Origin of the sequence: Pseudomonas sp. G5001, assembly GCF_013385475.1 — a bacterium.
GTDB lineage: Bacteria > Pseudomonadota > Gammaproteobacteria > Pseudomonadales > Pseudomonadaceae > Aquipseudomonas.
Genome location: NZ_JACAPZ010000001.1, coordinates 103964 through 199161, shown reverse-complemented (window position 1 = coordinate 199161; position 95198 = coordinate 103964). Strand labels below are relative to the sequence as shown.

The following is a 95198-nucleotide window of genomic DNA, read 5'->3' as shown; positions in this document are numbered from 1 at the left end:
TTTTGTTTTGCGCGGTCGGAAAATTTGGGCGGTCGAATTTCAAGCATCTTCAATGCTAACGTCCTGCCTTTCTATGCAATGGCCTAATGCATGGCTATCATGCGTGCCTCATTGTGAGGCGAGACCTGCATGCTGACGTTGTTGAAACTTCTAAAAGATGGTCGATTCCACTCCGGGGAGGCGCTCGGTGCTGCCTTGGGTGTCAGTCGCAGTGCTGTATGGAAGCAGCTTCAGCATCTCGAGGCGGAATTGGGTCTACCTATCCATAAAGTGCGCGGCAGGGGGTATCAGTTGGCTGCGCCCCTGATACTGTTAAGTGCCGATGAAATAGCTCGGCATGTACCTGTTCCTGCATGGCCTGTTCATATCTCTGACTCCATTGACTCTACCAATGCCGAGGCATTGCGGCTGATTGAATCGGGTCGCACTGCGCCATTTCTTGTGCTTTCAGAACAGCAAACTGCAGGCAGGGGAAGGCGCGGACGAAAGTGGGTCAGTCCTTTCGCTCAAAACGTCTACTACAGCCTTGTGATGCGGATCGAAGGCGGCATGCGTCAGTTGGAAGGGCTAAGCCTGGTGGTCGGACTTGCAGTTATGCAGGCGCTGCGCGACGCGGGTGTTCGTGGTGCAGGGTTGAAGTGGCCAAATGACGTTTTGGTCGGGCAGAAAAAAATCGCCGGAATTCTCCTGGAACTGGTCGGGGATCCCGCTGACGTCTGTCACGTCGTTATTGGTATCGGCATCAACGTGAACATGCAGAAGGCGGATGAGGTCGATCAGCAATGGAGCTCCGTACAGTTGGAGAGCGGCAGTGCTGTTGATCGCAACTACCTGGTAGCGCGTCTTGGAGTGCAGCTGCAGGCTTATCTTGAGCGTCACCAGGCATCTGGCTTTTCGGCAATTCAGGGTGAGTGGGAGCAAAGCCATTTATGGCAGGGCCGGCCTGTATCGCTCATCGCGGGCGTGAACCAGATTGACGGCGTGGTGCTGGGGGTCGATGGGCAAGGTGCATTGCGGTTGAGCGTGGATGGTGTTGAGAAAGTATATAGCGGTGGTGAGCTAAGCCTGAGGTTGCGTGATGATTCTTGAGCTCGACTGTGGGAATAGCTTTATCAAATGGCGGGTACTTGAGTCGGATAAGGCTCGTATCTTTGCCGAAGGTGTCGTTGGGTCGGATGCCTCGCTGATCGACAGCCTGTTCGCGTTCCCGGGGCTCGCGTTAAAAGACTGCCGGCTGGTGAGTGTTCGCGCTTCGGATGAGACAAGTCAACTGGTCGCTACCCTGGTCGAGGCATTTGGCGTCAAGGTGCTGTGTGCTGCTTCGGCGAGGCAGATGGGTGGGGTGCGGAACGGGTACGAAGATTTCGAGCGCCTGGGACTGGATCGTTGGCTCGCGATGCTGGGTGGGTTTCAGCTGGCGTCGGGCGCGTGCCTGGTGCTCGATTTTGGCACCGCCGCAACAGCAGACTTCATTTCCGCAGACGGTGAGCATCTCGGCGGTTTCATTTGTCCGGGGATGCCGCTGATGCGTAATCAGCTTCGAACACATACCCGCAAAATACGCTATGACGATATCGCCGCTGAACGGGCTCTTGAGGCGCTGTCTCCAGGGCGCACAACTGTGGAGGCGGTAGAGCGCGGCTGTACGCTCATGCTGAGGGGTTTTGTGTTGACCCAGCTGGAGTTGGCTCGAAGCTATTGGGGGAGCGATTTTACCGTCTTCCTTACCGGTGGGGACGCTGAGCTCGTGGCTGACGCTGTGCCTCACGGTAGGCTTGTCCCTGATCTGGTTTTTGTTGGCTTGGCGATGGCGTGCCCTTTGTCCTGAGGTTTTTATGCGTTGGCTGTTTCTGCTTTTGCTGGTCCTCAATGTCTTCTATTACATCTGGCATCAGCAGGAGGCCCCTCTGCGCGCTAAAGATGTCACGCCTTTGGCTCTCTATCGTGGTTCTCAGCAAGATATCCGCCTGTTGAGCGAATCGGCTGATGCGATGGTTCGGCGAGACAGGGCAAAAGCGCCTGATGCGCAGGCGATGTGCTTGTATATCGGCGGTTTGCCTGATCAGAAAGAGGCTCAATCCGTTGAGCAGCGCCTCACGAGCCTGGATATCAAGGTCAGGCTGCAGTCTCTGAACCTGCCTGATGCGTCGGGATACTGGCTGCGAGTGGCCCCTGAAAGCAGGCGTCTGGCCGATGATCTGCCCTTTGAAAACCTTGCTAATGAATTCAATGAGTTAAAACATAAAATAATGCCGTGCGAAGGCATTGCAACCTTCGAATAGTTTGCATAGAATGGCGCCCGCTTCGCAGTGAAGACCTTCTAGGTCGACAGGGTGAAGTGAAGGTCAACGCAGCTAACCTCATATTTTTTAATGAGAAAATGCTTGACAGAAGGCTGGCATGATGTAGAATGCCGGCTCGCTTAGGAGGGGTTCCCGAGCGGCCAAAGGGATCAGACTGTAAATCTGACGTCTACGACTTCGAAGGTTCGAATCCTTCCCCCTCCACCATTTTAGCGTGAGCTGCAAGCTCCGCGGGTATAGTTTAGTGGTAGAACCTCAGCCTTCCAAGCTGATGATGCGGGTTCGATTCCCGCTACCCGCTCCAAGTTTGCAGGTTGTGCAAGTTGTTTCGCTCTTGTAGCTCAGTTGGTAGAGCACACCCTTGGTAAGGGTGAGGTCAGCGGTTCAAATCCGCTCAAGAGCTCCATATAACAAGGCAGATATGAAAATATCTGCCTTTGTTTTAACAGCTACCTCCGGTTGAATATGCCCTCTCTCGCTGTTTTGTTTGGGTGGGTTTCAGGTCTGCAGGGGTTTGTTGTTGTAAAGTCTTTTTCAGATCGGCATAATTGTCGGCCTGATTTTGTTTTAGGTCAGTAGCTCAATTGGCAGAGCGACGGTCTCCAAAACCGTAGGTTGGGGGTTCGATTCCCTCCTGACCTGCCAGATTCACTTGGTGTGTCTGGCTTTCTTTTCACAGGATCTTCATAGATGACTCCTAAGGCTGAAGCTCAAGGCTCTCGCTTCGATCTGCTCAAGTGGCTTGTAGTAGTCGCTGTTGTGGTTGTAGGCGTTGTTGGCAACCAGTACTACTCTGGGTCGCCAATCCTGTACCGTGTCCTCGCATTGCTCGCCCTTGCTGCTGTTGCTGCCTTTGTTGGCCTGCAGACTGCAAAAGGCAAGTCGTTTGCGGTCCTGGTGAAGGAAGCTCGTACCGAGATCCGTAAAGTCGTTTGGCCGACTCGCCAAGAAACCACGCAGACCACGTTGATCGTGGTAGCTGTTGTTCTGGTTATGGCGTTGCTGTTGTGGGGGCTTGATTCCCTGCTCGGCTGGCTTGTTTCCTTGATTGTTGGCTAAGGGTGTCCCGTGGCTAAGCGTTGGTACGTTGTGCATGCTTACTCGGGTTACGAGAAGCATGTCATGCGCTCTTTGCTAGAGCGCGTAAAGCTGGCAGGCATGGAAGATGGCTTCGGCGAAATTCTGGTTCCCACTGAAGAAGTGGTTGAAATGCGTAATGGCCAGAAACGCAAAAGCGAACGTAAGTTCTTCCCTGGCTACGTGCTGGTTCAAATGGACATGAATGAGGGTACTTGGCACTTGGTCAAGGACACTCCTCGCGTCATGGGTTTCATCGGCGGTACCGCTGATAAGCCTGCTCCGATCACTGACAAAGAAGCAGAAGCAATTCTGCGTCGCGTTGCTGATGGTAGCGACAAGCCCAAGCCGAAGACGTTGTTCGAGCCGGGTGAGGTTGTTCGTGTCACAGATGGTCCGTTCGCTGATTTTAACGGCACCGTCGAAGAAGTTAACTACGAAAAGAGCCGGATCCAAGTGGCAGTGCTCATTTTCGGTCGCTCTACTCCGGTAGAGCTAGAGTTCAGCCAGGTCGAAAAAGTCTAGCTGAGCAAGCATCCCAACCCCGCAGCCTTAGGCTGTGGGGTTTTGTCGTCACTGGGATAAACGCGCAAGTAACCGGGGAGCCTTTCGAGGCGTTCGAACCCGTAATTGGAGTGCCTCATGGCCAAGAAGATTACCGCTTACATCAAGCTGCAAGTGAAGGCCGCTCAGGCCAACCCAAGCCCACCTGTTGGTCCAGCTCTGGGTCAGCACGGCGTGAACATCATGGAATTCTGCAAGGCCTTCAACGCCCGTACTCAGGGTATTGAGCCAGGTCTGCCGACTCCAGTGATCATCACTGTATACAGCGACCGTAGCTTCACCTTCGAAACCAAGTCGACCCCGGCTTCGGTTCTGTTGAAGAAAGCTGCTGGTCTGACTAGCGGTTCCGCTCGTCCTAACACCGTTAAGGTTGGCACCGTGACCCGTGCTCAGCTGGAAGAAATCGCGAAAACCAAAAACGCGGATCTGACTGCAGCTGATATGGATGCAGCCGTGCGTACCATCGCCGGTTCTGCTCGTAGCATGGGCCTTAACGTGGAGGGTGTGTAATGGCTAAGCTGACCAAGCGCCAAAAGGCTATCGCCGGCAAAATCGAAGCGGGCAAGTCCTACAATTTTGTAGACGCTGCTGCTCTGCTGACCGAGCTGTCGACTGTCAAGTTCAGCGAGTCTGTTGACGTTGCTGTAAACCTGGGCGTTGACCCACGTAAATCCGACCAGGTCGTTCGTAGCGCTACTGTGCTGCCACACGGTACTGGCAAGACCGTACGTGTAGCTGTCTTCACCCAAGGCCCAGCAGCTGAAGCTGCTCTGGCCGCCGGCGCCGATCGCGTTGGCATGGACGACCTGGCTGCCGAAATGAAAGGCGGCGACCTGAACTATGACGTCGTAATTGCTTCCCCGGATGCAATGCGCGTTGTAGGTCAGCTGGGTCAGATCCTTGGTCCACGTGGTCTGATGCCTAACCCTAAAGTCGGCACCGTGACTCCAGACGTAGCGACCGCGGTTAAAAACGCCAAGGCTGGTCAGGTTCGTTATCGCACCGACAAAAACGGCATCATTCACACCTCCGTTGGCAAAGTCGGCTTTGATGCCGTCAAGCTGAAGGAAAACGTTGAAGCCCTGATCGCTGATCTGAAGCGTATCAAGCCAGCTTCCTCGAAAGGTATCTACGTCAAGCGCGTTACCCTGAGCACCACTATGGGCCCAGGTCTGGTCATCGACCAAGGCTCGCTGGACGTATAAGACACAAATTGGCGCAAGTAATTGCGCCAATTGAAAGATTGGGGTCCCTGCCTGGCGGGGGCTATCCAAGACCGTAGGCGACGCAAGTCTTAAACCACAAGCCTACGCAGATGGTGCTCCCGGTTCCTTACCGAATCAGACACCAAAACGACATCCGGCCCAGGCCAGATGAAACGGTAACAAGCAGGAGTTAAACCCGTGGCAATTAATCTCGAAGACAAGAAGGCCATCGTCGCTGAAGTCAACGAGGCTGCCAAAGCTGCTCTGTCCGCTGTCGTGGCTGATGCCCGTGGTGTGACAGTAAGCGCTATGACCGGACTCCGTAAAGAGGCTCGTGAAGCTGGCGTATACGTACGTGTTGTACGTAACACCCTGCTCAAGCGCGCTGTTGCTGACACTGAATACAGTGTCCTCAACGACGTGTTCACTGGCCCGACCCTGATTGCGTTCTCCAAGGAACATCCTGGCGCTGCTGCCCGTTTGTTCAAGGAATTCGCCAAGGGTCAGGATAAGTTCGAGATCAAGGCAGCTGCGTTCGAGGGCAAGTTCCTCGCAGCTAACCAAATCGACGTACTGGCAACACTGCCGACCCGTAACGAAGCTATTTCTCAGCTGATGAGCGTGATTCAAGGCGCTACCAGCAAGTTGGCTCGTACTCTGGCCGCAGTTCGCGAGCAAAAAGAAGCTGCCGCAGCCTAAGGCTGAGCATCTCCTCTCGCGTATTTTTGTTTATTTCGATGGCCGCGTAGGCCGTCCCCCAATTCAGGAATTACAGCAATGTCTATCTCCCAAGACGATATCCTCAACGCCGTAGCTGAAATGTCGGTTCTGCAGGTTGTTGAGCTGATCAAAGCTTTCGAAGAAAAATTCGGTGTTTCCGCTGCCGCTGCTTCGGCTGGCCCAGCTGTTGCCGCTGTTGCTGCTGAAGAGCAAACCGAATTCAACGTCATGCTGCTGGAAGCTGGCGAGAAGAAAGTAAACGTGATCAAGGCAGTACGTGAACTGACCGGTCTGGGCCTGAAAGAAGCCAAGGCAGTAGTTGACGGCGCCCCTGCCCAGGTTCTGGAAGCAGTGTCGAAAGACGCAGCTGACAAAGCTAAAGCAGTGCTGGAAGAAGCAGGCGCTAAAGTCGAGCTGAAGTAAGCATCGACCTTGCGTCTCCAGCCCAAGCGTTAAGCTGAAGGCTGATGGCTGGTGGCTCTTGCCACCGGCCTTTTTCCGTTATTGGCAATCGACTCGGTCGTCGCCTATAACGCGCTGTAACCACCCGATGCGGTGGCGCAAACCATGGGGTTTGCAAGATTTTCTGGCTGCTCCCGTCGGGAGGGGCCAAACAAGCAGGTGACCAAGCTGGGGAACGCTGATGGCTTACTCATATACTGAGAAAAAACGTATCCGCAAGGACTTTAGCAAGTTGCCGGACGTCATGGATGTCCCGTACCTTCTGGCTATCCAGCTGGATTCGTATCGTGAATTCTTGCAGGCGGGAGCGACCAAAGATCAGTTCCGCGACGTGGGCCTGCATGCGGCCTTCAAATCCGTTTTCCCGATCATCAGCTACTCCGGCAATGCTGCGCTGGAGTACGTCGGTTATCGCCTGGGCGAACCGGCATTTGATGTCAAAGAATGCGTGTTGCGCGGTGTTACGTACGCCGTACCTTTGCGGGTAAAAGTCCGTCTGATCATCTTCGACAAAGAGTCGTCGAACAAAGCGATCAAGGACATCAAAGAGCAAGAAGTCTACATGGGTGAAATCCCCCTGATGACTGAGAACGGTACCTTCGTTATCAACGGTACCGAGCGCGTTATCGTTTCCCAGCTGCACCGTTCCCCGGGCGTGTTCTTTGACCACGACCGCGGCAAGACGCACAGCTCCGGCAAGCTCCTGTACTCCGCGCGGATCATTCCGTACCGCGGTTCGTGGTTGGACTTCGAGTTCGACCCGAAAGACTGCGTGTTCGTGCGTATCGACCGTCGTCGCAAGCTGCCGGCCTCGGTACTGCTGCGCGCGCTCGGCTATACCACTGAGCAAGTGCTGGACGCTTTCTACACCACTAACGTATTCCACCTGAGCGGCGAAACCCTCAGCCTGGAACTGGTGCCTCAGCGCCTGCGTGGTGAGATTGCCGTTCTGGACATCCAGGACGAAAAAGGCAAGGTCATCGTTGAAGCCGGCCGCCGTATTACCGCGCGCCACATCAACCAGATCGAAAAAGCCGGTATCAAGACGCTGGAAGTGCCTCTGGACTACGTCCTGGGTCGCACCACCGCCAAGGTCATCGTGCACCCGGCCACCGGCGAAATCCTGGCTGAATGCAACACCGAGCTGAACACCGAGATCCTGGCGAAAATCGCCAAGTCCCAGGTTGTTCGCATCGAGACCCTGTACACCAACGACATCGACTGCGGCCCGTTCGTCTCCGACACCCTGAAGATCGACTCCACCAGCAACCAACTGGAAGCGCTGGTCGAGATCTATCGCATGATGCGTCCTGGCGAGCCACCAACCAAAGACGCTGCCGAGACCCTGTTCAACAACCTGTTCTTCAGCCCTGAGCGCTATGACCTGTCTGCGGTCGGCCGGATGAAGTTCAACCGTCGTATCGGTCGTACCGAGATCGAAGGTTCGGGCGTGCTGTGCAAGGAAGACATCGTCGCGGTACTGAAGACCCTGGTCGACATCCGTAACGGCAAAGGCATCGTCGATGACATCGACCACCTGGGTAACCGTCGTGTTCGCTGCGTAGGCGAAATGGCCGAGAACCAGTTCCGCGTTGGCCTGGTACGTGTTGAGCGTGCGGTCAAAGAGCGTCTGTCGATGGCCGAAAGCGAAGGCCTGATGCCGCAAGACCTGATCAACGCCAAGCCAGTGGCTGCGGCGGTGAAAGAGTTCTTCGGTTCCAGCCAGCTCTCGCAGTTCATGGACCAGAACAACCCGCTCTCCGAGATCACCCACAAGCGCCGTGTTTCCGCACTGGGCCCGGGCGGTCTGACTCGTGAGCGTGCAGGCTTTGAAGTTCGTGACGTACACCCGACTCACTACGGTCGTGTATGCCCGATTGAAACGCCGGAAGGTCCGAACATCGGTCTGATCAACTCCCTGGCTGCCTACGCGCGCACCAACCAGTACGGCTTCCTCGAGAGCCCGTACCGCGTGGTGAAAGACGCACTGGTCACCGACGAGATCGTGTTCCTGTCCGCCATCGAAGAAGCTGATCACGTGATCGCTCAGGCTTCGGCCACGATGAACGACAAGAAAATGCTGATCGACGAGCTGGTAGCGGTTCGTCACTTGAACGAGTTCACCGTCAAGGCGCCGGAAGACGTCACCTTGATGGACGTATCGCCGAAGCAGGTAGTTTCGGTTGCAGCGTCGCTGATCCCGTTCCTGGAACACGATGACGCCAACCGTGCGTTGATGGGTTCCAACATGCAGCGTCAAGCTGTACCGACCCTGCGCGCTGACAAGCCGCTGGTAGGTACCGGCATGGAGCGTAACGTAGCCCGTGACTCCGGCGTTTGCGTCGTGGCTCGTCGTGGCGGCGTGATCGACTCCGTTGATGCCAGCCGTATCGTGGTTCGTGTTGCCGATGACGAAGTTGAAACTGGCGAAGCCGGTGTCGACATCTACAACCTGACCAAATACACCCGCTCCAACCAGAACACCTGCATCAACCAGCGTCCGCTGGTCAGCAAGGGTGATCGGGTTCAGCGCAGCGACATCATGGCAGACGGTCCGTCCACCGATATGGGTGAGCTGGCACTGGGTCAGAACATGCGCATCGCGTTCATGGCCTGGAACGGTTACAACTTCGAAGACTCCATCTGCCTGTCCGAGCGTGTGGTTCAGGAAGATCGCTTCACCACGATCCACATTCAGGAACTGACCTGTGTGGCGCGTGACACCAAGCTTGGGCCAGAGGAAATCACTGCAGACATCCCGAACGTGGGTGAAGCTGCACTGAACAAGCTGGACGAAGCCGGTATCGTTTACGTAGGTGCTGAAGTTGGCGCAGGCGACATTCTGGTAGGTAAGGTCACTCCGAAAGGCGAGACCCAACTGACTCCGGAAGAGAAGCTGTTGCGTGCCATCTTCGGTGAAAAAGCCAGCGACGTTAAAGACACTTCCCTGCGTGTACCTACCGGTACCAAGGGCACTGTCATCGACGTACAGGTCTTCACCCGTGACGGCGTTGAGCGTGATGCTCGTGCGCTGTCCATCGAGAAGACCCAACTCGACGAGATCCGCAAGGATCTGAACGAAGAGTTCCGTATCGTTGAAGGCGCGACCTTCGAACGTCTGCGTTCCGCCCTGGTAGGCCACAAGGCTGAAGGCGGCGCAGGTCTGAAGAAAGGTCAGGACATCACCGACGAAGTACTCGACGGTCTTGAGCACGGGCAGTGGTTCAAACTGCGCATGGCTGAAGATGCTCTGAACGAGCAGCTCGAGAAGGCCCAGGCCTACATCGTCGATCGTCGCCGTCTGCTGGACGACAAGTTCGAAGACAAGAAGCGCAAACTGCAGCAGGGCGATGACCTGGCTCCAGGCGTGCTGAAAATCGTCAAGGTTTACCTGGCAATCCGTCGCCGCATCCAGCCGGGCGACAAGATGGCCGGTCGTCACGGTAACAAAGGTGTGGTCTCCGTGATCATGCCGGTTGAAGACATGCCGCACGATGCCAATGGCACCCCGGTAGACGTCGTCCTCAACCCGTTGGGCGTACCTTCGCGTATGAACGTTGGTCAGATCCTTGAAACCCACCTGGGCCTCGCGGCGAAAGGTCTGGGCGAGAAGATCAACCGTATGATCGAAGAGCAGCGCAAGGTCGCAGACCTGCGTAAGTTCCTGCACGAGATCTACAACGAGATCGGCGGTCGCAACGAAGAGCTGGACACCTTCTCCGACCAGGAAATCCTGGATCTGGCGAAGAACCTGCGCGGCGGCGTTCCAATGGCTACCCCGGTGTTCGACGGTGCCAAGGAAAGCGAAATCAAGGCCATGCTGAAACTGGCAGACCTGCCAGAAAGCGGCCAGATGCAGCTGTTCGACGGCCGTACCGGCAACAAGTTTGAGCGCCCGGTTACTGTTGGCTACATGTACATGCTGAAGCTGAACCACTTGGTAGACGACAAGATGCACGCTCGTTCTACCGGTTCGTACAGCCTGGTTACCCAGCAGCCGCTGGGTGGTAAGGCTCAGTTCGGTGGTCAGCGTTTCGGGGAGATGGAGGTCTGGGCACTGGAAGCATACGGTGCTGCTTACACTCTGCAAGAAATGCTCACAGTGAAGTCGGACGATGTGAACGGTCGGACCAAGATGTACAAAAACATCGTGGACGGCGATCACCGTATGGAGCCGGGCATGCCCGAGTCTTTCAACGTGTTGATCAAAGAAATTCGTTCCCTCGGCATCGATATCGATCTGGAAACCGAATAACACGTGACGCGAATCGAGAGCGGGGCTGTTTAGCCCGCTCTCTGCTCCGCCAGGAGGAAAGGCCTTGAAAGACCTACTGAATTTGCTGAAAAACCAGGGTCAAGTCGAAGAGTTCGACGCCATCCGTATTGGGTTGGCATCGCCTGAGATGATCCGTTCGTGGTCGTTCGGTGAAGTTAAAAAGCCGGAAACCATCAACTACCGTACGTTCAAACCAGAGCGTGACGGCCTGTTCTGCGCCAAGATCTTTGGCCCGGTAAAGGATTACGAGTGCCTGTGCGGTAAGTACAAGCGCTTGAAGCACCGTGGTGTGATCTGCGAGAAGTGCGGCGTTGAAGTTGCACTGGCCAAGGTTCGTCGTGAGCGCATGGCGCACATCGAGCTGGCTTCGCCGGTTGCCCACATCTGGTTCCTGAAATCACTGCCGTCCCGTATCGGCTTGCTGATGGACATGACCCTGCGTGATATCGAGCGCGTTCTCTACTTCGAGAGCTATGTCGTTATCGATCCAGGCATGACCACCCTTGAAAAGGGTCAGCTGCTGAACGACGAGCAGTACTTCGAAGCGCTGGAAGAGTTCGGCGACGATTTCGATGCCCGCATGGGTGCCGAAGCTGTCCGCGAACTGCTGCACGCCATCGACCTGGAACACGAGATTGGCCGTCTGCGTGAAGAAATTCCGCAAACCAACTCCGAAACCAAGATCAAGAAACTGTCCAAGCGTCTGAAGTTGATGGAAGCCTTCCAGGGTTCCGGCAACTTGCCAGAGTGGATGGTGCTGACCGTTCTGCCGGTTCTGCCGCCAGACCTGCGTCCGCTGGTGCCGTTGGATGGTGGTCGCTTCGCGACTTCCGACCTCAACGACCTGTACCGTCGCGTGATCAACCGTAACAACCGCTTGAAGCGTCTGCTCGACCTGTCTGCTCCGGACATCATCGTGCGCAACGAAAAGCGTATGTTGCAGGAAGCTGTCGATGCCCTGCTCGACAACGGTCGTCGTGGCCGCGCTATCACCGGTTCGAACAAGCGTCCTCTGAAATCCCTGGCTGACATGATCAAGGGTAAGCAGGGTCGTTTCCGTCAGAACTTGCTCGGTAAGCGTGTTGACTACTCCGGTCGTTCGGTAATTACCGTAGGCCCGACCCTGCGTCTGCACCAGTGCGGTCTGCCGAAGAAGATGGCTCTCGAGCTGTTCAAGCCGTTCATTTTCGGCAAGCTGGAAATGCGTGGTCTCGCGACCACCATCAAAGCTGCCAAGAAAATGGTCGAGCGCGAGCTGCCAGAGGTTTGGGACGTTCTCGCTGAAGTGATCCGTGAACACCCGGTTCTCCTCAACCGTGCACCGACCCTTCACCGTCTGGGTATCCAGGCGTTTGAACCAGTACTGATCGAAGGTAAGGCTATCCAGCTGCACCCGCTGGTCTGTGCTGCGTACAACGCCGACTTCGACGGCGACCAAATGGCCGTGCACGTACCGCTGACGCTGGAAGCCCAGCTGGAAGCGCGTGCGTTGATGATGTCGACCAACAACATTCTGTCGCCAGCCAACGGTGAGCCAATCATCGTTCCGTCGCAGGACGTTGTATTGGGTCTGTACTACATGACTCGTGAAGCGATCAACGCCAAGGGCGAAGGTCGTGTGTTCGCGGATCTGCAGGAAGTTGACCGTGTGTTCCGTGCCGGCGAAGCCGCACTGCACGCCAAGGTTAAAGTCCGCATCCACGAAACCATCAACGATCGTGACGGTGGCAGCGTCAAGAACACCCGTATCGTCGACACCACTGTCGGCCGTGCGCTGCTGTTCCAGGTTGTTCCACCTGGCCTGTCGTACGACGTGGTCAACCAGCCAATGAAGAAAAAGGCGATCTCCAAGCTGATCAACCAGTGCTACCGCGTGGTTGGTTTGAAAGAGACCGTTATCTTCGCTGACCAGTTGATGTACACCGGTTTTGCTTATTCGACCATTTCCGGCGTTTCCATCGGTGTTAACGACTTCGTTATCCCGGACGAGAAAGCCGCCATCATCGGTGCTGCCACCGATGAAGTGAAAGAGATCGAAAGCCAGTACGCCTCCGGCCTGGTAACCCAGGGCGAGAAGTACAACAAAGTGATCGACCTTTGGTCCAAGGCCAACGACGAAGTGTCGAAGGCGATGATGTCGAACCTTTCGAAAGAGCGTGTTATCGACCGTCATGGCGTGGAAGTCGATCAAGAGTCGTTCAACTCGATGTACATGATGGCCGACTCGGGCGCACGGGGTTCTGCTGCGCAGATCCGTCAGCTCGCCGGTATGCGTGGCCTGATGGCCAAGCCGGACGGTTCCATCATCGAAACGCCGATTACTGCGAACTTCCGTGAAGGTTTGAGCGTACTTCAGTACTTCATCTCGACTCACGGTGCTCGTAAAGGTCTGGCGGATACCGCGTTGAAAACCGCTAACTCCGGTTACCTGACTCGTCGTCTGGTAGACGTTGCGCAAGACTTGGTTGTGACTGAAGTTGACTGCGGCACCGAACACGGTCTGCTGATGACTCCGCACATCGAAGGCGGCGACGTTGTAGAACCGTTGGGTGAGCGCGTACTGGGTCGAGTAATCGCCCGTGACGTATTCAAGCCAGGTACCGAGGAAGTCATCGTTCCTGCCGGCACCCTGGTAGACGAGAAGTGGGTCGAGTTCATCGAACTCAACAGCATCGACGAAGTGATTGTTCGCTCGCCGATCAGCTGCGAAACCCGCTACGGCATTTGCGCCAAGTGCTACGGCCGTGACTTGGCTCGTGGTCACCAGGTGAACATCGGTGAAGCGGTCGGCGTTATCGCTGCCCAGTCCATCGGTGAGCCGGGTACCCAGCTCACCATGCGTACGTTCCACATCGGTGGTGCGGCAAGCCGGACCTCCGCAGCCGACAGCGTTCAGGTGAAGAATGGCGGTACCGTCCGTCTGCACAACCTGAAGCACGTTGAGCGAGTGGATGGCCACCTGGTTGCTGTGTCCCGTTCCGGTGAGCTGGCAATCGCTGATGACTACGGTCGTGAGCGCGAGCGTTACAAGCTGCCGTACGGTGCTGTGATTTCGGTTAAAGAAGGTGACAAGGTCGACGCTGGCGCAATCGTGGCCAAGTGGGATCCGCACACTCACCCAATCGTTACCGAAATGAAAGGTACCGTGACCTACGTGGGCATGGAAGAAGGCATCACGATCAAGCGTCAGACTGACGAATTGACCGGTATGACCAACATTGAAGTACTCGACGCCAAAGATCGTCCAGCTGCAGGCAAAGATATCCGTCCTGCCGTGAAGATGGTTGATGACAACGGCAAGGATCTGTTGCTGCCAGGCACTGACGTTATCGCTCAGTACTTCCTGCCAGCCAACGCCCTGGTCGGTGTTGCGGATGGTGCGAAGATCGCGATCGGTGATGTTATCGCTCGTATCCCGCAAGAAACTTCGAAGACCCGTGACATCACCGGTGGTCTGCCGCGTGTTGCCGACTTGTTCGAAGCTCGTCGTCCGAAAGAAGCGTCGATTCTGGCTGAAGTCAGCGGCACCATCGCGTTCGGTAAAGAGACCAAGGGCAAGCGCCGCCTGGTTATCACCCCGAACGACGGTAGCGATCCGTACGAAGAGCTGATTCCGAAGTGGCGTCACCTGAACGTCTTCGAAGGCGAACAGGTAAACCGCGGCGAAGTTATCTCCGACGGCCCGAGCGATCCACACGACATCCTGCGTCTGCTGGGTGTGAGTGCGCTGGCCAAGTACATCGTTAACGAGATCCAGGACGTTTACCGTCTGCAAGGCGTGAAGATCAACGATAAGCACATCGAGACCATCCTGCGTCAGATGCTGCGTAAAGTTGAAATCGCTGAATCCGGCGATTCGAGTTTCATCAAGGGCGACCAGATGGAACTGACTCACGTACTGGTAGAGAACGAGCGCCTGGCGAACGACGAGAAATTCGTTTCCAAGTTCACTCGTGTGTTGCTGGGTATCACCAAGGCGTCGTTGTCCACTGAGTCGTTCATCTCGGCGGCCTCCTTCCAGGAGACCACTCGCGTACTGACCGAAGCAGCGGTAACCGGCAAGCGCGATTACCTGCGCGGCCTGAAAGAAAACGTGGTTGTGGGTCGTCTGATCCCGGCCGGTACCGGTTTGGCCTACCACAGCGAGCGTAAGCGTCGCCGTGAACTCGACAAGCCGTTGCGCGTAAGCGCCAGTGAAGTGGAAGCTGCACTGACCGAAGCGCTGAACTCAAGCGGTAACTGAGTTCTGCGGTAAATAAGACCGGGCCCTGGCAGCCCCGTTCGTCGGATCGAGACAGATTTGTCCCGGTTCGATGGAAGGGGAGGTCGGGGCCTTGCCTTGACTGGGGACAAGATCCTCTTTAGACTCTTGTACCCCTAAATTTGGCGGGAATTCGTTCCTGCCATTTTGCTTTTCTTGCAAGACAATAGCGTCGCAAGACAACAGTGGAGCTAGTAGATGGCAACTATCAACCAGCTGGTACGTCAGCCGCGTAAGCGTATCGTCGAGAAATCCGACGTGCCTGCGCTGCAGAACTGCCCGCAACGTCGTGGCGTATGCACTCGCGTGTATACCACTACGCCGAAAAAACCTAACTCGGCACTGCGTAAAGTATGCCGTGTGCGCCTGACCAACGGTTTCGAGGTTTCCTCGTACATCGGCGGTGAAGGTCACAACCTGCAAGAGCACAGCGTGGTACTGATCCGCGGCGGTCGTGTAAAAGACTTGCCAGGTGTTCGTTACCACACCGTACGCGGCTCCTTGGATACTTCCGGCGTTAAAGGTCGTAACCAGGGTCGTTCGAAGTACGGTACCAAGAAGCCTAAGTAGTAGCGGCTTTTTGTAAAACTGAATCATCTTATTTTCTGAGTCGATAAGAGTAAGGTCGGAGGCGTCCCGAAAGGGCACCGATTCCGAGCGAACCTGAAGACCGTTTGAGGGCTTATCCATGCCAAGAAGACGCGTAGCAGCCAAGCGCGAAGTGCTTGACGATCCAAAATACGGAAGCCAAATCCTGGCCAAGTTCATGAACCACGTAATGGAAAGCGGCAAGAAAGCCGTTGCCGAGCGTATCGTTTATGGCGCGCTGGAAAAGGTTAAAGAACGCAAGAACAGCGACCCCCTGGAAATCTTCGAGAAAGCTCTCGACGCCATCGCTCCGCTGGTCGAAGTGAAGTCGCGCCGTGTAGGCGGTGCTACTTACCAGGTTCCGGTTGAAGTTCGCCCGTCCCGTCGTAACGCTTTGGCAATGCGCTGGTTGGTAGACTTCGCCCGTAAGCGCGGCGAGAAGTCTATGGCCCTGCGTTTGGCTGGCGAACTGTTGGACGCTGCTGAAGGTAAAGGTGCTGCTGTTAAGAAGCGTGAAGACGTGCACCGTATGGCTGAAGCCAACAAAGCTTTCTCGCACTACCGCTTCTAATTCTAGCTTCACTAATTTTGCGAGGGCTTTATGGCTCGTACTACTCCGATTAGCCGCTACCGTAACATCGGTATCGTTGCTCACGTGGATGCTGGTAAAACCACCACCACCGAGCGCGTACTGTTTTACACCGGCAAAAGTCACAAAATGGGCGAGGTGCATGACGGCGCCGCGACCACAGACTGGATGGTTCAGGAGCAGGAGCGTGGTATTACCATTACTTCTGCTGCTATTACCGCCTTCTGGAAAGGTTCCGAGAAGCAGTACAAGGACGAGCACCGCTTCAACGTAATCGATACCCCAGGCCACGTAGACTTCACCATTGAAGTTGAGCGTTCCCTGCGTGTACTCGACGGCGCTGTCGTTGTGTTCTGCGGTACTTCGGGTGTTGAGCCTCAGTCGGAAACCGTATGGCGTCAGGCCAACAAGTACGGCGTTCCACGTCTTGTTTACGTAAACAAGATGGACCGTGCTGGTGCCAACTTCCTGCGCGTGATCGGTCAGATCAAACAGCGTCTGGGTCACACTCCGGTGCCAATCCAGTTGGCTATCGGTTCCGAAGACAACTTCCAGGGTCAGATCGATCTGATCAACATGGAAGCTGTTTACTGGAATGACGCTGACAAAGGCATGGTTCCTGTTCGTAAGCCTATCCCTGCAGAACTGCAGGAGCTGGCTGACGAGTGGCGTAACAACATGGTTGAGGCTGCTGCTGAAGCCAGCGAAGAGCTGATGAACAAGTACCTCGAAGGTGAAGAACTCACCAACGTGGAAATCAAGGCCGCTCTGCGTCAGCGTACTATCGCTGGTGAGATCGTTCTGGCTGTTTGCGGTTCTTCCTTCAAGAACAAGGGTGTTCCCCTGGTTCTCGACGCCGTTATCGACTACCTGCCTGCTCCAACCGACATTCCTGCTATCAAGGGTACCAACCCTGATAACGAGGAAGAAGAGATGGAGCGTCACGCCGATGACAGCGAGCCGTTCTCGGCTCTGGCGTTCAAGATCGCTACTGACCCATTCGTGGGTACTTTGACCTTCGTCCGCGTTTACTCGGGCGTGTTGGCCTCCGGCGACGGCGTGATCAACTCGGTTAAAGGCAAGAAAGAGCGTGTGGGTCGTATGGTGCAAATGCACGCAAACGCCCGTGAAGAGATCAAGGAAGTACGCGCTGGTGACATCGCGGCCCTGATCGGCATGAAGGACGTCACCACTGGTGAGACCTTGTGCGACGCTGCCAAGCCAATCATCCTGGTTCGCATGGACTTCCCGGAGCCGGTTATTTCGGTTGCCGTTGAGCCTAAGACCAAGGATGACCAGGAAAAAATGGGTATCGCTCTGGGCAAGCTTGCTCAGGAAGATCCATCTTTCCGCGTCAAGACTGATGAAGAGACTGGTCAAACGATCATCTCCGGCATGGGCGAGCTTCACCTGGACATCCTGGTTGACCGGATGCGCCGTGAGTTCAACGTCGAAGCCAACATCGGTAAGCCTCAGGTTTCCTATCGTGAGCGCATCACGAAGAACTGCGAAATCGAAGGCAAATTCGTTCGTCAGTCCGGCGGTCGTGGCCAGTTCGGCCATTGCTGGATCCGTTTTGCTCCTGCTGATGAAGGTCAGGAAGGTCTGCAATTCGTGAACGAAGTAGTGGGCGGTGTTGTTCCTAAGGAATACATCCCGGCTATCCAGAAGGGTATCGAAGAGCAGATGAAGAACGGTGTTGTTGCCGGCTATCCGCTCATCGGCCTGAAGGCGACCGTTTTTGACGGTTCTTACCACGACGTCGACTCCAACGAGATGGCGTTTAAGGTGGCTGCTTCCATGGCTACCAAGCAACTGGCCCAGAAGGGCGGTGGTGAGTTGCTTGAGCCAATCATGGCAGTAGAAGTCGTTACGCCTGAAGACTACATGGGTGACGTGATGGGCGACCTTAACCGTCGTCGCGGCATGATCTTGGGTATGGAAGATACGGTTTCCGGCAAAGTGATTCGTGCCGAGGTTCCGTTGGGCGAGATGTTCGGTTATGCGACCGACGTTCGTTCCATGTCTCAGGGTCGCGCAAGCTACTCTATGGAATTCAAAAAATACAACACAGCTCCGGCGCACATCGCTGAAACTGTATCCAAAAAACAAGGCTGATTCAGTCCTTTAGGCAAGGAGTTAATTGTCGTGGCTAAAGAAAAATTTGATCGTTCCCTACCGCACGTAAACGTTGGCACTATCGGCCACGTTGACCACGGTAAAACCACTCTGACCGCTGCTCTGACTCGCGTCTGCTCCGAAGTTTTCGGTTCGGCTCGTGTTGACTTCGACAAGATCGACAGCGCACCAGAAGAAAAAGCTCGTGGTATCACCATCAACACCGCGCACGTTGAATACAACTCGCTGATCCGTCACTACGCTCACGTTGACTGCCCAGGTCACGCTGACTATGTGAAGAACATGATCACCGGTGCTGCCCAGATGGACGGCGCGATCCTGGTTTGCTCGGCCGCTGATGGTCCGATGCCACAAACCCGTGAGCACATCCTGCTGTCCCGTCAGGTAGGCGTTCCGTACATCGTGGTTTTCCTGAACAAGGCTGACCTGGTAGACGACGCTGAGCTGCTGGAACTGGTTGAGATGGAAGTGCGCGATCTGCTGAGCACTTACGACTTCCCAGGCGACGACACTCCGATCATCATCGGTTCTGCTCGTATGGCTCTGGACGGTCTTGACGACAACGAAATGGGCACCACTGCCGTTCGTAAACTGGTTGAGACTCTGGACAGCTACATCCCAGATCCAGTTCGTGTTATCGACAAGCCGTTCCTGATGCCAATCGAAGACGTATTCTCGATCTCCGGTCGTGGTACTGTTGTGACTGGTCGTATCGAGCGCGGTATCGTTAAGGTTCAAGATCCACTGGAAATCGTTGGTCTGCGTGACACTACCGTCACCACCTGCACCGGTGTTGAAATGTTCCGTAAACTGCTCGACGAAGGTCGTGCAGGCGAGAACTGCGGCGTTCTGCTGCGTGGTACCAAGCGTGACGACGTTGAGCGTGGCCAGGTTCTGGTCAAGCCAGGTTCGGTTAAGCCGCACACTACCTTCGAAGCTGAAGTGTACGTGTTGAGCAAAGAAGAAGGCGGTCGTCACACTCCGTTCTTCAAAGGCTACCGTCCACAGTTCTACTTCCGGACCACTGACGTGACCGGTAACTGCGAACTGCCGGAAGGCGTTGAAATGGTAATGCCAGGCGACAACATCAAAATGGTTGTCACCCTGATCAAAACCATCGCAATGGAAGATGGTCTGCGTTTCGCTATCCGTGAAGGCGGTCGTACCGTCGGCGCTGGCGTCGTAGCCAAAATCATCGCTTAATAAGTGATGACTTGAAAAAGCCCCCGCTCAGCGGGGGCTTTTTTATTGAGTTGACACCCATATGGGGCGTCTATAGAATTGCGCCTCCTTTTAACGGGCGTGTTGCGCTCGCTGGGAATAGCAGCCGGAGTCTGAAATCCAATGGCAAATCAGCAAATTCGTATCAGGTTGAAGGCTTTTGACCACAAACTGATCGACCAATCCACCCAGGAAATCGTGGAAACCGCGAAACGTACTGGTGCTCAAGTGCGTGGTCCAATTCCACTGCCTACCCGTAAAGAGCGGTTCACCGTTCTGGTCTCCCCGCACGTCAACAAAGACGCGCGTGACCAGTACGAGATCCGTACTCATAAGCGCGTGCTGGACATCGTCCTGCCAACGGATAAAACCGTTGATGCACTTATGAAGCTTGATCTGGCGGCCGGTGTGGAAGTACAGATCAGCCTCGGCTAAGACTTGGGTCTTAGTCGTGTAACGCTCTGAAATGGGCGGCCATAGCGGGTGAAAGCCCCGTACACTCATGAGGTTTACAACATGACTATTGGTGTAGTCGGTCGTAAATGCGGTATGACCCGTATTTTCACCGAAGAAGGTGTCTCCATTCCGGTCACGGTCATTGAGATCGAACCGAATCGCGTCACCCAGTTTAAAACTGAAGAAACCGATGGCTATCGTGCAGTGCAAGTCACTGTCGGCGAGCGTCGTGCTTCGCGTGTGACTGCTGCTCAAGCAGGTCACTTCGCTAAAGCAAACGTTGCAGCTGGTCGTACTGTCATGGAGTTCCGTCTTGAAGACGGCGACTACCAGGCTGGCGATCTGATCAACGCTGAAATCTTCGCCGCTGGTCAACTGGTTGATGTAACCGGTCAGTCCAAGGGTAAAGGCTTCCAGGGTACGATCAAGCGTTGGAATTTCCGTGGCCAAGACAACACTCACGGTAACTCCGTTTCCCACCGCGTCCCGGGCTCTATTGGCCAGTGCCAGACTCCTGGTCGTGTATTCAAGGGCAAAAAAATGTCCGGTCATATGGGCGCTGAGCGCGTGACCGTGCAGTCCCTCGAAGTAGTGCGCGTCGACGCTGAACGCAATCTGTTGTTGGTCAAGGGTGCTGTTCCTGGCGCTACTGGCGGCAACCTGGTTGTACGTCCAGCGGCCAAGGCTCGCGGTTAAGGGGAAGCTGACATGCAATTAAACGTAAATGACGCTCAAGCGATCGAAGTTTCCGAACTGACATTTGGCGGCGAATTCAACGAGACGCTGGTTCACCAAGCAGTCGTGGCCTACATGGCCGGCGGCCGTCAAGGTAGCAAGCAGCAAAAGACCCGTTCCGACGTTCGTGGTGGCGGTAAGCGCCCTTGGCGTCAGAAAGGTACTGGCCGCGCTCGTGCCGGTACTATCCGTAGCCCAATCTGGCGTGGCGGCGGTACCACTTTCGCAGCACGTCCACAGGATCACACCCAGAAGCTCAACAAGAAGATGTATCGCGCAGCACTGCGCTCCATCCTTGCTGAACTCGTGCGTACTGATCGTCTGGTCGTGGTTCAGGACTTCGCTGTTGAAGCGCCGAAAACCAAAGATCTGCTGAACAAGCTGAACGGCATGGGCCTGACTGACGTCCTGATCGTGTCTGAAGCTGTTGATCAGAACCTGTACCTGGCTGCTCGCAACCTGCCACACGTTGATGTACGTGACGTGCAAGGTTCCGATCCAGTTAGTCTGATCGCATACGACAAGGTGTTGATCACCGTGTCGGCCGTGAAGAAATTCGAGGAGCTGCTGGGATGAACCAGGAACGCGTATTTAAAGTTCTGCTTGGCCCGCACGTTTCCGAAAAGGCTACGGTTCTGGCTGACAAGAAAGGCCAGTTCGTTTTCAAGGTTGCAACTGACGCAACCAAGCTGGAAATCAAGAAGGCCGTCGAAAGCCTGTTCAGCGTGAAAGTAGAGCGTGTTACTACCCTGAATGTTCTGGGTAAGAGCAAGCGCACTGCTCGCGGTCTGGGCAAGCGTAATGACTGGAAGAAGGCAGTTATCTCCCTTCAGCCAGGCCAAGATCTCGATTTCAGCAGCAGTGCTGAGTAAGGAAGGGGTGCATCATGGCAATCGTTAAATGCAAACCGACTTCCCCTGGCCGCCGTTTTGTGGTCAAGGTGGTCAACCAGGAGCTGCATAAAGGCGCTCCTCACGCACCGCTGCTCGAGAAGAAATCGAAGACTGGTGGTCGTAACAACAATGGTCGTATTACCACTCGTCACATCGGTGGTGGCCATAAGCAGCATTATCGTCTGGTCGACTTCCGTCGCAACGACAAAGATGGCATCGCTGCCACTGTCGAGCGTATCGAATACGATCCAAACCGTACTGCTCACATCGCTCTGCTGCTGTACGCAGATGGCGAGCGTCGCTACATCATCGCCCCTAAAGGCGTGAGTGCTGGTGACCAGCTGATCGCAGGTGCTTTGGCACCGATCAAGCCGGGCAACGCTCTGCAACTGCGCAACATTCCAGTTGGTAGCACCGTACACGGCATCGAATTGAAGCCGGGTAAAGGCGCGCAAATCGCTCGTTCCGCTGGTGCTTCGGCTCAGCTGATCGCTCGTGAAGGTGTCTACGTGACCCTGCGTCTGCGCTCTGGTGAAATGCGTAAAGTATTGGCTGAATGCCGTGCGACCCTGGGCGAAGTCTCGAACTCCGAGCACAGCCTGCGTTCGCTGGGTAAAGCTGGTGCCAAACGCTGGCGTGGCGTTCGCCCAACCGTTCGTGGTGTTGCCATGAACCCGGTTGACCACCCACACGGTGGTGGTGAAGGTCGTACCTCTGGTGGTCGTCATCCGGTATCGCCATGGGGCTTCCCGACTAAGGGCGCGAAGACTCGTGGTAATAAGCGTACCGACAAAATGATCGTCCGTCGTCGCAAGTAAATAGAGGGATACGACAGTGCCACGTTCTCTGAAAAAAGGTCCTTTTATTGATCTTCACCTACTGAAGAAGATCGAAGTGGCGGCGGAAAAGAACGATCGCAAACCGGTGAAAACCTGGTCGCGTCGTTCGATGATCCTGCCACAAATGGTCGGTCTGACCATTGCAGTGCATAACGGTCGTCAACATGTTCCAGTTCTCGTGAACGAAGACATGGTCGGCCACAAACTAGGCGAGTTTGCCGGTACCCGCACATATCGTGGGCACGTGGCAGACAAGAAAGCCAAGCGTTAAGGGGTAAGGAACGATGGAAGTAGCCGCTAAGTTGTCGGGCGCTCGAATCTCCGCCCAGAAAGCCCGCTTGGTCGCCGACCAGATCCGCGGGAAGAAGGTGGGCGAAGCGCTCAACCTGTTGGCTTTCAGCAGTAAGAAAGCCGCCGAGATCATCAAGAAAGTGCTGGAGTCGGCCGTAGCCAACGCCGAGCACAACGAAGGCGCAGACGTTGATGACCTGAAGGTCAGCACCGTTTTCGTCAACGAAGGGCGTTCGCTGAAGCGCATCATGCCTCGTGCCAAAGGCCGAGCTGATCGCATCGTCAAGCGGTCTTGCCATATCACTGTCAAGGTTGCTGACAAGTAACGGAGTCGAAGAGATGGGTCAGAAAGTACATCCCATTGGCATTCGCCTGGGAATCGTCAAGGAGCACACCTCCGTCTGGTACGCAGACGGTCGGACTTATGCGGACTACTTGTTCGCTGATCTGAAGGTGCGTGAGTATCTCCAAGACAAACTAAAAAGCGCGTCCGTGAGCCGTATCGATATCCATCGTCCTGCTCAAACTGCACGTATCACCATCCACACCGCTCGTCCAGGTATCGTTATCGGGAAGAAAGGTGAAGATGTTGAGAAACTGCGTCAGGACCTGACCAAGCAAATGGGTGTGCCTGTGCACATCAATATCGAAGAGATCCGCAAGCCGGAGCTCGACGGTATGCTGGTTGCGCAGAGCGTAGCTCAGCAGCTGGAGCGTCGCGTAATGTTCCGTCGCGCTATGAAGCGCGCAGTACAGAACGCCATGCGCATTGGTGCCAAAGGCATCAAAATCCAAGTGAGCGGTCGTCTCGGCGGTGCTGAAATCGCACGTACTGAATGGTATCGCGAAGGTCGTGTGCCACTGCACACCCTGCGTGCCGACATCGACTATGCCAACTACGAAGCTCACACCACCTACGGTGTGATCGGTGTAAAGGTTTGGATCTTCAAAGGCGAAGTAATTGGTGGTCGCCAAGAAGAACTGAAACCACAAGCACCAGCGCCTCGTAAAAAAGCTGCTAAGTAAGGGGTACGCCAAATGTTGCAACCAAAGCGTACGAAGTTCCGCAAGCAGATGACAGGCCACAACCGTGGTCTGGCTCAGCGCGGTAGCAAAGTCAGCTTCGGCGAATATGCGCTGAAGTCTGTAGCTCGTGGTCGTCTCACCGCTCGTCAGATCGAGTCAGCGCGTCGTGCACTGACCCGTCACGTTAAACGTGGCGGCAAGATCTGGATCCGTGTATTCCCGGACAAGCCTATCTCCAAAAAGCCCCTCGAAGTTCGGATGGGTAAAGGTAAGGGTAACGTGGAATATTGGGTTGCCCAGATTCAGCCAGGCAAAGTCCTGTATGAAATCGAGGGTGTTACTGAAGAGCTGGCGCGTGAGGCTTTCGCCCTGGCTGCTGCAAAGCTGCCGCTCGCCACCTCCTTTGTTAAACGGACGGTGATGTGATGAAAGCGAATGAACTTCGTGAAAAATCCGCACAGCAGCTGAACGAGCAACTGCTCGGCCTGCTGCGCGACCAGTTCAATCTGCGTATGCAGAAAGCAACTGGCCAGTTGGGGCAGTCTCATCTGCTCTCGCAAGTTAAGCGTGACATTGCTCGCGTGAAGACTGTGCTCAACCAGCAGGCAGGTAAGTGATCATGGCTGAAGCCGAAAAGACTGTCCGTACGCTGACTGGCCGTGTTGTCAGCGACAAGATGGACAAAACCATCACCGTTTTGATCGAGCGTCGCGTTAAGCACCCGATCTACGGTAAATACGTTAAGCGTTCGACTAAGCTGCACGCGCACGACGAAACCAACCAGTGCCACATCGGCGACAAAGTCACTATTCGTGAAACTCGTCCGTTGGCCAAGACCAAGTCTTGGGCCCTGGTTGATGTTCTCGAACGCGCTGTGGAAGTCTAAGGACTAGGGGTCGGAGAAATTATATGATTCAGACTCAATCCATGCTCGATGTGGCCGATAACAGCGGCGCACGCCGCGTTATGTGCATCAAGGTGCTGGGTGGCTCCCATCGTCGTTACGCTGGTATCGGTGACATCATCAAAGTTACCGTGAAGGAAGCAATTCCTCGCGGTAAAGTGAAAAAAGGCCAAGTGATGACTGCTGTTGTAGTCCGCACTCGTCACGGCGTACGCCGTGCAGATGGCTCCATTATCCGCTTTGATGGCAACGCTGCTGTTCTTCTGAACAACAAGCAAGAGCCGATCGGCACCCGTATCTTTGGGCCAGTGACCCGTGAACTTCGTACTGAGAAGTTCATGAAGATCGTCTCGCTCGCCCCAGAAGTGCTGTAAGGAGATCCGACATGCAAAAGATTCGTCGTGACGACGAGATCATCGTGATCGCCGGCAAAGACAAAGGTAAGCGCGGTAAGGTGCTGAAGGTTCTTGCTGATGACCGTCTGGTCGTTGGTGGTCTGAACCTGGTCAAGCGTCATACCAAGCCTAACCCGATGTCGGGCGTACAAGGCGGTATCGTCGAGAAAGAAGCGCCACTGCACGCTTCTAACGTCGCCATCTTCAACGGCGAAACCAACAAGGCTGACCGCGTTGGTTTCAAAGTAGAAGACGGTAAGAAAATTCGTGTCTTCAAGTCGACCCAAAAAGCGGTTGATGCTTGAACACTGCTAGGTAGAAGACCATGGCACGACTAAAAGAGATTTACCGGAAGGAAATCGCACCGAAACTTAAGGAAGAACTTAAGCTTTCGAACGTGATGGAAGTTCCGCGCGTTACCAAAATCACCCTGAACATGGGTCTGGGCGAAGCGATCGGCGACAAAAAAGTCATCGAGCACGCTGTTGCTGACCTGGAAAAGATCACCGGCCAAAAAGTCGTTGTGACCTACGCTCGTAAATCCATCGCTGGCTTTAAAGTCCGTGAAGGATGGCCGATCGGCGTCAAAGTGACTCTGCGCCGTGAGCGTATGTACGAATTCCTGGATCGTCTGCTGTCGATCTCCCTGCCTCGGGTCCGCGACTTCCGCGGCCTGAATGCCAAGTCCTTCGATGGTCGTGGTAACTACAGCATGGGCGTTAAAGAGCAGATCATCTTCCCGGAAATCGACTACGACAAGATCGATGCTCTCCGCGGTCTGGACATCACCCTGACCACCACTGCCAAGAACGATGATGAAGGCCGCGCTCTGCTGCGTGCGTTCAAATTCCCGTTCCGCAACTGATTGGAGTAGGACCATGGCCAAGATGAGCATGAAAAACCGCGAGCTGAAGCGTCAGCTCACGGTTGCCAAGTACGCCAAGAAGCGTGCAGCACTGAAAGCAATCATCGTTGATCTGAACGCAAGTCCAGAAGCGCGTTGGGAAGCTACAGTTGCTCTGCAGAAGCAGCCACGTGACGCAAGCGCTTCGCGCATGCGTAACCGCTGCCGCCTGACCGGTCGTCCACACGGCGTTTACCGCAAGTTCGGCCTCGGCCGTAACAAACTGCGTGAAGCGGCAATGCGTGGTGACGTACCAGGTCTGGTTAAAGCCAGCTGGTAAGTACGTTCGAAGTCTCGGTGGCCAGGATCGCAAGATACTGACCACCGGTGGCCTAGAATCTGGAACAAGCCCCTTTTGGGGCTTGTTTCATTTCCGGAGTGTGTCTAAAATACGCGGCTCGCCTGAGCCCGTGTGTTTTGTGCTCGGAGATTCTCGGCGACACGTAATGGCCGCAAGGCTAATTTTTTTGTATTAGGAGCGTCTAGCCATGAGTATGCAGGACCCGTTAGCGGACATGCTAACTCGTATCCGTAATGCCCAGATGGCTGAAAAGTCCGTCGTAAGCATGCCATCTTCCACGTTGAAGGTTGCTGTTGCCAAAGTCCTGAAAGACGAAGGCTACATTGCGGGTTATCAGATCAGCAGCGAAATCAAACCACTGCTGTCCATCGAGCTGAAGTACTTCGAAGGCCGTCCGGTCATCGAAGAAGTGAAGCGCGTTAGCCGTCCAGGCCTGCGTCAGTACAAGTCCGTTGATGATCTGCCAAAAGTTCGTGGCGGTCTCGGTGTGTCTATCGTCTCCACCAACAAAGGTGTGATGACGGATCGTGCTGCGCGCGCTGCCGGTGTCGGCGGCGAAGTTCTTTGCACTGTGTTCTAAGGGGGGATAAGCATGTCACGCGTCGCTAAGAACCCCGTTAAGCTGCCAGCCGGTGTCGAAGTAAAATTCGCAGGCCAACAGCTTTCGGTGAAGGGTGCCAAGGGCACTCTGGAACTGAACATCCATTCGTCCGTTGAGATCGTTGAAGAAGCTGGTGAGCTGCGTTTCGCTGCTCGCAATGGCGATCAACAAACTCGCGCAATGGCCGGTACCACTCGTGCGTTGGTAAACAACATGGTCCAAGGCGTAAGCCAAGGCTTCGAGCGCAAGCTCCAGCTGGTCGGTGTTGGTTACAAAGCGCAAGCAAAAGGCACGGTTCTGAACCTGGCCCTTGGCTTCTCGCACCCAGTGGATTACGAACTGCCGGAAGGCATCACCGCTGAGACCCCTAGCCAAACCGATATCCTGATCAAGGGTATTGATAAGCAGCTGGTAGGTCAGGTGGCCGCTGAGATCCGCGACTTCCGTCCACCAGAGCCGTACAAAGGCAAAGGTGTGCGCTACGCGGACGAAGTCGTCCGTCGTAAAGAAGCCAAGAAGAAGTAGGGCATAGCAAATGACCGACAAAAAAGTTACTCGACTGCGTCGCGCTCGCAAAGCACGCCTGAAAATGCACGAACTCGAAGTCGTGCGTCTCTGCGTGTTCCGCTCGTCGCAGCACATCTACGCCCAGGTCATCTCGGCCGACGGCAACAAAGTCCTGGCAAGCGCCTCGACTTTGGATAAAGAACTGCGTGATGGTGCCACTGGCAACATCGACGCGGCCACTAAGGTTGGCCAGCTGGTCGCTACGCGTGCTAAGGCCGCCGGCGTCTCGCAAGTGGCTTTCGACCGCTCTGGCTTCAAGTACCACGGCCGCGTGAAAGCGCTGGCTGATGCTGCTCGTGAAGCTGGGCTGGAGTTCTAAGTTATGTCAAATAACGACCAAAAGCGCGACGAAGGCTACATTGAGAAGCTGGTTCAAGTTAACCGCGTAGCCAAAACCGTTAAAGGCGGCCGTATCTTCACTTTCACCGCGTTGACCGTGGTAGGTGATGGTAAAGGGCGCGTTGGCTTCGGCCGTGGCAAGTCACGTGAAGTGCCTGCTGCGATCCAGAAGGCAATGGAAGCTGCTCGTCGCAACATGATCCAAGTTGATCTGAACGGCACTACTCTGCAGTACGCAATGAAGTCCGCTCACGGCGCTTCGAAGGTGTACATGCAGCCTGCCTCTGAAGGTACCGGTATCATCGCTGGCGGCGCTATGCGTGCTGTCCTCGAAGTTGCTGGCGTTCAGAACGTTCTGGCCAAGTGCTACGGCTCGACTAACCCGGTAAACGTGGTTCACGCCACTTTCAAGGGTTTGAAAGCAATGCAGTCTCCTGAATCCATTGCCGCCAAGCGTGGCAAAAGCGTCAAGGAGATCTTCTGATCATGGCTACCGTTAAAGTAACGCTGATCAAAAGCATGACCGGCCGCATCCCTAACCACAAATTGTGCGTTAAGGGTTTGGGTCTGCGTCGCATCGGTCACACTGTAGAAGTACTTGATACTCCCGAGAATCGCGGGATGATCAACAAGGCTTACTACATGCTGCGTGTCGAGGGTTAATTCGATGAAACTCAATGATCTGAGTCCAGCGCCGGGTTCCCGTCGCGAAAAGCATCGTCCGGGCCGTGGTATTGGTAGTGGTTTGGGCAAGACCGGTGGCCGTGGCCACAAAGGTCAGTCCTCCCGCTCCGGTGGCACCATCGCTCCAGGCTTTGAAGGCGGTCAACAGCCGCTGCATCGTCGCCTGCCGAAGTTCGGTTTCGTTTCCCTGAAAGCCATGGACCGCGCAGAAGTGCGTCTGTCCGAGCTGGCCAAAGTGGAAGGCGACATCGTTACCGTGCAGACCCTGAAAGATGCCAACGTGATCAACGTCAACGTACAGCGTGTGAAAATCATGCTGTCCGGTGAAGTGACTCGCGCTGTCACTATCGGCAAGGGAATCGGCGCCACCAAAGGTGCGCGTTCGGCTATCGAAGCAGCTGGCGGCAAGTTCGAGGAATAAATGGCTAAGCAAGGTGCTCTCTCAGCGCTCGGCAAAGGCGGTATGTCTGAACTTTGGGCTCGTCTGCGTTTTCTGTTCCTGGCGATTATCGTCTACCGAATAGGCGCACACATCCCGGTTCCAGGTATCAACCCGGACCGACTCGCAGACCTGTTTCGACAGAATGAGGGGACCATTCTTAGCTTGTTCAACATGTTTTCCGGCGGCGCGCTGGAACGGATGAGCATCTTTGCACTGGGGATCATGCCGTACATCTCGGCATCGATCATCATGCAACTGATGACCGCCGTCAGTCCGCAGTTGGAGCAGTTGAAGAAGGAAGGTGAAGCTGGCCGTCGCAAGATAAGCCAGTACACCCGCTACGGCACTGTCATCCTCGCCCTGGTCCAGGCTATCGGCATGTCCGTTGGCCTGGCCGGGCAGGGTGTTGCGTTCACTGGTGACTTTGGCTTCCATTTCGTCGCGGTATCCACATTTGTGGCTGGTGCGATGTTCATGATGTGGCTGGGTGAGCAGATTACTGAGCGTGGTGTTGGTAACGGTATCTCGATGTTGATTTTCGCAGGTATCGTTGCCGGTCTTCCGAGAGCGATTGGGCAGTCTTTCGAGTCTGCACGTCAGGGTGATATCAATATCTTCGCCCTGGTTGCCATCGGTTTGTTGGCAGTAGCGATTATCGGTTTTGTGGTGTTCATTGAGCGTGGCCAGCGTCGTATTGCTGTTCACTACGCCAAGCGTCAGCAGGGCCGCAAGGTCTTTGCCGCGCAGACCAGCCACCTGCCGCTGAAAGTGAACATGGCCGGGGTTATTCCTGCCATTTTCGCGAGCAGCATTTTGCTGTTTCCGGCTTCGTTGGGTGCCTGGTTCGGTCAGTCTGAAGGTATGGGCTGGTTGCAGGACATCTCGCAGTCGATCGCTCCTGGTCAGCCGTTGAATATTCTGCTGTTTAGTGCAGGGATTATTTTCTTCTGCTTCTTCTATACGGCGTTGATGTTCAATCCGAAAGACGTAGCGGAAAACCTGAAGAAGTCCGGTGCCTTTATTCCGGGTATTCGTCCAGGTGAGCAGTCTGCGCGCTACATTGATGGCGTTCTGACTCGCTTGACCATGTTCGGTGCTCTATATATGACGGCCGTCTGCCTGTTGCCCCAGTTCCTGGTGGTTGCAGCAAACGTTCCGTTCTACCTTGGCGGGACCTCGTTGCTGATCGTCGTCGTGGTTGTGATGGACTTCATGTCCCAAGTACAATCGCACCTCGTTTCGCACCAGTACGAATCCCTGATGAAGAAAGCCAACCTGAAGGGTTACGGCAGCGGCATGTTGCGCTGAGTACCCATAAGGTTCGAGGAGTTGGTGATGAAAGTTCGTGCATCGGTGAAAAAGCTGTGCCGTAACTGCAAGATTATTCGCCGCGAAGGTGTTGTTCGAGTAATTTGCAGCGCGGAACCGCGTCACAAACAGCGCCAAGGCTGAGTGTGATCCGCTTGAAGCCCGGCAGCTAGTGCGCTGCCGGGTTGATTATTTGTTATTACAGCGATATTATCTCGCGCCCTATTTCTTGGCTTCCGGGGCGTAGGTAGCTGTCAATTGGAGTCCCACTGAATGGCCCGTATTGCAGGCGTTAACATTCCAGATAACAAGCACACTGTTATCTCGCTGACCTACATCTATGGTGTTGGTCGCACTACTGCGCAGAAAATTTGCGCAGACACTGGGGTAAACCCAGCCGCAAAGATCAAGGATCTGAGCGACGAGCAGATTGAGCTGTTGCGTGGCGAAGTGGCGAAGTTCACCACTGAAGGTGACCTGCGTCGCGAAATCAACATGAAAATCAAGCGTTTGATGGACCTCGGTTGCTACCGTGGTCTGCGTCATCGTCGTGGTCTTCCAGTACGCGGTCAGCGTACCAAGACTAACGCGCGTACCCGTAAAGGTCCGCGTAAGCCGATCCGCAAGTAATCGCCCACGCGAATCGACAGGAAATTAATCATGGCAAAACCTGCTGCTCGTCCTCGTAAAAAAGTTAAAAAGACAGTGGTTGATGGCATCGCCCACATCCATGCATCTTTTAACAACACAATCGTGACCATCACCGACCGTCAAGGTAACGCGCTTTCTTGGGCTACCTCCGGTGGTTCGGGTTTCCGCGGTTCCCGCAAGTCCACCCCGTTTGCTGCTCAAGTAGCTGCTGAACGTGCTGGTCAAGCTGCGCTGGAATATGGCCTGAAAAACCTCGACGTCAACGTCAAAGGTCCAGGTCCAGGTCGTGAGTCTGCTGTCCGTGCATTGAACGGCTGTGGCTATAAGATCGCCAGCATCACCGACGTGACGCCAATCCCGCACAACGGGTGCCGTCCGCCGAAGAAGCGCCGCGTGTAATCCAGGAGATTGTAAAGAATGGCTCGTTACATTGGTCCAAAATGCAAACTCGCTCGTCGTGAAGGCACCGATCTCTTTCTGAAGAGCGGCGTGCGCGCGATCGAATCGAAGTGCAACATTGAAGCAGCACCTGGTATCCACGGCCAACGCCGCGGTCGCCAGTCCGACTACGGCACCCAACTGCGTGAAAAGCAGAAGGTCCGTCGTATCTACGGCGTTCTCGAGCGTCAGTTCAGCGGCTACTACAAAGAAGCTGCTGGCAAGAAAGGTGCAACCGGTGAAAACCTGCTGCAACTGCTCGAATGCCGTCTGGACAACGTTGTATACCGTATGGGCTTTGGTTCGACTCGTGCCGAATCCCGTCAGCTGGTATCGCACAAATCCGTCAGCGTAAACGGCCAAACCGTTAACGTCCCGTCGTACCAGGTTCGTGCTGGTGACGTGGTCGCGATTCGCGAGAAAGCAAAAAATCAACTTCGCATTGTCCAAGCTCTCGATCTGTGTGCCCAACGTGGCCGCGTAGAATGGGTAGAAGTAGACACTGAGAAGAAGTCGGGCGTTTTCAAGAACGTTCCTGCTCGCAGTGATCTGTCCGCCGACATCAACGAAAGCCTGATTGTCGAGCTCTACTCCAAGTAAGGGCTAGAAAATAGGTGCATCCATGCAGATTTCGGTAAATGAGTTCCTGACACCCCGTCACATTGATGTGCAGGTTGTCAGTCCAACCCGCGCCAAGATCACTCTCGAGCCTCTCGAGCGTGGTTTTGGCCACACCCTGGGCAACGCGCTGCGCCGCATCCTGTTGTCCTCAATGCCCGGCTGTGCAGTAGTCGAGGCCGAGATTGACGGTGTGCTCCACGAGTACAGCGCCATCGAAGGTGTACAGGAAGACGTAATTGAAATCCTGTTGAACCTTAAAGGTCTGGCTATCAAGCTGCACGGCCGTGACGAAGTTACGCTGACCTTGTCGAAGAAGGGTTCGGGGGTGGTTACCGCTGCCGATATTCAGCTGGATCATGATGTCGAGATCGTTAATCCCGATCACGTAATCGCTAACCTGGCGTCTAACGGCGCCCTGAACATGAAGCTCACCGTAGCTCGTGGTCGTGGTTATGAACCGGCCGACTCGCGTCAGAGCGATGAAGACGAAAGCCGCAGCATTGGTCGCTTGCAGCTCGACTCTTCGTTCAGCCCGGTTCGCCGTATCGCATACGTGGTGGAAAACGCCCGTGTCGAACAGCGTACTAACCTGGACAAGCTGGTTATTGATCTGGAAACCAACGGTACTCTGGATCCTGAAGAGGCTATCCGCCGCGCTGCAACCATTCTGCAACAGCAGTTGGCTGCGTTCGTCGACCTCAAGGGTGACAGCGAACCAGTGGTAATCGAGCAGGAAGACGAGATCGATCCGATCCTGCTTCGCCCGGTTGACGATCTGGAACTGACTGTACGTTCGGCTAACTGCCTTAAGGCGGAAAACATTTACTACATCGGTGATCTGATTCAGCGCACCGAAGTAGAACTGTTGAAGACTCCGAACCTGGGCAAGAAATCCTTGACTGAAATCAAGGACGTTCTGGCCTCCCGCGGTCTGTCCCTCGGCATGCGCCTCGACAACTGGCCGCCTGCAAGTCTTAAGAAGGACGACAAGGCGACTGCCTGATCGTCGTAATCACCGAACGTGAGTTTGGTAAGGAATGAACCATGCGTCATCGTAAAAGTGGTCGTCACCTGAGCCGTACCAGCTCGCACCGTAAGGCTATGTTCCAGAACATGGCGGTGTCGCTGTTCGAGCACGAGCTGATCAAAACTACACTGCCGAAAGCTAAAGAACTGCGTCGCGTTGCTGAGCCGCTGATTACTTTGGCCAAGACAGACAGCCTGGCTAACCGCCGTCTGGCTTTCGACCGTACTCGTTCGAAAGCTATCGTTGGTAAGCTCTTCAACGACCTGGGCAAGCGTTACGCTACCCGTGAGGGTGGCTACCTGCGCATCCTCAAGTGCGGTTTCCGCGCTGGTGACAACGCGCCTATGGCGTACGTTGAGCTGATCGATCGTCCAGTTGGCGGTGAAGCTGTATCCGCTGAGTAAGACGTCAGTCTGTAACGAAGAACCGGGCCTAGTGCCCGGTTTTTTGTGCGCGTTGGAAAACTGGAATTACCTCGAGCGAATACACGTTCATCCCGTGCAGCAACTTTTGATATCCGTTCGGATGGATCGTTAGTTAATTTCTATCGGCCGGCATGATTTAATAAATTTGATGGTGTCATCTTCCTGGTCAATAATCGCTCCAAGCCGATTAGCCGGCAGTTCCAAGACTGACCTGAGGAAGATTGAGCATGAGCCAGAATAAAACCCTTACTACCGCCAGCGGCGCACCTGTCGCGGATAACCAGAATTCCCGTTCCGCCGGTCCACGCGGCCCGCTGCTGCTCGACGACTTTCACCTGATCGAGAAGCTCGCTCACTTCAACCGTGAAAACATTCCTGAGCGTCGTGTACACGCCAAAGGCTCGGGCGCTTACGGTACCTTCACCGTCACTCAAGACATCACGCAGTACACCAGCGCCAAGCTCTTCGATTCTGTGGGCAAGCAAACTCCGACTTTCCTGCGCTTCTCCACGGTGGGTGGCGAGCGTGGTTCGGCTGATACTGAGCGCGACCCGCGTGGTTTCGCGTTGAAGTTCTACACCGAAGAAGGCAACTGGGACATCGTTGGTAACAACACCCCGGTGTTCTTCATCCGCGACCCGCTGAAGTTTCCCGACTTTATCCACACCCAAAAGCGCCTGCCGCAAAGCAACCTGAAAAGTGCACAGATGATGTGGGACTTCTGGTCGCACTCCCCTGAGGCGCTGCACCAGGTCACCATCCTGTTTTCGGACCGTGGCATCCCGGACGGCTACCGTCACATGCACGGCTTCGGCAGTCACACCTACAGCTTGATTAACGCCAAAGGCGAGCGTCACTGGGTGAAGTGGCACTACAAGACCAAGCAAGGTATCAAGAACCTGGCGCCGGCTGACGCTGCACGCCTGGCCGGTACCGACCCTGATTACGCTCAGCGCGATCTGTTCGGTGCTATTGAGCGTGGTGACTTCCCGAAATGGCGCGTGTGCATTCAGATCATGACTGAGGCCCAGGCCAACGCTCACTACGAAAACCCGTTCGACGTGACCAAGACCTGGTCGCAGAAAGAGTTCCCGCTGATCGAAGTGGGTGAGCTGGAACTGAACCGCAACCCGCTGAACTACTTCGCTGAAGTTGAACAGGCGGCTTTCGGTCCAAGCAACATGGTCCCGGGTGTTGGCCTGTCGCCAGACCGCATGCTGCAAGGGCGCGTGTTCGCTTACGCCGATGCCCATCGCTACCGCGTAGGTACCAATCACCAGCAACTGCCGGTGAATGCGCCACGCAGCCCGGTCAACAGCTACCAGCGTGATGGTTCGATGGCATTCGGCTCCAATGGTGGTGCGGCCCCCAATTACGAGCCAAACAGCTACGCCGATGCGCCGAAGCAGGCTCCTCAGTACGCCGAGCCAGCCTTGGCCCTGAGCGGTGCGGCTGATCGTTACGATCACCGCGAAGATACCGACTACTACAGCCATGCCGGTGCGCTGTTCCGCCTGATGAACGATGAGCAGAAAGCCCTGCTGATCAACAATATCGCCGGCGCAATGGCGGGTGTTTCCAGCGACGTGGTGCAGCGCCAGTTGCAGTACTTCTTCAAGGCCGACCCGGCTTATGGAGAAGGGATCGCATCTGCACTGGGTGTATCGCTGAACTGACTCTAAACGATAAGCAGAACCGCCCTCATTTGGGCGGTTTTTGCGTTATTTAAGCTACTTTTCACCGGAAATCTTCACTTTTCTGCCGTTGGTCCCGTGACCTCCGGGTCATCATGGTTCAAACTACAGGCTTTCAAGCAGGGAGATGTAGGGCGATGCAAGGTCACCCCGACGTAATCGATTACCTCAACACGTTGCTGACGGGCGAACTGGCAGCTCGTGACCAATATTTCATTCACTCGCGGATGTACGAAGACTGGGGCTTTACCGAGCTCTACGAGCGTATCAACCATGAAATGGAAGAAGAGGCACAGCACGCCGACGCACTGATGCGCCGTATCCTGATGCTCGAAGGCACGCCCCGTATGCGTCCCGACGACCTGGATACCGGCACCACGGTGCCTGAGATGCTCGCCAGCGACTTGCGCCTTGAGTACAAGGTCCGTGCCGCGCTCTGCAAGGGCATTGAGCTCTGCGAGCAGCACAACGACTACGTCACGCGGGAAATCCTGCGGGTGCAGTTGAATGACACCGAAGAAGATCACACCTACTGGCTGGAAAAGCAGTTGGGCCTGATCAAGCTGATTGGCCTGGAGAATTACCTGCAATCGCAGTTCTGATTCCTCCAGCTACTAAAAAGCCCCTGTCACTTACACGGTGACAGGGGCTTTTTCGTGGGGCTGAACAATCAGTCCTTGTCGCGAGCCAGCAGAGGCTTGAGGTAGAAGCCGGTGTGAGACTGCTTCATCTCCGAGACTTGCTCCGGTGTGCCGACCGCAATGATCTGCCCACCTTTGGAACCGCCTTCCGGCCCCAGGTCCACCAGCCAGTCGGCGGTCTTGATCACATCCAGATTGTGCTCGATCACTACCACAGTATTGCCGTGGTCACGCAGGCGATGCAGCACATCCAGCAATTGCTGAATATCCGCGAAGTGCAGGCCTGTGGTCGGCTCGTCGAGGATGTACAGCGTCTTGCCGGTGTCACGCTTGGACAGCTCGCGAGACAGCTTGACCCGCTGGGCCTCGCCGCCCGACAGCGTCGTTGCCGACTGACCCAGCTTGATGTACGACAGGCCAACATCCATCAGTGTCTGCAGCTTGCGCGCCAGGGCCGGTACCGCGTCGAAGAACACCCGCGCTTCCTCGATCGTCATCTCGAGGGTTTCGTGGATGCTCTTGCCCTTGTACTTGATCTCCAGGGTTTCGCGGTTATAGCGTTTGCTCTTGCACACGTCGCACGGCACGTAGATGTCCGGCAGGAAGTGCATCTCCACCTTGATCAAGCCATCGCCCTGGCACGCTTCGCAGCGGCCGCCCTTGACGTTGAACGAGAACCGGCCAGGCCCGTAGCCACGGGAGCGCGATTCCGGCACGCCGGCGAACAGCTCGCGAATCGGCGTGAACAGCCCGGTGTAGGTCGCCGGGTTGGAGCGCGGTGTGCGGCCAATCGGGCTTTGGTCGATATCGACCACCTTGTCCAGGTGTTCCAGGCCCTTGATGCTGTCGTGAGCGGCGGCTTCCAGGGTGGTCGCGCCGTTCAGTGCAGTGGCACTCAACGGGAACAGCGTGTTGTTGATCAGCGTTGATTTGCCCGAACCGGATACACCGGTCACACAGGTCAGCAGGCCCAGCGGGATCTCCAGGTCGACATTGCGCAGGTTGTTGCCACGCGCGCCCTTGAGGTGCAGTGCCATCTTCTTGTTGCGCGGGGTGCGTTTGGCCGGCACGGCGATCTTCACGCGACCCGACAGGTACTTACCGGTCAGCGAGTCAGGATGCGCCATCACTTCAGCCGGCGTGCCCTCGGCGACAATATGCCCACCGTGAACACCCGCTCCCGGGCCGATATCGACCACATAATCGGCCAGGCGAATCGCGTCTTCATCGTGCTCGACCACGATCACCGTATTGCCGATGTCCCGCAGGTGCTTCAGCGTGCCCAGCAAGCGGTCGTTGTCCCGTTGATGCAATCCAATCGACGGTTCATCGAGGATGTACAACACGCCCACCAGGCCGGCACCGATCTGGCTGGCCAAGCGAATCCGCTGGGCTTCACCGCCGGAAAGCGTGTCGGCACTGCGGTCCAGCGACAGGTAGTCCAGGCCCACGTTGACCAGGAACTGCAGCCGTTCACGAATCTCCTTGAGGATCTTGTCGGCAATTTCCCCGCGGCGGCCCGTCAGTTTCAGCGTGCCGAAGTATTCGCAGGCATCGCCAATCGGCAGGTTGGTCACTGCCGGCAGGGTCTTCTCGCCAACCCACACATGCCGTGCCTCACGGCGCAGGCGTGTGCCACGGCAATCCGGGCAAGGCTGGGTGCTGAGGAACTTGGCCAGTTCCTCGCGCACGCTGGCGGACTCCGTCTCGCGGTAGCGCCGCTCCAGGTTCGGCACGATGCCTTCGAACGGGTGCGAGCGTTTGACGATATCGCCACGGTCGTTCAAATACTTGAAGTCGACGTTCTGTGAACCGCTGCCATGCAGGATGAATTTCTGCTGTTCGGCGGGCAGTTCGTTGAACGGCACTTCCAGGCTGAACTTGTAGTGCGAAGCCAACGACCCCAGCATCTGGAAGTAATAGACGTTACGCCTGTCCCAGCCACGTATCGCACCCTCCGCCAGTGTGAGGTCACCGTTGACCAGGCGCTTGATGTCGAAGAATTGCTTAACCCCCAGGCCATCACAGGTCGGGCAAGCGCCGGCCGGGTTGTTGAAGGAAAACAGCTTCGGTTCCAGCTCGCTGATGGCATGGCCGCAGATCGGGCAGGCGAAGCGCGCGGAGAAGATAATTTCTTCCCCGGGTTCGTCGTCCATCGGCGCCACCAGGGCGATACCGTCTGCCAGCTTCAGCGCGGTCTCGAAAGACTCCGCCAGGCGCTGCTGCAAATCGGCACGCACCTTGAAACGGTCGACGACCACATCAATCGAGTGCTTCTTCTGTTTATCCAGCTTCGGCGCTTCGTCCAGCTCGTAGAGCTTGCCGTTGATGCGGGCACGCACGAAACCCTGGGCACGCAGTTCTTCAAAGACCGAAAGGTGTTCACCCTTGCGCTCGCGAATCACCGGTGCCAGCAGCATCAGCTTGGCGCCCTCCGGCTGGGCCAGCACCAGGTCGACCATCTGGCTGACGGTCTGGGCTTCCAGGGGAATGTCGTGGTCCGGGCAGCGGGGAATACCCACGCGGGCATACAGCAGGCGCAGGTAGTCGTAGATCTCGGTGATGGTGCCCACGGTGGAACGCGGGTTGTGGGAGGTGGATTTCTGTTCGATGGAAATCGCAGGCGACAGGCCTTCAATGGTGTCGACGTCGGGCTTTTCCATCATCGACAGGAACTGGCGGGCATAGGCCGACAGGGATTCCACATAGCGGCGCTGGCCTTCGGCGTACAGCGTGTCAAACGCCAGGGACGACTTGCCGGACCCGGACAAGCCGGTGATGACGATCAGTTTGTCCCGTGGCAGGGTCAGGTCGATGTTCTTCAGGTTGTGGGTTCGAGCCCCACGAATCAGGATCTTGTCCAAGATGGCCTCGCACGGCGGGCGTAAATAATGCAGGAGTATACGGCTAAAGACTGGATGAATATACACTGTCAAAGTGCCGGGTGCAGCCTTACATGAAAGCTGCGCGGCAAAGCGCCGCATATACCCTCTCAATCGATGGGACTGGTAGAATCGCCGCCGGTTCACACGAGGTTTATCCATGCACGATCCCCACAGCGAACGCATGAGTGGCAGCGAGACCCGCGCAGCAAGCGGTCTGGCCCTGGTGTTCGCATTCCGTATGCTTGGCATGTTTATGGTGTTGCCGGTGCTGGCGACCTATGGAATGGATCTCGCAGGAGCGACCCCGGCCCTGATCGGCCTGGCGATTGGCGCCTATGGCCTGACCCAGGCGCTGTTTCAGATTCCGTTCGGCGTCATTTCCGACCGCATCGGCCGCCGGCCGGTGATCTACCTCGGCCTGATCGTCTTCGCCCTGGGCAGTGTGCTTGCGGCCAATGCCGACTCTATCTGGGGCGTGATCGCCGGACGCGTCCTGCAAGGCGCCGGCGCGATTTCCGCCGCCGTCATGGCACTGCTCTCCGACCTGACCCGCGAACAACACCGTACCAAGGCCATGGCGATGATCGGCATGACCATCGGTCTTTCGTTCGCCGTGGCGATGGTAGTCGGCCCGCTGCTGACCCGCGCGTTCGGCTTGCACGGTCTGTTCCTGGCCACCGGTGGCATGGCGCTGTTCGGCATCGTGATTGTCGCCTTCATGGTTCCGCATTCCACGGGGCCGTTGCAGCACCGTGAGTCGGGCGTCGCCAAGCAGGCATTGCTGCCGACACTCAAGCACCCGGACCTGTTGCGCCTGGATTTGGGTATCTTCGTATTACACGCGATGCTGATGTGCAGCTTCGTCGCCTTGCCCCTGGCCCTGGTGCAAAAAGCCGGGTTGCCCAAGGAGCAGCACTGGTGGGTCTATCTCACCGCGCTGCTGATTTCGTTCTTCGCCATGATCCCGTTCATCATCTACGGCGAGAAGAAACGCAAAATGAAACGAGTTCTGCTGGGCGCCGTCGCGACATTGATGCTCACTGAGCTATTCTTCTGGCAGTTCGGCGACAGCCTGCGGGCGCTGGTGATCGGCACGGTGGTGTTCTTCACCGCGTTCAACCTGCTGGAGGCTTCACTGCCTTCGCTGATCAGTAAGGTTTCACCGGCCGGCGGCAAAGGCACGGCGATGGGCGTGTATTCCACCAGCCAGTTCCTCGGTTCTGCACTGGGCGGGATCATGGGTGGCTGGATGTTCCAGCATGGCGGTTTGTCGGTTGTGTTCCTGGGATGCGCAGGTCTGGCTGCCCTCTGGCTAGCCTTTGCTGTTACCATGCGCGAACCTCCCTATGTGACGAGCCTGCGCTTGCCGTTATCGCCCGAAGCGATCCGCGAAGCCGGTCTGGTCGAGCGCCTTAAGGCCGTTGTTGGGGTTACGGATGCTGTGGTTGTTACTGAAGAAGCCGCCATCTACATCAAATTGGACACCGAATTATTGGATCGCGCGACGCTCGAGCAACTGGTCAACCCAGTGCCGACAGCGCGCCCAGCCTAGGAGAACGTTATGGCCCGTGGGGTTAACAAAGTCATATTGGTCGGTACATGCGGCCAGGATCCCGAAGTTCGCTACTTGCCGAACGGTAACGCCGTGACCAACCTGAGTCTGGCGACCAGCGAACAGTGGACCGACAAGCAAACCGGCCAGAAGGTCGAGAAAACCGAATGGCACCGTGTGTCGATGTTCGGCAAGGTTGCAGAGATCGCCGGTGAGTACCTGCGCAAAGGTTCGCAGGTCTACATCGAAGGCAAGCTGCAAACCCGCGAGTGGGAAAAAGACGGCATCAAGCGTTACACCACCGAAATCGTGGTCGACATGCAAGGCACCATGCAACTGCTGGGCGGCCGTCCACAGGGCGACCAACAGGGCCAGGGCGGCATGTCCAACTCGGCACCGCGTCCACAGCAGCAGTCCCGTCCGCAGCCAACCCAGCAGCCACAGCGTGAGTCGCGTCCAGCGCCACAGCAGGCCGCTCCTCAGCCGGCAGCCGACTTCGACAGCTTTGATGACGATATTCCGTTCTAAGGTCGCTTGAGACCCCGAACTGTCGCGTAACACCAGAAAACCCCCGGTGGCCTTGGCCCCGGGGGTTTTTCATTGCGGACACGGCAATCCGCTAAACGTCAGTAGAAGCGGCGCTCACCACCAACTCCCGAAACCTCTCCAATACCGACGACGTATCACCTACCCGGGTAGCCAGGTGCAACGGCGCCACCAGGCTCCGGCACTCCGAAAGCTCGCGATAAACAATCCCGTCGCCCCGCAACCGTTGCATTGAGGCAGGCACAATCGAAACCCCAAGCCCCGCAGCCACCAGGCTCAACGTCGCCGTCATGCGCGGCGCCTCTTGCACAACCTGCGGGCTGAAACCCGCTTCTCGACACGCCACCAGAATCGCGTCATACAACCCAAGCCCCACTCGGCGGCGATACAGCACAAACGCCTCGGTGGCCAATGCCGCCAATGGCAGCGGCGTCGACGGGTTGATAGCCAGTGGATGATCGGTAGGCAGCGCCAGCAACATTGGCTCTACCAGAATTGGCTGGTCCTGCAACGCCTGCGTCCCGCTCAGCGGCGAGCGAATGAACGCCGCGTCGAGCTTTTCGTGCAGCAACGCGTCCAGCAGTTCACCGGTACCGGCTTCTTCCAATACCACTGAAACGCCGACAAAGGTTTCCCGAAACAGGCGCAGTACGCTGGGCACAAACGGATGCAAGGCCGCGGAGCTGGTGAAACCAATCGCCAGGCGTCCGCGTTCACCTCGGGCGGCGCGGCGCACAATGTCGGCCACACCATCGACGCCGGCCAAGATATGCCGCGCCTCCTCCAGCAAGGCCAGCCCCGCAGCGGTCGGGCGCACGCCTCGTGGCAGGCGCTCCATCAGCACCACACCCAACTCGGCTTCAAGACTTTGCAACAGGCGGGTCAGCGGCGGTTGCTGCATGCCCAGTCGTTCTGCCGCGCGAGTGATATAGCCTTCTTCGGCAATCGCGACGAAGGCCCTGAGCTGCCTGAGTTCCAGCATAGGGATACTTTTCAGGTATGGGAGATGATCAATCGTGGCATTTGTTCTCATGGATCACAAGATTTAGGCTGTCCTCACTCCTCACAGAAGAAGGAATGCCGCAATGACCTGGTCAGCCAAGCAATACTCGATGTTCGAACAACAGCGCACTCGTCCCGTCCGGGATCTGGTAGCGGCCATCCCTGAGGGTGATGTGCGCACCGCCGTCGACCTGGGTTGCGGCCCGGGCAATTCGACTGAAGTCCTGGCTGATCGCTTTCCGCAGGCAGTGGTCACCGGCATGGACAGTTCCGATGACATGCTGGTCGACGCCCGCAAGCGCCTGCCCGCGTTGAACTTCGAATTGGCTGATATCGGCGCCTGGAACCCTGTGCAGAAATTCGACGTCATCCTCGCCAATGCATCGCTGCAATGGCTGCCTGATCACGCCACGCTGTATCCGCATTTAGTCAATCAACTGACTCCCGGCGGCACCCTGGCGGTGCAGACGCCCGACAATCTTGACGAGCCGGCCCACAAGCTGGCGCGGGAAGTCGCGGCGGACGGCCCGTGGGCCGCAAAGATCGGCAGCGTCAAACACAATGAACGCCATACCGCGAGCTACTACTTTGAGTTGCTGAGCCAACACTGTTCCACCGTGGATGTATGGCGCACCACTTACCACCATCCGCTGGCAGGTTCTGCCGCGGTGGTGGAGTGGTTCAAGGGGTCGGCATTGCGTCCGTTCCTGGCGCCCCTGACCGAGTCAGAAAAGGGCGCCTTCCTCGACGAGTACCTGGCGCGGATCACCAAGGCTTATCCAGCGCTGGCCGATGGCACTGTGTTGCTGCCGTTTCCGCGCCTGTTCATCATCGCTACCCGGTAAGCGCGGAGAAGGTCAATCGGCGGACAAGAACTGTTCCGCCGATACCACGCTCGCATAAGCAAATCCCAGCGACGACATAAACGCCGCATGCACCTGGGCTGCCGGCACGACGCTGCCATTGAATTCCAGGTCCCGCGTGGCGCAGGCATCGTGGATCACGGTCACGCTGTAGCCCAGGTCCGACGCGGCGCGCACCACGCCGTCGATGCACATATGGCTCATGCTGCCCACCACCACCAGCTCCGTGATGCTGCGTTGTTCCAGCAGGGCCCGCAGGTTGGTTTCGCGGAACGCATTGACGAAATGCTTGAGCACCACCGGCTCGTCGGCCTGGTTCAGCACCTTGGGGTGCAGGTGTGCACCTTCCGAGCCCGGGGTGAAGAAGGGGGCATCGTCGGAGGTGAATTCGTGGCGTACGTGAATCACCGTATCGCCTGCCTGGCGAAATGCCTGTAGCACTTGCTGCGCCTTGTCTGCCGCCGCGTCCACTCCGTCTAGCGGCCACTTGCCCTGGGGGAAGTAGTCGTTCTGGATATCGATTAGGATGAGCGCTTGCTTGGCCATGTTGGTTTCCTTGTGAGGGTTGATGCGTCCAGTATCCTGGCTGGCGTGACGCCTGGGGATTGGCCGCACCGACAATAACAGAGGGAAAACTGACAATGGCGATCGTCGAGCTCGGCGTGCTGATCTACAGTGGTGCGCAAATGGCTGCCGTGCATGGCTTGACCGACCTGTTCGCGGTCGCCAACCGGATTGCGACCGAGCATCAGTCCGAGCAACTGCCGTCCCTGCGCATCAGCCATTGGCAAGCTGAAACAGGCGGTGCGCCGACCCGTGTATTCGATAGCGAGCCCGGTAGCGGGGATAGGTTGACGGCCTTGCTTATTCCACCCTCCATTGCCGGCTTTTCCGAGGGCCAGGCGTCCGCCGAATTGCTGGATTGGCTGCGCCAGCAACATCGCTCCGGGACCATTCTGGGCGGCGTGTGCGTAGGTTCGATCCTGATGGCGGAAAGCGGCCTGTTGGACGGTCGCAGCGCCACCACGCACTGGACGTCGGCGAAAACCTTCGCCGCCCGTTATCCGGCGATTCGCCTGGAAGCCGACAAACCCATCGTCGACGACGGCGACTTGATCACCACCGCCGGCCTCATGGCCTGGTCCGAATTGGGCCTGCGCCTGGTGGACCGTTTGCTCGGCCCGAGCATCGCTGCCAGCACCGCGCGTTTCCTGGTGATCGAACACAGTGACAGCGCCAGTGAGTGTGGCAGTAACTTTGCGCCGATCCTTGCCCATGGCGACGCTGCGATTCTCAAGGTGCAACATTGGCTGCAGGCCAGCGGTGCGGTGGATGTTTCGTTGGCTGCCATGGCGCAGGAGGCGGGACTTGAGGAACGCACCTTCCTGCGACGGTTCCGCGCCGCCACCGGTTTGAAACCCACCGAATATTGCCAGCACCTGCGTGTCGGCAAGGCGCGCCAGATGCTCGAGTTCACCAACGGCACCATTGATCACATCGCCTGGACCGTGGGTTATCAGGACCCTGGTGCTTTCCGCGCCACATTCAAGAAAATCACCGGGCTGGCGCCAAGTGATTACCGCAGCCGTTTCGGCGTGACGCCCACCAAGGCGCACGCCTGAATCGTGCAGAACGCCGCGACATCTCGAGCACTTCGTGCAGAATAAAACAGGCCAAGTGCTATCGCTTTTCCCGCAACTGATTGATTCCCCGCGCGTTTAAACAAACGCCTCCTTGGCTTGATCCCTGCTACCGTTTCCTTACACACATGGCAGCAGAGCCAAGGGGGACGCATGACCCCGACAAATCGCAAAAAAATCGTGGTGGCGCATTCAATCCGTCCGCAAGCGCCATTGCACGAAGTGGAGACCAACCGCGCCTTGGCCCGTTGGCTGGCGCACGTCCTCGGGCTCAAATATGGCGGCAGCTATAACCCTGAGCTGCACAGTGGGCGCGACCTCTATCTATTGCCCACTCAGACGCTGGTCGGCGCGGCCCAGGCGCGGCAATTCGGCGTCAAAGGCCCTGAGGATTTGTGGGGCGGCTACGTCGATCACGATTTCATCTGCACCAAGGCCATCAGCCACGGTTTGCTGAATAAAAACGCGGTTGCGCCCGAAGGCTGGTCGCCGCTTTTTTCCGAGCGCATCCGCAATGTGGTGCTGGATGGGTTGAGTGTGCACGCCCTGGAAGATGCGCGGCCGGCGGCGACCCATTTGCTGTACACCGGGTCGATCCGTCTCAAGCCCGTGCATGCCTGCGCCGGTCGCGGCCAGGAAGTGATCCGCAGCCTCGACGAGTTCGACGCCATCCTCGCGCGCCCTGATGCGGCGCAATTGTTCAGCGACGGTGTGGTGCTGGAGCAGGACCTGCGCGACGTGGTCACCCACAGTGTCGGCCAGAGCTTTATCGGCGATCACGTCATCAGCTACTGCGGCGATCAATACCTGACCCGGGACGGGCAGGGCGAAGAGGTCTATGGTGGTTCCAACCTGTTGGTGGTCCAGGGCTACTACGAAGACCTGCTCAAGCTCGACCTGCCCGCTGACGTGCGCCTGGCCATCCAGCAAGCGCAGGTCTTCGATAACGCGGCGGATGAGGCCTATCCCGGGTTCTACGCCTCGCGGCGCAATTACGATATCGCCCAGGGCCTGGACAGCGACGGCCAACGCCGCAGCGGCGTGCTCGAGCAATCCTGGCGCATGGGCGGGGCCAGCAGCGCGGAAGTCGCGGCGCTGCAAAGCTTCGTCAACAATCCCGGGCTGCGGGCGATTTATGTCTCGTCGGTAGAAACCTACGTCGACCAGCCACTGCCGGCTGACGCGATCGAGGTGTACCGGGGCCCGGCAGAAAACAGCGACTTTCTTCTCAAGTACGTGACGGTCAAATCCTATGACGGCTAGAAGCGAAACCATTGCCATTGATATCGACGACGAACAGATGAGCGGGACCTTCCTCAGTCCCAAATCGAAAGTACCGGGGGTGTTGTTTGTGCACGGCTGGGGCGGGAGCCAGGAGCGTGACCTGGAACGCGCCAAGGGTATCGCCGGGCTCGGTTGTGTATGCCTTACATTCGACCTGCGTGGCCATGCCGGCAACGGCATTCCGTTATCCCGCGTCACCCGCGAAGACAACCTGCGCGACCTGCTCGCGGCCTACGACCGCCTGTTGTCACACCCGGCCATCGACACCTCGGCGGTGGCGGTGGTGGGCACCAGCTACGGCGGTTACCTGGCCGCCATCCTCACTTCGCTGCGCCCCGTGCGCTGGCTGGCTTTGCGGGTGCCGGCGCTGTACCGCGACCAGGAATGGCTCAAGCCCAAGCGCGACCTCGATAAAGCCGACCTGATGGATTATCGCGGCACCTTTGTGCACGCCGAAACCAATCGCGCCCTGCATGCATGCGCGGCGTTTACCGGTGATGTGTTGATCGTGGAGTCGGAGACCGACGACCACGTGCCCCATGCCACCATCATGAGCTACCGCGCCGCCTGCCAGCAGACGCATTCGCTGACTCACCGGATTATCGACGGTGCGGATCATTCCCTGAGTGATCCGGTTTCCCAGCAGGCCTACACCTCGATCCTGGTGGACTGGATTACCGAGATGGTGGTGGGCGAGCGCTTGAGCATCATCCAGTCGTAGGCGTTTTCTTCACGCGCAATGCCTTGGCCTTGGCTTCGACCGCGAGGTACATCACCAGGGCCACCAGCAACGGCAGGATGAAGTAGATCGCGCGGTAGGCGATCAACCCCGCGAGCAGACTGCCGCGGGACGCTTCGTGCTGCAGCAAGGCAATGAACACTGCCTCCAGCACACCCAGCCCTGCCGGGATATGCGTGACCACCCCGGCAATGCTGCTGATCAGCAACACCCCGAGCACCACGGGGTAATCCAGCTGCTTGGGCAGCAGGGTAAAAATCACTGCTGCCATCAGCGACCAGTTCAGCGCGCCGAGCGCCAACTGCAACACTGCCATGCGCAGCGACGGCAGACTGATTTCAATCCCGCGTATCGACCATGCGCGCTTTTTCGACAAGCGACAGGCCAGCAGGTAACCCAGGCTCGCCAGTACCAACAGCACGCCGACGCCTTGCAACGCACCGCTGCTGAGCTTCCACCCCGGCGGCAATGTCACCAGCCCGCTGCTGAATACCGCGCCGGCAATCGCCATGTAGCCGAACCAGTTGGTGGCCAGGCTCAAGCCGAGGATCTTCGCGATGTTCCCGCTGCTCACCCCGAGCCGGGAATACAACCGATAGCGCATGGCGATGCCACCTACCCACGCGCTCAGGTTGAGGTTGAACGCATAGCTGATGATGCCCACCGGCAAAATCTGCTTCCAGCCCAACGGCTGGCGGATGTAGGTGCGGCCGATCAGGTCGAAGCACGAATACACCAGGAAACTGCACAGGGTCAGCGCACCCGCGATGAGCAGCGTGCGCAGCTTGAAGTCGCCCAGGGTGTCGAGCACTTCGCTCCAGTCGATACGCCGGGCGAGCAGGGTGAACAACACGATCAGCACCAGGAAAAACACCACCGTCAGCGGTTTTTTCCAGCGTTTCAAGAAGCCGGGGCGAGCGCTTTCTTCAGCGATGCGAGCTTGGGTCATGATCCGCACGCTCCTCAAGAACGAAGGGTTTCAACCTCGGCTTGTGGGCCGGCAACCAGCCGGTCCACGACGGAAAATGCCGCAGCACATGGAACACCACGAAACCCACGGTCACCCGCCAGAACCAGCCGCGAGGCGCGCGGTTTTCCGGCATGGTCTTGCAGTGGTTCTGGCTCAGATATTCCAGGCGCTCGAACAACTGCTGGTTGAAGGCACGATCACGAACCAGCACATTCGCCTCCAGGTTCAGCGACAGGCTCAGCGGGTCGAGATTGCTCGAACCCACCGTGCTCCACTCTTCATCCACCAGCGCCACCTTGCCGTGCAACGGACGCTGGCAGTACTCGTGGATCACCACGCCTTCCTTGAGCAAATAGTCATAGAGCATGCGTGCCGCCAGCTTGGCCAGCAGCACATCCGGCTGGCCCTGCATGATCAACTGCACGTGCACGCCGCGCCGCGCGGCATTACGAATTTCCCGCAGCAGGCGGTAGCCGGGAAAGAAATAGGCGTTGGCGATCACCACCCGCCGCTCGGCCTTGCGCAGGGCGTGCAGGTAGGCCTCTTCGATATCGGTACGGTGTTGCAGATTGTCCCGGTAGATCAGCCGTACCAGGCCATCGCCTTCGCCGGCAGCCCATGGCGACGGGCGTTGCTCGCGCCGCCAGCCGCGCCGCTTGCGCACACGCCGGCCACTTTGTGCGAGGGCGAAATGATGCAGGTCGGCGACTGCCGGGCCCTGCACCTGCACGGCATAATCCTGCTTGGCCTCGGGGCCGAAATCCCCCAGGTGATCCGCCGAGAAATTGATCCCGCCGATAAACGCCACACTGGCATCCACCACCACAATCTTGCGGTGCAGGCGGCGAAACCAGTTGGTGCGAAAACCCAATGTCTTGCTCGCCGGGTCGAACATCTGCACGGTCACGCCGGCCTGGCTCAATTCGCTGAGAAACCCCGGTGTCAGCTCACCACAACCAAAGCCATCGAGGCTGGCGACGACCTTGACGCCACGCTGCGCCGCCTCGATCAAAATGCCTTTGAGCTCGTGGCCGACCTTGTCTTCGAAAAGGATAAAGGTCTCCAGCAAGATCTCCCGCTGGGCCTGGCGCATCGCCTCGAACACTTTGGGAAAGTAGGCCTCGCCGTTCTCCAGCAACTCGATCTGGTTACCGCTTTGCCAGCCGTAATCCAGGTCCCGGGCCACGGCATCATCCGGCGGTTGGTCGGTCGCGATGTGTTCCACCGCGACCTTTTCCAGTGGTGCGCTGTTCATAACTCGATCTCCACCGACAGCGGCGCATGGTCCGACAAGTGTGACCACGGGCGGCTGGTCAGGACTTGGGGCTGATGCACCTTGAGGTTGCGCACGTAGATGCGGTCCAGCGGCAGCAGCGGCAGGCGCGCCGGGAAGGTGCGGGCCGGCTTGCCGTGGGTTTCGATAAACACTTCCCGCAGCCCGCAGTGGGCGAGATCGGCGCCCTGGCGCCAGTCATTGAAATCACCGGCGACAATCACCGGCGCGTCGGCGGGAATCTCGGCGACCCGCTGCGCGATCAGGCGCAGTTGCTGCTGGCGATGGACTTCCCGCAGCCCCAGGTGCACGCAGATGGCATGCACGTCCTGCACGTTGCCCGGCAAGCGCAGCACGCAATGCAGCAGCCCGCGACTTTCGTGGCCGCTCTGGGAGATGTCGAGATTGTCGTAGCGGATGATCTGGAATTTCGACAGCAACGCATTACCGTGGTCGCCATGGGGATACACCGCGTTGCGACCGTAGGCGTATTGCGGCCAGATACTGTCGGCGAGGAACTCGTACTGCGGCATGCTCGGCCAGTTGCTGTAGCGCTTGGGATGGCGCTCGTGGGTGCCGTGGATTTCCTGGAGGAACACCACGTCGGCGGCCACGCTGCGAATCGCCTCCCGCAACTCGGGCAGGATGAAGCGCCGGTTGAGCGCGGTGAAGCCCTTGTGGGTATTGACCGTCAGCACCCTGAAGCGGGTGATGGTTTCGGTGGGCGTGGTTGGCATCAGCTCCGGATGGGTCATGGCAACACTCCCGTGTCCGGCAACTTGCCGGGTTCGGTGGCCAATGCCTGGTCCAGGCCGAAACGCTGCAGTAATTGGCGCGCATCGAAGGGCGCGCGCACCTTGATGTCGTTATCGAAATAGCAAAACACGTCGCGTTGCTTGCGGGCGCGGGGTTTGTGCTTCGGGTCGATCAACTGCGCATCGGCGGGTTGTTTGCCGTGGCTCCAGCGTTCGATGCGATCGCCCCAGCGCTTGAGCGCTTCGGGCGTATAGCCGCTGGCATACAGCGCTTTGTCCCCATGCAGGCGCAGGTACACAAAGTTGGCCGTGACGTCTTCCAGGTAGGGCCACTTGCCGGCTGTGTCGGCCACCACCAGGGCCACGCCGTGCTTGTCGAGCATCTCGACAAACTCCGGCACGGCGAAACTCTTGTGGCGAATCTCCACCGCATGGCGCAGCGGCTTTTTACCGTGGGCTTGCAGGCTCGCCTTGCCGTTCAGGCGCGGCTCATGCTCGCGGGCGAGGGCGGCGGCCTGCTGGGTAGTAGTGGGTAATTCGGCGAGAAAGGCTTCAAACAACGGCGGGTCGAATTTGAAACTGGGCGGGAACTGCCAGAGGATCGGCCCGAGCTTTTCCTTGAGTTCCAGCACCCCGGAGGCGAAGAAATTCGCCATCGGCTTGTGCACCTCCCGCAGCCGCAGGATATGCGTGATATAGCGCGGCGCCTTGACGCTGAACACAAACCCTTCAGGCGTGTCGCCATACCATTCGGCATAGCGCTTGGGTGTTTGCAGCGCGTAGAACGAGCCGTTGATCTCGATGCTGTTGACCGCCCGTGAGGCAAACTGCAGCTCGCGCTTCTGGGTCAGGCCCTCGGGGTAGAAATCCCCCCGCCAGGGCGTGTAGCGCCAGCCGGAAATGCCGATATGAATCGCGGCCATGATGACTCCCGTGGGTTAACTGTGTGGTGACCTCCGTTTTTGGATGACTGTGAGGATCGGGAGAAAGTTTCGATGGTCCTACAGACGGCACCTCTCAAAATGTGGGAGCGGGCTTGCTCGCGAAGACGGTGGGTCAGTCGATATCTCTGTTGACTGACACACCGCTTTCGCGAGCAAGCCCGCTCCCACATTGGGTTCTTTATCGCTGCGGGATCAGTGCCCGCCAACCACCCGGGTCGAACTTTCGGCATACACCGGCCCCAGCCGGTCAAGGCGCCCGCTCCAGGCCGTCAGCGCCAAGGCCACCAACACCACCGAGCCGCCAATCCACGCCGTGTGGATCAAGCCCATGTGGGCGACGATCATGCCGCCGGCCCACGCGCCACCGGCAATCCCCAGGTTGAACGCCGCGATGTTCAGGCCCGAGGCCACGTCCACCGCGTTCGGCGTGTGATGTTCCGCCTGGCGCACCACATACACCTGCAAGCCCGGCACATTGCCGAAAGCGACCGCGCCCCACACCAGCACAGTGGCCAGGGCCAGCCATGGGTTGCCTGCGGTAAAGGTCAGTACAAACAACACGGCAGCGAGCAGGGCAAAGATGATTTTCAGGGCGCTGATCGGGCCGCGTTTGTCGGCCAGCTTGCCGCCCCAGATATTACCGATGGCCACCGAAATGCCATACACCAGCAACACCAGGCTGACGGTGCCGGCGCTGAAGCCGGAGATGTCCTGAAGGATCGGCGCCAGGTAGGTGAACGCGATGAACGAGCCGCCGTAACCCACCGCCGTCATGGCGTACACCAGCAGCAGCCGTGGTTGTTTTAATACTTGCAGTTGTTGCAACAGTGACGCGGGTTTGCTGTGGGCGATGTTTTTCGGTACGTAGAGCAGGCTGCCGATAAACGCGATCAAGCCCAGGGCCGAGACGGCGAGGAAGGTTTCGCGCCAGCCGAAGTGCTGGCCGATAAACGTCCCCAGTGGCACACCGGTCACCAACGCCACGGTCAGGCCGGTAAACATGATGGCAATCGCGCTGGCGGCTTTTTCCTTGGGCACCAGGCTTGTGGCGATCGTTGAGCCAATCGAGAAGAACACCCCGTGGGCCAGGCCGGTGACGATCCGTGCCAGTACCAGGGACTCATAACTCGGCGCTTGCCAGGCCAGCAGGTTGCCGAGGGTGAACAGCACCATCAGCGACAACAGCAGCAGTTTGCGTGGCACTTTGCCGGTGAGGGCGGTGAGTACCGGAGCGCCGATGGCCACGCCCAGGGCGTAGAGGCTGACCAGCAGGCCGGCGGACGGCAAGTCGACACCCAGGTCGGCGCCGATGGTGGGTAACAGGCCAACGATGACGAACTCGGTCGTCCCGATGGCAAAAGCGCTGAGGGTCAGCGCGAGCAAGGCAATGGGCATGGCTGCAACTCCGGTGGGTTTCAATCAGGAGCGCAGTCTCGGGGTTCGGCTTGTGCGGAAAAAGCCAGGTATTGGCATTTGATATTTGCCTGGGGCGCACGGATCGAAGTCTACGGGGAACGATCAGGCGTCAAACCCGTCAGTTCCTTACAGACCCTTCTGAAGGAGCCCGGTGTTTTGTTGAATTTAAAGACTGTGCTACTGCTCGGCACGCTGCTGTTCTGCGGCAGCGGCGCGCTGCAAGCGGCCACCGCCCCCGCGGCTCCAGCGCCTGCCGCCCCGGCCCAGCCGGAACTGTTGGTAGAAGGCGGCCTGCTCGGCGCCATCAGCTCCAGCATCGATGATGTGCAGGACAAACTCGACCTCAACCAGAACCTGGTCGACGCCTGGCGGCTGCGGGCCGACCGGGCGGCGGATGAGGTGGACAAGCTGGTCAACCAGCCGTCCGAACGTTCCTCGTGGAGCGTAGTCGGGGATTTCCTGTTGTTGTCCGGGGTGTGGATCGGCGCGTTCGCCGCGCTGACCCTGCTGGGGCGCTTTATCGTCAAGCGCCTGAGCCTGCAGCGGCATATCGCACCGCGCCAGCGCCTCCAGGCGTTGCTGGGTTACCTGATTCCCTACACGATACCGGCGCTTATCTGCCTGCCATTGACGCTCTACGTCAGCCACTTCCTGCCCACCTCGGTGGGCCGTGCGCTGGCGCTGTGTTTTGCCTACGCCACCAGCAGCGGCATTTTCTCCACCTCGATCCTGTTGTGCGTGATCGTCATGTTCAACGTCGGCCACAAGCGCCCGGCGGTGAAGATTATTCGGGACTACTGCCCCAAGCCGCTGTTCCTGATCGGCTTCCTTGCCGCCCTCAGCGATGCGCTGACCAGCCCACAGATCGCCCGCCAACTGGGGGGCAATATCACCGCCAGCGTCGCGATCTTCACCGGGCTGTTTGCCTCGGTGATCTTCGGCATGCTGGTGATTCGCCTGCGCCGTCCGGTGGCGCATTTAATCCGCAATCGGCCCCTGGCCCAGCGCCTGAAACACCCGGCGGTGCAGCAATCCCTGCGGGTGTTTTCCGGCCTGTGGTATTGGCCGATCCTGCTGATGGTGCTGGTGTCGGCGATCAACCTGATCGGCGCCGGCGACGACAGCCAGAAAGCCCTGCGCTGTGCGCTGTTCACCACGATCCTGCTGATCGGCACGGTGTTCCTCAGCACGGTGTTGCAGCACCTGTTCCAGTCCCGCAGCACGGTGGCGGTGCAGCGCAGCAGTGCCTACAAGGAACGTTTCCTCAGCCTGCTGCACGCGCTGTTGCGCATCGTGATGGCCATCGCCTTTATCGAAATCCTCGGGCGTATCTGGGGCGTTTCGCTGTTTGAGTTTGCCCAGCGCAACTCCGTGGGCCGGGCCATCAGTGATTCCCTGAGCAGCATCGGTTTGATCCTGCTGGTGACCTGGCTGTTCTGGGTGGTGCTCGACACGGCGATTCAGGAAGCATTGAAACCCCCGGTCAACAAACGCTCCAGCCGCCAGCCCAGCACGCGGGTGAAAACCATCCTGCCGCTGCTGCGCAACGCAGTGAAAATCATCCTGGTGGTGATCTGCGCGATCACCACCATGGCCAACCTGGGGATCAACGTCGCACCGCTGCTGGCGGGTGCCGGGGTGGTGGGCCTGGCCATTGGTTTTGGCTCCCAGCAACTGGTGCAGGATGTAATCACCGGGCTGTTCATCATCATCGAAGACACCCTGTCGATTGGCGATTGGGTGGTGCTCGACTCCGGCCACGCCGGTACCGTGGAGGGCCTGACCATCCGCACCCTGCGCCTGCGGGACGGCAAGGGCTTTGTGCATTCGGTGCCGTTCGGGCAGATCAAGGCGGTTACCAACCAGTCGCGGCAATTCGCCTATGCGTTCTTCTCGGTGCAGTTCACCTACGACACCGATGTCGACAAGGCCGTGGAACTGATTCGCGAGGCGGGGCAGTCGATCCGCGACGACGTATTCCTCAAGTACAACCTGCAAGGGCCGCTGGAGGTATTTGGCGTCGACAAGATGGACCTCAACGGGGTGGTGCTGACGGCGCAGTTCCGCACGGTATCGGGTGGGCAATATGCGGTGAGCCGCGCGTTTAACCAGCGCTTGAAAAAGCTTGTGGATAACTGTGCCTTTGTTCACTTCGCGCAAACTTATCCACAGCAGGTGATGCTGCCGCAGCGGGTCGGGCAGCAGGTGGATGAGCCGGAGGAAGAAGTGCCTTCGTCGGTGGTGCTCACTGAGCAGCCAAGAACCCAATAGTTTTGTGTTGAGGCCGCCGGCCTCTTCGCGAGCAAGCCCGCTCCCACATTCGATACGGTTCCACCCTTGGAATGCGGTCAAATGTGGGAGCGGGCTTGCTCGCGAAGGCGTCATTACGGGCACTGAACAAGTCAGTGTCTGATCAGTTTTTCCCGCACCAACCCGGCCTCCTGCTGATCCAACTCCAGCAACACCTGCTGCTTGCCGGCAATCTCCACCGCCGCCGGCAAACCATCCCGGTACACCAACCGATTGCCGCTCAACGCCGGCACCTTGCTACCCGGCAGCAGCGTACCGACCAGGTTCAGCGGATCCGCCCCACACACGGCAATCAAGCTTCCATCGTGGGGCCGTCGCCGAACTTCCCGCAGCAGCGGAATCGCTTCCGGCAACGCAAACTGTTCCCCCGCCAAACCACTCACAAACCGCCCGCCACGAATCTCGCCCCGGGCCTCCAGCCGGTGGAACGTACGCAGCAATTCGCGCCAACTGGGCAGCCAGTCCGCCTCGCGCTCCAGCAGGCGCCAGAACACCACCCCGTAGCGGCGCAGCAAGGTCATCGCCACATGCTCCAGCGTCTCGGCCGAGTGAGCCCCCGGACGTGTGCCGTCCGCCACCGGCGCCCGCCGTACCAGGGCCCAACGCCCGGCATCGTCCATCCCGCCGACAAACGCGCCACGCCCGCGCCGACTGCTGCGGGCCTGACGTTTGCTCGCCGGCGTGGTCAGGGCGCGCAGGCCGGCAAAACTGTCGGCGTTCGCCAGCCCCGCGCCCACCAGTTCCTGCAACGCGGTTTCCAGTTCGCTGCGCAGCAGATGGGCTTCGTGGATCAATTCATCGAAAAACAGCGCGCCGTTTTCCCGCAGCGCCTGATGGACTTTTTGTGCCTTGGGCGACAGCTCGGTGCTGTCCGGCGCTTCGGTCAGTCCACTCCACAATGGCACCTGGCTGCGGGGCAACAGCACCACTGGCGTGCTGCGCAGGGCCGTCGCGCCAGCCTTGTTGCTCAGGCGCGTCCACACCACTTTGCCGCTGCGGCACAAATCGTCCAGCCAGTGGGGCGCGTAATCCTTGATTCGTGCGCTGAGCAAATCGCTGTCCCAGGCCGAAGTGGCTGCGGCGTACCCTTCCAACTGCGCGACGATCTGCGGCAACACGGCGCTGCCCTGGCCGCGGGTACCGTTCGACAGGTGCTGCCAGTCGAACAGAAAACGCATGAAATCCTGCAACGCCACCGGCTCGATTTCCCGGCGCAGGCGCTTGACCGTGTAGCGGTGAATGCGCGCCAGCAGGTGGCGTTCGCACCATTGTTCGGCGCTGGCGCCGGGGCTGAAACGGCCGCGCAGCACGTAGCCTTCGCTCTCCAGCCGCGCGAGTGCCTGTGATACGTCGGCCACAGGCAAGGCCAGGGGCGCGGCGATCTCGATCAGGGTCAATGGGCCGAAGCCGCTCAGGCGCGCCCGCAGCACTTCCACCGAGGCTTCATCGAAGGTCCAGGGCTCATCGAAACCGGGCAACAGCGGCAGGTCATTCGGGTAGATCGCCGTCAAACAGCTCAAGCGCTCCAGGGCGACCCAAACGGCTTGATTAGCACCAATCTGCAATCGGCTGGCGCGCCCACCGTCGGCCAGGGCTTGCAGCCATTCGGCCCACTGCGCCGTGACCTCCGATTCGGCAATGCACGCCAAACTCATCAGCGCTTCATGCATCTCGTCCAGGCCATTGGGCGCCGGCCAGGCTTCCTCGCACACACCGGCAATCGCTTCGGCATCCAGCGCACCAAGGTCATCGGTGCTTTGCGGATCGCTCCAGCGCCGGTTGAGCACGGCCTGGGTGCGGCGCTCCTCCAGCGGAGCGTCGTCGAGAAAGGTGTAGGGGCGGGCGCTGAGAATCTCTGCTGCCAGTGGCGACGGCGCCGGCAGATCACGGCTGATCAGGCGGATTTCGCCGCGCTCCATGCGCCGCAACAGGGCCAGCCAGCCTTCGCTGTCCATGGCTTCGTGCAGGCAGTCGTCGAGGGTTTGCTCCACCAGCGGATGCTCGGGCACTTCGCGCTCGCCGGCGAGGTTTTCCAGGCAGGCGATCTGGTCGGGGAACACACTGGCGATCAGGTCTTCACTCTTCATGCGCTGGATCTGCGGCGCCACCTTGCGCCCACCGGTGTAGCGCGGCAATGCCAGGGCCACCCCGGCATTCCAGCGCCAGCGCACGCCGAACAGCGGTGCATCCAGTACCGCCTGGATCAGGATGTGCTCGGCCGTGTTGCTGTTCAGGTAGCGCCACACTTCGTCCAGCTCAAAGCTGTGACTGGTGGACAGCGACAACACGATCGCATCCTCGCTGGCGGCGGCTTGCAGTTCGAAGTTGAAGGTGCGGCAAAACCGCTTGCGCAGCGCCAGGCCCCAGGCGCGGTTGATGCGACTGCCGAACGGCGTGTGGATGATCAATTGGGTGCCGCCGGACTCGTCGAAAAACCGTTCCATGATCAACGTGTCCTGGGACGGCAGCGCGCTCAGCGCCAGCCGCGCCCGCGCCAGGTAATCCAGCAGTTGTTCGGCGCTGGCCAAGTTCAGGCCGAGGGTGCCGGTGAGCCAATCGAGCGCCGGTTGCAGGTTACCCGGCGTGGCGCCCAGCAGCGCGTCCAGTTGCCCCTGAAAACGCGCCACGGCAAACGACAACTCCGCGCTGCGCCCCGGTGCTTCGCCGAGCCAGAACGGAATGGTCGGCGGCTGGCCGTGGGCATCCTCGACCCGCACCTTGCCGGGCTCCACTCGCAGGATGCGGTAGGAGGTGTTGCCCAGCTGGAAGATATCCCCGGCGATGCTTTCCACCGCGAAGTCTTCGTTGACGCTGCCGATGTTCAGGCTTTGCGGCTCAAGCAGCACGCTGTAGTCGGCGTTGTCGGGGATGGTGCCGCCGCTGGTCACGGCGGTGAGCTTGGCGCCCCGCCGGCCACGCAGGGTGCGGGTGATGGCGTCGCGGTGCAGGTAGGCGCTGCGCAGGCCCTGGCGCCCGTTGTAGCCTTCGGCGAGCATTTGCAGCAGTGCCTGATAGTGACGCTCATCCAGCTCGGCGTAGGGCGAGGCGCGGCGGATCAGCGTGAGCAGGGCCTGTTCCTGCCATTCCTGGCAGCTGACTTCGGCGATGATCTGCTGGGCCAGCACATCCAGCGGCGCAACCGGAATCAGCAAGGTGTCCAGCTCGCCCCGGCGCACGCAGTCGAGCAGGGCGGCGCATTCGATCAGGTCGTCACGGGTGGTGGCGAACAACCGGCCCTTGGGCGTGCCGCCGACCTGATGCCCGGAGCGTCCGACCCGTTGCAGAAAACCGTTGATCGAGCCGGGCGAGCCGATCTGGCACACCAGGTCGACATCGCCGATATCGATCCCCAGTTCCAGCGACGCGGTGGCGATCAGCACTTGCAGTTCGCCGGCCTTGAGCCGTTGTTCGGCGTCCAGGCGCATTTCCTTCGCGAGGCTGCCGTGGTGGGCGGCGACGGCGGTTTTGCCCAGGCGCTCGCTCAAGTGCCGGGCCAGGCGTTCGGCCAGGCGCCGGGTGTTGACGAAAATCAGCGTGGTGCGGTGTTGCCTGGCCAGTTCGGCGAGGCGGTCGTAGACCAGCTCCCACACGTCGTTGGCCATGACGGCCGACAGCGGCACCGGCGGCACTTCGATATCCAGGTCCCGTGGGCGTGCGTGGCCGATATCGACGATCTCGCAAGGCCGGCCGGTGCCCACCAGAAAGCGCGACACCGCCTCGATGGGCTTTTGCGTGGCGGACAGGCCGATGCGGGTCAGCGGTTCGCGGCACAAACCCTGCAGGCGCTCCAGTGTCAGGGCCATGTGGCTGCCGCGCTTGCTGGCGGCGATGGCGTGGATCTCATCGACGATCACCGTGCGGGTGCTGGCAAGCATCTGCCGGCCGGAATCCGAGCCGAGCAACACGTAGAGCGATTCCGGGGTGGTGACCAGGATGTGCGGCGGGTGCTTGCGCATCAGGGCGCGGTCTTTCTGCGGGGTGTCGCCGGTACGCACGGCGGTGCGGATCGCCAGCGGAGGCAGGTCGAGGCGCTGCAAGTGCTCGGTGATGCCGGCCAGCGGGGTTTGCAGGTTGATCTGGATGTCGTTGGACAAGGCTTTGAGTGGCGAGACGTAGACCACCAGCGTTTGGTCTGGCAGTTGGCCGCCATTGGCCAGGCCTTGGTGCACGAGATCGTCCAGCACCGCGAGAAAGGCAGTCAGGGTCTTGCCGGAGCCGGTGGGTGCGGCGATCAGTGTGGAGCGGCGCTGGCGGATCAGCGGCCACGCCTGGGCCTGGGCGGCGGTCACCGACGGGAACGTGCTGCGGAACCAGGTGCTGACGGCGGGGTGGAAACCGTTCAAGACCGTGTCCGTTGATTCAGGAAGGTTCATCCCCAATTTATGCGGCCGGCCCTGGCAACTTGCAACCCCGGGATGCATTCCCTGTGGTGAGGGATCTTGCTGCGGTAAGGGAACTTGGTGTGGCCAGGGAGCTTGCAGTGGCGAGGGAGCTTGCTCCCGCTGGGCTGCGTAGCGGCCCCAAAAAAGCGGGAGCGCTGCGCACTCCAGCGGGAGCAAGCTCCCTCGCCACAAGAAGCTCCCTGGCCACTGCAAGCTCCCTGGCCACTGCATGCTCCCTGGCCATAAAAAGGCTCTCTCTGCCTAAAGCCCCCCGGCCGCAATCGGCGGCGCACTTTATAAGTGACGGTTGCGCTACAAACCCGCAAAATGCAACGATTCTGGCAAATGCCAACGGCATGGCTCACAAGCCTGTCGATAATAACCATCGTTCCAAACAGACCGGGCCTGCTCAATCTATGCGAATGCGCCTTATGTTACTGGGCGGCGGGAATGCCCTCGGGCAGGCGCTGATTCGCCTCGGTGCGGAGGAAGACATCGGTTTCCTCGCCCCGCGCCCGCCCCAAGACGGCTGGGATGCCGCGAGCCTCACGCAACTGCTCGACGACACCCGTCCCGATGCCTTGATCAATCTCGCCTATTACTTCGACTGGTTTCAGGCGGAGACGGTCAGCGAGACACGCCTGGCCGCCCAGGAATATGCGATTGAGCGCCTGGCTGAACTGTGCCAGCACCACAGCATCACCCTGCTGCAACCGTCCAGCTACCGGGTGTTCGACGGCTCCCGCGCCACCGCCTACAGCGAAAAAGACGAACCCGTGCCCTTGGGCCTGCGAGGCCAGGCGTTGTGGCGCATCGAGCAGAGCGTACGCGCCACCTGCCCGCAGCACGTGCTGTTGCGTTTCGGCTGGCTGCTGGATGACAGCATCGACGGCACCCTCGGGCGCTTCCTGGCGCGTGCCGAAAAACCTGACGAACTGCTGATGGCCGACGACCGCCGGGGCAACCCGACGCCGGTGGACGATGCCGCGCGGGTGATCATTTCGGTGCTTAAGCAACTGGATTGCGCCGCGCCGTTGTGGGGCACTTATCACTATGCCGGCCACGAAGCGACTACCCCGCTGGCGCTGGGGCAGGCGATCCTGACCGAAGCGCGCAACTTCCACCCGCTGGCCGTGGAAGCGCCGACCGCCCAGGCCCACGCCGCCCGTCCGGATGCAGCCGACGAGCCGCAACACGCGGTGCTGGCCTGCAAGAAAATCCTCCACACCTTCGGCATCAAGCCACGGGCATGGCGGGCCGGGCTGCCGGCGTTGCTCGACCGGTTCTATCGACACGGTCAAACATAAAAAAGGCGCCTGAAACAGGCGCCTTTTTTTGTGGCGGTGCGCGGACGGTTAAAAGTGATATGTGTTGGCAAGTCGGATGCGCCACGACATACGAAAAATTTGAAACCTTTGGTGCGCCCGGTCATCCATGCCAATAGGGATTGATTGTGCTTACGGCTCGTTCAGCAAAAGCAAAAGTCTGCATTCAGAAGAAGACTTCGCCCATCCAGCCATGGGCAGCCTAAAAGAGGAGCCCCACCCATCATGGCAACACATTCTCCGGTGAATGGTTCGCCGCCGCCTCACGATGATGTGTATGAGGAAGCGCACGACCTGCAGTTCGCTTTGAGTGCCGCCGGGCTTGGTATATGGCGCCTGGATTTGACGACGGGCGAGCTGAAGACCTCGGCCACTTGCCGCCTCAACTTCGGACTCGAACCTCACGTACCGTTCAGCTATGAACACATGCAGCGCTTGGTGCACGCCGAAGACAAGCGTCGAGTGGCCGAAGCGTGGGATCGCTCAATCGCTCAACGTGGCGACTACGACGTTCGCTACCGCGTCATCACGCCAATCGGTGAAACTCGCTGGCTGCACGTGTGCGCAAGACCCCGTTATGCCGATGATGGTCTACCCGTCACGATGACGGGAACCGTTCAGGATGTGAGCCAAGAGCAGTCACTTCAGTCGCAGAAGATGGACGCGCTGGGGCGGGTAACAGGCCGAGTGGCTCATGACTTTAATAATCTGCTGACGGTGATACGTTCTTCAGCGGATCTTTTGAAGCGTCCTTCCGTATCGGAAGAGCGGCGGCTGCGCCTGGTGGAAGCCATTTCCGAGGCGGTGGAGCGTGGTTCTCATTTCACCAGTCAATTGCTGTCCTTCGCTGGCAGGCAAGCCCTGCATCCCGCACCGCTGGACGTCAATTCAAGCACGTTGGCCATGGCCGATACGATTGCTGTGCGGGTTGGCACAGGCATCCACGTACGCATCGAGTCCGCAGAATTACCCTGCGTTGTTCACGTCGACCCAGGACAGTTTGAAGCGGCCATTCTCAATATGGTCATGAACGCCCGCGACGCCATGATGGATAAGGGGGAGCTGGTCATCCGTGTTGAGTCGATGGACCTTATCCCTGCGTCCGATGGCTATCCCCTTATCAAGGGGCGTTTTGTTGCCGTGTCCATCACAGACAATGGCTCGGGTATCGCTCCGTTCAGCCTCGATAGAATCTTTGAACCGTTTTTCTCCACCCAAGGCAAAGGCCAGAGAAGTGGGCTGGGGCTCAGTCAGGTATTGGGTTTTGCCAAACAGTCGGGGGGAGAGGTCAGGGTCGAGAGTCGTCTGGGGCAGGGAAGTACGTTCACGCTTTATTTGCCCCGCGCTTGAACGGGATGAGTGGATAGCCCGATTGCACAAATGGAGTTAGCATCGTAAACCTTCGGCTCAAGAGCCTGTTGTTCACATCAGGGTTGCATTGTGGAAAAGCTAAATCGCCTTCAAAGCGGAATAGAAGGGCTGGATGCTCTGCTCAAGGGTGGGCTAGTCGCAGGTGCCTCCTACATCATCCAGGGGCGCCCGGGATCCGGTAAAACGATCCTCGCCAATCAGCTGGGGTTTAACCATGCGCGCAATGGGGGCCGTGTACTGGTTGCCACGTTGCTGGCCGAATCCCACGACCGTTTATTTCAGTTCCTCTCGACCCTGAACTTCTTTGATGCTTCCCGGGTGGGAGCCGAGATTCAGTTCGTCAGTGCGTTTGACACCCTTGAGAACGAAGGTCTCGATGAAGTGGTCAAGCTGCTTCGGCGTGAGATCAGTCGTCAGAAGGCCACCGTGTTAGTGGTCGACGGCTTGCTCAATGCACGCTCCAAGGCTGACTCGCCCATCGACACCAAAAAATTCATTTCCGAGCTGCAAGGGCACGCCGCGTTCGCCGGTTGTACGGTGCTGTTTCTCACCAGTTCCCGGTTGGACGACGGCAGTCCCGAGCACACCATGGTTGATGGTGTGATCGAGATGGGTGAAGAGCTTCACGGCAGCCGTTCGGTGCGCCGTATTCACCTGCGCAAAACTCGAGGCAGTGGTGCACTGACCGGACTGCACGAGTGTGAAATTACCGACGATGGCCTGGTGGTTTATCCGCGTCTGGAAAGCCTCTACAGCCATCCGTCTTTACCTGACAGTGCCGATCTGACGCGTATCACCAGCGGCATCGGTTCGCTGGACGCCATCATCGGCGGTGGCCTGCACAGCTCTTCCGTTACCCTCGTCATGGGGCCTTCCGGCGTCGGGAAGACCACGCTGGGGCTCAGGTTTCTCGCAGAGTCGACAGTGGACGCGCCGGGCCTGCATTTCGGTTTTTATGAAAGCCCGCAGCGGTTACGTCTCAAAGGCCAATCGCTGGGGATTGATATCAAGGGTATGGAAGAAAGTGGTGCGCTGAGTATTGCCTGGCAACCCACCACAGAAGGCCTGATCGATGGTCTCGGCGCACGGCTGCTGAAAATGGTTGAGGAAAAGGGCATCAAGCGCCTGTTCATCGACAGCTTGAGCGGCATGACCCGGGTGTCGACAAACCCGGCTCGTATCACTGATTTCTACAGCGCCTTGATGAGCGAGCTTCGTGCCCGTGGCGTAACGGTGTTTGCCTCATGGGAGATGCGTGACGTTTTTGGTTCGGAGGTCAGCTCTCCAACCCCGGACCTCTCCAGTATTGTCGATAACCTGATGCTGATGCGTTTCTTCGAGATTCAATCTGAACTAAGAAGAATGCTTTCGATTCTTAAGGTACGAGACAGCTTCTACGATCCTTCGCTTCTTGAAGTGGTAATCCATGAAAACGGCGTTGACCTGAAGAAGGCATCAAGAAATGCGTTGGCGGTCCCTAATGATTCTTCGCTGCCGGGCTCAACGTCCAAAGTCTCTGATTCGGGTTGAATTGACATGACCACCATCCTGGTCGTCGAAGACGAGTATTTGATCGCTGACATTCTCGGCTATGCGCTGGAGGATGAGGGGTACATGGTCGTAAAAGCGAGCAATGGCCAGAAAGCACTCGAGGTCCTGGAGCGCGAGCGGCCAGCGTTGATCATCACCGACTTCATGATGCCGGTCATGGATGGCCAGGAGTTTGCCGAAGCGGTTCGTGCTCTGCCGGCAGTCAAACACTTGCCCATCATTCTGATCAGCGGAGCCCAGGCACATATTGGTATGGAGCGGTCGGACTTGTTCAATGCGGTGTTGAAAAAGCCGTTCAACATTGACTTGGTCATCGCTGAAGTTCGCCAACTCCTGGCTGAAGCCTGAATCGCAGCACACGGGCGTGTGCCTGGCCTCTGATCGGTACTTGCCTCCTATGGGAAGCCTGACAAAAAAGGCCCTGTATAACAGGGCCTTGGGTAGAACCTAGAACTTGTAGCCAATACCGACCATGTACACCATCGGGTCAACATCCACATTGACCCTGGCCCGAGTGCCCTGGCCCAGCGCGTTGTTATCCACGGTGGCCTTGGTGCTGATGTCGATGTAGCGCGCCTGGGCGTTGATCATCCACTTGTCGTTGATCATGTAGTCCGCACCGATCTGCGCGGCCCAACCCCAGGAGTTTTCCGCCTTGAAGTTGCTGAAGCCGGCCTGCTCGGCGCGGCTGCCGACGTGCTCGTCGTAGATCCAGGTGTAGTTGATACCGGCGCCGATGTACGGTTGGAATACCGACTTGCTGTCCAGCGGGTAGTACACGACGCTCAGGGTCGGTGGCAGGTGCTTCAGCGTACCGAGCTTGCCGTTGGCAGCGCCCAGGGCGGTGTTCTTGATCTTCACATCATGTTCGAACGGCGTGGCCGCCAGCAGTTCGATACCCCAGTGGCTGGTGAACATGTAGGCGAAGTTCAAACCCAGTTGAGTGTCGCTGCTCATGGTCGCCTTGCCGCCCAGGTTGGTCCCGGCCAGCGGGCCCTGGTCAACCTTGACACTGCTGCTGTCCGCTTTCGGGTTGACGGTGATGGCACCGGCGCGAATCAGGATGTCACCCGCTTCGTGAGCGTGGGCAACAGGGGCGACGAGGGCGAGCGCGACAAGCGACGCGCCGAGCAGGGACTTGTTCATGGGAGCTCCAAAGGACGTTATTAATTGCTTGTGTCCAATGGTAAAGATCGTAACGTTCGAGCTTTTGACTCAGCTCAATGAAAGCGCAATCACGGGTTATTCCTGCAACTCGTACACATAGATCTTGTCGGCATCCATCTGGTAGCCGGCATCGGCCAGTTCACTGCTGGACGGTTTGACCTGCATCTGGCCTTCGATCCAGTACGGTTGATACAACTCGTCGAGCTTCACGCCGACTTCGCTTTTCACATGCACGATCTGGTTCGACGGCGGTGGCGGCACGTGAATGCAGGCGCCGAAATACGGCACCAGCAGGAACTCCGTGGTGCGGCCTTCCTCGCTGACTTCCAGCGGCACGATATAACCCGGCAGGCGGATGTGCTTGCCGTCCAGGCTTTGTACGACCGGCGCGTTGGGCAGGTCCTGCTTGGCGGCCGGCGCTGACTCCACCGACAACGCATCGGCCATGCCCGACAAGTCGTGCAGCGGTTTCATGTTGGGGATTTCCGGCGGCGCGTCCGGCGGGATCATCTCCTGCCACGACAGGTCCTTGGGCTGGTCTTCAGCCCACACGGGCAGGGCCACCAGCAGTAACAGTGCGAGCACGGCGCGACGCATCAACAGCTTCCTCATAAACGTATCGACAGGCCGTCGGCCAACGATTGCCGGTAGGCGCGCCAGGCTGGCACGCTGCCCATCAGCAGGGCTGCGACGAGAATACCGCCCAACAAAGTCCATTCATATTCGCTCGGCAACGACAGCGGCAGGTCCAGGCCGTAGTTGGCCTGCAAATACCCGCGCGACGCGGCGATGCACACATACAGCAGCCCGACGCCGGCGATCACGCCCGACAATGCCAGGGCGAAGGCTTCGAAGATCAGCAAGGTCGCAATATGCCAGGGCCGCGCGCCCACCGAACGCAGGATTGCCATTTCCCGGCGGCGCTCGTTGAGGCTGGTGAGGATCGCGGTGAGCATGCCGATCAAGCCGGTCAGCACCACGAACAGCGAGATCACGAACAGCGCTTTTTCAGCCGTGCCCATCATGCTCCACAGCTCTTGCAACGCCACGCCCGGCAGGATCGCCAGCATCGGCTCGCCACGGAACTCGTTGATCTCCCGTTGCAGGGCGAAGGTGGAAATCTTGTTGTTCAAACCGAGCATGAACGCGGTGATGGCTTGTGGCGTCAGGTCCATGTTGCGGGCCTGGTCGGCGCTGATCCGGCCTTTGCCCTGGGCCGGTACGCCGTTGTGCCAGTCGATGTGAATCGCTTCCATGCCGCCGAGGCTGATATGCAGTGTGCGGTCCACCGGAGTGCCGGTGCGCTTGAGAATGCCGACCACGGTGAACGGCTTGTCGTCGTGCTTGACCAGGCTGACTAACGCCACGCCGTGGGCCAGCACCAGCTTGTCGCCGAGCTTGTAATGCAGCGCGTCGGCCACTTCGGCGCCGAGCACCACTTCGAATGGATCGGTGGCGAAGGCGCGGCCGCTGGCCAGTTCCAGGTTCTGCCGGCGGCCGTATTGGTAGTGTTCGAAATAGGATTCGTTGGTGCCCATCACGCGGTAGCCACGGTGGGAGTCGCCGAGGGAAATCGGGATCGCCCATTTTACCTGCGGGTTGGCCGCGAAGTGCTCGTAGCTGTCCCAGCGAATGTTGTTGGTGGCGTTGCCGATGCGGAACACTGAATACAGCAGCAAATTCACCGAGCCGGAGCGCGCGCCGACGATCAGGTCGGTACCGCTGATGGTGCTGGCGAAGCTGGCGCGGGCTTCGGTGCGTACCCGTTCCACCGCCAGCAACAGGCACACCGACAGGGCGATGGCGAAGGCGGTGAGGATCGCGGTAAAGCGGCGGTTAGCCAGGCTGGCCATGGCTAGTCGAAACAAATACATCTCAAACCTCTGCGGGCGTGGCGGCGCGATTGAGTTCGGCCAGCGACAGGTTGCGGTCGAACAGCGGCGCCAGGCTCTGGTCATGGCTGACGAACAACAGGCTGGCGCCTGCTTCGCGGCATTCGGCGAACAGCAACTGAATGAAGGCTTCCCGGGCGTCGTAGTCCAGGGCCGAGGTCGGCTCGTCGGCGATCACCAGCTCCGGCTGGCCGATCAGCGCACGGGCAGCGGCCACCCGTTGTTGCTGGCCGATGGACAGGGAGTCGGCGCGGCGCTCCAGCAGGCTCTTGTCCTTCAGGCCCAGGTGGGCGAGCAAGGTCGCGGCAGCCTGGTCGACGCTGCCGTGACGCTGGATTGCCCGCTGCGCCCGTAACGTTGAAAAGTGGCAGGGCAACTCGACGTTCTCGCGCACCGAGAGAAACGGCAACAGGTTGAACTGCTGGAAGATGTAGCCGGTGTGGTCGACCCGGAAACGGTCGCGGGCGCCAGCCGAGAGTTCGGTCAGCTCCTGGCCCAGCAGGCGAATACTGCCGCGGCTGGGCTTTTGCACACCGCCCAACAGGCCCAGCAGGGTGGTCTTGCCACTGCCGCTGGGGCCCTTGAGGAACAGGGTTTCCCCCGGCTCCAGGCGGAACGTGGGGATGTCCAGCAACTGTGGGTGACCGGGCCAATTGAAGCCCAGGTCAGACAGTTCGATAAGTGCTTGGGTCATAGGGAGGTCAGTGGTCTGGCTCGATTTGGATGATGACACCGATCAACGGTAGGAGCTGGCTTGCCTGCGATGGCATCACCGCGGTGTTTCTGGAGCACCGCGGCGTCTGCATCGCAGGCAAGCCAGCTCCTACAGTGTGGTGTTTACATCAGAATTTCAGGGTGGCTGCTGTGGCCGTCGCTTCCACACCCTGCTGGCCGCTCGGGCCAATGAGTTGTACCTGAATTTTCTGGGTGGCGGGGAAGGTCTTGAACACCTGGGTCAGGTCGAGGTTGCTCAGGGCGGTCGGCGTGGCGCAAGTGAACTGGTAGTGAGCGTGGATTTCGCTGTGGTCGTGGTGATGTTCGTGGGCGGCGGCGCCTTTGCCATCGGTGGCGTGGTCGTCATCGTCTTCATCGTGGTCGGCTTCAGGCTTGTCGCCGAACAGCGGGCTGTTCAGTTCCTGGGTGCTGATCACGCAACCGGCGGCCTTGGGCAGGCTGAACAGCACCAAGGGTTGCTCCAGTTGCTTACGGGCGGCGGCGACCTTGGCTTTGTCGGCAGGGGTGGTGGCGAGGTGTTCGAAACCCACCAGGTTCATCGCCGGGCTGTCCAGTTCCAGCTCCAGGGCCTGGCCGTCGAGCACCGCATTGAGGCGACCCACGCCGTGTTCGTGGGCACCGAGGCTGCCGTGCTCGTGATCATGGTCGTGCTCGTCGGCTGCCTGGGCGATGGCCAGTGGCAACAGGGCGAACGGCAAAGCGAGCAGCAAACGGCGCATGGTGGAACTCCCGAACAAAGATGAAAGTTTTGTTATGTGATCTTATAACAATTTTGCGAGGAGTTTGACCGCCTGCTTGGCGTAGCGCAAGACGCGTGGGAGCATGCTCGTCAGAAAAGTGCGGGAGTAAGTGCGATGTTGAGAATTCGTGGAACCGTCGGTGACCTGCCGGTGGACTTGACCCTGGAGCTGGATGACGGCGACTGGGCCCGGCTGGGCGCGCAGTTGCAGGCCAGCAAACCGCCGAGTGCCGAGCCCGTGGTGGCACCGGCCGCGGGTAACCTGGACGAGAGCCTGTGGCAGGCCGCCCAGGATTTGCTGCGCAAGGCCGGGCAACTCAACGGCCTGGAATTGCTTGATCAGCTGGAAGGCCTGGCCGGCAGCGCCTCGGCGGGCAAGCGCCTGCTGGTGCGCCTGCGCCATAGCGCCAAGGTCAAGGTAGCCAGCGGCGGGGATACGCCGCTGTACAGTTGGATCGAGTAACGATCAGTAAAGCGCGGCGAACAGCTTGCGGCGGTACACGGTGACCAGCGGATGATCGTTGCCGAGCAGTTCGAACACCTGCAACAGCGTCTTGTGGGGCAGGCCTTCGCTGTAGCTGCGGTTGCGGATGAACAGCTTGAGCAAGCCATCCAGCGCGGCGTCGTATTGCTGGCGCGCCAGTTGTTGCACGGCCAGTTGGTACACCGCCTCGTCATCCTGCGGGTTTTGCGCCAGGCGGGCTTTCAGGTCTGCGGCGTCCGGCAGGTCGGCGGCCTGGCGCAGGAAAGTGATCTGCGCCTTGGCGCCGGCCAGTGCGGCCTTGTGATCATCGCTCTTGACGGCGTCGAGCACGGTTTGCGCTTCGCCCAGTTCACCGCGCTCGGCCAGGCAGCGTGCGTACAGGATCAGCGCGGCGGCGTTGGTGTTGTCTTCGCCAAGCAGGGTGACCAGCACGGCCTCGGCGTCGGTGATACGGCCTTCGGCAAACAGCGCCTGGGCCTGCTCCAGTGGATCGGCAGCCGCCGGTGGTGGCATCTGCACATGGGGCTCCAGCATCGCGCGCACGGCGGATTCAGGCTGCGCACCGGCAAACCCATCCACTGGCTGGCCATCCTTGAACAGCACCACGGTCGGCAGGCTGCGAATGCCAAAGCGCGAGACCACGTCCGGCTCGGCATCGCAATCGACCTTGGCCAGCAGCAACTCACCCTGATAACTCTCGGCAATCTGCGCGAGCATCGGCATCAACGCCTTGCACGGCGCGCACCACTCGGCCCAGAAATCCACCAGCACGGGTTTTTCGAAGGAGTTCTGGATCACCGCCTGATCGAAGGTGGCGGTGGTGGCATCGAAGATGTACGGCGTGGGCTCACTCATGGGGAATCTCGAAGAAAGCAGGGGATGGGGCAACTATAAGGGTTGGTGGGGTTAGCTGAAAGCGGGGCGGTCTCAGGATCGCAATCGCAGGCAAGCCAGCTCCCACAGGGGAATGCATTTCAAATGTGGGAGCGGGCTTGCCCGCGATGCTCTCAAGCGCGCTGCGAATGGTACAGGCTCACCTTGCGAAACTCCCACGGCTCGGCCAGGTCGGGCAGTGTCAGGGCGTCGAGGATACCCAGGCGCTGATACTCCGGGTGCTGGAAGTCCCGAACCCGGGAATCGGCGACCAGCGCTTCGCGGCCGCGTGTCAGGAATTGATCCAGCAGCGGCAGGTTCGCCCGGTCGTACAGCACATCGGCGACCAGGATCAGGTCAAACCGGTCGGCTTCGGTGAAGAAGTCTTCTGAATAGCCCAGTGTTACGCCGTTGAGTTCGGCATTCGCCCGGCAGGCAGCCAGGGCCAGCGGATCCAGGTCGCACGCCACCACTTCCAGCGCTCCGGCCTTTACCGCGGCAATCCCGGCAACACCCGAACCTGCACCGAAATCCAGCACCCGCTTACCCGCGACCCACTCGGGGTTGGCCGCCAGGTATCGCGCCAGCGCCAGGCCACTGGCCCAGCAAAAGCTCCAGTACGGAGGCTCATGCAGGATGCGCCGGGTTTCTTCGGGGCTGAAGGCGCGGTCCATGTTGTCGGCGTCCAGTAACCACAGCGACAACTCGGTGCCTGGCAGCGGGCAGGGCACCAGTTGGGCGTCGCCGATCAGTTCGCTCAGTGCGCGTTGCAGGTCCAGCGGTGGCGTCATGGTGCGGGAACGAGTTGCAGCGGCCCGGTGGTCTGGGTGATCGCCTGGGTGATGCGCACCGGCGGCAGGTGCAGGATCAACTGGCCGGACTGGCTGGCGCGACCACGCAATTCAACGCGCCCGCCCGCCGGGAACGCTTGCGGGTTGAAGCGCAGGCGGAAGGCCAGGGGCTTGTTGTTGCCGATCAGCACGCTGCTGGCCAGCAGTTGTTGCGGGCGCGAACGGTCGTCGATCACCAGCAGCGCCAGTTCGACTTCGGCACCCGCCGGTATACCGTTCAATTGGCCGCTGACTTCACGCTGGTAGGCGGGCAACGGGCCGAGATCTTCTTCCACACCCGGCAGTTTTTTCTCTTGTTGCGGTGCCGGAGCCGGCGCCGCAGGTTTTGGGGCATGGCTGCTGCAGGCGACCAGAAAACCGAGCAACGTGAGCAAAACAAGTGGTCGTAACTGCATGTACGGCTCCAGAAAGGACAAAATCCGTGGCTTAAAAAATATGAAACATAATAGTCAGCCTATATACCGTAAAGGCTATGGCTTGTCTTGCCACAGGGATGCGCTACCATGGCCCTCCCATTTTTTGTTGCCTGCCACCATGCACTGTCCCTTCTGCGGTGCCAACGACACCAAGGTCATTGACTCGCGTCTGGTCGCCGAGGGCGAACAGGTGCGTCGCCGGCGTGAATGCCTGGCCTCTGGCTGCGGTGAACGTTTCACCACCTTCGAAACCGCCGAACTGGTATTGCCACGTCTGATCAAGACCGACGGCAGTCGCCAGCCTTTCGACGAAGAAAAACTGCGCGCCGGAATGCAGCGCGCCCTGGAAAAACGCCCGGTGAGTGTCGAGCGGCTGGAAGCGGCACTGGTGCATATCAAGCACAAGCTGCGCGCCACCGGCGAGCGCGAAGTCAAATCCCTGGTGGTTGGAGAACTGGTGATGGGCGAGCTGCAAAAGCTCGACGAAGTCGCCTATATCCGTTTCGCCTCGGTGTATCGACGCTTCCAGGACCTCAACGAGTTCCGCGAAGAGATCGACCGCCTGGCCCGTGAGCCGGTAAAAGAATGAACCCACCTTCGGCAGAACAAGCGGGACTCGACGCCCATTACATGGCCCGTGCCCTGGAACTGGCGCGCAAGGGCCTGTACACCACCCACCCCAACCCGCGGGTTGGCTGCGTGATCGTGCGTGACGGGCAGGTTGTCGGCGAAGGCTGGCACGTGCGCACCGGCGAACCCCATGCGGAAGTCCATGCCCTGCGGGCAGCGGGCGACAAGGCTCGGGGCGCCACCGCCTACGTGACCCTTGAACCGTGCAGCCACCACGGGCACACACCGCCCTGCGCCGATGCCTTGGTGAATGCCGGCCTGGCCCGTGTGGTGGCAGCGATGCAGGACCCGAACCCGGAAGTCGCCGGGCGTGGCATGCGCCGCCTGGCCCAGGCCGGGATCGAGACCCACAGCGGCTTGCTGGAAAACGAAGCGCGGGCGCTTAACCCGGGCTTTCTCAAGCGCATGGAGCATGGCCTGCCGTTTGTGCGGGTCAAGTTGGCCATGAGCCTGGACGGTCGCACCGCGATGGCCAACGGCGAAAGCCAATGGATCACCGGCCCGGCCGCCCGTGCCGCGGTGCAGCGCCTGCGGGCCCAGGCCAGCGTAGTGCTGACCGGCGCCGACACGGTGCTGGCCGATGGTGCTCGCCTGACCGTGCGCGCCGCCGAACTGGGCCTGGATGAAGAAACCACCGCACTGGCGATGTCCCGTCCGCCGCTGCGTGTGCTGATCGACGGCCGCCTGCGGGTGCCGCTGAATGCGCCGTTCTTCAAGGCTGGCCCCGCGCTGGTCATCACCTGCGTGACGCCGGACAACCAGTACCCCACAGGCCCCGAGTGCCTGGTGGTGCCGGGTGTCGACGGCCAGGTCGACCTGCGTTCCGCGCTGGTGGCCCTGGCGGCCCGTGGTGTCAACGAAGTGTTGGTGGAAGCGGGCCCAAGCCTGGCGGGTGCCTTCGCCCAGCAAGGGCTGGTGGACGAGTACGTGATATTCGTCGCCGGCAAGTTTCTTGGCTCTGCCGCCCGGCCTTTGCTGGACTGGCCGCTTGAGAAACTGGCCGACGCCCCCCAACTCAAGATCACTGAAATGCGCGCTGTTGGCGATGACTGGAGAGTCACTGCCATCCCTCTGCCATCAGCGAGCGTATAATTCCCGGCCTGCGCCACGTCTTCAGGAGAACGGCATGTTCACCGGCATTATCGAATCCATCGGCAGCATCCGTGCAATGACCCCAAAAGGCGGCGATGTACGCCTGCTGGTTGAAACCGGCAAGCTCGACCTGAGCGACGTCAAACTGGGCGACAGCATCGCCGTCAGCGGTGTATGCCTGACCGTCATCGAATTGCCTGGCAACGGCTTTGCCGCCGATGTCAGCCGGGAAACCCTGGACTGCACCGCGATGAACGACCTCAAGAGCGGCAGCCCGGTGAACCTGGAAAAAGCCCTGACCCCGACCACCCGTCTCGGTGGGCACCTGGTCAGCGGTCACGTCGACGGGGTCGGCGAAGTCGTTGCTCGCAGCGAAAATGCCCGCGCCGTGGAATTCCGCATCCGCGCGCCCAAGGAGCTGGCCAAGTACATCGCCCACAAGGGCTCGATCACCGTCGACGGCACCAGCCTGACCGTGAACGCCGTGAATGGCGCCGAATTTGAACTGACCATCATTCCCCACACCCTGAGCGAAACCATCATGGCGTCGTACCAGCCGGGTCGCCGGGTGAACCTGGAAGTGGACTTGCTTGCCCGTTACCTGGAGCGCCTGTTGTTGGGCGATAAGGCCGCAGAGTCTGACTCTCTTCAAGGGCCCGCCGGGAACATCACTGAAAGTTTTTTAGCCGCTAACGGCTACCTTAAATCCTGACCCAAGGGGGTGCCGCGTGGCGCTCAACAGCATCGAAGAACTGGTTGAAGACATCCGCCAAGGCAAGATGGTCATCCTCATGGATGACGAAGACCGCGAGAACGAAGGCGACCTGATCATGGCCGCCGAGTGCTGCCAGCCGGAACACATCAACTTCATGGCCAAGCACGCCCGTGGCCTGATCTGCATGCCGATGAGCCGCGAGCGCTGCGAGTTGTTGAAGCTGCCGTTGATGGCGCCGCGCAATGGTTCCGGGTTTGGCACCAAGTTCACCGTGTCCATCGAAGCCACTACCGGTGTCACCACCGGTATCTCCGCTGCTGACCGCGCCCGCACCGTACAAGCCGCTGCCGCGAAAGACGCCAAGGCCGAAGATATCGTCAGCCCTGGCCACATCTTCCCGCTGATGGCCCAGCCGGGTGGCACCCTGGCTCGCGCCGGCCACACCGAAGCGGCCTGCGACCTGGCGCGCATGGCCGGTTTCGAGCCGAGCGGTGTGATCTGCGAAGTGATGAACGACGACGGCACCATGTCCCGTCGCGCCGAGCTGGAAGAATTTGCCGCGCTGCACAACATCAAGATCGGCACCATTGCCGACCTGATCCACTACCGGATGATCCACGAACGTACCGTTCAGCGGATTGCCGAGCAGCCGCTGGACAGCGAACTGGGCCAGTTCAACCTGGTGACCTATCGTGATTCCGTGGAAGGCGACGTGCACATGGCCCTGACCCTGGGCACCATCTGCGCTGAAGAGCCAACCCTGGTGCGGGTGCACAACATGGACCCGCTGCGGGACCTGCTGATGGTCAAGCAACCGGGGCGCTGGAGCCTGCGGGCCGCGATGTCCGCGGTGTCCGAGGCCGGCAGCGGTGTGGTGTTGCTGCTGGGCCATCCGCTGGACGGCGACGTGCTGCTGGCGCATATCCGCGAAACCGCCGACCACGCGCCGGTGAAAAAACCGACCACCTACAGCATCGTCGGGGCCGGTTCGCAGATCCTGCGGGACCTGGGCGTACGCAAAATGCGCCTGATGAGTGCGCCAATGAAATTTAATGCCATATCCGGTTTCGACCTGGAAGTAGTAGAATACGTGCCCTCCGAATAAAGGCCGGCGTTGTTTGCCCCTTGTTCGCGGTTCAAATATCACTGAGGGGCGCGCACTAAGCGCGTCCCGGCTCTTTAAGAGATTTGTCGAATGACCCTGAAGACCATCGAAGGTACCTTCATCGCCCCCAAAGGCCGCTATGCCCTGGTGGTTGGCCGCTTCAACAGCTTCGTGGTTGAAAGCCTGGTAAGCGGTGCCGTGGATGCCCTGGTTCGCCACGGTGTGAGCGAAAGCGACATCACTATCATCCGCGCTCCTGGCGCCTTCGAAATTCCACTGGTTGCGCAGAAAGTTGCACAGCAGGGTGAATACGCGGCGATCATCGCCCTGGGCGCGGTCATTCGTGGCGGCACTCCGCACTTCGAATACGTGGCTGGCGAATGCACCAAGGGCCTGGCCCAGGTGTCCATGGAGTTCGGCGTGCCGGTCGCCTTTGGCGTGCTGACCGTTGATTCCATCGAACAAGCCATCGAGCGTTCCGGCACCAAGGCCGGCAACAAAGGTGCTGAAGCTGCCCTGTCCGCCCTGGAAATGGTCAGCCTGCTGGCGCAGTTGGAGGCCAAGTGATTAGCGACGACAGCGATCAGTTCAACCCCCAGGACCCGCGCCCGGCAGACGCCGGCAAGCCATCGAAAAGCGAAAAGCGTCGTTCGGCCCGCCAGCTCGCGACCCAGGCTTTGTACCAGCGCCACATGGCGAAAACCTCGCTGAACGAAATCGAGGCGCAGTTTCGCGTCGACAACGATTTCAGCGCGGCCGATGCCAGCTACTTCCACGACATCCTGCACGGTGTTCCGGCCAACCTGGCGGAGATCGACGCTGCACTGACGCCGTGCCTGGACCTGGCGATCGAAGAGCTGGACCCGGTTGAACTGGCCGTACTGCGCCTGTCCACCTGGGAACTGCTCAAGCGCGTCGACGTGCCTTACCGCGTTGTGATCAACGAAGGGATCGAACTGGCGAAAGTCTACGGTTCCACCGACGGTCACAAGTTCGTCAACGGCGTGCTCGACAAGCTGGCCCCGCGCCTGCGTGAAGCCGAAGTGAAGGCGTACAAGCGCTAACTGGCGCTTGCTGACGCAATGGGCGAGTTTGAGCTGATCCGCAACTACTTCGCCGCCGCGCCCTGTGCGCAGGGCGGCGAAGGCATTGCACTGGGGATTGGCGACGACTGCGCCTTGCTGGCTGTTCCTCCCGGGGAACAGCTGGCGATTTCTACCGATACCCTGGTGGCCGGCGTGCATTTTGCCGACCCCTGCGATCCGTTTCTGCTCGGCCAGCGCTCGCTGGCCGTGGCAGTCAGCGATCTGGCAGCCATGGGCGCCAATCCCCTCGCGTTTACCCTTGCCCTCACCACCCCGACGGTTGATGCCGATTGGCTGCAACGCTATGCCCAGGGCTTGAACGCCATGGCGCAGGTTTGTGGCGTGGTTCTGGTAGGTGGCGACACCACCCGTGGGCCGCTGAGCCTGACCATGACCGTGTTTGGCCGGGTGCCGGCGGGCCAGGCCTTGACCCGCAGCGGCGCGCGGCCTGGCGACTTGCTGTGTGTGGGCGGTGAGTTGGGTGACGCAGCGGGCGCCTTGCCGCTGGTGCTGGGGCAGCGCACGGCGGAGGCGGCTATCGCCGAGCCGCTGCTGGCCCATTACTGGTCGCCGCAACCGCAGTTGGCGCTGGGCTTGGCGTTGCGGGGCAAGGCCACGTCTGCCATGGATATTTCCGACGGCCTTTTGGCTGATTGCGGGCATATCGCCAAGGCGTCGGCTGTCAGCTTGTTGATCGAGCAGCAAAAACTGCCATTGTCCGCCGCCTTGCTGGCGTTCGTCGGTGAAGCGGATGCCCGGGTGGCCGCGTTGAGCGGGGGGGACGACTACGTACTGGCGTTCACCTTGCCGCCCGCCGAACTGGCGCCGCTGTTGGCCGCCGGTGTGCCGGTCCATGTAATCGGCCGGGTCGAGGCGGGGCAGGGCGTTACCGTGCTGGATGCGTCTGGCCAGGACGTCACGCCGGCCATTCGTGGCTATCAACATTTCTGAAAGGCATAGAACCAAGCTGAAGGCCAATCGAACCTATTGATCTTTATCAGCGATAATTCAGCTTAAGCGTCTGTAGGAACCTACTGTTACAATCCCTCCCCTGTGAAATCTGAAATCAGGAGCACAAGGTGCCCGTCGTTTTCGTCGCCGCTTCCAAGCTGCCAACCCCTTTTGCCACGTTCACCATGAATGGCTTTCTTGAAGAAGCCACCGGGCGCGAACACGTTGTTCTCAGCCTCGGTGACGTGGCGGACGGTGCCCCGGTCCTCGGTCGCGTGCACTCCGAGTGCCTGACCGGCGATGCGCTATTCAGCCAGCGCTGTGACTGCGGCTCGCAACTGGAAGCCGCCCTGCAGGCCATCGCCCGCGAAGGCCGTGGCGTGTTGCTGTACCTGCGTCAGGAAGGCCGTGGCATTGGCCTGCTGAACAAGATCCGCGCCTATGAGCTGCAAGATGGCGGCGCCGACACTGTGGAAGCCAACGAGCGCCTCGGTTTTGCCGCTGACCAGCGCGACTATGGGATCTGCCTGCCGATGCTCCAGCACCTGGGCGTCAAATCCCTGCGGCTGATGACCAACAACCCGCGCAAGGTCAAAGCCTTGACCGACATGGGCATTACCGTCGCCGAGCGCGTGCCGCTGCACACCGGCCACAACCCGCACAACAAGCTCTACCTGGCCACCAAGGCCAGCAAGCTCGACCACATGATGGGCAACGAGCACCAGGGCGAGGCCGACCGGGCGTGACGCGCGGCCAGGTCAAGCGGCGACTGTCGTTTAACTGGTGGCAATACCTGGCGTTGGCGTTGGTGCCGTTGTTTGTGATCAACCTGGTGTTTGGCAAGGCCGAGCCCTTGCTGCCCGTGCTGGCGATGCCGTTTTTTATCGCCGGCGTAGCCTCGATGTTTGTCAGCCTGCGTTACTTTCACGGCTATAAACACGCGCTGATCGCCACCGGCAAAGCCCTCGATACCCCTGAAGAACCGGCTGCCTGGATCACCCTCGCGGCCCGCCGTCGTGTGGCGTTGCTGGTGGCTGCACTGCCGGCCTGGGTCGGCGCGCTGGCGGTGTTTGTCGGGCTGGAAGCGGTGCCGCTGTTTCTGTTGGCACTGTCGACCCTGGTGCTGTTCTACCTCTACCGCATCCCGCGCCAGTTGGGTTGATGCGCGTCTGGCTGGCGGTGTGGCTGCTGGTCGTCGCGGCCCAGGCTGCGGCGGTCGAGCGGGTGGTCAGCCTTGCGCCTTCCTTGTCTGAAATCGTCGTTGAACTGGGCGCCGCCGATTTGCTGGTGGGCGTGCTGGATGGCGGCGAGCGGCCACAGGCGTTGGCGAACGTGCCGTCTGTGGGCAACTACGGGCAGTTGGACATGGAACGGCTGCTCAGCCTCAAGCCCGACCTGATCCTGATTTGGCCCGGCAGCGTCGGCCCGGGCCCGCGTGAACAGCTGCAACGCCTGAACATCCCGGTATTTGTCGCCGAACCCCACAGCCTCGAACAACTCACCTCACAGGTCGAAACCATTGCCCGGCAACTCGGGCGGGATGACGCCGGCCGGCAATTGGCCGCGCAGTTGCGTCAGCGCTTGGCCGAATTGCGCTCGCGCTATCACCGGGCCGAGCCGTTGCGGGTGTTTTATCAGGTGTGGAACCAGCCGCTGTACACCGTGGGTGGCGGGCAGATCATCAGCGATGCGCTGAGTGTGTGCGGCGCGCGCAATGTGTTCGATGACCTGAAATTACCGGCACCGCAGGTCAGCATTGAGTCGGTGTTGCAGCGTAATCCCGAGGTGATTCTGGCGGGCGATCAAGCGCAGCTGGATGCCTGGAAGGCCTGGCCCCAGGTGGCGGCGGTAGCGAACGGGCATTTGCTGCTGGTGCCCGACAAGGGCCTGGAACGGCCCAGCGGGCAGATGCTGGAAGCGGTGGCGCGGTTGTGTCAGGTTCTTGCTCCGGGGCTGTGAGACCGCTATCGCAGGCAAGCCAGCTCCCACATTTGACCGAGTCGTCTGGATAAGCACGGTCCCCTGTGGGAGCCGGGCTTGCCCGCGATGAGGCCGGTGCAGACGACTTAGAGCTCCGGCGTCCAGGTCACCCCGAACATCAGTGCCCGGCCTTCTTCCCGATAGCCATATTGCTGGCCTTGATACTGATACAGCGCCCGGCTGTAGTCCTTGTTCAGCAGGTTATCGAGCTTCATTTCCAGCGTGACTTCATGGTTCACCGCCCAACTGCCCCGTAGCCCCAGCAAGCCATACCCGCCCAGGCGTTGCTGGTTCGCCGCATCGTCGTAGCTGCTGCTCACCGCTTGCCAGCTGGCGCCGACGCCGAATTGATCGAATTGGCGATCCAGGTCCAGGCTCAGGGTGCGCCGGGCTCGACGCGCCAGTGTGCGCCCGGTGTCGCGGTCGCGTGGGTCGATCAATGCAACGGCGAGGCTGCTTTGCCAGCCGAACAGTTCTTGCTTGAGCGCCGCCTCGAAGCCGTTGATGCGTGCGGCGCTGACGTTTTGCGGGCCGTTGCTGGCAAACACGATCGCATCCTGAATATCGGTGCGGTACAGCGAGGCTTCCAGTCGGCTGCTGTCGCTGAGCTGGCTGCGCCATTGCACTTCGTAGCTTTTCGATGTCTCGGGCTTGAGGTTCGGGTTACTGTTTTTGAAGCCGAATTCGTCCGGGTAGTAGAGGTCGTTGAACGTAGGCGCGCGGAAGCCTTCGCTGTAGCTCAGCAACAGATCATTGTCCGGGTTCAGCGGCAGGGTGAAGGTGCCGCTCCAGCTGTTGTGGCCGCCGAACTGCTGGTTATCGTCGCGACGCAGGCCCAGTTCGGTGGAAAAGGACTGGGCTTGAAAGCGGTGCTGGATAAACGCCGCTCGATTCCAGCGACTGTCTTCGGCGAACGCGGTGCTGCTGTTGACCTGGTCCTCGTACCAGTCGCCGCCCAGGATCAGGCTGTTCTGCTCATTGAGGGTCAGGTCGTTCTGCCAGTTCAGTGAGTTGCGGTAAGTGTTGAACACGCTGCGTTCGGTGCTGAGCTTGTCCCGGGTTTCTTCGCGGTTTTCGCTGTGGCCCGCTTCCAGCCGGGACTTCCACGTGTCATTGATACGCGCGTCAACATAGGTGCTGACACTGCTCACGGTGAAGTGGGTGTAGGGCTTTTGCTGGAAGCTTTGGAAGGTGGTCGAATCGAAGCGACCGAACGGGTTGTCGAATTCGCTTTTGCCGCGGTTATCCAGCACGTTCACACCCGCTTCGAGGTCATCGTTGAAGGCATGGCTCAGGCTGAAACTGATGGCCTGGTTGCGATAGGCGTCATGGTCACGGTCGCTGGGATAGGAGTCGTACGTGCGATTGATTCCGGCCGTGTCATCCAGGCTGGCGCCGAGGTTGAAGCGGGTTTGCGCATCGCCGCCGGACAAGCCCAGGCTGCGTTCCCACGTCTGGTTGCTGCCAAATCCCACATGCAGGCGGGGTTGCAGGCCGGACTCGTTACCACGCCGGGTGAAAATCTGGATCACCCCGCCAATCGCATCGCTGCCGTAGATCACCGAGCGCGAACCTCGCAGGACTTCCACGCGTTCGATCTGCTGGATGTTCAGGTGCTGCAGGTTGCTGTCGCCGGAAGTCGAGTTGCCGATGCGCTGGCCGTCGACCAGCACCAGGCTCTGGGCCGACTTGGTGCCACGAATGTAAACGCTTGCCAGGCTGCCACGGCCACCGGCCTGTGAAACCTGCACGCCGGGCACGCGGCTGAGCAAGTCGGTCACGCTGGTGGGTTGCAGGCGGTCGATGTCGTCGCGGGTGAAGACGGTGTTGGCGGCGCTGCTGTCGTTGCGCGCCTGGACCTGGCGGTTGGCGCTGATCACCATGTCGGGCAGCTTGAGGGCTTGGTCGCGTTCGAAACTGTCGGCGAGCAGGTCGGTGGCGGGCAGTAACAGAAGGGGCAGGGCGAGGCGAAGGCGGTTCATGGGCTGTCCGTAGCATTTGAAGTTGGCATAAAACAAATGTGGGAGCGGGCTTGCTCGCGAAGGCGCAGTGTCAGTCAATGCATCTGTCGACTGACCCAGCGCTTTCGCGAGCAAGCCCGCTCCCACATTTTTAATCGCGTTTCTACAGGCCCAGCAGGGCCATGCGCTGACGAACCGAAGCTTCAATCCCGGATTCATCCAGCCCGCACTCGGCCAGCATCTGCGCCGGCTTGGCATGCTCGACATACACATCTGGCAAGCCCAGGTGCAGCACCGACTTGAGGATATTCTCCCGCGCCAGAAACTCACTGACTGCCGCACCGGCGCCGCCCATGATGGCGTTTTCTTCGAGGGTCACCAGCAGCTCATGGCTGCCGGCGATCTCGCGCACCAGGGCCTCGTCCAGTGGCTTGACGAAACGCATGTCTACCACCGTGGCGTCGATCTTCTCGGCCACTTTCAAGGCTTCAGCCAATTGCACGCCGAACACCAGCAAGGCAACCCCGCTGCCCTGGCGGCGGACGATACCCTTGCCGATTTCGATAGGCTCAAGGTCCTTTTCGATCACTGCATTCGGACCATTCCCCCGCGGATAGCGCACAGCCGCCGGGCCGTTGTACAGGTGGCCGGTGCTGAGCATCTTGCGCAGTTCGTTCTCGTCGCTCGGGGTCATCACCAGCATGCCGGGGATGCAGCGCAGGTACGAGAGGTCGAAGCTGCCGGCATGGGTCGGGCCGTCTTCGCCCACCAGGCCCGCACGGTCGATGGCGAACAGCACGTCGAGGTTCTGCACCGCGACGTCATGAATCAACTGGTCATAACCGCGTTGCAGGAACGTAGAGTAGATCGCGACTACCGGCTTGGCGCCTTCACAGGCCATGCCCGCGGCGAAGGTCACCGCGTGTTGCTCGGCGATGGCCACGTCGAAATAGCGCAGCGGGAAACGCTCGCTGAACGCCACCAGGTCGGAACCTTCCTTCATCGCCGGGGTGATGCCCACCAGGCGCGGGTCGGCGGCGGCCATGTCACACAGCCATTCGCCGAACACACCGGAATACTTTGGCCCGCTGGGCTTCTTCGGCGCGGCGGCCGGGGCGTTCAGCGGTTCCAGCTTGGTGATCGCGTGGTAACCAATCGGGTCGACTTCCGCCGGGGCGAAGCCTTTGCCTTTCTTGGTCACGATATGCAGGAACTGCGGGCCTTTAAGGTCACGCATGTTGCGCAGGGTGGCGATCAGGGTTGGCAGGTCATGGCCGTCGATCGGGCCGATGTAGTTCCAGCCCAGCTCTTCGAACAGGGTGCCGGGAACCAGCATCCCCTTGGCATATTCTTCGGTACGACGGGCAATTTCCCACGCGCCGGGCAGACGCGAGAGCACCTTCTTGCTGCCTTCACGCATGCTTGCGTAAGTGCGGCTGGAGAGGATTTTTGCCAGGTAATTCGACAGGCCACCGACATTGCGCGAGATCGACATGTCGTTGTCGTTGAGGATCACCAGCATGTTGGCGTCCACTTCCGGCGCGTGGTTCAGCGCCTCGAAGGCCATGCCGGCGGTCAACGCGCCATCACCGATCACCGCAATCGCCTTGCGATCGCTGTTTTGCAGGCGGGCGGCAATGGCCATGCCCAGCGCTGCACTGATAGAGGTGCTGGAGTGGCCGACGCCAAAGGTGTCGTACTCGCTCTCGGAGCGGCGCGGGAAGGCGGCGATGCCATCCTTCTGGCGCAGTGTGGCCATGCGCTCGCGGCGTCCGGTTAGAATCTTGTGCGGATAGGCCTGATGACCCACGTCCCACACCAGCCGGTCGTCCGGAGTGTCGAATACGTAATGCAGCGCAATGGTCAGCTCGATGACGCCCAGGCCGGCACCGAAATGCCCACCGGTCTGGCCGACCGTGTAGAGCAATTCCAGGCGCAACTCATCGGCCAGGGTTTCCAGCTCGGCTTCACCCAGGCGGCGCAGGCCGGCTGGCGTGTTGGCACGGTCCAGCAGGGGCGTGGCCGGGCGCTTGCGGGGAATCTCTTGAAACGTCGTGGGCATCAGGCGAATCGTTATAGGTATAGAAGAGGCGGCAGTTTACCTCAAGCATCGCAAACTGCCCACGCAGAGCGCCGAACTTGGCTGATATGCGGTGGAAAAGGCCGCTGTTGTCAGTGGCGACGTTCGACGATATACCGCGCCAGGTCACGCAGTGGCTCGGCAGCCGCGTCGAAAGGTCGCAGGGCATCCAGGGCCTGGTCCCGCAGCTCCAGGGCGTACGCCTTGGCGGCTTCCAGCCCGAGAAGCGAAGGATAAGTCGGCTTGTCCCGTGCGATATCAGCACCCTGGCGCTTGCCGAGGGTCGCGGTATCGCTTTCAACGTCGAGAATATCGTCCTGCACCTGGAACGCCAGGCCGATGGCCCGCGCGTAGGTTTGCAGCGCCGCCAGTTGCGCAGCTTCGGCACGGCCACTGGCCAGGGCGCCGAGGTGCACGGCGGCCTCGATCAGAGCGCCGGTCTTGTGGCGGTGCATGTATTCCAGGGCTTGTTGATCGAGCTTCAAACCGACCGAGCCCAGGTCAATCGCCTGGCCGCCGACCATGCCGGCAGGCCCTGCGGCCAGCGCCAGCGCGGTAACCATGCGCAGACGGATCTCGGCGTTGACGCTGCTCAGGCGCGGGTCCAGCAGGGCGCTGAACGCCAGGCTTTGCAGGCCGTCACCGGCGAGAATCGCGCAGGCTTCATCAAAGGCTTTATGGGTAGTGGGTTGGCCGCGACGCAGATCGTCGTCGTCCATCGCCGGCAAATCGTCGTGTACCAGGGAGTAAGCGTGGATCAACTCCACCGCACAGGCGGCGCCGTTGGCTTCCTCCGCCTGAGCGCCGAGTGCTTCGCAGGCCGCATAGGCGAGCAACGGGCGAACCCGCTTGCCACCGTTCATCACGCTGTAGCGCATGGCCTCATACAGGCGGTTCAGCTCAGGGCTGGGCGCGACAAACAGCGGATCCAGCGCAGCATTGACCCGGGCCTGGCTGCCGGCCTGATAAGCGTCGATCATTCAGGCTGTTCCGCATCGAAAGGTTCTTCGGCCAACTCCCCATCGCGTTCCAGCAACACCTGGACCTTCTGCTCCGCCTGCGCCAGGGCGCTCTGGCAGTCGCGGGTCAGGCCGATGCCTTGCTCGAATGCGGTCAACGAGTCTTCCAGCGACAACTCGCCGTTCTCCATCCGCTCGACCAGGGTTTGCAGGTCGGCGAGGGATTGTTCGAAATCGAGTGCAACTTTTTTGCGGGCCATGGCGGCTATTCCGGTAGACGGTAAACCGGCGCGACACTAGCAGACATGGGGGATTGGGGCAAATGAGTGGGGGGATTTGCCTTGTAAATCAATCGCCTTGGGTGTTGATTTGATAGCGGGTGCTGCGGCCGCCGCCGGGTAGCCGAACCAGGCAGTTTTTTTCCAGAAGATCGGCCAGATGTCGGGTCGCCGTTGCCTTGGACACTTTGGCCACCGCCTGATATTGGGCCGCGCTGATCCCGTGCTCAAAGCCCTTCTCGCCGCCGTCGAGCAGGCGATTCAAGACTTTGGTCTGTTCGGCGCTGAGTGCGTGGTCCCGATGCTGCTGCCAGAAGCGGGTTTTGCCCAGTACCCGGTCAATCCGCACCATGGCCTGCTGCAAGCTACGAAGCAGCGTTTGCAGGAACCACTCAAGCCAATCGGTGATATCCAGCGTGGCCTTTTGACTGGTTTCCAGTGCACGGTAATAGCCCGCCCGGTCTTCAAGGATGCTCGCCGACATGGCGTAGAAGCGGATCGCTTGATGCTCTGCCTGGGCAAGCGCGAGGTCGGTAATCGCCCGCGTCAGACGACCATTACCATCATCGAAGGGATGCAGGGTGACGAACCAGAAATGCGCCAGGCCTGCGCGCAGCAATGGGTCAAGGGCCGCATGATGGCGACTGGCTTCAAACCATTCGATGAAATCGTCCAGCGACTGCTCTAGCCCTTGGCGGGGTGGGGCCTCGAAATGCACAGTGGGTCGGTCCAGTCGTCCCGACACAACCTGCATGGGCTCATCCCCCCTTAGCGCGCCTACGTTCAAGCCGTGGGTGGAAAAGCGGGCCTCCTCGGCGGGAAACAACCACCGATGCCAGTTAAATAGACGGGTGAGGGTAAACGGTTGAGCAAACTGTTGCGTGGCGTCCAGCATCAAGTCAGCCAGACCCTCACTGCGTCGGCTCACTGAGCCGTCTTGCAATTGCTCCAGGCCCAGGCGTCGGGCCAAAGAGGAACGTACGGAACCCACATTCAGTTGCTCACCCTCGATTGCCGAGGAGGTCAGAATGTTTTGCAGCAACGCATCCAGTTCATTCTCTGAGCTCTGGGCCTGGCTGACCGAACCGAGCATGCCCAGCAACTTTCCTTGCGCCTGCGTGCACTCGCGCAACAACGCTGCGAGGCGCTCTGGTTGCCAGTGAAAGTGCGGCCAGTCGGGTTGTTGCCAGATCCAGTTCGGGTGATCCATGGGGGGCATGCTCTGTGCGTGAGCCGAATAGGAGGCTTATTCGGCTCATTTGGTGAGCCGATTGTGTGAGCTATTCGGCTCACTGTCCAGTCAGATGCGCACATCAGGTACAGCGCCGCCTCATCACTGGCCAGCAGGATCGCCTGTTCCATAACCTTTGGCGCAGTACTCGCCAGCTCCATCGATTCGCTGGCTGTCGCCCCCAGGCTTTCAAACAGCTTGCCGGCGTCCTTGAAGATCTCCTGCGCTTGCTTGATGGCGTCCCACACGCCGGTAATCGCCGTCCAACTTCCCGCCAGCACGCCATTGCCAATCGCGCTCGAAGTGGACCTTTCCCAGTGCGGCCGGAAACCACTCCATTACTTGCGAAGCTTTTTCTGTTCCGAGCCGCTGCCCGGTACTACGTAAAACAGCGATTCAGCTCATTGACGGCAGTGGCGTTTTCAGTGGTGCGGTGCATTGGCCCTGAGCATCCTTGAGACTGGCCTCAAACTCGACCAGTCCTCCATGCACCTTCTGCAATGCCTCGATCTGCCGCACCAACTCCTGCTTCTTGTTGGCGATCGCCTTGTCCGCCAGGCCCCAGGGCAGCCCATCACCGTGATGCCCACCCAGAATTGCCTGCAACTCCTTGAGCTTGAAACCCAACTGCTGGGCGCACTTGATGAACGTCAGCAGTTCGACACTTTGCGTGGAGTAAAATCGATAACGACCTTCCCGCTGCGGCGGCGGCAACAGGCCGATGGCTTCATAGTGACGAATCGCTTTGATGGTTGTGCCCGACAGTTGCGCGGCTTTGCCGATGTACATGAAAAGTCCTTTTCCCAAAGAGTGCGCCGGCCTGTTTCAGCCACTGTTCCCGCTGTGCTGGCGTAGAGCCCAACACCGGCCCGAACAGCAACGTCTTGATCGGCTGAATGCCACAAAACGCCAGTGTTGTCTTGCGCATCTGATGCAGCGCGGGCATGCGGTAGAACCACCTGTAATACCACGCTGGCGTGTCCAGGGTCACCAGCAAATGCGCAGTTCGGCCCTTCAGGAGTTTGTCGGGGAAGGCTTTGCCTTTGCGGTATTTGAAGGCGAAACCAGACAGGAGAATTCGGTCGATAAAGCCCTTCATCAAAGCCGGGATGCCACCCCACCAGATGGGGAAGACAAACGTCAGGTGATTGGCCCACAGGATGTCGGATTGGGCGTTGAGCAGGTCGGGTTCCAGGGGTTGGGTTTGGTTGTAGCCGTTGTGCAGGATGGGATCGAAAGTCAGGTCGCCGAGGCGCAGGACGCGCACTTCGTGACCGGCGGTTTTGGCCGAGGTGATGTAGGTGTCGGTGAGGGCAGAGCAGAAGCTGGTGCGGGAAGGGTGGCCGAGGATGACCAGGATGCGTTGGCTCATGGTGGTGGGGATCCTGAAAGTTGGGGGTTCAGGGTGAGGTGTGACCTTAGGGGGAGAGTCAAGAAGAGGCGGTGATTGGGAATGGCCAGGAAGACTGATCCCTTTCATTTGCAGGACGTTTCCTAGAGAATTCCAAGCGCTTGCGCCAGCAAAATCCCGCGACTAGTCTGCGTTCCGTCACTGCTTATTCGGTGATCGGGTTTAGTCGCCCGGACAACGCTAGGCGTACAGCGCCATCTCAAAGCCAGGTATTTATCGCCTGCACTTTATGGTGGCTGTGCGCAGGGCACCTTCGGGTGCGCCGGTGCCTAGCGGCCGGTCGACTAACCTGCGTACAGCTGCCACCTTCTGATCGTTTAGTCGCGAGAGGTTAGTGGTTTAACTCACTGCTAGGAGTTCTACCATGGTCAAAGTTACCCCCGATCCACCCGCATTCCATAAATCCTTACTTCGTGACACTGACGCCTCGCGCCGAGTGATTGATCACTACCTCAAAGCGCCGGACGCGCAGCCGTCCCCCAATCCGTTTACCGTTGATGACGAGCTGAGTTTCGAAGATGCCCTGGCCCATGCTGCCGAGTTATTGCATTGTGCCGTGGCGACCGCCCAGGCGTCGACCGAGCCGCTGAACGGCGCGCAGCGGGCGGTGATGCATTTGGTGGAGATGTCGAAGGTGGTGGTGGATAGGGCGTTGGATTGCTTGCAGCCGAGGTGAGGATCCTAAGCCGACACTGAGGTAACGATGCATTTGGTCAGCAACCTACTGACCAAATGCTAATCATCACGGCTCAGGGGCGCAGATCCCGGCAGACGATTGTCATCGAGTAAAGCTCTCCCCTCAGGCGTAGGGCTTGAAGTCGTTGTTGTCGCGAGTGAGTAACTGCATCAGCTTGGGATGGATGAAGAGCTTTTCCTTGCCAACCTGAACCTCTTGCAGAACGCCGATGGCGACTAGTTCTTTGAGGTAACGGGAGGCTGCTTGACGCTGGGCAATCTGTTTGTCGACGACGTTGCTGATGCGGCAGTAGGGCTGTTCGAAAATGACGTCTACCAGCTCGCGGGAATAGGTTTTCGGCAACTGCTCACGAACAAACTGGGTGGTGTGCTCGGACAGGCTGCGAATAGCGGCAATTTTTGCACAAGTCCAGCGTGCTGTTTCTTCCACAGCGCTGAGCATGTACAGCAGCCAAGGCTCCCAGGCTTGTTTGTGAGTGACATCAAGCAACAGGCGGTAGTAATCGGCTCTATGGGCAATGATGTAACGGCTAAGGTAGAGAATCGGTAGATTCAGCAGGCCTTCCTGGATCAGGTACAGGGTGTTGAGCACTCGCCCGGTACGGCCATTGCCGTCGGTGAATGGGTGAATGGCTTCGAATTGATAGTGACTAACCGCCATACGTACTAATGGATCCAGGTCGGTCTCGTTGTGCAGGAAGCGCTCCCAGTTGGCGAGCATGTCACGTAAGCGATTTTCGCCTTCCGGTGGGGTATAGATGATCTCGCCGGTTCGGTCGTTGGCTAGCTGGACTCCTGGCACCCGGCGTATATCCATGTTCACGCCTTTAAGCGTGCGGCAGATTTCGACTGCAGTACCGGTGGAGAGTGGGCGGTCGGCCAACGATTGATAACCTTTCTGCAGGGCTTTGCGGTAGCGCAGTGCTTCCTTGGTCGCTGGGTCTGCGTGGCTATCTCCATCCTGAGCATGCTGAAAGAGCAAATCCGTGGTGGTGACGATACTTTCGATCTCTGAGCTGTCCTTGGCCTCCAGCAATGGAATGGTGTTGATCAGCATTGTCTGGTTAGGGATCAGCTCAGCCGCTTGCTTCAATTCGGCCAGGGCTGTGCGGGCCTCAATGCAGCGTTTGAGCACTGCATGGGTTTCCAGAACAGTTGCCGGTGGCAAAGTGGGAAGCTGGTTGTAGGGCTTGTCAGCCTGCCAGGGAAGGTGGGATGCGGTCATGGATGGGGCTCGGTCTTTGACTTATCCGTCTAAAGGTAAGAGGGGCTCATCAGGGCGCCCTTTCGTGGCGTCAGTGTAAACATGCGTGCACTACGTGTCGCTATATTTTGATTTCTGCGACACGTCTTGATGTCATGTCGTTGGTAACGACAGGTATGCGAAACGTGTTCTTGGAACGGGCTTTTAGCGACGTATCAGGCGAATGTCCTGAGGATGGAAAAGACGGCTTGCGTGCCTTGGAGCGGTTGGCGCGTTCTCAAATAGCTCGATGCCTGGCAGGTGTAGCGCATTTCTTCCAGGCATTAAAAAGCCGGCTTGTGGCCGGCTTCTCGGGGACTGGTTCAGCTTATTTTTGGTAAACCTCACCAGCCTTCAAATCGTTCACCCAGGCTCGCACCCAGATGATAAGGGGCATCAGCGGGAACTCCTCCGCATCGCCAGGCAGGGCGGACCGGCTTCACGCCAACCCCCTGCCAAATGTGCGGCGGATAATACCCATATTCGCCTCAATTTCCCAGCTCCGGATCCGATTTAGAGCCTTCGTAGCCCAATAAATGCGCATCCAGCGGCACCGGCGGGCGGCGGTTATTCAGTGTCGCCCACCAGAACACCCAACCCAGAATCTCAAAGTTCTGCTCATGCCGCTGCTCATAGGTCAAAAACTCGTCCGGATGCTCGGCGCTGTTGTGGCTACGCATCCGCAGGCCACCTCCTGGACGGTTGTAGAGGTATTTGATCCGCAGCATTCCGTCGTGCTCTACCGCGTAGATTTCGCCATCGATGATCTGTTTGCGACCACAGTCGATGGCAAGGGTACTTCCGTCCTGGATGATGTCGATCATGCTGTTGCCGACCATGTAGGCCCCGAGCGCCCGCTCCGGGCTTACACCGATGGCTTCAAGGGTGTGCAGGGAGAGGCGGATGCTTTCGGTCGAGGTGAAGGTGGGGTGGAGGGGGATCTCCACGTCGATTTTTACCGGGCCCGAGACCGGGTGGGTGATGTAGTTGCCGCTGGTCTCGCGGGCGATACGGTGGGAGGTGTCTGCATCGGATCCTTCCAGCAGGTAGTTGGCGGGTGGATGTTTGGGGCCTTCGCCTGTGCGCAGCCAACGGCTGGTGACGCACAACAATTCTGCGAACTCGTTGAGCCGGCCCATGGGGACGCCGCGTTTGAACCAGTTGTTTACGTGTTGAGGCGTAACATCGCGGTTCTTGGCGAAGTCGGAAGCGGAAAGATGAACTTCCCGTAATAGCGCTCTTAAGCGATCACCTGATGTATTCATAAACGCAGAGTTTACTGGCCGTAAAATCAGATCAAATAAACCATGCGTTGAGTTGCTGTATGTAGGTGTTTCCTTATCGCAGGACTATTCTGCTAGTTGATTAAGCTAGTTAAACAATTGCTGTAAATATGTTTATTAAAGTAGCCGGATGTTTATATTTTTCCCACAAAAAAAGCCCCGTTTAATCGGGGCTTTTTCAGAGCGAATAGCGGTATCAGCCTTTGTAGGCAGCGACCGACTTCAGGATCTCGGCGCGGGCGGCGTCTGCATTGCCCCAACCGTCGATCTTCACCCATTTGCCTTTTTCGAGGTCTTTGTAGTTCTCGAAGAAGTGTTTGATCTGTTCCAGCAGCAGTGGTGGCAGATCGGTGTATTCCTTCACGTCGACATACAGCTGGGACAGCTTGTCGTGTGGTACTGCGATAACTTTGGCATCGCCGCCGCCGTCGTCAGTCATGTTCAGGATGCCGACCGGGCGGGCGCGGATAACCGAGCCTGGGGTAACCGGGTAAGGGGTCACGACCAGCACGTCGAGGGGGTCACCGTCGTCTGCCAGGGTGTTGGGGATGAAACCGTAGTTGGCCGGGTAGAACATCGGGGTGGCCATGAAACGGTCAACGAACAGGCAGTCGCTGTCTTTGTCGATTTCGTATTTGATCGGCGCGTGGTTGGCCGGAATCTCGATGGCGACGTAGATGTCGTTCGGCAGGTCTTTGCCAGCCGGAATCTTGCTGTAGCTCATTGGGCGTTGCCCCCGTAGTTGGCCATGGAACATGGCCGGATTGGCCTAAAAGTGGCGGCGATTATAGGCATATTCTGACGCCGATGCCATGCGTCAGACGTCGTAGGGCGCTTGGCGTTCCGTCTGATACCGCACGTCGCCGGCCTGCAGTTGGTGCAGGCGCGCCAGGGGATCCTGACGGTAGAAGTGGCTCAGTTGCTCGTACACCTGTGGATAACTGCTGACCAGTAAATCCGGGGCACTGAAGAAATATTCGCTGGTGACGGCAAAGAACTCGGCCGGGTTTTCCGCGGCGTAGGGGTCGATGGCCGTTTCGGCGTCAGGGTTGCGGTCGAGCTGGCGGTTGAGGTCGTCGAAGGCGCTTTGCATGACGCTGGCCCATTCCTGCACGCGCATGTCGTGGTGCAGGGGGGGCAGGCCGTTGGCGTCGCCGTTGAGCATGTCCAGCTTGTGGGCCAGTTCGTGAATGACCAGGTTGTAGCCTTCCCAGTTGCCGCTGGCCAGTACGCCGGGCCACGCAAGGATCACCGGGCCCTGTTGCCAGGCTTCGCCGCTGTGCTCGCCGTCCCACTCGTGTTCCACGCCGCTGGCGTCGCGATGGCGCTGCGGGCTGAGGAAGTCGTCGGGGTACAGCACGATCTCGTGGAAGCCCTGGTACCAGTCGAGGTCGCCAAGGTTCATCAGCGGCAGCTGTGCCTGGGCGGCGAGCAGCAGGCGCTGTTCCTGGTGCAGTTCGACGCCGGGCAGGGCGGTGAGGTGTTTTTCGGCGAGGAACACCACGCAGGCTTCCCGCAGCCACTGGTCTTGCTCGGCAGTGATGCCGTCGAGGAACGTCAGGTGATGGCGCACCCGCTGCCACGTTTCATCGGCAATCGGGTGCTTGGCCAGCAGGCGCCGGCGACGCCAGGCGCTGAGGGACCACATCGCAGGTTACTGCGGCTTGGCTTCGGTGGAATTGCGGCCAAAGCGGCTGCGGAACACACCGATGATCATCGGTACCAGCGACAGCAGGATGATGAACACCACCAGCAGCGACAGGTTTTTCTTGATGAACGGCACGTTGCCGAAGAAGTAGCCCAGGGTTACCAGGCCGCCGACCCAGAGGACGGTGCCGAACACGCTGAAACCGAAGAAGCGCGGGTAAGGCATTTTCGCGATACCGGCGACGAACGGCGCAAACGTGCGCAGGATCGGCAGGAAGCGCGCCAGGGTCACGGTTTTGCCGCCGTGCTTGTCGTAGAAGTCGTGGGTTTTTTGCAGGTAGTCGCGGCGGAAGATCTTCGAGTTGGGGTTGCTGAACAAGCGTTCCCCGGCCGTTCGTCCGATCACGTAGTTGGTACTGTCACCCAGGATGGCCGCGAGCATCAGCAGGCCGCCCAGCAATATCGGGTCCATGCCGCCGCCCGCTGCAACAGCGCCGGCGATGAACAGTAAGGAATCACCCGGCAGAAACGGCATGACCACCAGGCCGGTTTCGCAAAAGATAACCAGGAACAGAATGGCGTAGATCCACACTCCGTAGTTTCTCACCAGCATGTCGAGGTACACGTCGAGATGCAGGATAAGGTCGAGCGGGTTGAAATCCATGGAGGGCACCTGTGTGAATGGCCTGGCTCAGCGGGCCTGTGCGGAGGCTTCGGGTAATAAGGGCTACAAGGTTGTGGCGTAATTCTTACGACCCTGAAAGGTCCGCATTATACGGATAGAGTTGTGAAAAGCGTGCTGGTTTTGTAGCGGGGAATGTCGCGACTTCGATCTGATTGTAGACACAGCGTCAGTGTGGGAGGGGGCTCCCACAACAGATGTATGAGGTTTGGTTAATAGTTGTCAGTCATCGCTGATCGCAAGCACGTAATTCTTGAACTCGGTGTCTTCCCGAAAACCGATGGACTCATAGGTTTTCTGCGCCACCTGGTTGTCGCTGCTGGTGGACACACGCAGGCGCACGGCTTGAGTTTCCTTGGCCATCTTCTTCGCGGTACGCATCAGGTTGTCGGCCACCAACTGCCGGCGTGCGTCTTCGGCGACGTAGATGTCGTTGAGGATCCACACCCGCTTGAGGGACAACGATGAAAAGCTTGGATACAGCTGGCAAAAGCCAAGCAGTTTCTTGTCGTCATCGTCGGCCAGCGCCAGGTAGATCACGGACTCCTTGCGGCGCAGGCGTTTTTCCAGGAAGGCGCGGCTCGAATCAGGAAACGGCAGCGCGCCGTAAAATTCGCGGTATTTGACGAAAAGCGGGGTCAACAGGTCCAGGTGTTCCAGGGTCGCTTGAGTAATCCGCATGCCAGGCCTCAACTTCCAAATGGGGTATGACCACACAAGCGGCCGTGTCTCGATGCTGCCTAAAGCAGAGAAAAAGCGCAATCGTGCAGGGATCAGTCCTTCGGTGGGCTGAGCAGGAAGTTTCCTTTCATCAGGTCGGGATCATCCGACTCGAGGGTTTGTACCTGCGCTTCATCCTTGAGGTTGACCCCCGACAACTGCCGGCGACAGGCCTCCCGCATCAAGTAAAGCAGGCGGTGAGCGGCCATGCCGTAGCTCAAGCCTTCCAGGCGCACATTGGAGATGCAGTTGCGGTAGGCGTCAGTGAGGCCGACCTTGGGGTTGTAGGTGAAATACAGCCCCAGGCTGTCCGGCGAGCTGAGCCCCGGCCGCTCGCCGATCAGGATCACCACCATTTTTGCCCCGAGCAACTGGCCGACTTCATCCGCGACGGCGACACGGCCCTGCTCCACCAGAATCACCGGTGACAGCGACCAGCCTTCAGCGTGGGTTTGTTCCTCCATGCGTGTAAGAAACGGCAACGTATGTTTATGCACCGCCAGGGCCGACAAGCCATCGGCCACCACCACCGCCAGGTCCACGCCGCCGGGGTTGGCTTCGGCATAGTCCCGCAGGGCCTGGGCGGATTCATCACTGAGGCGGCGCCCAAGGTCCGGGCGTTGCAGGTAGCTGTGGCGGTCGACGGCGGCGCTGTGCAGCAACAGGCTGTCGCGGCCACGCTCCGCCAATTGGCTGCTGAGCCCTGCATGATCAAACGGCAGGTGTACCGCGTCGCGGGCCTGGGCATGGGCGAACTGGAAATCCAGCTGCGCACCGGTAGGCATGCTGGTGCCGGTGCGGCCCAGGGCAATCCGCGCCGGGGTCAGGCGCCGCAGCTCAAGCCACGGGTTGTCCACGTTGTTTTCCGGGGTGTCGATGTGCACGGGCGGTTCCTTCTTCATCCCAGTTGCGCCAAGGCGTGGCGGAATGCCGGTGGCAGGCTGTTGCCGAAGTGCACCTTGCCGTCGGCTTGCGTGAAGATGCCCATTTTCGCCAGCCACTGTTCAAACTCCGGTGCCGGCTTTAAACCCAATGTTTGGCGGGCGTACAGCGCGTCGTGAAATGAAGTGGTCTGGTAGTTGAGCATGATGTCGTCGGAGCCCGGGATGCCCATGATGAAGTTGATCCCGGCCACGCCCAGCAGGGTGAGCAGGGTGTCCATGTCGTCCTGGTCGGCTTCGGCATGGTTGGTGTAGCAGATGTCGCACCCCATGGGCACGCCCAGCAGCTTGCCGCAGAAGTGGTCTTCGAGGCCGGCGCGGATGATCTGCTTGCCGTTGTACAGGTACTCGGGGCCGATAAATCCTACGACCGTGTTCACCAAAAACGGCTTGAAATGCCGGGCAACGGCATAGGCGCGGGTTTCGCAGGTTTGCTGGTCGACGCCAAAGTGTGCGTTGGCCGACAAGGCGCTGCCCTGGCCGGTTTCGAAATACATCAGGTTTTGCCCGAGGGTGCCGCGGTTCAGGCTCAGGCCCGCGTCGTAGCCTTCCTGCAGCACGCTCAGGCTGATGCCGAAGCTGGCATTGGCCGCCTCGGTGCCGGCGATCGACTGGAACACCAGGTCCAGCGGCACGCCACGGTTGATGGCTTCGATGGAGGTGGTGACGTGGGTCAGCACGCAGGCCTGGGTCGGGATTTCATAACGCTGGATGATCGCGTCGAGCATTTCCAGCATCGCGCAGATCGAGGCGATGCTGTCGGTGGCCGGGTTGATGCCGATCATGGCGTCACCGTTGCCGTAGAGCAGGCCGTCAAGAATGCTCGCGGCGATACCGGCCGGCTCATCGGTGGGATGGTTGGGCTGCAGGCGGGTGGACAGGCGCCCGCGCAGGCCCATCGTGCCGCGGAACTGTGTGACGACGCGGATTTTCTGCGCCACCAGTACCAGGTCCTGCACGCGCATGATCTTCGACACGGCGGCGGCCATTTCCGGTGTCAGCCCGGGCGCCAGGGCGCGCAGGCTCTGTTCGTCGGCCGCGTCGCTGAGCAGCCAATCCCGCAAACCCCCGACGGTCAGGTGGCTGACCACGGAAAACGCCTGTTTATCGTGGGTATCGATAATCAGCCGGGTGACTTCGTCGCTTTCGTACGGGATCAACACTTCTTCGAGAAAGTGCTTCAACGGAATGTTGGCCAAGGCCATTTGCGCCGCGACCCGCTCGCCATCGTTCTGGGCGGCAACACCCGCCAAAAAATCCCCGGAGCGGGCCGGGCTGGCCTTGGCCATCACGTCCTTGAGGCTGTCGAAGCGGTAGGTCAATGCACCGACCGCGTGGGAAAAGCTTGCCATACAGAGTCTCCTTGTCGACGCGGGCTGAATGTGAGTAAAGCGCCCGCGTCGAGGTTTATGGCAGTTAGTGCAAGGCGGCCTCTGCGGCCTGGATCGCCGCAAATTCTTCTTCCGGCGTGCCTGCTACCAAGTGATGCCGACTGTAGAAAGCAAAGTAAGCAATTAATACTCCATAGATGATCGCGGCGCCAATCACCACGCGCGGATCCACCAGAAAGCCCGCCACAACGGCGATGCAGGCCAGTACCAGGGCGACGCCCGAGGTGAAGATGCCGCCCGGAGTACGGTAAGGGCGGTCCATTTTAGGGCGGCGGATGCGCAACGTGATGTGCGCGGCCATCATCAGCACGTAGGAAATGGTCGCGCCGAATACGGCGACCAGGATCAGCAAATCGCCTTGGCCGGTCAGCGACAGGCCGAACCCGATGATGCCGGGGATCACCAGGGCCAGTACCGGTGCCTTGCTTTTGTTGGTCTGCGACAGCTTGCGCGGCAGGTAGCCGGCGCGGGACAGGGCGAAGATCTGCCGGGAGTAGGCGTAGATGATCGAGAAAAAGCTCGCGATCAGCCCGGCCAGGCCCACCAGATTGACGAAGTGGCCCATCCACGTGGAGCCGCCGTAGGCTTTGGACAAGGCTTCCACCAGCGGATTGCCCGATGCCATCAGCGCGTAGGCGCCAGCACCGCCGGGGGCGATCACCAAAATCAGCAGGGCGAAGCTGGTCAGTACCACAATGGCGCCGATCAGGCCGCGAGGCAGGTCGCGTTTGGGGTTCTTGGTTTCTTCGGCGGCCAGGGGCACGCCTTCGACCGCCAGGAAAAACCAGATCGCATAGGGAATCGCCGCCCACACGCCGACATAACCGAAGGGCAGGAAAGAGCTGGCGCCCTTGGCCTCGGTCACCGGGATGTCCAGCAGGTTGGCGACACTGAAGTGCGGCACCATCGACACCAGGAACACACCCAGGGCAATCGCGGCGACGGCGGTAATCACAAACATCAGCTTCAGCGCTTCACCCACGCCGAAGATGTGGATGCCGATAAAGATGATGTAGAACGCCAGGTAGATCATCCAGCCGCCAATGCCGAACAGCGACTCGCAATAGGCGCCGATAAACACCGCGATGGCGGCGGGGGCGATGGCGTATTCGATAAGGATCGCGGTGCCGGTGAGGAACCCGCCCCAGGGGCCGAACGCGCTGCGGGCAAAGCCGTAGCCGCCGCCGGCGGTAGGAATCATGGAAGACAGTTCGGCCAGGGAGAAACACATGCAGAGGTACATGGTGGCCATCAGCAGTGTGGCGAGGAACATACCGCCCCAGCCACCCTGGGCCAGGCCGAAGTTCCAGCCGGCGTAGTCGCCGGAGATGACGTAGGCAACACCGAGACCGACTAATAGTACCCAGCCGGCAGCGCCTTTTTTCAGTTCCCGTTGTTGGAAGTATTCGGTGCCGACCTTTTCAAAGTCGACGGAAGACCCGGACGCCGGAGCGCCATTCGGTTCGCTGGGCATGATGGAATCCCTTTCTTATTGTTTTATCCCGGCTTACTTAAGTAAGCCGAATGAGTAGCAAGGTCTTGTGAAGATCAAGTGTGGGAGCGGG

At 59.2% G+C, this 95198-nt stretch carries 101 protein-coding genes and 4 tRNA genes; 72 read left to right on the top strand and 33 right to left on the bottom strand.

The window, feature by feature from the left end:
• Nucleotides 1–129: 129 nt before the first annotated feature.
• The 49 genes from birA (at nt 130) to bfr (ending at nt 35548) form a co-directional block, all read left to right on the top strand.
• Nucleotides 130–1089, top strand: a complete 960-nt coding sequence (birA, locus tag HX805_RS01010; RefSeq protein WP_003210105.1) for a bifunctional biotin--[acetyl-CoA-carboxylase] ligase/biotin operon repressor BirA — start codon at nt 130–132, stop codon at nt 1087–1089.
• The gene (locus HX805_RS01005) at nt 1079–1828 is read left to right on the top strand and encodes a pantothenate kinase (protein WP_177081826.1); all 750 of its coding nucleotides are present in this window, start codon (nt 1079–1081) and stop codon (nt 1826–1828) included. The genes birA and HX805_RS01005 overlap by 11 nt, the downstream gene beginning before the upstream one ends.
• Nucleotides 1829–1835: 7 nt before the next feature.
• Nucleotides 1836–2282 (top strand): hypothetical protein, encoded by a 447-nt coding sequence (locus HX805_RS01000; protein WP_003210101.1) that lies wholly within the window; start codon nt 1836–1838, stop codon nt 2280–2282.
• 143 nt (nt 2283–2425) lie between these two features.
• A tRNA-Tyr gene (locus HX805_RS00995) sits at nt 2426–2510 on the top strand.
• Nucleotides 2511–2533: 23 nt separating this feature from the next.
• Nucleotides 2534–2607, top strand: a tRNA-Gly gene (locus tag HX805_RS00990).
• 26 nt (nt 2608–2633) lie between these two features.
• Nucleotides 2634–2709: transfer RNA gene (locus HX805_RS00985), tRNA-Thr, on the top strand.
• A 163-nt stretch (nt 2710–2872) separates the two neighbouring features.
• Nucleotides 2873–2948 (top strand) — tRNA-Trp (locus HX805_RS00980).
• 45 nt (nt 2949–2993) lie between these two features.
• Nucleotides 2994–3362 (top strand): preprotein translocase subunit SecE, encoded by a 369-nt coding sequence (secE, locus tag HX805_RS00975; RefSeq protein ID WP_003210099.1) that lies wholly within the window; start codon nt 2994–2996, stop codon nt 3360–3362.
• Between the two features lie 9 nt (nt 3363–3371).
• Nucleotides 3372–3905, top strand: coding sequence for a transcription termination/antitermination protein NusG (gene nusG / locus HX805_RS00970; protein WP_003176436.1), 534 nt, complete (start codon nt 3372–3374; stop codon nt 3903–3905).
• A 117-nt stretch (nt 3906–4022) separates the two neighbouring features.
• On the top strand, nt 4023–4454 hold the full coding sequence (gene rplK / locus HX805_RS00965) for a 50S ribosomal protein L11 (protein ID WP_003210097.1): 432 nt from the start codon (nt 4023–4025) through the stop codon (nt 4452–4454).
• Nucleotides 4454–5149 (top strand): 50S ribosomal protein L1, encoded by a 696-nt coding sequence (rplA, locus tag HX805_RS00960; protein ID WP_003176434.1) that lies wholly within the window; start codon nt 4454–4456, stop codon nt 5147–5149. The genes rplK and rplA overlap by 1 nt, the downstream gene beginning before the upstream one ends.
• Nucleotides 5150–5347: 198 nt before the next feature.
• Nucleotides 5348–5848: a 50S ribosomal protein L10 gene (gene rplJ / locus HX805_RS00955; RefSeq protein WP_003210095.1), complete on the top strand. Its 501-nt coding sequence runs from the start codon at nt 5348–5350 to the stop codon at nt 5846–5848.
• 78 nt (nt 5849–5926) lie between these two features.
• Complete coding sequence (gene rplL, locus HX805_RS00950; protein ID WP_003210093.1) at nt 5927–6292, top strand: 50S ribosomal protein L7/L12; 366 nt, start codon at nt 5927–5929, stop codon at nt 6290–6292.
• A gap of 220 nt (nt 6293–6512) precedes the next feature.
• Nucleotides 6513–10586 carry a DNA-directed RNA polymerase subunit beta gene (gene rpoB, locus HX805_RS00945; protein ID WP_017476319.1) on the top strand — a complete coding sequence of 1358 codons (4074 nt, stop codon included), beginning with the start codon at nt 6513–6515 and terminating at the stop codon, nt 10584–10586.
• 64 nt (nt 10587–10650) lie between these two features.
• Entirely contained in the window at nt 10651–14850 is a 4200-nt protein-coding gene (gene rpoC, locus HX805_RS00940; RefSeq protein WP_003210090.1) for a DNA-directed RNA polymerase subunit beta', read from the top strand.
• Between the two features lie 216 nt (nt 14851–15066).
• The gene (gene rpsL, locus HX805_RS00935; RefSeq protein WP_002555494.1) at nt 15067–15438 is read left to right on the top strand and encodes a 30S ribosomal protein S12; all 372 of its coding nucleotides are present in this window, start codon (nt 15067–15069) and stop codon (nt 15436–15438) included.
• 118 nt (nt 15439–15556) lie between these two features.
• Complete coding sequence (gene rpsG / locus HX805_RS00930) at nt 15557–16027, top strand: 30S ribosomal protein S7 (protein WP_002555493.1); 471 nt, start codon at nt 15557–15559, stop codon at nt 16025–16027.
• A 30-nt stretch (nt 16028–16057) separates the two neighbouring features.
• Nucleotides 16058–18163, top strand: a complete 2106-nt coding sequence (gene fusA, locus HX805_RS00925; protein WP_003210087.1) for an elongation factor G — start codon at nt 16058–16060, stop codon at nt 18161–18163.
• Between the two features lie 30 nt (nt 18164–18193).
• The gene (tuf, locus tag HX805_RS00920; RefSeq protein ID WP_003210085.1) at nt 18194–19387 is read left to right on the top strand and encodes an elongation factor Tu; all 1194 of its coding nucleotides are present in this window, start codon (nt 18194–18196) and stop codon (nt 19385–19387) included.
• Nucleotides 19388–19528: 141 nt separating this feature from the next.
• Complete coding sequence (gene rpsJ / locus HX805_RS00915) at nt 19529–19840, top strand: 30S ribosomal protein S10 (RefSeq protein WP_003210084.1); 312 nt, start codon at nt 19529–19531, stop codon at nt 19838–19840.
• Nucleotides 19841–19921: 81 nt separating this feature from the next.
• Entirely contained in the window at nt 19922–20557 is a 636-nt protein-coding gene (gene rplC / locus HX805_RS00910; RefSeq protein WP_003194649.1) for a 50S ribosomal protein L3, read from the top strand.
• Between the two features lie 12 nt (nt 20558–20569).
• The gene (rplD, locus tag HX805_RS00905; protein ID WP_003210082.1) at nt 20570–21172 is read left to right on the top strand and encodes a 50S ribosomal protein L4; all 603 of its coding nucleotides are present in this window, start codon (nt 20570–20572) and stop codon (nt 21170–21172) included.
• Nucleotides 21169–21468, top strand: a complete 300-nt coding sequence (gene rplW / locus HX805_RS00900; RefSeq protein WP_002555488.1) for a 50S ribosomal protein L23 — start codon at nt 21169–21171, stop codon at nt 21466–21468. The genes rplD and rplW overlap by 4 nt, the downstream gene beginning before the upstream one ends.
• A 14-nt stretch (nt 21469–21482) precedes the next feature.
• Nucleotides 21483–22307: a 50S ribosomal protein L2 gene (rplB, locus tag HX805_RS00895; protein WP_003210080.1), complete on the top strand. Its 825-nt coding sequence runs from the start codon at nt 21483–21485 to the stop codon at nt 22305–22307.
• A gap of 16 nt (nt 22308–22323) precedes the next feature.
• On the top strand, nt 22324–22599 hold the full coding sequence (rpsS, locus tag HX805_RS00890; protein ID WP_002555486.1) for a 30S ribosomal protein S19: 276 nt from the start codon (nt 22324–22326) through the stop codon (nt 22597–22599).
• 13 nt (nt 22600–22612) lie between these two features.
• Nucleotides 22613–22945, top strand: a complete 333-nt coding sequence (gene rplV / locus HX805_RS00885) for a 50S ribosomal protein L22 (protein ID WP_003210077.1) — start codon at nt 22613–22615, stop codon at nt 22943–22945.
• Nucleotides 22946–22958: 13 nt separating this feature from the next.
• Entirely contained in the window at nt 22959–23645 is a 687-nt protein-coding gene (rpsC, locus tag HX805_RS00880) for a 30S ribosomal protein S3 (RefSeq protein WP_003176422.1), read from the top strand.
• A 12-nt stretch (nt 23646–23657) separates the two neighbouring features.
• The gene (gene rplP, locus HX805_RS00875; protein ID WP_003210075.1) at nt 23658–24071 is read left to right on the top strand and encodes a 50S ribosomal protein L16; all 414 of its coding nucleotides are present in this window, start codon (nt 23658–23660) and stop codon (nt 24069–24071) included.
• On the top strand, nt 24071–24262 hold the full coding sequence (gene rpmC, locus HX805_RS00870; protein WP_002555481.1) for a 50S ribosomal protein L29: 192 nt from the start codon (nt 24071–24073) through the stop codon (nt 24260–24262). The genes rplP and rpmC overlap by 1 nt, the downstream gene beginning before the upstream one ends.
• 2 nt (nt 24263–24264) lie before the next feature.
• A complete protein-coding gene (gene rpsQ, locus HX805_RS00865; RefSeq protein WP_003176419.1) occupies nt 24265–24531 on the top strand; it encodes a 30S ribosomal protein S17 in 267 nt (88 codons plus the stop codon).
• 23 nt (nt 24532–24554) lie between these two features.
• A complete protein-coding gene (rplN, locus tag HX805_RS00860; protein ID WP_002555479.1) occupies nt 24555–24923 on the top strand; it encodes a 50S ribosomal protein L14 in 369 nt (122 codons plus the stop codon).
• Between the two features lie 11 nt (nt 24924–24934).
• Nucleotides 24935–25249: a 50S ribosomal protein L24 gene (rplX, locus tag HX805_RS00855; RefSeq protein ID WP_007896770.1), complete on the top strand. Its 315-nt coding sequence runs from the start codon at nt 24935–24937 to the stop codon at nt 25247–25249.
• Nucleotides 25250–25269: 20 nt separating this feature from the next.
• On the top strand, nt 25270–25809 hold the full coding sequence (gene rplE, locus HX805_RS00850; protein ID WP_003210069.1) for a 50S ribosomal protein L5: 540 nt from the start codon (nt 25270–25272) through the stop codon (nt 25807–25809).
• A gap of 13 nt (nt 25810–25822) precedes the next feature.
• Nucleotides 25823–26128, top strand: a complete 306-nt coding sequence (gene rpsN, locus HX805_RS00845; protein ID WP_003176414.1) for a 30S ribosomal protein S14 — start codon at nt 25823–25825, stop codon at nt 26126–26128.
• Nucleotides 26129–26336: 208 nt separating this feature from the next.
• Nucleotides 26337–26729 carry a 30S ribosomal protein S8 gene (rpsH, locus tag HX805_RS00840; protein WP_003186040.1) on the top strand — a complete coding sequence of 131 codons (393 nt, stop codon included), beginning with the start codon at nt 26337–26339 and terminating at the stop codon, nt 26727–26729.
• Nucleotides 26730–26741: 12 nt separating this feature from the next.
• The gene (gene rplF, locus HX805_RS00835) at nt 26742–27275 is read left to right on the top strand and encodes a 50S ribosomal protein L6 (protein ID WP_003176412.1); all 534 of its coding nucleotides are present in this window, start codon (nt 26742–26744) and stop codon (nt 27273–27275) included.
• A gap of 10 nt (nt 27276–27285) precedes the next feature.
• Nucleotides 27286–27636 (top strand): 50S ribosomal protein L18, encoded by a 351-nt coding sequence (gene rplR / locus HX805_RS00830; RefSeq protein ID WP_003186037.1) that lies wholly within the window; start codon nt 27286–27288, stop codon nt 27634–27636.
• A 3-nt stretch (nt 27637–27639) separates the two neighbouring features.
• Nucleotides 27640–28140: a 30S ribosomal protein S5 gene (rpsE, locus tag HX805_RS00825; protein ID WP_003186035.1), complete on the top strand. Its 501-nt coding sequence runs from the start codon at nt 27640–27642 to the stop codon at nt 28138–28140.
• A 2-nt stretch (nt 28141–28142) separates the two neighbouring features.
• Nucleotides 28143–28319, top strand: coding sequence for a 50S ribosomal protein L30 (gene rpmD / locus HX805_RS00820; protein ID WP_003186033.1), 177 nt, complete (start codon nt 28143–28145; stop codon nt 28317–28319).
• A 4-nt stretch (nt 28320–28323) separates the two neighbouring features.
• Nucleotides 28324–28761: a 50S ribosomal protein L15 gene (gene rplO / locus HX805_RS00815; RefSeq protein ID WP_003210066.1), complete on the top strand. Its 438-nt coding sequence runs from the start codon at nt 28324–28326 to the stop codon at nt 28759–28761.
• Nucleotides 28762–30090 carry a preprotein translocase subunit SecY gene (secY, locus tag HX805_RS00810; RefSeq protein ID WP_003210064.1) on the top strand — a complete coding sequence of 443 codons (1329 nt, stop codon included), beginning with the start codon at nt 28762–28764 and terminating at the stop codon, nt 30088–30090.
• A gap of 27 nt (nt 30091–30117) precedes the next feature.
• Nucleotides 30118–30234, top strand: a complete 117-nt coding sequence (gene rpmJ, locus HX805_RS00805; protein ID WP_002555468.1) for a 50S ribosomal protein L36 — start codon at nt 30118–30120, stop codon at nt 30232–30234.
• Between the two features lie 129 nt (nt 30235–30363).
• Entirely contained in the window at nt 30364–30720 is a 357-nt protein-coding gene (rpsM, locus tag HX805_RS00800) for a 30S ribosomal protein S13 (RefSeq protein ID WP_003210063.1), read from the top strand.
• 30 nt (nt 30721–30750) lie between these two features.
• Entirely contained in the window at nt 30751–31140 is a 390-nt protein-coding gene (gene rpsK / locus HX805_RS00795) for a 30S ribosomal protein S11 (protein ID WP_002555466.1), read from the top strand.
• Nucleotides 31141–31158: 18 nt separating this feature from the next.
• Nucleotides 31159–31779: a 30S ribosomal protein S4 gene (gene rpsD, locus HX805_RS00790; RefSeq protein ID WP_003210056.1), complete on the top strand. Its 621-nt coding sequence runs from the start codon at nt 31159–31161 to the stop codon at nt 31777–31779.
• Between the two features lie 22 nt (nt 31780–31801).
• Nucleotides 31802–32803 carry a DNA-directed RNA polymerase subunit alpha gene (gene rpoA / locus HX805_RS00785; RefSeq protein ID WP_003176403.1) on the top strand — a complete coding sequence of 334 codons (1002 nt, stop codon included), beginning with the start codon at nt 31802–31804 and terminating at the stop codon, nt 32801–32803.
• 41 nt (nt 32804–32844) lie between these two features.
• Nucleotides 32845–33231, top strand: coding sequence for a 50S ribosomal protein L17 (rplQ, locus tag HX805_RS00780; RefSeq protein WP_003210053.1), 387 nt, complete (start codon nt 32845–32847; stop codon nt 33229–33231).
• A 248-nt stretch (nt 33232–33479) separates the two neighbouring features.
• Nucleotides 33480–34928, top strand: coding sequence for a catalase (locus tag HX805_RS00775; protein WP_008436430.1), 1449 nt, complete (start codon nt 33480–33482; stop codon nt 34926–34928).
• Between the two features lie 155 nt (nt 34929–35083).
• Nucleotides 35084–35548, top strand: a complete 465-nt coding sequence (bfr, locus tag HX805_RS00770) for a bacterioferritin (protein ID WP_003210048.1) — start codon at nt 35084–35086, stop codon at nt 35546–35548.
• 68 nt (nt 35549–35616) lie between these two features.
• On the opposite strand, the gene uvrA is transcribed toward bfr, so the two are convergent.
• Complete coding sequence (gene uvrA / locus HX805_RS00765) at nt 35617–38451, bottom strand: excinuclease ABC subunit UvrA (protein ID WP_003210046.1); 2835 nt, start codon at nt 38449–38451, stop codon at nt 35617–35619.
• A 178-nt stretch (nt 38452–38629) separates the two neighbouring features.
• On the opposite strand from uvrA, the gene HX805_RS00760 reads away from it, so the two are divergent.
• Both HX805_RS00760 and HX805_RS00755 read left to right on the top strand, forming a co-directional pair.
• Complete coding sequence (locus HX805_RS00760; RefSeq protein ID WP_003210044.1) at nt 38630–40024, top strand: MFS transporter; 1395 nt, start codon at nt 38630–38632, stop codon at nt 40022–40024.
• Between the two features lie 9 nt (nt 40025–40033).
• Nucleotides 40034–40552 (top strand): single-stranded DNA-binding protein, encoded by a 519-nt coding sequence (locus HX805_RS00755; RefSeq protein ID WP_003210042.1) that lies wholly within the window; start codon nt 40034–40036, stop codon nt 40550–40552.
• A 91-nt stretch (nt 40553–40643) separates the two neighbouring features.
• Here the strand turns inward: HX805_RS00755 and HX805_RS00750 are convergent, their stop codons facing one another.
• A complete protein-coding gene (locus HX805_RS00750; RefSeq protein WP_177116514.1) occupies nt 40644–41552 on the bottom strand; it encodes a LysR family transcriptional regulator in 909 nt (302 codons plus the stop codon).
• Between the two features lie 103 nt (nt 41553–41655).
• Here HX805_RS00750 and tam point away from each other — a divergent pair, with 103 nt between their 5' ends.
• Nucleotides 41656–42417 carry a trans-aconitate 2-methyltransferase gene (gene tam, locus HX805_RS00745; protein WP_177116513.1) on the top strand — a complete coding sequence of 254 codons (762 nt, stop codon included), beginning with the start codon at nt 41656–41658 and terminating at the stop codon, nt 42415–42417.
• 12 nt (nt 42418–42429) lie between these two features.
• Here tam and HX805_RS00740 read toward each other — a convergent pair whose 3' ends face one another.
• Nucleotides 42430–42981: a cysteine hydrolase family protein gene (locus HX805_RS00740; RefSeq protein WP_102370002.1), complete on the bottom strand. Its 552-nt coding sequence runs from the start codon at nt 42979–42981 to the stop codon at nt 42430–42432.
• A 95-nt stretch (nt 42982–43076) separates the two neighbouring features.
• On the opposite strand from HX805_RS00740, the gene HX805_RS00735 reads away from it, so the two are divergent.
• The 3 genes from HX805_RS00735 (at nt 43077) to HX805_RS00725 (ending at nt 46080) form a co-directional block, all read left to right on the top strand.
• Nucleotides 43077–44057: a GlxA family transcriptional regulator gene (locus HX805_RS00735; RefSeq protein WP_177116512.1), complete on the top strand. Its 981-nt coding sequence runs from the start codon at nt 43077–43079 to the stop codon at nt 44055–44057.
• A 171-nt stretch (nt 44058–44228) separates the two neighbouring features.
• A complete protein-coding gene (locus HX805_RS00730) occupies nt 44229–45338 on the top strand; it encodes a DUF3182 family protein (RefSeq protein WP_177116511.1) in 1110 nt (369 codons plus the stop codon).
• Nucleotides 45328–46080, top strand: a complete 753-nt coding sequence (locus HX805_RS00725; RefSeq protein ID WP_003210032.1) for a S9 family peptidase — start codon at nt 45328–45330, stop codon at nt 46078–46080. Before HX805_RS00730 ends, HX805_RS00725 begins: the two co-directional genes overlap by 11 nt.
• Here the strand turns inward: HX805_RS00725 and HX805_RS00720 are convergent.
• The 5 genes from HX805_RS00720 to HX805_RS00700 all read right to left on the bottom strand — a co-directional run bounded on the left by HX805_RS00720 (nt 46067) and on the right by HX805_RS00700 (nt 51435).
• Entirely contained in the window at nt 46067–47047 is a 981-nt protein-coding gene (locus HX805_RS00720; RefSeq protein WP_177021471.1) for a lysylphosphatidylglycerol synthase domain-containing protein, read from the bottom strand. The genes HX805_RS00725 and HX805_RS00720 overlap by 14 nt on opposite strands.
• Complete coding sequence (clsB, locus tag HX805_RS00715) at nt 47025–48323, bottom strand: cardiolipin synthase ClsB (RefSeq protein ID WP_003210028.1); 1299 nt, start codon at nt 48321–48323, stop codon at nt 47025–47027. The genes HX805_RS00720 and clsB overlap by 23 nt, the downstream gene beginning before the upstream one ends.
• A complete protein-coding gene (locus tag HX805_RS00710) occupies nt 48320–49096 on the bottom strand; it encodes an endonuclease/exonuclease/phosphatase family protein (protein ID WP_177116510.1) in 777 nt (258 codons plus the stop codon). The genes clsB and HX805_RS00710 overlap by 4 nt, the downstream gene beginning before the upstream one ends.
• A complete protein-coding gene (locus tag HX805_RS00705) occupies nt 49093–50019 on the bottom strand; it encodes a DUF72 domain-containing protein (protein WP_177008882.1) in 927 nt (308 codons plus the stop codon). The genes HX805_RS00710 and HX805_RS00705 overlap by 4 nt, the downstream gene beginning before the upstream one ends.
• Before the next feature lie 213 nt (nt 50020–50232).
• Entirely contained in the window at nt 50233–51435 is a 1203-nt protein-coding gene (locus tag HX805_RS00700; RefSeq protein WP_177035943.1) for an MFS transporter, read from the bottom strand.
• Nucleotides 51436–51612: 177 nt separating this feature from the next.
• Between HX805_RS00700 and HX805_RS00695 the strand changes: the two genes are divergently transcribed.
• Nucleotides 51613–53727 (top strand): mechanosensitive ion channel family protein, encoded by a 2115-nt coding sequence (locus HX805_RS00695; protein WP_177116509.1) that lies wholly within the window; start codon nt 51613–51615, stop codon nt 53725–53727.
• A 131-nt stretch (nt 53728–53858) separates the two neighbouring features.
• Here the strand turns inward: HX805_RS00695 and HX805_RS00690 are convergent, their stop codons facing one another.
• On the bottom strand, nt 53859–58139 hold the full coding sequence (locus tag HX805_RS00690) for a DEAD/DEAH box helicase (RefSeq protein ID WP_177116508.1): 4281 nt from the start codon (nt 58137–58139) through the stop codon (nt 53859–53861).
• Between the two features lie 425 nt (nt 58140–58564).
• Between HX805_RS00690 and HX805_RS00685 the strand changes: the two genes are divergently transcribed.
• The 4 genes from HX805_RS00685 to HX805_RS00670 all read left to right on the top strand — a co-directional run bounded on the left by HX805_RS00685 (nt 58565) and on the right by HX805_RS00670 (nt 62743).
• On the top strand, nt 58565–59455 hold the full coding sequence (locus tag HX805_RS00685) for a sugar nucleotide-binding protein (protein ID WP_177116507.1): 891 nt from the start codon (nt 58565–58567) through the stop codon (nt 59453–59455).
• Nucleotides 59456–59698: 243 nt separating this feature from the next.
• The gene (locus HX805_RS00680) at nt 59699–60823 is read left to right on the top strand and encodes an ATP-binding protein (protein ID WP_134327390.1); all 1125 of its coding nucleotides are present in this window, start codon (nt 59699–59701) and stop codon (nt 60821–60823) included.
• A gap of 90 nt (nt 60824–60913) precedes the next feature.
• The gene (locus HX805_RS00675) at nt 60914–62374 is read left to right on the top strand and encodes an ATPase domain-containing protein (protein WP_087692346.1); all 1461 of its coding nucleotides are present in this window, start codon (nt 60914–60916) and stop codon (nt 62372–62374) included.
• A gap of 6 nt (nt 62375–62380) precedes the next feature.
• Nucleotides 62381–62743, top strand: coding sequence for a response regulator (locus tag HX805_RS00670; RefSeq protein ID WP_177116506.1), 363 nt, complete (start codon nt 62381–62383; stop codon nt 62741–62743).
• Between the two features lie 99 nt (nt 62744–62842).
• On the opposite strand, the gene HX805_RS00665 is transcribed toward HX805_RS00670, so the two are convergent.
• The 5 genes from HX805_RS00665 to HX805_RS00645 all read right to left on the bottom strand — a co-directional run bounded on the left by HX805_RS00665 (nt 62843) and on the right by HX805_RS00645 (nt 66908).
• Entirely contained in the window at nt 62843–63541 is a 699-nt protein-coding gene (locus tag HX805_RS00665) for an OmpW family protein (protein ID WP_003210007.1), read from the bottom strand.
• Nucleotides 63542–63637: 96 nt separating this feature from the next.
• Entirely contained in the window at nt 63638–64159 is a 522-nt protein-coding gene (locus tag HX805_RS00660) for a DUF3299 domain-containing protein (RefSeq protein ID WP_102369991.1), read from the bottom strand.
• Nucleotides 64160–64170: 11 nt separating this feature from the next.
• Nucleotides 64171–65436: an ABC transporter permease gene (locus HX805_RS00655; protein ID WP_177035948.1), complete on the bottom strand. Its 1266-nt coding sequence runs from the start codon at nt 65434–65436 to the stop codon at nt 64171–64173.
• A 1-nt stretch (nt 65437) separates the two neighbouring features.
• Nucleotides 65438–66148 (bottom strand): ABC transporter ATP-binding protein, encoded by a 711-nt coding sequence (locus HX805_RS00650; protein ID WP_008436477.1) that lies wholly within the window; start codon nt 66146–66148, stop codon nt 65438–65440.
• Nucleotides 66149–66296: 148 nt separating this feature from the next.
• Nucleotides 66297–66908 carry a DUF2796 domain-containing protein gene (locus tag HX805_RS00645; RefSeq protein ID WP_102369990.1) on the bottom strand — a complete coding sequence of 204 codons (612 nt, stop codon included), beginning with the start codon at nt 66906–66908 and terminating at the stop codon, nt 66297–66299.
• A 135-nt stretch (nt 66909–67043) separates the two neighbouring features.
• Here HX805_RS00645 and HX805_RS00640 point away from each other — a divergent pair, with 135 nt between their 5' ends.
• Nucleotides 67044–67391 (top strand): hypothetical protein, encoded by a 348-nt coding sequence (locus tag HX805_RS00640; RefSeq protein WP_102369989.1) that lies wholly within the window; start codon nt 67044–67046, stop codon nt 67389–67391.
• A 3-nt stretch (nt 67392–67394) separates the two neighbouring features.
• Here the strand turns inward: HX805_RS00640 and trxA are convergent, their stop codons facing one another.
• From trxA to HX805_RS00625, 3 genes are all read right to left on the bottom strand, one after another.
• Nucleotides 67395–68267, bottom strand: a complete 873-nt coding sequence (gene trxA, locus HX805_RS00635; RefSeq protein WP_003209995.1) for a thioredoxin — start codon at nt 68265–68267, stop codon at nt 67395–67397.
• Nucleotides 68268–68419: 152 nt separating this feature from the next.
• Nucleotides 68420–69076, bottom strand: a complete 657-nt coding sequence (locus tag HX805_RS00630) for a methyltransferase (RefSeq protein ID WP_177021476.1) — start codon at nt 69074–69076, stop codon at nt 68420–68422.
• On the bottom strand, nt 69073–69531 hold the full coding sequence (locus tag HX805_RS00625; RefSeq protein ID WP_003209991.1) for a YbaY family lipoprotein: 459 nt from the start codon (nt 69529–69531) through the stop codon (nt 69073–69075). Before HX805_RS00625 ends, HX805_RS00630 begins: the two co-directional genes overlap by 4 nt.
• Before the next feature lie 139 nt (nt 69532–69670).
• Here HX805_RS00625 and nrdR point away from each other — a divergent pair, with 139 nt between their 5' ends.
• The 10 genes from nrdR (at nt 69671) to HX805_RS00575 (ending at nt 77089) form a co-directional block, all read left to right on the top strand.
• Nucleotides 69671–70141, top strand: a complete 471-nt coding sequence (gene nrdR, locus HX805_RS00620) for a transcriptional regulator NrdR (RefSeq protein WP_003209990.1) — start codon at nt 69671–69673, stop codon at nt 70139–70141.
• Nucleotides 70138–71274 (top strand): bifunctional diaminohydroxyphosphoribosylaminopyrimidine deaminase/5-amino-6-(5-phosphoribosylamino)uracil reductase RibD, encoded by a 1137-nt coding sequence (gene ribD / locus HX805_RS00615; protein ID WP_177116505.1) that lies wholly within the window; start codon nt 70138–70140, stop codon nt 71272–71274. The genes nrdR and ribD overlap by 4 nt, the downstream gene beginning before the upstream one ends.
• Before the next feature lie 34 nt (nt 71275–71308).
• A complete protein-coding gene (locus HX805_RS00610; protein WP_003209988.1) occupies nt 71309–71986 on the top strand; it encodes a riboflavin synthase in 678 nt (225 codons plus the stop codon).
• Between the two features lie 16 nt (nt 71987–72002).
• Entirely contained in the window at nt 72003–73094 is a 1092-nt protein-coding gene (gene ribBA, locus HX805_RS00605; RefSeq protein WP_003209987.1) for a bifunctional 3,4-dihydroxy-2-butanone-4-phosphate synthase/GTP cyclohydrolase II, read from the top strand.
• 90 nt (nt 73095–73184) lie between these two features.
• On the top strand, nt 73185–73661 hold the full coding sequence (ribE, locus tag HX805_RS00600; RefSeq protein ID WP_003209986.1) for a 6,7-dimethyl-8-ribityllumazine synthase: 477 nt from the start codon (nt 73185–73187) through the stop codon (nt 73659–73661).
• Complete coding sequence (gene nusB, locus HX805_RS00595; protein ID WP_003209985.1) at nt 73658–74158, top strand: transcription antitermination factor NusB; 501 nt, start codon at nt 73658–73660, stop codon at nt 74156–74158. The genes ribE and nusB overlap by 4 nt, the downstream gene beginning before the upstream one ends.
• An 18-nt stretch (nt 74159–74176) precedes the next feature.
• A complete protein-coding gene (thiL, locus tag HX805_RS00590) occupies nt 74177–75130 on the top strand; it encodes a thiamine-phosphate kinase (protein ID WP_177116504.1) in 954 nt (317 codons plus the stop codon).
• A 128-nt stretch (nt 75131–75258) separates the two neighbouring features.
• Nucleotides 75259–75876 carry a GTP cyclohydrolase II gene (gene ribA / locus HX805_RS00585; RefSeq protein ID WP_003209983.1) on the top strand — a complete coding sequence of 206 codons (618 nt, stop codon included), beginning with the start codon at nt 75259–75261 and terminating at the stop codon, nt 75874–75876.
• A complete protein-coding gene (locus HX805_RS00580; RefSeq protein ID WP_003209980.1) occupies nt 75873–76292 on the top strand; it encodes a nuclear FMR1 interacting 1 family protein in 420 nt (139 codons plus the stop codon). Before ribA ends, HX805_RS00580 begins: the two co-directional genes overlap by 4 nt.
• Nucleotides 76292–77089: a cobalamin-binding protein gene (locus HX805_RS00575; protein ID WP_177116503.1), complete on the top strand. Its 798-nt coding sequence runs from the start codon at nt 76292–76294 to the stop codon at nt 77087–77089. Before HX805_RS00580 ends, HX805_RS00575 begins: the two co-directional genes overlap by 1 nt.
• A 107-nt stretch (nt 77090–77196) precedes the next feature.
• On the opposite strand, the gene HX805_RS00570 is transcribed toward HX805_RS00575, so the two are convergent.
• The 7 genes from HX805_RS00570 to HX805_RS00540 form a co-directional block, all read right to left on the bottom strand.
• Nucleotides 77197–79092, bottom strand: coding sequence for a TonB-dependent receptor domain-containing protein (locus tag HX805_RS00570; protein WP_177020923.1), 1896 nt, complete (start codon nt 79090–79092; stop codon nt 77197–77199).
• Nucleotides 79093–79234: 142 nt separating this feature from the next.
• On the bottom strand, nt 79235–81133 hold the full coding sequence (gene dxs, locus HX805_RS00565) for a 1-deoxy-D-xylulose-5-phosphate synthase (protein WP_177035955.1): 1899 nt from the start codon (nt 81131–81133) through the stop codon (nt 79235–79237).
• Nucleotides 81134–81243: 110 nt separating this feature from the next.
• A complete protein-coding gene (gene ispA / locus HX805_RS00560) occupies nt 81244–82131 on the bottom strand; it encodes a (2E,6E)-farnesyl diphosphate synthase (RefSeq protein WP_008436503.1) in 888 nt (295 codons plus the stop codon).
• Nucleotides 82128–82370 carry an exodeoxyribonuclease VII small subunit gene (locus tag HX805_RS00555; protein WP_003209964.1) on the bottom strand — a complete coding sequence of 81 codons (243 nt, stop codon included), beginning with the start codon at nt 82368–82370 and terminating at the stop codon, nt 82128–82130. Before HX805_RS00555 ends, ispA begins: the two co-directional genes overlap by 4 nt.
• 88 nt (nt 82371–82458) lie before the next feature.
• Nucleotides 82459–83598: a Fic family protein gene (locus HX805_RS00550; RefSeq protein WP_102605735.1), complete on the bottom strand. Its 1140-nt coding sequence runs from the start codon at nt 83596–83598 to the stop codon at nt 82459–82461.
• A 417-nt stretch (nt 83599–84015) separates the two neighbouring features.
• Nucleotides 84016–84408: a MerR family transcriptional regulator gene (locus tag HX805_RS00545; protein WP_177116502.1), complete on the bottom strand. Its 393-nt coding sequence runs from the start codon at nt 84406–84408 to the stop codon at nt 84016–84018.
• Nucleotides 84347–84991, bottom strand: coding sequence for an NAD(P)H-dependent oxidoreductase (locus HX805_RS00540; RefSeq protein ID WP_177068921.1), 645 nt, complete (start codon nt 84989–84991; stop codon nt 84347–84349). The genes HX805_RS00545 and HX805_RS00540 overlap by 62 nt, the downstream gene beginning before the upstream one ends.
• Nucleotides 84992–85394: 403 nt before the next feature.
• Here HX805_RS00540 and HX805_RS00535 point away from each other — a divergent pair, with 403 nt between their 5' ends.
• A complete protein-coding gene (locus HX805_RS00535; protein WP_063026882.1) occupies nt 85395–85706 on the top strand; it encodes a DUF6124 family protein in 312 nt (103 codons plus the stop codon).
• 123 nt (nt 85707–85829) lie between these two features.
• Here HX805_RS00535 and fic read toward each other — a convergent pair whose 3' ends face one another.
• The 9 genes from fic to eat form a co-directional block, all read right to left on the bottom strand.
• Nucleotides 85830–86951, bottom strand: coding sequence for a protein adenylyltransferase Fic (gene fic, locus HX805_RS00530; RefSeq protein WP_177116501.1), 1122 nt, complete (start codon nt 86949–86951; stop codon nt 85830–85832).
• A 506-nt stretch (nt 86952–87457) separates the two neighbouring features.
• Nucleotides 87458–88234, bottom strand: coding sequence for an XRE family transcriptional regulator (locus HX805_RS00525; RefSeq protein ID WP_087692357.1), 777 nt, complete (start codon nt 88232–88234; stop codon nt 87458–87460).
• A gap of 214 nt (nt 88235–88448) precedes the next feature.
• Entirely contained in the window at nt 88449–88976 is a 528-nt protein-coding gene (gene ppa, locus HX805_RS00520) for an inorganic diphosphatase (protein ID WP_003219382.1), read from the bottom strand.
• A gap of 93 nt (nt 88977–89069) precedes the next feature.
• Complete coding sequence (locus HX805_RS00515; protein ID WP_003219385.1) at nt 89070–89900, bottom strand: zinc-dependent peptidase; 831 nt, start codon at nt 89898–89900, stop codon at nt 89070–89072.
• A gap of 6 nt (nt 89901–89906) precedes the next feature.
• Nucleotides 89907–90563: a DedA family protein gene (locus tag HX805_RS00510; RefSeq protein ID WP_008436520.1), complete on the bottom strand. Its 657-nt coding sequence runs from the start codon at nt 90561–90563 to the stop codon at nt 89907–89909.
• Between the two features lie 240 nt (nt 90564–90803).
• Entirely contained in the window at nt 90804–91262 is a 459-nt protein-coding gene (locus HX805_RS00505) for an N-acetyltransferase (protein WP_003219389.1), read from the bottom strand.
• Between the two features lie 92 nt (nt 91263–91354).
• Nucleotides 91355–92203: an ethanolamine ammonia-lyase subunit EutC gene (eutC, locus tag HX805_RS00500; protein ID WP_087692359.1), complete on the bottom strand. Its 849-nt coding sequence runs from the start codon at nt 92201–92203 to the stop codon at nt 91355–91357.
• Nucleotides 92200–93594, bottom strand: a complete 1395-nt coding sequence (locus tag HX805_RS00495; protein ID WP_003219393.1) for an ethanolamine ammonia-lyase subunit EutB — start codon at nt 93592–93594, stop codon at nt 92200–92202. The genes eutC and HX805_RS00495 overlap by 4 nt, the downstream gene beginning before the upstream one ends.
• 64 nt (nt 93595–93658) lie before the next feature.
• Nucleotides 93659–95107 carry an ethanolamine permease gene (eat, locus tag HX805_RS00490; RefSeq protein ID WP_003219395.1) on the bottom strand — a complete coding sequence of 483 codons (1449 nt, stop codon included), beginning with the start codon at nt 95105–95107 and terminating at the stop codon, nt 93659–93661.
• Nucleotides 95108–95198 lie beyond the last annotated feature (91 nt).

What these genes read in the sequence shown, in the direction of transcription:
- birA (WP_003210105.1), top strand. Translation starts at nt 130, where the DNA reads ATGCTGACGTTGTTGAAACTTCTAAAAGATGGTCGATTCCACTCCGGG.
- HX805_RS01005 (WP_177081826.1), top strand. Translation starts at nt 1,079, where the DNA reads ATGATTCTTGAGCTCGACTGTGGGAATAGCTTTATCAAATGGCGGGTA.
- HX805_RS01000 (WP_003210101.1), top strand. Translation starts at nt 1,836, where the DNA reads ATGCGTTGGCTGTTTCTGCTTTTGCTGGTCCTCAATGTCTTCTATTAC.
- secE (WP_003210099.1), top strand. Translation starts at nt 2,994, where the DNA reads ATGACTCCTAAGGCTGAAGCTCAAGGCTCTCGCTTCGATCTGCTCAAG.
- rplK (WP_003210097.1), top strand. Translation starts at nt 4,023, where the DNA reads ATGGCCAAGAAGATTACCGCTTACATCAAGCTGCAAGTGAAGGCCGCT.
- rplA (WP_003176434.1), top strand. Translation starts at nt 4,454, where the DNA reads ATGGCTAAGCTGACCAAGCGCCAAAAGGCTATCGCCGGCAAAATCGAA.
- rplL (WP_003210093.1), top strand. Translation starts at nt 5,927, where the DNA reads ATGTCTATCTCCCAAGACGATATCCTCAACGCCGTAGCTGAAATGTCG.
- rpoB (WP_017476319.1), top strand. Translation starts at nt 6,513, where the DNA reads ATGGCTTACTCATATACTGAGAAAAAACGTATCCGCAAGGACTTTAGC.
- rpsL (WP_002555494.1), top strand. Translation starts at nt 15,067, where the DNA reads ATGGCAACTATCAACCAGCTGGTACGTCAGCCGCGTAAGCGTATCGTC.
- rpsG (WP_002555493.1), top strand. Translation starts at nt 15,557, where the DNA reads ATGCCAAGAAGACGCGTAGCAGCCAAGCGCGAAGTGCTTGACGATCCA.
- fusA (WP_003210087.1), top strand. Translation starts at nt 16,058, where the DNA reads ATGGCTCGTACTACTCCGATTAGCCGCTACCGTAACATCGGTATCGTT.
- rpsJ (WP_003210084.1), top strand. Translation starts at nt 19,529, where the DNA reads ATGGCAAATCAGCAAATTCGTATCAGGTTGAAGGCTTTTGACCACAAA.
- rplC (WP_003194649.1), top strand. Translation starts at nt 19,922, where the DNA reads ATGACTATTGGTGTAGTCGGTCGTAAATGCGGTATGACCCGTATTTTC.
- rplD (WP_003210082.1), top strand. Translation starts at nt 20,570, where the DNA reads ATGCAATTAAACGTAAATGACGCTCAAGCGATCGAAGTTTCCGAACTG.
- rplW (WP_002555488.1), top strand. Translation starts at nt 21,169, where the DNA reads ATGAACCAGGAACGCGTATTTAAAGTTCTGCTTGGCCCGCACGTTTCC.
- rplB (WP_003210080.1), top strand. Translation starts at nt 21,483, where the DNA reads ATGGCAATCGTTAAATGCAAACCGACTTCCCCTGGCCGCCGTTTTGTG.
- rplV (WP_003210077.1), top strand. Translation starts at nt 22,613, where the DNA reads ATGGAAGTAGCCGCTAAGTTGTCGGGCGCTCGAATCTCCGCCCAGAAA.
- rpsC (WP_003176422.1), top strand. Translation starts at nt 22,959, where the DNA reads ATGGGTCAGAAAGTACATCCCATTGGCATTCGCCTGGGAATCGTCAAG.
- rplP (WP_003210075.1), top strand. Translation starts at nt 23,658, where the DNA reads ATGTTGCAACCAAAGCGTACGAAGTTCCGCAAGCAGATGACAGGCCAC.
- rpmC (WP_002555481.1), top strand. Translation starts at nt 24,071, where the DNA reads ATGAAAGCGAATGAACTTCGTGAAAAATCCGCACAGCAGCTGAACGAG.
- rpsQ (WP_003176419.1), top strand. Translation starts at nt 24,265, where the DNA reads ATGGCTGAAGCCGAAAAGACTGTCCGTACGCTGACTGGCCGTGTTGTC.
- rplN (WP_002555479.1), top strand. Translation starts at nt 24,555, where the DNA reads ATGATTCAGACTCAATCCATGCTCGATGTGGCCGATAACAGCGGCGCA.
- rplX (WP_007896770.1), top strand. Translation starts at nt 24,935, where the DNA reads ATGCAAAAGATTCGTCGTGACGACGAGATCATCGTGATCGCCGGCAAA.
- rplE (WP_003210069.1), top strand. Translation starts at nt 25,270, where the DNA reads ATGGCACGACTAAAAGAGATTTACCGGAAGGAAATCGCACCGAAACTT.
- rpsN (WP_003176414.1), top strand. Translation starts at nt 25,823, where the DNA reads ATGGCCAAGATGAGCATGAAAAACCGCGAGCTGAAGCGTCAGCTCACG.
- rpsH (WP_003186040.1), top strand. Translation starts at nt 26,337, where the DNA reads ATGAGTATGCAGGACCCGTTAGCGGACATGCTAACTCGTATCCGTAAT.
- rplF (WP_003176412.1), top strand. Translation starts at nt 26,742, where the DNA reads ATGTCACGCGTCGCTAAGAACCCCGTTAAGCTGCCAGCCGGTGTCGAA.
- rplR (WP_003186037.1), top strand. Translation starts at nt 27,286, where the DNA reads ATGACCGACAAAAAAGTTACTCGACTGCGTCGCGCTCGCAAAGCACGC.
- rpsE (WP_003186035.1), top strand. Translation starts at nt 27,640, where the DNA reads ATGTCAAATAACGACCAAAAGCGCGACGAAGGCTACATTGAGAAGCTG.
- rpmD (WP_003186033.1), top strand. Translation starts at nt 28,143, where the DNA reads ATGGCTACCGTTAAAGTAACGCTGATCAAAAGCATGACCGGCCGCATC.
- rplO (WP_003210066.1), top strand. Translation starts at nt 28,324, where the DNA reads ATGAAACTCAATGATCTGAGTCCAGCGCCGGGTTCCCGTCGCGAAAAG.
- secY (WP_003210064.1), top strand. Translation starts at nt 28,762, where the DNA reads ATGGCTAAGCAAGGTGCTCTCTCAGCGCTCGGCAAAGGCGGTATGTCT.
- rpmJ (WP_002555468.1), top strand. Translation starts at nt 30,118, where the DNA reads ATGAAAGTTCGTGCATCGGTGAAAAAGCTGTGCCGTAACTGCAAGATT.
- rpsM (WP_003210063.1), top strand. Translation starts at nt 30,364, where the DNA reads ATGGCCCGTATTGCAGGCGTTAACATTCCAGATAACAAGCACACTGTT.
- rpsK (WP_002555466.1), top strand. Translation starts at nt 30,751, where the DNA reads ATGGCAAAACCTGCTGCTCGTCCTCGTAAAAAAGTTAAAAAGACAGTG.
- rpsD (WP_003210056.1), top strand. Translation starts at nt 31,159, where the DNA reads ATGGCTCGTTACATTGGTCCAAAATGCAAACTCGCTCGTCGTGAAGGC.
- rpoA (WP_003176403.1), top strand. Translation starts at nt 31,802, where the DNA reads ATGCAGATTTCGGTAAATGAGTTCCTGACACCCCGTCACATTGATGTG.
- rplQ (WP_003210053.1), top strand. Translation starts at nt 32,845, where the DNA reads ATGCGTCATCGTAAAAGTGGTCGTCACCTGAGCCGTACCAGCTCGCAC.
- HX805_RS00775 (WP_008436430.1), top strand. Translation starts at nt 33,480, where the DNA reads ATGAGCCAGAATAAAACCCTTACTACCGCCAGCGGCGCACCTGTCGCG.
- bfr (WP_003210048.1), top strand. Translation starts at nt 35,084, where the DNA reads ATGCAAGGTCACCCCGACGTAATCGATTACCTCAACACGTTGCTGACG.
- HX805_RS00760 (WP_003210044.1), top strand. Translation starts at nt 38,630, where the DNA reads ATGCACGATCCCCACAGCGAACGCATGAGTGGCAGCGAGACCCGCGCA.
- HX805_RS00755 (WP_003210042.1), top strand. Translation starts at nt 40,034, where the DNA reads ATGGCCCGTGGGGTTAACAAAGTCATATTGGTCGGTACATGCGGCCAG.
- HX805_RS00750 (WP_177116514.1), bottom strand. Translation starts at nt 41,552, where the DNA reads ATGCTGGAACTCAGGCAGCTCAGGGCCTTCGTCGCGATTGCCGAAGAA.
- tam (WP_177116513.1), top strand. Translation starts at nt 41,656, where the DNA reads ATGACCTGGTCAGCCAAGCAATACTCGATGTTCGAACAACAGCGCACT.
- HX805_RS00740 (WP_102370002.1), bottom strand. Translation starts at nt 42,981, where the DNA reads ATGGCCAAGCAAGCGCTCATCCTAATCGATATCCAGAACGACTACTTC.
- HX805_RS00735 (WP_177116512.1), top strand. Translation starts at nt 43,077, where the DNA reads ATGGCGATCGTCGAGCTCGGCGTGCTGATCTACAGTGGTGCGCAAATG.
- HX805_RS00730 (WP_177116511.1), top strand. Translation starts at nt 44,229, where the DNA reads ATGACCCCGACAAATCGCAAAAAAATCGTGGTGGCGCATTCAATCCGT.
- HX805_RS00725 (WP_003210032.1), top strand. Translation starts at nt 45,328, where the DNA reads ATGACGGCTAGAAGCGAAACCATTGCCATTGATATCGACGACGAACAG.
- HX805_RS00720 (WP_177021471.1), bottom strand. Translation starts at nt 47,047, where the DNA reads ATGACCCAAGCTCGCATCGCTGAAGAAAGCGCTCGCCCCGGCTTCTTG.
- clsB (WP_003210028.1), bottom strand. Translation starts at nt 48,323, where the DNA reads ATGAACAGCGCACCACTGGAAAAGGTCGCGGTGGAACACATCGCGACC.
- HX805_RS00710 (WP_177116510.1), bottom strand. Translation starts at nt 49,096, where the DNA reads ATGACCCATCCGGAGCTGATGCCAACCACGCCCACCGAAACCATCACC.
- HX805_RS00705 (WP_177008882.1), bottom strand. Translation starts at nt 50,019, where the DNA reads ATGGCCGCGATTCATATCGGCATTTCCGGCTGGCGCTACACGCCCTGG.
- HX805_RS00700 (WP_177035943.1), bottom strand. Translation starts at nt 51,435, where the DNA reads ATGCCCATTGCCTTGCTCGCGCTGACCCTCAGCGCTTTTGCCATCGGG.
- HX805_RS00690 (WP_177116508.1), bottom strand. Translation starts at nt 58,139, where the DNA reads ATGAACCTTCCTGAATCAACGGACACGGTCTTGAACGGTTTCCACCCC.
- HX805_RS00685 (WP_177116507.1), top strand. Translation starts at nt 58,565, where the DNA reads ATGCGAATGCGCCTTATGTTACTGGGCGGCGGGAATGCCCTCGGGCAG.
- HX805_RS00680 (WP_134327390.1), top strand. Translation starts at nt 59,699, where the DNA reads ATGGCAACACATTCTCCGGTGAATGGTTCGCCGCCGCCTCACGATGAT.
- HX805_RS00670 (WP_177116506.1), top strand. Translation starts at nt 62,381, where the DNA reads ATGACCACCATCCTGGTCGTCGAAGACGAGTATTTGATCGCTGACATT.
- HX805_RS00665 (WP_003210007.1), bottom strand. Translation starts at nt 63,541, where the DNA reads ATGAACAAGTCCCTGCTCGGCGCGTCGCTTGTCGCGCTCGCCCTCGTC.
- HX805_RS00660 (WP_102369991.1), bottom strand. Translation starts at nt 64,159, where the DNA reads ATGCGTCGCGCCGTGCTCGCACTGTTACTGCTGGTGGCCCTGCCCGTG.
- HX805_RS00655 (WP_177035948.1), bottom strand. Translation starts at nt 65,436, where the DNA reads ATGTATTTGTTTCGACTAGCCATGGCCAGCCTGGCTAACCGCCGCTTT.
- HX805_RS00650 (WP_008436477.1), bottom strand. Translation starts at nt 66,148, where the DNA reads ATGACCCAAGCACTTATCGAACTGTCTGACCTGGGCTTCAATTGGCCC.
- HX805_RS00645 (WP_102369990.1), bottom strand. Translation starts at nt 66,908, where the DNA reads ATGCGCCGTTTGCTGCTCGCTTTGCCGTTCGCCCTGTTGCCACTGGCC.
- HX805_RS00640 (WP_102369989.1), top strand. Translation starts at nt 67,044, where the DNA reads ATGTTGAGAATTCGTGGAACCGTCGGTGACCTGCCGGTGGACTTGACC.
- trxA (WP_003209995.1), bottom strand. Translation starts at nt 68,267, where the DNA reads ATGAGTGAGCCCACGCCGTACATCTTCGATGCCACCACCGCCACCTTC.
- HX805_RS00630 (WP_177021476.1), bottom strand. Translation starts at nt 69,076, where the DNA reads ATGACGCCACCGCTGGACCTGCAACGCGCACTGAGCGAACTGATCGGC.
- HX805_RS00625 (WP_003209991.1), bottom strand. Translation starts at nt 69,531, where the DNA reads ATGCAGTTACGACCACTTGTTTTGCTCACGTTGCTCGGTTTTCTGGTC.
- nrdR (WP_003209990.1), top strand. Translation starts at nt 69,671, where the DNA reads ATGCACTGTCCCTTCTGCGGTGCCAACGACACCAAGGTCATTGACTCG.
- ribD (WP_177116505.1), top strand. Translation starts at nt 70,138, where the DNA reads ATGAACCCACCTTCGGCAGAACAAGCGGGACTCGACGCCCATTACATG.
- HX805_RS00610 (WP_003209988.1), top strand. Translation starts at nt 71,309, where the DNA reads ATGTTCACCGGCATTATCGAATCCATCGGCAGCATCCGTGCAATGACC.
- ribE (WP_003209986.1), top strand. Translation starts at nt 73,185, where the DNA reads ATGACCCTGAAGACCATCGAAGGTACCTTCATCGCCCCCAAAGGCCGC.
- thiL (WP_177116504.1), top strand. Translation starts at nt 74,177, where the DNA reads ATGGGCGAGTTTGAGCTGATCCGCAACTACTTCGCCGCCGCGCCCTGT.
- HX805_RS00575 (WP_177116503.1), top strand. Translation starts at nt 76,292, where the DNA reads ATGCGCGTCTGGCTGGCGGTGTGGCTGCTGGTCGTCGCGGCCCAGGCT.
- HX805_RS00570 (WP_177020923.1), bottom strand. Translation starts at nt 79,092, where the DNA reads ATGAACCGCCTTCGCCTCGCCCTGCCCCTTCTGTTACTGCCCGCCACC.
- dxs (WP_177035955.1), bottom strand. Translation starts at nt 81,133, where the DNA reads ATGCCCACGACGTTTCAAGAGATTCCCCGCAAGCGCCCGGCCACGCCC.
- ispA (WP_008436503.1), bottom strand. Translation starts at nt 82,131, where the DNA reads ATGATCGACGCTTATCAGGCCGGCAGCCAGGCCCGGGTCAATGCTGCG.
- HX805_RS00555 (WP_003209964.1), bottom strand. Translation starts at nt 82,370, where the DNA reads ATGGCCCGCAAAAAAGTTGCACTCGATTTCGAACAATCCCTCGCCGAC.
- HX805_RS00550 (WP_102605735.1), bottom strand. Translation starts at nt 83,598, where the DNA reads ATGGATCACCCGAACTGGATCTGGCAACAACCCGACTGGCCGCACTTT.
- HX805_RS00545 (WP_177116502.1), bottom strand. Translation starts at nt 84,408, where the DNA reads ATGTACATCGGCAAAGCCGCGCAACTGTCGGGCACAACCATCAAAGCG.
- HX805_RS00540 (WP_177068921.1), bottom strand. Translation starts at nt 84,991, where the DNA reads ATGAGCCAACGCATCCTGGTCATCCTCGGCCACCCTTCCCGCACCAGC.
- HX805_RS00535 (WP_063026882.1), top strand. Translation starts at nt 85,395, where the DNA reads ATGGTCAAAGTTACCCCCGATCCACCCGCATTCCATAAATCCTTACTT.
- fic (WP_177116501.1), bottom strand. Translation starts at nt 86,951, where the DNA reads ATGACCGCATCCCACCTTCCCTGGCAGGCTGACAAGCCCTACAACCAG.
- HX805_RS00525 (WP_087692357.1), bottom strand. Translation starts at nt 88,234, where the DNA reads ATGAATACATCAGGTGATCGCTTAAGAGCGCTATTACGGGAAGTTCAT.
- ppa (WP_003219382.1), bottom strand. Translation starts at nt 88,976, where the DNA reads ATGAGCTACAGCAAGATTCCGGCTGGCAAAGACCTGCCGAACGACATC.
- HX805_RS00515 (WP_003219385.1), bottom strand. Translation starts at nt 89,900, where the DNA reads ATGTGGTCCCTCAGCGCCTGGCGTCGCCGGCGCCTGCTGGCCAAGCAC.
- HX805_RS00510 (WP_008436520.1), bottom strand. Translation starts at nt 90,563, where the DNA reads ATGGATTTCAACCCGCTCGACCTTATCCTGCATCTCGACGTGTACCTC.
- HX805_RS00505 (WP_003219389.1), bottom strand. Translation starts at nt 91,262, where the DNA reads ATGCGGATTACTCAAGCGACCCTGGAACACCTGGACCTGTTGACCCCG.
- eutC (WP_087692359.1), bottom strand. Translation starts at nt 92,203, where the DNA reads ATGAAGAAGGAACCGCCCGTGCACATCGACACCCCGGAAAACAACGTG.
- HX805_RS00495 (WP_003219393.1), bottom strand. Translation starts at nt 93,594, where the DNA reads ATGGCAAGCTTTTCCCACGCGGTCGGTGCATTGACCTACCGCTTCGAC.
- eat (WP_003219395.1), bottom strand. Translation starts at nt 95,107, where the DNA reads ATGCCCAGCGAACCGAATGGCGCTCCGGCGTCCGGGTCTTCCGTCGAC.